Raw genomic sequence first — 115,343 nt, forward strand, 5'->3', positions numbered from 1 at the left:
AAAGCTTATTTTTAAGGCTCTGTTGACTGCTGTTGTATACCAACTAGGTGCAGTAATACTTGGTTTGCAATGTGGGGAGGCGTGCTGATATCGATATCACACGGCTAAAGATGCAACTTAAGTCCTTTAGATTTTCGCCCAAGACTTTCAACCGTTTTTGTTAATGTGTCTCTTACCTTATATATGTATATGCCTATATAAGGTAAAAAACTGTTCAACGACGTCTATTATTTAGAGGGGTAGAGTGAAGTGACCTAACTCGCACTCCATAGCAATTGTCCGCAATCGGTAAGATCATAACCACCCAGTAGCGCGGCCATTTGTCGCGCGTGCCCGCCAGCTAACATAGTAAAGAGTTGTTGTAGCTGACGGCGAAAGTAAATGCTTTGTGGCATAACGAAATCGAAAGACTCCTTAATGAGTGGCACGAAACTTAGGCCGCTTTCGAGGGCTACAGACTGGCAACCAAAACCGATATCCGCATCTCCTCTGGCAATATAACCTGCAAGCTCACGTTCACTATAGGCTGTGAGCACGACATTGAGCTGATCTAAACGCGCACCCTGCTTTAATAACCAATGCTCTAAATGCTGCTGACTCCCAGCTCCCCCCTGACGGCTCACCCAACGCCAAGGCATGCTCACTACTTTATCTTCCTCCTGGCATCTGTGGTGCATATCGGCACGCATGATCAACCCTTGTTGACGGGAATAACCGTGCACCATGATCCACTGTTGATGGTTGTTATAGCCTCTAAGCAATGCGGGATGGCGAATATTTCGATCTTCCATACTGCCCCAATGCAGAGTGCACACATCGGCATATCCCTTCGCTAACAACTCTAAACCGAGACGCGATCCCGTTGCACTATAGCTAATGAGTTCACGGCTACCAACCTGAGCCATTAAACGTGCAACTAGCATAGATAAGAGTGGATCATCACTGCCGGTGATCAATAAGCGGTCGGTGAGCATGCCACTATGGCATGAATCCATTACCCAGCGGTCAATCAACACCTTGGGGAATAGCCATTTCCCCGTAATTTTAGTGGCGGGCAGGATCCTATCATTCGCCATGGCATAGACTTTCTTCTCATTTAGATCTAAATACTCGGCCACCTGCTTCGCACTCATGTAGATCAATTCACTGGCAGAAGTCATCTTGCGTCCTTATCCTTCTATTTACTGTTAGTTCAATACCCACTATTGCAGATCACTTTGTTGAACTGGTCTTTGCATCAAACTCAAGATTTTCACTGCCGTGATAGACTAAAAAATGCCGTCCCTTAGCACGGGCGATAATGGTAATCCCTAATTTCTGCGCTAGCTCTAATCCCATTTGGGTGACACCGCTGCGTGATAGCAAGACAGGAATTCCCATCTTGGCAACTTTAATCACCATCTCAGAGGTTAATCGCCCTGTTGTGTAGAAAATCTTGTTATCACCGCGATCCTGCGCCAACCACATATCACCCGCGAGGGTATCTACCGCATTATGGCGACCAACATCCTCCACAAACGCCCCGATTTGGTCCGCTTCACATAGGCCACAACCGTGCACGGCGCCTGCATTTTTATAGGTTTCATTATATTCATTGATATTTTTCAGCAGGCTGTAGAGAGTGCTTTGCTTAAGCTGGGGAGTGGGTAACTGAATATCATCCAAGTCTTGCATAAAACTGCCATAAACCGTGCCCTGACCACAACCTGAGGTCACCGTTTTTTCAGAGAGTTTCTCATCGAGATCGGCGGTTTGTTCACGGGTAATCACAGCCGCAGAATTTACCTCCCAATCGACAATAACTGAGTCCAATAGGCTCACATCCGAAATAAAGCCTTGGTTCTTTAGATAACCTAATGCCAGTGACTCAGGTTTTGCACCTAGGGTCATCAGTGTCACTATCGGGCGCCAGTTCAAATAAACCGTAAGAGGTCGCTCACAGGCGACAAACTTATCGAGTATTTCCCCGGTTTCATCAACCGCTTTTACGGCAATGGTTAATGGCACTTCAGCCTGGGTTTTCACAAAAGTAAACTGACGCCTTATTGCCGAATGGCCATTATCTGCTTGTAACTGCTTGTCTATACTCGTGCTGTTATCAGAACTCATAGTGCTACCGCTTAACGAATGATGGTCAGAGCATAGCAATATTTGTACCTAGGTATAAAACTAGGGAGCAAATGCGTGATCTGCCGCAATTCAGGCGAAACACTTGGACGTTTATGTCCTAGACAAAGTGACCAACTGGACAAAATGTCTCAAACCCATACCTATTTTGATGATCTACTTCAAACTAATACCCCATGTTTACTGGCATCAATATTGCAGCGACCTTTTATCCTAGTTTGTTGGTGAAAACGATCCGCCATTTAATGGCGCGCCCTCCAACTCAGTTGAAACGGAGACACAATGCAACATACAACGAGTGTTTGGCCTATGTACGTTTCACTCCGAAAAGTAGAGAAACAGACCGGCCGCTGGACTTCAGTGCAGTGGGAAATTGAACACTTACTCCCAGCTACCCACGGAGCCCCCAAAGATGCAACTTTAGTGTTGCTTGAGTTGCATAAGGATGAGCGTGCTAGCTATCGCATCAATCTCGACATGGATAACGCCATGCTCTATTTAGTCTGCGATGAAATGGCCGATGGCACTTGGGTTCCAGCCATGCTTTCGGCGGATCAAAACGTCGCGGCGGGGTGCCTAGAGGGCAATACTCCCGTTATCAATATGCTAATGCCAGAGGCAATTGCCTGTTGGATTGAGGCCTTTATCACTCAGTATGGTGAAGTCGAAATCGCGGCCTATCGCCGTAAGCATGTCGATGGACGCAATAATCAAGGCCCGAGTCGCGATCCTTTGCGGAGTGATACATGACAGACACTGCACCTAAAACCAGTGGTTTTTTGGGTCGTTGGACTCAGCGCCGTGAACAAGTTGCCGCTGAGGAAGCCGCTCTCAAGGCACAAGCCGCGCAGCCAGAAATCACGGCTGTTAAGGCTGAAGTTGAGCCAGAATCGACGGCAACAAACATTTCGACCGAGCAGCAAGATCCTGCACAAACACTGCAGCAGGATGATCCAAACCGCATTCTAACGGCTGAAGATCTGCCTAATCCTGAAGAGATTGAGATTGGCGGTAGCTTTGCCAGCTTTATGGGGGCCAATGTTGACCCTGCAGCAAAAACGGCAGCACTACGCGCTCTATGGAAACAACCACATTTCAATGAGATAGATGGACTTTTAGAGTATGCGCTCGACTACAGCAATCAGCCTAAGCTCAGTCCCGAAGTTTCAGCCAAATTGGCGCAAAAAGTATTTCGTTATATCACCAAAGACGGCAATGGATCAGACGAAGAGTCACTCTTAGCCGAAGGTGTGGCGCCGAACGCCCCAGAAAATGCAATGGAATCAAAAAACAGTGATGTCGAAACCGGGTTAGCAACAGCACAGATAGCGGACAATTTGGATGGGGAGACTGATGACCTACCCCAAAATGCACCAGAGCCCTTAGCTCAAGTGCAAAAGCCAGTTGTTTAATGTCAGTTTAGCTAATTTTTATGTCCACAACTTTGGTATGTGAATTGCTGTACTAAGGGATAAAACTTAGATAAAAGCAGAAAAGGCAATGACTTACTTAAAACCTGCCGCCTAAATCTGCAGCGATACAGCTAAAGGAACAGCCAAAGTACTGTTCAGGAACGCAATGTGAGCACTCATTTGATAACCAATCAAAACCAAGACGCACTCAAACAAGTGCGGCAACATGTGTTAGCACAGACACAGATTTTACAGAATCTGATCCCACCCACGGTGAGTTACACCACCGAAGGTACTGTGCTCATTATCGGTCCAGAGGATCTTGCACGCCTAGCCGCGGACAAATTGTCCACTATGGCGAGCCGAGTGATTTTGGCTAATGAAGCGATAACCAGCCAAGATGAAGCACACCTTGAGCGTGTGATGGCGGCGGCAACAAATGTCGAAAGCTATTACAACAAACTCATTGGCGTAAAAGGTTTTTTAGGCCAGTTCCAAGTCAGTGTTGAACACCAGAATGGTACTGCAGAACTCAGCTTAGTCGCCATTCGCAAACCCCATTTCGATATAGTGCTCGATTTGAGTAGCACAGCTTGCTTGAACTTAGAAATGTTGCCTCCCGGTTATTTCTATGTAGGTCAAGACGCTGCAAAACTCGAGGATGCACTGGCACAAATTCCAGAATTAGTCGGCCAATTTGATAAGCCTCGCTATGTAAAAATCAATGCCGATCTATGTGCCCACGATCGCAATGGCATCAATGGTTGTAATCGTTGCCTTAACTTCTGCCCTGCCGATGCGATTAGCAGTGTCGCGAAGAAAATTGAAATCGATCCATATCTTTGTCACGGGGCAGGCAGTTGTACTAGTGCTTGCCCAACGGGCGCCATCAGCTACGACTTACCCACGCCACAGGCTTTACATTCATACCTGAATAAAATCATCGCGCGTTTCCGCGAACAGGCCCAAACCGCACCCGTGATTTTATTCCACGACAATGCCGTCGGCGCCGATTTTATTACCGAAGAGTTAGCGGGTGACATCCTCCCCGTCGCACTAGAAGAAATTACCGTTGCCAGCTTAGATCATTGGTTATCGGTCCTCGCATGGGGCGCGCGCCAAGTACTGATCCTCAACACCGATGCCACAGCGCCAACCCTCACCCAAATGCTTAAAGGCGAACTGTCATTAGCTAACAGTATTTTAGATGAGATGGGCCAGCCGCAACGCATCAGCCTTATCGACCCGAGCATGCTTAACAATTTACATCCGATGCTCGATATCAGCTTAGATTGGCCTGTAATCGTACCCGCGGCCTTTGCCTCGACCACGAAACGCAACACGCTATTTGATGCGATAGACCACCTCAATAGCCAAGCGGGTGAGATTGATACTTGCTTAAGCCTCAGCAACATTCCCTTTGGCAAAGTCGGTGTCAATGTCGAGAAATGCACCCTATGTATGTCCTGCGTGGCAATTTGCCCAACCATGGCATTACAGGATGGTGGGGATAAACCTGCGCTACACTTCATTGAACAAAACTGTGTGCAATGCGGTTTATGTGAGGCGGCCTGCCCTGAAAAAGTGATTAGCCTAACCCCACAAATTAATTTTGATAAAGCTGCCCGTCAGCAACAACATACCCTGAAAGAAGAAGCCCCCTTCGAATGTATTCGCTGCGGTGCTCCTTTTGCGACCCAATCTATGGTGCATCGGATGCTAGATATGGTCGGCGCGCACAGCGCATTCTCAGCCAATATTGAACGCTTGAAGATGTGTGGCGACTGCCGGGTAAAAGACATGTTTGAAGACATTCTTCAAGATCCTGAAAAGCAACTGCGATAAGAGATCCGCTATGACCGAATCAGTAAGACAAGTTTCAGAAAACGATCAGTTGAGAGCCGATATCTATCAACTTTTGGCCGCTCTATTACGCCGTCATCCCAGCCCTGAATTGCTGCGCTTTTTGGCCAATCTTGAAATCGACGCCAATGAAGATAATGAAATGACCAAGGCCTGGTTATCCCTGCAACTCGCAGCACAGCAGTTCAACAGTGAACAGCTAGAAGACGAGTATTTTGCCCTATTCCTCGGGGTTGGTTGCGGTGAGATCCTGCCCTACGGTAGTTGGTTTATGACTGGCTCACTAATGGATAAACCCCTCGCGCTGCTACGCCAAGATCTAATGCAACTGGGATTCGAGCGGGAAGACAATGTCAAAGAGCCCGAAGATCATGTTGCCGCCCTATGTGAAGTGATGGGAACCCTGATTTTAGAAGCACCGAGTTATCGCCAACTGGCTTTTTATCAACGCCATATCGGCAGTTGGATAGGTCGCTTCTGTGACAATTTAGCAAAAACACCCAGCGCGGCCTTTTATGTCACTGTTGCCCATCTCGCAAAAGCGTTTTTCAAGATGGAAGCCAACGCATTTGAACAATTAAGCTTAGATATTCCAGTCAATTGCCCAGGTAGTGCCGACTTGCAAGCGGCGGCAAGTGATTTAGAAAAACAAGTGGAATTAATCAACTAGACCAAATAGCACGCACTATACAGCTATGGTTCCACTTGCGATGTTTTTGTACAGAGGTGAGTTGATCCACCTTTAGCAGAAGAAAGGAAGCCTCAGCTTCCGCAATAACCGAGGTGGTCACTCCTGTAACCACTTCTCTAGTAACACAAGGAGACACTATGAAGAAGCAAGCTTCCGACATGGGCCGTCGCCAATTGCTTAAAGCATTGGCACTGGGCAGTGCGGCGGGGGCGGTAGCCACTGTGAGCGGTCAGGCATTAGCCTCAACGCCAACGGTTGCCCCTACCGAACCTAAGAGCGAGAACTATCGCGAAACCGACCATATTCGTAATTACTATGCGTCGCTTAAAAACTAACTAGAGGAGAGTGTGTGATGCGATTAACCCGCAAAACAGACCAGGTTGCTGAGCCTAAAGCGCCCGCCCTAGGTCTTAATCGTCGCCAATTCTTAAAATCCGCAGGTCTTGCCACTGGTGGTATCGCCGCAGTATCTATGCTGGGCACAGGCATGATGCGTAAAGCAGAGGCCAAAGATATCCCCCACAATGCCCCCACCGAAGTTAAACGTACCATTTGCTCTCACTGCGCAGTGGGTTGTGGTATCTACGCTGAAGTGCAAAACGGCGTGTGGACAGGCCAAGAACCCGCGTTCGATCATCCCTTCAACCAAGGCGGTCACTGCGCTAAAGGTGCGGCGCTACGTGAACATGGTCATGGTGAAAAACGCCTGAAATACCCAATGAAGTTAGAGGGCGGTAAATGGAAAAAGATCTCTTGGGATCAAGCTATTACTGAAGTCGGCGATAAGATGGCAGCGATTCGTCAAGAGTCAGGCCCTGATTCAGTTTACTTTATGGGTAGTGCCAAGTTTTCTAACGAACAAGCCTATTTATATCGTAAATTAGCGGCACTGTGGGGCACGAACAACGTCGACCATTCAGCCCGTATTTGTCACTCTACCACGGTAGCCGGTGTTGCTAACACTTGGGGCTACGGTGCGCAAACCAACTCAATCAACGATATTCGCAACTCTAAGTGCGTCATGTTTGTGGGCTCAAACCCCAGTGAGGCTCACCCAGTTGCGATGCAGCACATTCTAGTTGCCAAAGAGCGTGGCGCTAAAATCATCGTTGTCGATCCCCGCTTCACCCGTACTGCGGCTAAGTCCGATGAGTATGTGCACATTCGTCCAGGTACCGATATTCCCTTCATTTATGGCCTGTTATGGCACATTTTTGAAAATGGCTGGGAAGACAAAGAGTTTATCAAGCAACGTGTATACGGCATGGATCGTATCCGCGAAGAAGTGAAGAAGTACACCCCAGAAGAAGTTGAACTGGTTGCAGGTGTGCCTAAGGCTCAAATGTACCGTGTCGCCAAGATGATGGCCGAAACAAAACCTGGCACCATTGTTTGGTGTATGGGCGGTACCCAGCACCACGTAGGTAATGCCAACACTCGTTCCTACTGTATTTTACAGTTGGCTCTGGGCAATATGGGCGTTTCAGGCGGTGGAACTAACATTTTCCGTGGCCATGATAACGTGCAAGGCGCAACAGACTTTGGCTTGTTATTCGATAACTTACCCGGTTACTACGGTTTAACCTCTGGCGCTTGGGCTCACTGGTCTAACGTTTGGGACTTAGATCCAAAATGGGTTGCAGCCCGCTTTGACCAAGGTGAGTACTTGGGCCAAAAACCACAAACTTCAACGGGTATCCCTTGTTCCCGCTGGCACGATGGTGTGTTAGAAGATAAAACCAAAATAGCACAGAAGGACAATATCCGTTTGGCGTTCTTTTGGGGGCAATCTGTCAACACTGAAACCCGTGGCCGCGAAGTGCGTGAAGCCCTAAACAAAATGGATACAGTCGTCGTTGTCGATCCCTTCCCAACCATGGCGGGTGTTATGCACCAACGTCAAGATGGGGTTTATTTACTGCCTGCGGCAACCCAGTTTGAAACCTACGGCTCAGTCTCTGCCACTAACCGTTCAATTCAATGGCGCTCCAAAGTCATCGAGCCACTGTTCGAATCCCTGCCAGATCACGTAATTATGTACAAACTCGCGAAGAAGGTTGGGATAGATCAAGAGCTGTTTAAACATATCAAAGTCAATGGTGATGAACCTTTGATTGAAGATATTACCCGCGAATTTAATAAAGGTATGTGGACTGTCGGTTATACCGGACAAAGCCCTGAGCGTTTAAAAATGCACCAAGAAAATTGGGGCACCTTTGACGTTAACAGCTTGCAGGCACCCGGCGGCCCAGCGAAAGGTGAAACCTACGGCTTACCTTGGCCATGTTGGGGCACGCCAGAGATGAAACACCCTGGAACCCAGATCCTCTACGATCAATCTAAACATGTTAAAGACGGTGGCGGTAACTTCCGTGCTCGCTATGGTGTGGAACACGATGGCGTCAACATTCTTGCCGAGGGAACTTACTCCAAGGGCAGTGAACTCCAAGATGGCTACCCAGAATTCACCGCCGACATGCTCAAGCAATTGGGTTGGTGGGATGACTTAACCGAGGACGAAAAGAAATACGCCGAAGGCAAAAACTGGAAAACCGATATTTCTGGCGGTATCCAACGTGTAGCCATCAAACACGGCTGTATCCCTTTTGGTAACGCTAAGGCACGCTGTATCGTATGGACCTTCCCAGACGATATTCCACGCCACCGCGAACCACTCTACACTCCACGCCGTGACTTAGTCGCTAAGTACCCAACCTACGAAGACCGTATGGTTGCACGGCTTCCAACCCTGTATAAGTCCATTCAAGACAAGGACTTTGCTAAGGACTTCCCACTGGCACTGACATCAGGCCGCCTAGTGGAATACGAAGGCGGTGGTGAAGAGACCCGTTCTAATCCTTGGCTTGCGGAGCTACAGCAGGAAATGTTCATCGAGATGAACCCTGCCGACGCCGCAGACCGTGGCATTCGTGACGGTGACAATGTCTTTGTTCATGGCCCTGAGGGCGCCAAAATCACGGTTAAGGCTATGGTCACACCGCGCGTTATTGCCGGTGAATGTTTTATGCCATACCACTTTGCAGGGGTGTTTGAAGGTGAAAGTCTCGCGAAAAACTATCCAGAAGGCACAGTGCCCTATGTGGTAGGCGAGTCAGCAAACACCATTTTAACCTACGGCTATGATGTTGTGACTCAGATGCAAGAAACTAAGTCCAGCCTCTGCCAAATCAGCAAAGCCTAACCTACTTGATGAGGAGATAAGCCATTATGGCAGTCATGAAATTTCTATGTGACACCAAACGCTGCATCGAGTGTAACGGTTGCGTCACTGCATGTAAGAACGAAAACGACTCCGCTCTCGAGTGGGGTATTCAACGTCGCCGCGTGGTGACGATTAACGATGGTCAACCGGGCGAAGCCTCGATTTCAGTGGCATGTATGCACTGTACCGATGCTCCTTGCATGGCCGTATGTCCGGCAGATTGTTTCTACCGTACCGACGATGGCATAGTGCTACACAACAAAGATACCTGTATCGGTTGTGGCTACTGCTTCTATGCCTGCCCGTTTGGTGCACCACAATTTCCGAAGAAAACCGCCTTCGGTAGCCGCGGTAAAATGGACAAGTGTACCTTCTGTGCCGGCGGCCCAGAAGAAACCTTCTCCGAAGCCGAGCACAAAAAATACGGTGCCAACCGTATTGCTGAAGGCAAGCTACCTATGTGTGCGGAGCTTTGTTCTACCAAAGCACTGCTTGCGGGTGATGCGGAAGTGGTATCAAACATTTACCGTCAACGTATGGCCTCTCGAGGCAATCCTAACGTGATTTGGGGCTACAACCCAAAGACCGGTGAGATTAACTAAGCAGAGCGAGGGTTAGGGAGTGATCCCTAACCTCTGGCAAGGAGTGACAATGTTAAACAAACAGTTCAACAAATCACTGCGCAGTCTGTTTGCTCTGATGGTACTCGTGATGGGATTGGGTCTAGGTTCAGTGATGAGCGCAAACCCAGTACAGGCAAGCGATCAGCAATCGAGTCAACAACAGGCGAAAGCGCAAACCAGTGATGCCGATCTTTGGCGCGCGGTAAAAGCAGGCGATGCCGGCTATACCACCGCCAAAGGCGTAGAAACTGGCGTGTTGATTAATGTTGCCGGTAACCAAGGTAAAGAACTGAGAAATCAATATATCACCCCGATTATGGCCTTAGCCGTTACGGGCGTGTTTGGTGCTTTCTTATTGTTTTATCTGGTGAATGGCCCCTCAAAACTCAGCCACGGCTTCTCGGGCAAGATGGTTGTTCGTTGGTCAAAGGCGGATCTGTGGATCCACTGGATCATGGCAATCAGTTGTCTAGCGCTGATGTTTACTGGCTTAACCATTATGCTCGGTAAGCATGTAGTGCAAGAACTGCTAGGGCCGGATCTTTGGGCACCGCTGATCTACGGCAGTAAAACCATCCACGATTGGGCAGGTCCCATCTTTATCATGGCTTGGATTGTCTGTGTGGTGAAATGGATGCCACTGCAAACCTTTAAGATGTACGATCTAAAATGGTTTTTAGTGGTCGGGGGCTATATCAACTTTGGTCCTTTCAAAGGTAAACATCCCGATAGCGGCTTTGCCAACGCCGGTGAGAAAATGTGGTTCTGGACACTGACCCTATTTGGGTTGTTTATCAGTGTGTCCGGCATCATGTTGGTTTTACCCGGCTTAGACTTACCCCGTGAAGCCTCGATGGGCGCGCTGCTGATCCACTCGATCAGTGCCGTTATCCTGATTGCCTTTACTATTGTGCATATCTGGATGGCGACCGTGCTCAGCGAAGGCGGTATGGAGTGTATGAAGTCAGGCTATTGTGATGAAAACTGGGCAATCCAGCACCACAATTTATGGTATGACGAAATCAAAGAGAACGGCAATTTAAAATATAAAGACTAAATAACTCATGTTGTTAGTCCCTCAAACACCTCGCTCAGCGGGGTGTTTTTTTATAGCAGAACAATAATCCAAACAAAGCATTAACATAAGAACCATTACCCCTGCTATTTCCTGCTCCAATGCAGCCACACAAACTATGAGCGAGTTAACGCTTTTGAATAATGAGCCGTCATTTCAGGACTGCAAACTGTTCTAGATCAATTCCGACCCAATCCTTTCCTACTATAGTGCCGGCACGCGCGATGATTAACGGTAAACAAGATGATTTTATTATCTTTTCCACCTCAAAACGTCACTTTTTGATAACAAGTTACCCCCCTCGAAAAGCCGCGCTATTTCAACAAACATTACCCCTAATTCAGGAGTCAGCATGAAGCAACAACCCAGCGATTTATCCCGTCGCTCTTTGCTTAAAGCGCTCACCGTTGGCAGTGTAGCCGGCGCCGCAATTGCCGCCACCGGCATCAGCGCAGCCCAAGCCAGCGAGAGCAGCAAGGTAACTAAAAATGAAGCTCAGGGTTACCACGAAACTGCGCACATTATCAGCTATTACGATAGCCTGCGTAGCTAATCTAGGAGAAGTCAGCGATGAAGTTAACTCGCAAGTCCGATGTCGCCCAAGTGGCAGACAAACCGACGTTAGGCATTAGCCGTCGTCAATTTATGAAGCAAGCAGGTATTGCTACCGGTGGTATCGCAGCCGCTTCTCTGATGGGCACTGGCATGATGCGCCGCGCCGAAGCCAAAGACGTGCCACACGATGCGCCTATCGAAGTTAAACGTACGATTTGTAGTGCCTGTGCCGTGGGTTGTGGTCTGTATGCCGAAGTACAAAATGGTGTCTGGACGGGTCAAGAACCTGCATTCGATCACCCCTTCAATGCCGGCGGTCACTGTGCAAAAGGTGCCGCACTGCGTGAGCATGGCCACGGTGAAAAACGCCTGAAATACCCAATGAAATTGGTTGATGGCAAGTGGAAAAAAATCTCTTGGGAAGATGCGATTAACGAAGTGGGCGACCAAATGCTCAACATTCGTAAAGAATCTGGCCCAGACTCTGTGTACTTCATGGGTAGCGCTAAGTTCTCTAACGAAGGCTGCTATATGTACCGCAAACTGGCGGCCATGTGGGGGCACAAACAACGTCGACCACTCAGCTCGTATTTGTCACTCTACCACGGTAGCCGGTGTTGCTAACACTTGGGGTTACGGTGCGCAAACTAACTCTTTCAACGACATTCAGAATGCCAATGCTATCTTCCTGATCGGGGCAAACCCAGCGGAAGCGCATCCAGTATCTATGCAACACATTCTGATCGCTAAAGAGAAAAACAACGCGAAAATCATCGTTGTTGACCCAAGATTCTCTCGCACTGCGGCCCACTCAGATCTGCACTGCGCGATTCGTCCAGGTACCGACATTCCCTTTATCTACGGTATGTTATGGCACATTTTCGAAAACGGTTGGGAAGATAAAACCTTTATCCAACAACGCGTATTCGAGATGGAAACCATTCGTGAAGAAGCCAAAAAATTCCCACCTAAAGAAGTGGCAAATATCACTGGCGTGAGCGAAGAAGTGGTTTATCAAGCCGCTAAACTGATGGCGGAAAACCGTCCGGGTACAGTGATTTGGTGTATGGGTGGTACTCAGCACCACGTAGGTAACGCTAACACCCGCGCTTACTGTATTCTGCAATTAGCCCTAGGCAACATGGGCGTATCTGGCGGCGGTACTAACATTTTCCGTGGTCACGATAACGTACAAGGCGCGACTGACTTAGGTCTGTTATTCGACAACCTGCCTGGCTACTACGGTTTAACCTCAGCCGCTTGGACTCACTGGACCCACGTATGGGATCTGGATATGGAGTGGGTGAAGAGCCGCTTCGATCAAACGCCTTATCTAGGTAAAGATCCTATGACCACGCCCGGTATTCCCTGTTCTCGCTGGCACGATGGCGTGTTAGAAGACAAGAGCAAGCTGGCTCAGAAAGACAATATCCGTATGGCCTTCTTCTGGGGTCAATCGGTCAACACTGAAACCCGTCAACGTGAAGTGCGTGATGCCTTAGACAAGATGGACACAGTAGTGGTTGTCGACCCATTCCCAACAATGGCGGGTGTTATGCACCGTCGTAAGAATGGCGTGTATCTGCTACCCGCAGCGACTCAGTTTGAAACTCAAGGTTCAGTATCTAACTCAGGCCGTTCCATCCAATGGCGTGAGAAAGTCATAGAGCCACTGTTTGAATCTAAAACCGATATCGAAATCATGTACCGTTTAGCGCAAAAACTCGGTATCGCCGAGCAGTACACTAAACGCATCGCCAAAGAAAATGATTTACCTGTGATTGAAGACATCACCCGCGAAATCAACCGCGGTATGTGGACCATCGGTATGACGGGCCAAAGCCCAGAGCGTCTGAAACTGCATACCCAAAACTGGGGCACCTTCAGCAACAAGACACTCGAAGCAGCAGGCGGCCCAGCGAAGGGCGAAACCTACGGTTTACCTTGGCCATGTTGGGGCACGCCAGAAGCTAAACACCCTGGCACCCAAATTCTGTATAACCAATCCAAACACGTTAAAGACGGCGGCGGTAACTTCCGCGCTCGTTATGGCGTTGAATACAATGGCAAAAACCTGCTGGCTGAAGGCACTTTCTCTAAAGGTGCCGAGATCCAAGACGGTTACCCAGAGTTCTCCGACAAGCTGCTCAAGCAACTCGGTTGGTGGGATGACCTGACAGCGGAAGAAAAAGCCGAAGCCGAAGGCCGCAACTGGAAAACCGACCTATCAGGCGGTATCGTGCGCGTGGCAATCAAGCACGGTTGTATTCCATTTGGTAACGCTAAAGCCCGTTGTATCGTTTGGACCTTCCCAGACCAAGTGCCAGTACACCGCGAGCCGTTATACACGCCGCGCCGTGATTTAGTGGCTAAGTACCCAACCTACGACGACATGCAAGTACATCGTCTGCCAACGCTGTACAAGTCTATCCAAGACAAAGACTTAAGTGGCAAGTACCCACTCGTCCTGACCTCTGGTCGCTTAGTGGAATACGAAGGTGGTGGTGAGGAGTCTCGTTCTAACCCATGGCTGGCTGAGCTTCAACAGGAAATGTTTGTTGAGATAAGCCCTGCAGACGCAGCCGACCGCGGTATCCGCAACGGTGAGTTTGTGTGGTTAGAGGGCGCCGAAGGTGGCCGCATTAAGGTACAAGCCATGGTAACGCCACGGGTTAAACCGGGTGTGACCTTTATGCCTTACCACTTTGCGGGTGTGATGCACGGTGAAAGCTTAGCGCCTAACTACCCTGAGGGCACTGTGCCTTACGTTATCGGTGAATCCGCTAACACGGCACTGACCTATGGTTATGACCCTGTGACTCAAATGCAGGAAACCAAAGCGTCGCTCTGTCAGATCGTTAAAGCGTAAGTGCAGCTTAAGCTAGGAGAATTGCCACTATGGCTACAATGAAATTTTTGTGTGATACCAAGCGCTGCATCGAATGTAACGGCTGTGTCACCGCATGTAAAAACGAAAACGACTCCGCTCTCGAGTGGGGTATCCAACGTCGCCGCGTAGTGACTATCAACGATGGTCAACCCGGTGAAGCGTCAATCTCTGTCGCCTGTATGCATTGCTCAGACGCGCCATGTATGGCCGTTTGCCCAGCAAACTGCTTCTACAGAACCGAAGACGGCATTGTGCTACATAACAAAGATGCCTGTATTGGTTGCGGTTACTGCCTGTACGCCTGTCCATTTGGCGCACCACAGTTTCCGAAAAAAGGTGCCTTTGGTAGCCGCGGTAAGATGGATAAATGTACCTTCTGTGCCGGCGGCCCAGAAGAAAACCACTCAGAGGCAGAGCACCAGAAGTACGGTTCAAACCGTATTGCCGAGGGCAAACTGCCAATGTGCGCAGAACTATGTGCCACTAAGGCCCTGTTAGCGGGTGATGCAGAAGTGGTTTCTAACATCTTCCGTGAGCGTGTGGCTTACCGTGGTGCTAAAAACGCGGCTTGGAATTAATTCAGGTCACAGGATCTGTCCACAGACTTAGCTTGGCGCCTGCTGGCAGGCGCCACTAAGCGAGAGAGGATGTATGATGAACAAATGGTTCAAACACATAGGTTTAGCCATAGCACTGCTGTTTAGTGCCGTGTGTCTAGCCAATGGTGGTGATGAACAGGCGCTCCAACCTCAAGCCTCTGATGCCCAAATTTGGGCACAGCTGAAGGACGGCGCCACGGGATACACTACCTCCCAAAGCGAGTTCCACGCGCAGCCGATCAATACCTATGATCTGCGGGTGCTCGAACTGCGTAGCGACTGGTTAGCGCCGGCGTTAATGGCGGCGTTATTCGGCATGATCATTATCTTTGTCTTATTTATCAAGGTGAACGGCATCTCCAAGCTACACCATGGTTTTTCGGGCAAACTAGTGCATCGCTGGTCTAAGTTTGACGTTTCAATCCACTGGTTAGGCGCGATCCCGTGCTTAATGTTGATTTTAACGGGCTTAACTTTATTAGCGGGTCGCTTCTTCTTCCAACCTTGGCTCGGCGAAGGCATCTGGGAAGCGATTGTCTATGGCGCTAAGCAAATCCACGACGTGATGGCCATTCCGTTTATGATCGGTTGGGCATTGATGACAGTGTTATGGGCGAAGAACCAGCTGCCAAAAATGTACGACGTGAAGTGGTTCCTGGTTGTCGGTGGTTACATCAACTTTGGTCCATTCAAAGGTAAGCACCCTGACGCTGGTTTTGCCAACGCCGGTGAGAAAATGTGGTTCTGGGCCTTTGCCCTGTTCGGATTAGTGATTTCTGCCTCTGGCATGTTGTTACTCTTCCCAAATCTTTTCGAACCAAGCCGTACATTAAGCTTGATCGCACTCGTGCTACACTCAGTGAGCGCTATCGTGATCTGCGCCTTCTCTATCGTGCACATCTTTATGGCAACGGTAATGTCTGAAGGCGGTATGGAGTGTATGGTGTCTGGTTATTGTGATGAAAACTGGGCAACTCAACACCACAACCTGTGGTACGACGAAATCAAAGCCAATGGCACTTTGACATATAAAGAGTAAAAGTCGCTGAAAACAAAACCTCCACAGCAGTCTGTGGAGGTTTTTTTATGGGTCGAAACTGAGCCAATCGGCCAAGTGTTTAGAAGCGATACATCACAGAGACACCGAGGTTTCTTGGGTCGATGATCGCCGCATAACCGTCGGGATAACTGCGGCCTGCAGGTTCATTCACTGTCATTGCTTGCTCATCAAATAAGTTGTTCACAAAGCCGCTGACTCTCCAGCTATCGGTTTGATAATCGAGGCTTAAGCGGGCAACCACATAGTCGCCTGCAACCCGTGATTCGGTATTATTGATATCGGCAAAATATTCACCCACATAGTTGCCTGAAAAACCAAAAGAAAACGCATCGCCCAACCAGTATTTTAATCCCGCATTGGCAGTAATATGCGGCGCCGAGTTCAGCTGATTACCGATAATGTCACCATAGCTAGGATCCGCTTGTTTGATTTCGCTTTCCAGTAAACCAACGCCCGAAATAAACTGCCAGTTATCACTGAGCATAGCACTCAACTCGGCTTCGATACCGTAGGTAACGGCTTTATCGATATTGGTAATTTTGCGGGCGCTGTTAGAGGCTTGGTAACCATCAAAATCGTTATAGAAGAGGTTGGCACTTAAGTTAACATTACCATTCACAAATACGCTACGACTGCTGAGTTCATAGGTATTGACGTACTCTTCGTCGTAGTAGTAATACTCACTTTCGGCTAACGACAGTGCACCACCGCCCGAGTTATAACCACGGCGAACACTGGCCGCTAGGGTTGTGCTGTCATTCAGCGCATATTGCAACACTAGCTTCGGCAGGGTGACGGTATTGGCATCATCGAGTTTTTCCTGCAATTGGCTGCCCTGATAGCGCATATTGAAGTTACGCAGCTGCTCCTCACGCATCACGCGGCCACCGACAGTGACCCAGACTGACTCGGCGAGCCCATAGGTCATTTCACCGTAAATGGAGGTGGACTTAGTGCTGTCATCACCACTGTAGACAGAGCTACCGGTACTGCCAAAATCTTGGCTACGTTTAAAATAGGCTAAACCCACAAAGCCGTTGAAATCCTTATCCTTGAGGCCAAAACTGTATTTACCATCGACGGTATAACTCTCGTCCTTCATATCCACATATTGCTGGGCAGTGACGAGCGCCTCATAGGATTCAAAGCCCCAGTCATAGTCCATATAGGCGACGATAAGATCTAACGCGCGCCCTTCACCGAGGTCATAATCTGCTTTCACTGAATGAGTCGTGGATTTAGTCTCGATATAACGCTGAAAAATAGGCTTAAAAGCCCAGGGATCGTCACCGGTAAAGTAGTTACGCCCAGAGTCACCCTTCTCATCATTGTATGAAAAGCTGTAGAGCACTTTGAGATCCTCAATCGCACTTGGCTCCCACAGGAATTTACCGAGCCAGCGATTGGTAATGAGTTCATTTTGATCAAAAGTCGCGGGATTAGTCTCGTACTCCAACCCTTTGTTATAGGTTTCACCCGTGACATTTTGGCCACTCACCCTAAATGCCAATTCATCATCGAGGATCGGACCGGAGAGCATCACCGCACTGTCGATAAAGTTATCTTGATTGCGATAACCGACACGGGCGGCCCCTTGCCAATCGAAGGTAGGATCTTCGGTTTTAATAAACACGGTACCACCGATACTGTTACGACCATTGATCGTCGATTGCGGCCCGCGGAACACCTCTATTTGCTGAATATCCCACAGGCCAGTATCGCCAGTTAAATCGGCAACGAAAGGCTCGGCAACGCCATCGACTAAGGTTGATACCCGCGCCCGAGCGCCACCGGTAAAAGAGTTAAATCCAGAGGCGGAGCCATTACCAGAAACACCACGAATATCGGGTACAGAACCCGATAACACCACCACGTTAGGTACTTCAGATAATGCATCCGAGGTAGACTGGTATTGGCCGCTATCGAGAGTATCCTTATCAATCACAGAAACCGAGGAAGTAGTATCCTTTAAACTGCGCTCAATCTTCTCACCATAAACAGTAATTTTTTCAATTGGCTCGCTCGATTCAGCATCCACGCCTGCATAAGCTGAAGATATCAGTAAACTCGAAACCATTGCGGCAATTGCACTTTTCTTAAACGCCCTACATTCCATAAAAACCTCGACGGCAATCATTGATAAAATGGTGTTAGCTTGAAATGCCGACAATCTACATTAAAACAACCTTAAAACCAAATGATAACCAATATCATTTACGTTCAAATTATAACTTTGTGACTGATCGCAGATTCGAGGGAGATGACAGGGAAAAGACTGTGCCGAGGGATTAATGCTATTCGGTTTGATAGAGGGTCAGAGACATTTATCAACATTTGTGAGTTTTGCAGTCTGCCTCATAATCGCTTTTTGAGCAGTTAATAGGCTGTAGAGTGACTGCTATGCCTGCTTTATTTTCACCATGAAAACCAATCAACTGAAAATTTTTTGAACTTTACTTATATGACATATAACAGCTAATGCACTATCCCAATTAACATGACAAAAACAACTCCTTTTAAAACATATAGCTACAACAAAACCATTCAAAATCTCACCTTAAGGTAGTGAGAACCAAAGCGTTAAAATGGTTGCAATGTGTAATTTCGTTATACCACTTCTTGGTTTTACCCCAGCAGGCCACCATATTGAACAATGCAAAAACCAGCACATTGACGGCGTGGCCCTCAGTGTTTGCGAGTATTTTATTGATCATTATCGGTATTTCCTCCTATCGGAGGCTTTACCGAATTCAATGACACCTGCAGCAGACTTGTCAGCAATACCCAATAGCGGAAACCTTTACCAAGGTGCGTGAATCGTTCTTCGAGTTGCGCTTAGCCGCATTAGTCCATAACACTGACGCTATCATCGACTTCCATGTAATGCCAACACACTGTATTACTCGTGAACATCATATTCGTACTGGATACGTTAAGCGGCACAATTGTCACATTTAGTTCACAGCCTAACTTTATATTACCTGCCAACAACATAGCCAATCACTTTAAGAATCGGGATATAGAGATGAAGAATGTGCTCGTTACCTCAGGCTTGTGCCTGTCAGTTTTGCTACTGAGTGCTTGTAATTCGGATGATAAAGACATCATCAGCCTGACGACACAAACCACATTAATTGGCGGAGATAGCCACTGCTGGATGGGTGGCACTCGCACGGATTCAGGTCTCGATAGCAACGATAATGGCAAGCTCGACACTAATGAAGTGGTTGATAGCAGCTATGCATGTAACGCCGACCTTTTTACTGATAAAGCGGTCAAGTTACCTTTCACTGTGCTGCGCGATGATTTAGACAATGGCGCTATGCCCGGTACTAAATTTGAAATTCGTAACGGCGGTTATGGCTCTGATGCTGCGTCCAATCCCAATAACCCTATTCAATTTTATGCCCTCACCGATCGCGGTCCGAACGCCGATTACACTGGCAGTTTAGGCAAAGGCAAAATGTTTCCAACACCGGACTACACGCCACGTATCGGTTTATTTGAACTCCAAACCAATGGCACCATCACTAAGGTCAAAGACATCTTATTTAAACGCCCTGATGGCAGCTTGATCACAGGACTCCCTAATAGCAGTGGCCTTGGCGGCACAGGAGAAATCCCCTATGACGCAGCAGGTGAAGTCATTCGCCAAGATATGAGCCAGCCTTACAATGCCCAGACCAACCCCATCAAACTCGATGATTATGGGTTAGATTCTGAAGGTCTTGCCGCCATGGACGATGGTAGTTTTTGGGTCAGCGATGAGTATGGTCCACATATAGTGCATTATTCGGCTGAAGGGGTAGAAATAGCGCGGATTAATCCTTTCCCGAACGATACACGTAACTTATATAGCCTGCCGGCAGAGTTTGCTCATCGCCGTGCCAACCGCGGGATGGAAGGGCTGACCATCACGCCCGATCAATCAACACTGGTGGGCATAATGCAGTCAACCATTTCTAATCCCGATAAGAGTGTCAACAATAATACCCTGACTCGAATCGTGACCATCAATTTAGCGACAGGCGTGATAGGCCAATATTTGTATCAGCAAGAAATTGCCCAAAACTCGAACTCTGCGATCCTTGCCTTAAGTAACAGCCAATTTTTAGTGTTAGAACGTGATGGCAAGTTTTTCAATATCGACACCGATGTGATGAAACATGTGTATAAAGTAGATATCAGCGGCGCGACGGATCTCGAGACCGTCACAGCACAGGCCGATATCGCCCAAGATGCGGCGCTAGGATTAACCATTAAAGGTAAAACCTTAGAACAGGTAGCCCTAAGCGATGGTTGGGAGGCACTTGCAGCCAATGGCATCATACCCGTGGCAAAATCACTGGTGCTAGATATGGCCGCCAAAACACAATATCCCCATGACAAAATGGAAGGTTTGTGGCTAATTGATAATAAACGTTTGGGTGTGCTAAATGACGACGACTTTGCCACATGGAGCAATAACAACACCTTAGAACAGAAATATCTCGATAGTGCACAAAGTGATATCGACGGCAACACTCTGTATATCGTCGATGACTTACCCTTATCGGCTGATAAATAACCATTGAGTATTCCGTTTTATGAGCCATCACAGTCTCTAGTGGTGGCTCAGAACAGACTCAATTTTTGGCAGACGTCGTTCCACATTACTTAGAGATTAATCGATGAAAACAGCTTCACGCGTGATAATGTCATTAACGTTATTCCCAAGTGCCCTGCTCGCTTCATGTGGAGCACAAGCAAACCCCGTTGAAACATCAAGGGAATATAAGCTGCTGCTAGACCCAAGCCACTTTAACTATGCCACTCAAAACACAACCGCCAATCACTATCTAGCGGATGCGAAACAAGCCATTAGCAACGCAATTAGTCGTAATGTCACTGGCTCTTGGGCATTAACCCAAGCGCGCCAAGTGGCCTTCTATGACACCCCAACAAGTTGTCAGTTAAAGCAATTAGGTTATATCTTTCGTGACCGAATTAGCGACGATAACAGTGAAGTGACACTGAAATTTCGCAGCCCCGATCGATTTATTGCTGACTTCGAAGATCTCAGCTCGCCCGATAATCAAGCCGAAACTAAACTCGAAGCCGACATCAGCGCCGATAACAGCAATGGCATTCGCATCGTGTATAGCCATTCGACCACCACGCCAAATACCCGAACGCTAAATGATATGGCCGATGTAAATAGTCACTTTTCAGGTTTTGCTAACGCTTACGGCTTAAGTAACAATCTCACACTCGCCAAAGTCGGTGGCCTTACGATTAACGAATATGTGTTTGAAGGCAGTGAAATCGATTTAGGTAGCATAGACGCCTCACTCGAACTCACACTGTGGTATACCAGCTCCCCAAGTGCCTCGCAGCAACCCGTGATTGCCGAAGTGTCCTTTAAATATAAAGATCCCAATGGCAATTACACCGCCAAAGTCGTGCAAAGAGCCAAGCATGCCTTTGAGGCTATGGCGCAATTGAGTGCATGGAATTCAACAAGTTCACTCACTAAGACAGTCTTTATCTATGCAGCAACACCCAATTTTTGCAGTCAATAGCGACACGCAAATCAACGTAGTTAACACTACGGCAAACCGCAAGGCTTGCTTGTAGCAACAAGCCTCTATGTTAGCCAGCTTCAATAGCACAACCGCTCGCAGGTACCCAGCGTAACTACAAGGATGTGATGAAGATCTTCACTATTGCTACTCTCCTATTACTGCTGACAGTAAGCTTGGCAGCAAGCAGCAGAGAACAATGCTGAGGCGTTATTTCTACTGGGTAGAGCCTACCTTCTCGGCCGCGGCGTCATGCAAGACAATGCCAATCAATACTATGAACAAGCCAGAGCCTTAGGTTCTACCCGTGCCAGCCATAATCTAGGCTGCATGGCGCTGGATAATGATCGAAAAACGCAGGCCATCCTCTTTTTAGAAGAAACGCTAGTGCGTGGTCTTAAGCTACCGACCTTATACAACCTAGGACGAGCACACAGTCCGGCAGATCCCTGCTCAGGGTTTTATCTAGCGAAAGCAATCGCAGCGGCACAACAAGCGGGGAGTTACTTTGGGCAAGCCTTTGAACTCACCCGATAACCTCTATCTGAATAATGCCTCACGCGAGTTTCTACGCGCTTACTTAATGGCAATCCAAAGTGTCGGCAATGAAAGAGAAGGTCTCGACATCCCGCAATTACGCCAGCAAGCCATAAAGTGGCTGGCATTGGGTATGGCAGCGTGGACCAACTATGGCGCACTGCTGTTGAATGAACAGATATTTAATACGATTGGTATTACTTATCTTGCGCTTCCCTAGCCCAATATCCTGCCAGCATGGCGCCTGATAGGTTATGCCAAATCGAAAATATCGCGCTGGGGATGGCAGAAATAGGGCTGAAAAACTTGATACACAGAGCCGTAGCTAGGCCGGAGTTTTGTAGACCAACTTCGATGGAGATGGTTTTGCAGACGGTATGGTTAAAGCCTAATAAACGGCAACATAAGTAGCCTAATACGAGGCCAAGACCATTATGTAAGAACACTGCTAACAAAATAATGGGGCCAACTTTATCAAACTGGTTGGTATTTAACGCCACGATAATGGTAATCGCCATGACGATTGCCAAGATTGAAATCAACGGCAATGCGGGAGCGACCTTGGCCACCAGCGATTTAAAGAAATGGTTGATGATCACGCCCGCGCTAACGGGGAACAGCACTATTTTCACTAGGCTCAGTAGCATGTCGGTGAAGGGAATATCGATCATTTCGCCAATCGACAGCTTAATAATCAGTGGCGTTAATACTACGCCCGCCAAGGTTGACAGTGCCGTCATAGTTATCGATAAGGCCACATCGCCTTTTGCCAAATAGCAGACCACGTTTGAGGCAGTGCCGCCCGCTACGCTGCCCACCAACACCATGCCTATGGTGAGGTCCCTATCTAATCCTAATAACTGGCTGATCAATAATGCGCTGAGCGGCATGACCGAAAATTGCAGTATCAGCCCAGTCATCACTGCACGCTTTTGTTTGAATGCATTAGCAAAATCCTGCAGATCTAAGGTGAGCCCCATAGAGAGCATGATGATCACTAACAGCGGCACTATGGCGGATTTAAGCTCTGTAAACCCACTCGGCATCAAATAAGCAGTCACGGCACCTATGAGTGCCAACAGCGGGAAGAAGCGGTTTACGTTTGCCAACATAGCAAGCCCTTTAGTTATTTTTATCGCTCGGATGATGACAGCCGTACCTCGGATAGACAAGCGCTAATCCGTCAGCAGCAAAAGTGCAGAATGGTGATTTTTTAATCTCCACATTTCGACTGGCACCTTAAGTTAACTCCCCAAATTCACAAAGAATTCCACCTCAAAGTACATGATGAAAGTGCATTCTCGATCACTAAAACATGATCCGCTTAACAAAAAGCCCGTGATTTCCTTGTTAGGAAACCGTAACTTATAACCAGTTCACGTTTTAACAATTGCATACGAGTTAATCTAATTGCGCTAGGTGGTCGTGAATTACCTAAAGCAATTTCGGTGTTTACGGTTAGCACTCACAGATAGGAATCGTTATGTCTTCAATTATCCAAACGCTCAGCGGCGCTATTGAAATGCCTTATCAAGCGAATATTACCGTCCCTAACTGGATGCTCAGCTCGATGGAACGAGTCATGCAGTACTACGTCGATAAAAATCTTCGCCTCGATACGCTTTCCGCAGAAATGATGCCGGCCCCAGTCGAGGGTAAAAAGTACATGCTTTATGCCCATGTGCCTTTCTGTCATACACTCTGTTCTTACTGCACCTTCCACCGTTTTATGTTCAAGGAAGACAAGGCACGCGCCTATTTCATCTCGTTGCGCAAAGAGATGGAAATGGTCAAAGCCTTAGGCTATGACTTTGAATCTATGTACATTGGCGGCGGCACCACCACAGTGCTAGAAGACGAACTCGCCCGTACCATCGAATACGCTAAAACCCTGTTCCCAAGTATTAAAGAGGTTTCCTGCGAGTCCGATCCGCAGCATTTAGATAGCCCAGGCTTTAAGCAACTCAAGGGCTTAGTGGATCGCATGTCCATCGGCGTGCAAAGCTTTAACGATGGCATTTTAAAAATGACCGACCGCCTCGAAAAATTCGGCACAGGGCAGCAAACCTTCGACAAGATCATGGCGGCTAAAGAGCTGTTCCCCATTATCAACGTCGACCTGATTTTTGGCTTCCGCGGTCAAACCGATGAAGTCATCCAACATGACTTAGATATGGCCTCGCGCCTCGACCCGAGACAGATCACCACCTATCCGCTGATGATTACTCACCAAACTCGTAAGAGTGTTAAGGGTAAGCTAGCAGCGCCACAGGCGGATATGGCGAACCAATATCGTCAGATTTTGAACAGTCTAAATGGTCAATATAATCAGTTATCTGCATGGGCCTTTGGTAAGGCGAATGACGAAGGCTTCGACGAATATGTTATCGACTACGATGAGTATTTAGGGGTTGGTTCAGGTTCATTTAGCTTCCTGAATGACACTTTATACGTCAACACCTTCTCCCTGCGTAAATACCAAGAACGGATCGCCGCAGGCAAAATGGGCGTCGAACAACAGAAAAACTACAGCAAAAAGGATGTGATGCAATATCGCTTCCTGCTGGGCATGTTCTCCGGTCGTCTATCACGCAAATATTTCCGCGAAACCTTTGGCGTCAATCTAGACTGGGCCCTGTTGAAGGAAATGACTTCGATGAAGGCGATTGGCGCGATTAAAAATGACCCCAGCGATCCCGACAATCTGATCGTCACAGATAACGGCAAGATGATGGGGCTGTTGATGATGAAAGAGTTTTACGCCGGCATGGATAACGTGCGCGCCCAGCTACGTAAACCGCTCAAACCCTGTGATATGTAATACTTATTGATGATTATTGATAAAAATTAAACAGGCCCTTTCGAGGGCCTTTTTGTTAACTCGGTTTAAAGGTAGCCTTACCTTAATGCTAGCGTTGAGTACATTCCCAGTCATAAAGGAGTATTGGTTATGGGGTTTAATGAGCAAGAAAAACACGCCCTATTGGCACTCAAAGGCGTTGGCCCGACGGTCATAAAACGCTTTGAAGAAATCGGTATTAGCTCACTCGCGCAGTTGGCCGAGCATGAGGTCGAAGATATCGCCAACCTAGTCGCCAGTATGTTGCGCACCACTTGTTGGAAAAACAGCCCACAGGCACGCAATGCGATCGCTGCGGCCATCGAACTCGCCCGCGCACAATAATCTATCCCATTAATGCTAAACACATCCAACAGGGTTGAGGAGTTCATTCCTGCACACTTAGTCATATCTCTTTTCGCTATCGTTTTACTGATCTACGGGAAAGGTGTCTTAGGCAACGACAGCCGTTTTGGCGATGCCAATACTCATCACCCTAAGGTATCAATCCCAGTCTAATCTTCCCAATGCACTGCTGCATTCATTTCTGTAGCAAGCTGGGGTATGCTGCAAGCATTCGATAAAACGGTAGTAATAAATAGATGCAAGATGTGGCCTTAGTATTAGAGGGCGGCGGCCTGAGGGCGATTTATACCGCTGGTGTGTTAGATGCCTTTTTGCAGCAGTCACTCAACTTCAATTATGTGATTGGCGTATCGGCGGGTGCCATTTATCCCGTCTCCTATGTCTCACGTCAATTTGGTCGCAATCTTAAAATTCAGCAGCAATATCTCAATGATAAACGCTATATGGGTATGCGCTATTGGCTGACAACGGGCAATTATGTCAACACTGACTTTACCTATCGCCGTATGGCCTATGAGTTACTACCATTTGATTTTAAAACCTTTTTAACGAGTGGAACCGAATTTAAGGTCGGCGCATTTAACTGCAACACAGGGAAAACCGATTACTTCGGCATGGCAGATTTTCAGGAGCACGATAAATTACTCGACGTGCTTATCGCCTCCTCTAGCCTGCCGTTTATGTCTAAACCCAGTGTGATCAACCAAAACTATTATCTCGATGGTGGCATCGGCGAACCTATACCACTAGCACAATCACTCAAGGACGGTTACGCCCGCCAAGTAGTGATCTTGACTCAAGACAAGCATTATCAAAAATCCGCGATGAAAATGAATTGGTTAGCCCGTAAAGCCTATAAACGGTATCCCGCCGTTGCCCGGGCGCTGAGTGAACGCCACCACCTTTACCATCAAACATTAACCGAGTTAGACCAAGCGGTTGCAGCTGATAATGCCTTTGTGATCCGCCCTGCGCAGCCACTTAATCTATCGAGGCTCGATCGTAATATCGATAAAGTGACCGCCGTGTATCACCAAGGGTTAGCCGATGGACAGGCGATTTTGCCCAAGTTACAAGCTTGGCTGAACACTGGGGCAGATGTTAGTTAGGGAGCGAGGCGCGGACGCTGTCGATAATCAGTTCACGCAACCATTTATGGCTGAGATCGTGCTCAAAATGCTTATGCCACATCAGCAGATACGCACCGGGGATCAGTTGAATTGGCGATGGTAAATACATAAGATCAAACGACTTCATCACCGCTAAGGCATAACGGGAAGGAGCGCAGAGAATTAAATCGCTCTGCTCACACAGGGCCAGCGCACTCTGAAAGTCCGTCATATTCACCGCAATATCCCGTTTACGCCCTTGGATTTGCAGCACATCGTCTAGCAACCAATGTTCCAAGCCACCAAAGGCGACCTGTAACTGGCGATAGCTTAAAAAGGTGTCGAGATTCCATTCCTGCGAAAGGGCAGGATGGTCACGGCGCATCAGGCACACTGTGTAATCCTGAACCAATTCAACATAATGGAGATCGTCCGGGATATGGTTTACATGCATGGGCGAACGTTCATCCCATTCGCGGCAACCTATGGCGAGATCGATATCGCAGCGCTGGAGTCTGTCCATGGTATCCAGCCGCCAGGTTTGGCAATTAATGCTCACACCGGGCGCCTGCGCTAAAAGCGAAGGCATAAAATGCGGAAAGGTCAGCGAATAGGTGGTTTCGACCAGATGCATCCGAAACTGGCGCTGACTTAAGGCGGGCTCAAAACTATCTGGTCGAGTAAATTGCGCTAATTGCTGTAAGCATTGGCGTAAGTCGGGCGCCAGCGACAGCGCCTTGGGCGTCGGCTTGAGACCGTAGGCGGTGCGCTCGAATAAGGGGTCATCAAACACTTCGCGCAGGCGAGTCAATTGCTTACTCACCGCCGACTGACTCAAATGCAGCCGCGCCGCCGCGGCCGTTACACTCTGCTCCTCGAGAAGAATTTCCAGCACGGGCAGTAAGTTTAAGTCTAAGCGTTTTAGCATTTAACCCCTCACTTTCAAGGGGTTCCACCTTAAATTTTGCGGCAATTTCATCAACAGCAGAGACAGTAAAATCACTAAAATCCCTGCCCACTGGCGCATATCTAAGGCTTCACCCACAATCAATACGCCTAATGATACGGCAACCACGGGATTGACCAAAGCCACCATCCCCATGATTTCTGGCCCTAAATTTCGCATTGACCAGAGCCAAGCCCAATAGGCCACCGCAGTATTGGCGGTCACCAGCCAGATGAGTGAAGGAACCACATCCATACTCGGCACCTGTGGCGGCCCCGCCATAAACCAGGCCAGCGGGATCAATATCAATCCCCCCAAGAGTAATTGCCAGGCGGTGAGCACTAAAAAATCGCCCACATCCCAGCGCTGCATCCAGCGGGAAGAGAAAGCAATCAGAGTCGTTGCGCTCAGCATACACAGGACACCAATCGGGTCGAGATCCGCCGAAGGATTAAGCAATAAAATCACTCCGCCGAGGCCCATTAAACCGAGCAATAACCACTTTACCCCCGGGCGTTTTTTATCAATCAGCCAAGCGAGGATCAAAAAGATCAGTGGCAATGTCGCCCCCAGCGTACCCGCCACGGCACCGGGTAGCCGATAGGCGCCAATAAACAGCAGCGCAAAGAAGGCGCCAATATTACAAAACGCCAGCAAGCTTAATTTAGACCATGCCAGCGTTGGCAAACGTGGACGCAGCATCAGCAGTAATATGCCCGCCGGCAGTGCGCGCCAAACCGCCACCCAGTAGGGCGACATATCCTGTAAGTAAAGACCCACCAGTGCATAGGTGGTCCCCCAAAACACCGGGGCGAGTAACGCAATCACAAACGGCATAATGACTTCTTAAAAAGTATCTTGATATTGAGATATATTACTTTGAGAGAATAAAACAGGCAAGTGCTGAGATAAGGTTAATATGGAAAAACAAAAATGGTCTGGCGTTCATGCCGCTTTAGATATGCGCCACGCAGAGCTGCGCTTAAGGCTTGTTTGCCATATAATCGGGCGTCACTTTTTATAGGCGGGCAAGCATGTTCCATATCGCACTCTATGAGCCAGAAATCGCACCCAACACGGGTAATATCATTCGCCTTTGCGCAAACAACGGCAGCCAGCTTCATCTAATTGAGCCTCTTGGGTTTGATTTTGAAGAGAAAAAACTGCGCCGCGCTGGCCTAGACTATGCCGATTTAACCAATGTGACTCACCATAAAAACTTCGATGCCTTCCTCGAAGCCATGGCAGGCAAACGCATTATGGCCTGCACCACCAAGGGCAGTCGCCCCCATACTGAGCTGAGTTTTGCCAAGGATGATGTGCTGTTATTTGGCCCTGAGACCCGCGGTTTACCTATGTCGATTATCGAGTCGATCCCAACCGAGCAGCGATTACGTATTCCCATGGCAGCCACCAGTCGCAGCCTCAACCTCTCCAATGCTGTGGCGATTATCAGCTACGAAGCTTGGCGTCAGCTCGGGTTTGAAGGCGCGATTTAATAGGTAGGAATACTGATTTAAATTGGCTGGACTTAACCAGCCAATTTTCCAATCACTAAGCCAAATCATTCAGCCATCAGCTCTGAAAGATTGCTTTAACTCAATTCACACCAAAGCCAAATAACTTTGGTCGTTAGGTATGCGGCATGAATTGTCATTGTTTCCCCTGCGACACGCCACCCTTTTATTTCACAAGAAGCATCCCTGAGGGCTCGACGGCGGCATCTGCAGCACACGGAAGTGTAAATGCCGCGTTCACATGGATGTGAAAGAGCGGCCATGCCGCCAACGGCCACAGTTGCAACAATGACAATCTTTACGACCATTAAACTGTTCATCCGACTAAAAAGCTAATGCCCCATTCCCTGTTTCTCACGACTGAACTAGCTCTGCTTGGTACTGGTCTGTTGACCCAATTTTAGTAATGCTACAAAGTGTCTACGATTTCTTTCGAGATTCAGAAGATTAAGTAAACCAGTGTGTTAATGTACTTGGTGTTAAATGGCGAACAAGCTTGGAATTGGGAAACGTATACGTTAAAAGCCGTTCACTATTGGACTACCTTAGTTGTGATATGTATAAAGTTTCACTGTCGGGTTATACAATATAATCATCTATAATGCGTGGGAATTGGATTCCAAGGTAGGGGCACTATGAATTTCAGAGATAGATTATTAAAAGCAATTCCGATTATAGCTACATGGTCTTTTAATTTTTTAATAGCCGTTCTCAAGATTTCAGTTGAGATATTAGTCTCTATTTTCATGGTGCTAGGGACGTTAATTGCAATGTCTAGCTCTGACCAGTCAGATGACGATGATGAAGATGAATTTATTAGTAAACACTCGAATGGTATTGGCGGTGTCAAAATTGACAATAAAAGCTATAGCGAGAGTCAGGCACGATCTGACTATCAAAGTGGCAAGTTTTGGGATAAATGACCACTTCTTTTAGCTAGGTAACTAAGGTATGGATAGCACCTACCAACCTTTAGACAGCTTCATCATTGGTGCACTATTAGTTAATAGGTTTGAAAAACGCGCATGCGTGTTTCCTGATAGTATCTTTGATAGAAAGATGATAAATTCTTTACAAACAGATAGTTAATTGTGCGCGCTTTTACTGTTCTAACAATGTAAACGCGCATGTGCACTAATAAACTGTTATAGGCAAATCTAGTCCGGATAGAATTTTAGGTCGTGGATGTCATGTCAATAAAGAATATACAAAAATTAAAGCAATTCGGTATCTTCCAAGATCATAAGAACAGCAATGCTAAAGATTTCGGAAAATACAATTTGTTCTATGGATGGAATGGAAGCGGAAAATCTACGCTTTCGGGTTTGTTTAGGTGTATCGAAGATAAAGCCACTTCAAGTAAATTTCCTTCTTCGGAGTTCACGGTAAACGTAGACAGCGGCACTGCTATCACACAAGCGAACATTGCGAATTCTGACCTAAACATATACACATTTAACCATGATTTTATTGATGAAAACATTTCATGGAATAGCATTGTAAAAAGTATATTGCTTGTTGATAAAGAAAAAATTGAAGAACGTGAAAAGTTAGAAAAGCTAAAAAAAGAACAAGAAGCGGATACTAAAGCACATAGCATAGAAGCTGAAGCAATAAGAAAACTTGATGACGCTATTTCAAAGTTTGGAACTGATAGCGCACGGCACATGAAAACCAGCCTTCAGTCAATTGATACAACAGATCGTTACTATCTTAATTACGATAAGCGGAAATTTGAAAACTTTATCAACGACAATCTAGAGGCAAGCAAGTCAGACGTTCCACTTCTTGATGAACAAAAAATTTTTGAATTAACCAATGCTGCCAAACCTGATCAAAAGTCCCCGATTAGCTTTAATTCTTATGCTATTAGTCAGGAAATTTTCACCAAAGCGAAAGAACGCCTTGATGACCTTTTGAAAACTAGCGTAGTTAGCCAAACTATTCAGCGGCTTGTTGATCATGGAGATATAAAATCTTGGGTAGAAACTGGTATTGACCTTCATAAGCGTCACGATACAAATCAGTGTGAATTTTGTGGCAGCACGATCACCAAAGAACGCATCAAACAGCTTGAAGCCCACTTTAATGATGATTACAAAGCCTTTCAAACTCGGCTTGAACGTGCTGACGTCTGGCTTTCCAGCCAATATATTCAACCCCCAACGCTACCCGCCGCAAGTGATTTTTATGATGAATTCAAAAATGGGTATAGCGAAGCATGTGCAGCGTTGGAAAAAGCTATCACAGACCTGAACAAAGAAATATCTGTCTGGCACACTGTATTGAGGGATAAGACTGCTAATTCGCTTGAAACTGCTCTAACGGTTGAAGTTATTAGTGAATCATCCCTGAAAGCGTTTAACAATGCCATGACCGCTATTGGCGTAGCTGTTGATAAGCACAATCATAAGTCAGGAAATTTTAAAGAAGAAACTGACAAAGCTAAGAGACAACTTGAACTTCACTATGCAATCACAGAAGTTAAGTCTTTCGGTTACCACAGCAAGAAAAATGAAGTTGTTGATCGTACAGGCTCAAATGATACGTTAAAAACCACTATAAACAGCCGAAACAGTGAAATTAGAAGCCTTGAAGATTCCTTATCCAACGAAGGCTTAGGGGCTGATCAGTTTAACGAATCACTTCACAAGTTTCTTGGTCGCTGTGAGTTAACCCTTCGTTTTAACCCAGTTAAAAAAGGCTATGAAATATTGCGGAACGATTCCGTTCCAGTAGAAGGAAATTTGAGTGAAGGTGAAAAAACGGCCATTGCTTTTGTTTATTTTATAACCAAGTTGAAAGAAAACGATAACAAGATGGAAAATACTATCGTTGTTGTGGATGATCCTGTTTCAAGCTTTGACTCTAACCATTTATTTCATGCGTATTCGTTTCTTCGTAGCAATTGTGACAAGGCAAAGCAGCTATTCGTATTTACGCACAACTTTACTTACTTCAAATTGATCCGTGATTGGTTCGAAGGTGTAAACCGAAATAGGAGAAGAAAGAACCCACCCAAAGATCCAAATGCGCTCTTTTATACAATTGAAGCCTCAACAGTCATTCCACGCCAATCAACGTTTAAAGATGCAGACTCAAGTTTGGTTAATTACAATTCAGAATACCATTATATATTTTCAAAACTTCATGCATACAAAGACAATCCAGCACTGTCACGTGATGAAGCCTTTTTAACCGCGAATCTCGCAAGAAAACTGCTTGAATCATTTTTTAGCTTCAAGTTTCCAAAGCACAGAAGTGATATTGCACAGCTTATGAGTTGTGGCTTGACCGGTTGCAAAATTACAGATGAAGCTACCAAAGAAAAGATTTATCGATTCATAAACAAATACTCACATAGCGCTGTTATTGAAATCAATGAAGATTCATCAGAAAACCTTTTAGGTGAAAGCCAAAATGTCATTGGTGATATTTTTAAGTGGTTGCATGAAGTTGACGAGACTCATTACAGCGAAATGCTCGAGGTTGTCGCATGATTAGTGAAAATGCGTATAACAAGCCACTACACGCGGAAACTTTACTCGCTTCGCTCCCAAAACTCCGTGATGGGTGGGGCGTTATATCCTTTAGGTGAAAAATGAAAGATAAAAAAGTTTTCAAGGTACCATTTGTCAAAAGTCATCCCTATCAATGGACGTGTCCTACATGCAAAATGGGAGTCTTGGAGTTGGTAAGTAACTCCTTTTTCTCAAAAGAGTCTGCCATGTCAAAGTCTGCACATGATCATCCTAACTGGGATCCTGAATGGATAGAGCTTGTGTTTTCATGTTTTTTTGAATGTTCAAATAGTAATTGCAAAGAAGTTGTGGCGTGCACTGGTACTGGAACCGTAGACTGGGATGTAGCTGTTGATGAATATGGGCACCAAATTCAAGAATATGATGAATACTTTAAACCGACTTACTTCCAGCCAACACTTCACTATTTTGACATTCCAGAACAAACGCCAAAGGAGGTGAAAAGTAGTATATTAACCTCATTTTCACTCGTATTGGCGAACTCTTCTTCAGCATCTAATCATGTACGTGTTGCCATAGAACTATTGCTTAATAATTTAAAAATCAAACGTTTTAGAACTAACAATGGTAAACGTTATTCTATTAATTTACATCAAAGAATAGAAAGTTTACCCAATAAGTATGCTCACTTAAAAGAGTTACTTTTAGCTATTAAGTGGCTCGGAAATGCTGGAAGTCATGCAAGTACACCACTGAGTCTTGATGACGTATTTGATGCTTACGAGATTCTTGAAGTCGTTTTGAATGATTTATACGAGAATAAAATAGAACTTGCTAGGAAATTAGCAAAAGATATAAATAAAAACCGCGGTCCTAAGTAATACGGTTATAACAAACGCTTCAAGAGGGATAGCTAACGCGCGGCATTTTTATCATGCGTTGGTTTTCGTGATTATGGTGTCATGCGGAAAGTTAGTAGCAGCGTTGTCAGCCCATTAAGCGGGCGTTATATGTCATTTAGGAAAGTTCGATGAAATGTCCCGTGTGTTCTGAGGAGTTTGGGTACTTACTATTGAAAGACCTGGAAAAAACAAAAAAGGAAACATTATTTCATTGCCCTAAATGCTCGCAAAAGCTTAGCAATTCATCACTATTAGAAATCCAAAGAAAAGTAAATTTCTGCATACATGGAGGACTAGTTTTTTTGATGGTAGTGCTTGGGATCGAATATATCATCCCTGGGGAGTCAATGAGCACGATTTCTACAATTTTAATAATGACTATTTGTCCTATATCGTTGCTTATAGGTTACTTACAAATGAAAAAGATGGACACAGCAGAGTATCGGAAGGCTGGTGAAAAAAATGCCATATAACAAATTTTATCGCCAGCATAAAACGCTGGCTGCGAGGTCAGCTCGCTTTTGTCCAAAATGAATCGTATAGCTATCAAGTCAAGATTGTACGACAAAGTTGTACCACAGACTCAAAACTGCCCGTTCGTGTATGAATGAGTAGGCTTAATCAGATGGCGCGATGGGCGTCATTTCTATCCCACGAAAGAGCTGATAGCGGTCAATATCATCGTCTAAATATTGGATATTTTGCGTCCACTGCCATGCGCCTTGGGATGATTTAGCCTCGAATAAGAGTTGGATCAAGGCGGAGCGCATATTGACCACGCCTTCACCCAAGAGGGAATAATCACCATTTTGGCGATATAAACTAAAGACTTGCTGTTTTTCCTGCGAGATACCATCGTAATAGGTCAATAGCACTTGCTCGCCTTGCTCCCTAAACCACCAAGTCTCGCTGTAGGGCGCGCGCGTACCCACACTCACAGATAAAATCAGCTGCCGCAGATCATGGGAGCAAAATCCATTCACTATGACTTGCTTAGGGATTTCCCCCGCCTTGGCCGCATCTCCCGTCCATTGTCCCGCTAACTTGGGGCAAAACTCGTTAAAACTGACCTTAGCGGCTAAGGCCGAAAGGGGAAACAAGCCTATAAGCCCACTGACTATGCCTAAACCTATGATAAATTGCCGATAATGTCGCCTAAATCCCATTGATTCCTCTCAATAACCGCACGCTAAATAACGGTATAAGTCCACTTACTATGGGCAAAAAATAAAAGGTCTGCAATGCAGACCTTTTTAATGGGTTAATTTAGCCAAAGCGTAGGCTAACGCCTTAGTTTTAAATAACTTGGCTTATTGGCCAAAGCCCATGGCTTTAATATCCACGGTTTGCACTTTGCCATACTTAGCGGCGATAGGGGCAATCTTAGCCGCGTTACCAATCAGCACAAATTGCAGATCTTTTTGCGGGAAGTAAGTTTTCACGAGTCTTTGGGTTTCTTCTAAGGTCAAACCATCCACCTTAGCTTGGAACTCGTTGATAAACTTATCATCGAAGCCATACAGATACATGCCAGATAATAATCCCGCCAGTTGGCCCGAGGTTTCAAACTTAGGTGGGAACTGGCCCTTCACATAGGCTTTAGCCGAATCAAGCGTTGCTTGATCTACGCCTTTCTCCCATAAACGTGCATAGGTTTTCAGTGCGAGATCAATCGCTTCTTGAGTGGTTTCCGTCTTAGTGAAAGTGCTGATAGTGAACACACCCGAGTCGGTATAAGGACTAAAACCTGAGCGTGCACCATAGGTTAAGCCAGCGTTCACCCGCAGCTCGTCGTTAAGCCAAGAGGTAAAGCGACCGCCTAAAATAGTGTTCACTACCGTTAAACCAACATAGTCTGGATTGTCACGACTAATACCTAAACCGCCGATCACAAAGGTGGTTTCGATAGCATCTGGCTTATCCACCAGCAAAACTTTAGCTTCGGTCAATTGAGGCAAGCCTTGGCTTAAGTCAGGTTGTACCAGCTTTTCGCTGCCTTTCCACTGACCAAAGCTTTGTGTCAGCTTGGCCTTCATGGCGGCAATATCAAAGTCGCCCACGACGGTAACCGCAGTATTGGCCGGTTGGTAGTAACTCTTATGGAAAGCGCGCAGCTGCGACACTGTCACTTGCTCAAGCGAATCGCTGTTACCCGAAGCCGCGTTGCCATAGGGATGGGCACCGAATACCAGCTTATCGAAGTAGCGACCAATCACCGCCCGTGGGCTTTCTTTATCTTGCTGTAACCCCGCAATCGCGCGTTGTTTGAGTTTATCGAACTCGGCTGCATCAAAGTCTGGCGTTAACATCGCCGCGCTAAATAAGCCGAGCATGACATCGGTATCTTTTGCCATAAAATCGGCACTGAGGTAACTGCCTTCTTTATCCGCTTCAGCACCTAAACTGGCGCCAAGAAAATCCACTTGCTGCTCGATATCCGCCTTAGATTTACCCGCCGCCCCTAACAACAAACCTTCTGCTGTCATTTGTGCCACGCCTGCGGTGGTGTCATTGACTGCACCCGCACGTACCACGGCATTTAAAGTGACTAAAGGCACTTCGCGCTGTGGCATTAAATACACAGTTAAGCCGTTATCCAGTACGAACTTGTCGTAACTTGGCATCACAAAGCTGCCAGTATCGACGCGTTTGGGTGCCGATGTCGCAGCACAACCCGCTAAAGCCAAACTTGTACCTAGGGCTAAAGCGGCCATTAACTTAGAAGGTTTTCCGAGTGATGCCATCTTAAGTGATTTCATTGTCATCGATTTCATTGAGAGGACTCCTCGTTTGCCGCCAGCACAGCTACAGTACGATTCGATTTACGTAAATAGGTTTGGGCAACACGTTGAATATCCGCTGGCGTCACCTTGTTATAGGCTTCTGGCGCATTAAATAGCTTGTCGTAACTGCCAAAATACATTTCATAGGTGCCTATGGTATTGGCCTTGCCATTAATGGTTTCCATCGAACGATAAAAATCCATCAACTTGATATTTTTAACTTTATCCAGTTCTTGCTGGGTAACGCTCGTTGTCGCAATCGCATCAATTTGTTCAATCAGCGCATGCTCCAGCGTCGAGGCTTTTACCTCAGGCGTGGCAACGCCCATCACATAGAAGAGGTTAGGATCGACCGACATAGGCATATAGGTTTGCGCTTCTAAGGCCACTTGTTTATCAACCAGTGATTGATATAAACGCGAGCTATTACCTTGGCTTAGAATCGAGCTTAATAAGTCCAGCGCATAAAAATCCGCGTGAGTCGCCGCCGGTATATGGTAAGCCAGCATCACATTCGGTGTGCTGACCGACGCCTTTTGCACAAAGGTACGGCGCTCGCCCTTTTGCTCAGGCTCGACGGTACGAATCGCTTTAGGCGGAGTTTGTGCCGGAATAGGCGCAAAGTATTTGTCGGCCAAGGATTTTACTTGGGCAAGCTTTACATCACCAGTAATCACTACCACGGCATTGTTCGGCGCGTAATAGGTTTTATGGTACTGCACGAGATCTTCCAACGTCCAAGCGGCGATATCCGACTCATGGCCGATCACCGACCAAGAATAAGGGTGGGCTAAAAATGCCACGCCTTTGACTTCGCCTTCAAGGGCATTCCAGTTAGAGTTTTCTAAACCAGTGGAACGCTCCGACTGCACTACGCCACGTTCGCTATCGACCATAGTTTGGTTGATATCTAGGTTAGCGATACGGTCAGCTTCGAGGTCGAACATAGTTTCGAGCGCATTGGCGGGGAACCAATCGGTATAAACCGTCATATCTTCAGTGGTATACGCATTGTTTGCGCCACCCGCGGCTTCCATTGTGCGGTCAAACATTTTCGGGCCGTACTTTTTCGAACCGTTGAACATCATGTGTTCGAAAAAGTGCGAAATACCAGTAATGCCGGGCACTTCGTTACGTGAACCGACTTTCCAAAACAAATACATGTTGGCATTGGGAATTGAGGCATCTTCTAGCACCATGATTTTCATGCCGTTATCTAGCGTGAAACTCTTAATGTCTTCTGCCGTGGTGGCCTGTACTTGGCTTAGGGGATTCAAAAGCCCCATAGCCAATACCAGAGCCGATAGCGTGCGCTTCATCTTGTTCGCTCCTTGCTGTAAATATCCACATATGAAGGTAAATTGTTCAACAAATCAAGCGCAGAAAGCGTGTCCCGCGCCGATTTTTTGTAAGCTCAAGTTATACCGAAAAGCTGACGGAATAACGCTGTTGCGGCTTATTGGGCGTTAAGCGCAGTCAACGCCACTTTAGTCATGGCCTCAACCCCCACTTTTAGCGCACTTTCATCCACATAAAATGCCGGAGAATGATTGCTGGCCGCGGTTGTAGGATCCGTTCCCTTTGGCGTCACCCCGAGGAAGAAAAACATCCCCGGCGCTTCTAAGGCGTAGTAAGAAAAGTCTTCGGCGCCTGTGATTAACCCTGGTTCGATCAGCATCTTATCGCCCACCACACTGGCGAGCACAGGACGCATACTGGCGACCAGCTCGGGATTGTTCACCACCACAGGATAACCAGGGTGGATCTCTGTGGTCGCGCTCGCACCAAGGGTTTTCGCCGACAGCTCAGCTATTTCAGCTAAACGCTCTTTGATATCGGCGCGCATGGGTTGGTCGAAGGTGCGAATAGTGCCAATCAGCTCGACTTCATCGGGAATAATGTTAGAGCGAATGCCACCATTAACCGCACCAAAGCTCACCACGGCAGGGGCTTTAGTGATATCCACCTGACGGCTGACGATCGTTTGCACATTGGTAATAATTTGCGCCGCAGCGACAATAGGATCGACCCCATTCCAAGGGCGCGAACCGTGGGTTTGGCGGCCTTTCACTTTGATGGTAAAGGAATCTTCACTCGCCATCGCAGGGCCACTGCGCACACCAATCATGCCACTCGGCATGTTCGAGGTAACATGCATACCAAACACTTGGTCGGGCTTACGCTTAGCAAACAGCCCTTCTTTAAGCATCAACTCCGCGCCGCCCTCTTCGCCTTCGGGCGCACCTTCTTCGGCGGGTTGGAAGATAAACATCACATCACCCGCGAGGCTGTCTTTCACTTTCACGAGGTTTTCAGCCACGCCCATCAACATAGCCACATGGGTATCGTGCCCACAGGCATGCATCACCCCCACCTTTTGATCGCGGTAAGTGTCGGTCGCCTTAGAGGCAAAGGGCAAATCGACCACCTCAGTCACAGGCAGTGCATCCATATCAGCCCGAATCGCAATCAACGGACCGGGTTTACCACCCTGCAACTTTCCGCCCTTTAAGATGGCCACCACGCCCGTATGCGCCACACCCGTTTGTACTTCTAATCCTAAGGATTTCAGATGTTTTTCAATAATCTTGCTGGTGCGAAACTCACGATTAGACAACTCAGGGTGTTGGTGCAAATCGCGGCGCCAGTCGATCACCTTTTGCTCCACACCCGCCGCCAACTTAGCCGCATCCGGCATAGCACTGGTCGCCGCTTGCGCCGAACTCAAACCCGCGCCCATAAAACTCAAGGCGAGAGCAGAAGCGATTAAGGTCTTGGAAAAATGGGATTTATTTGCAGAGGATTTGAAATCGAATGCCTTTGGGATTGCTGATTTTGAGATAGCAGATTTTAAAATAGCAGAGGGTGATACAGAGGATAAAGTCATAACGATAGCCTATTGTTGTTTTTATAAGCTATCTAAACTACACGGACATGGATGAATTGTTAATAGATTTAATTATTGGGGGTGAGTAAGTTCCTTTAGAATGGCATCAACACCTTCGTATCTGACAGCCTCACTTACCTTAGAAGCTACCTCCACACGAGGTAGCTTTAACAGAGTAAAATCCAATTCAAACTTAATTACATAACCCCATATACTCATAAGTCAGATCTTGCGCGCTACATTTTTCTTTTTCAACTCCGCATCCATATCCTGCATAGCCATGTATGGGCGTCCGAAAGCGGCAAATTTGAACTCCCCCCTCATCTAAAATATCTCTCCAATGACCATATACTTCATCATTAGAAAGAGGTGTTTGAGTAGTTGCTTGAGTCTTGTTTCGTTCAAAAAATTGTACTAAGCATGGATCAACTTTATCTGCATTAAATCGCACTGAATTATCTTTGCCCGATGGAGTAAAAAGATCTCTGACCAAAACACCTCCAGCATAAGAAAGATCTGGTTCTAATTCAAAATTAAAACCTAAACTTTTCTTCCCTTTTATATAATATGTCCCCCCATATGAAACACTAAAGGTTAGTCTGTTATCTGGTGCCACACGATCATCGCTTTCATCATAAATCACATGAACAAAAATTTTACTAGCTGTACTGTGATTAAAACTAACGTCAATCTCTGATAGACCTAAAGTGAGCCCTGTGCCATCTGTATCCTTAAAGCCATCAACAAACTGTGTCCAAGTCTGTCCACCTAAATTTTTTTCATTAAATCACCAAACACATTATAAACTTGTCGCTTATAATCTTTTGATGTAAAAAAATCGGTTGGAAAAGGAGACACAGCACACTTTGAATATTGAATAGAATCAATTCCTTGTGCAAACTGTGTGGATAGAGTGTTGTTATTCAAATGGCTGTTATCATATGCTCCGGCATAAGCCACTATTGAGTTTGTGCCAATGCTAAGTTGACGGAATGTATTATCAATTTCATAAAAGATGTCTAAATCACTCTTCTCACCTTGTGTCAGTGGTAGTGACTTTATTTCAATGTAACCAGACTCATCCGCTGAATAAACAATGAACTTACTTGCAATCCTTCCAACTGGATTTGCTACAATCATTGTTTTATTTTGCTTATAACAAACCCAATCCTCCTGAGGTACCTCCCCTTTTGGAGTCGTAAATTTACATCTCTTTGAAGGAACCTCTTTTTTAACTACATTAATAAAATCTGTATGACTACAGTTATGGCATGCAAATGCTGTAGTCTTTGAGGCTGTGGAACTATATGCAAAAAAACTAAAAAGTGGAATAACTAAAAAAACAACCCGAAAAACTCCCAACCCCATCATTACAACTTCCCATAAACCCTATCGAAAACGCAACATTGCCATGCAGATCCAAGCCGAACAATACATCATTAGTATTAATGGCGTTACAATAAAAAGGGTTACATCACAACAAGCTAACCTTGCTCTCAATTAGTTCATATGAAAAATTACAATGAATTTAACAATCATAAATATATCCAAAAAAATAAGCTTCTTTAATTTTTATTATTCTGTTTATGCCTGTGTTTATTAAAATATCTATTCTTAAACTTACAGACTAATTTACACTCGTTCCTTTATGCAAAAACACTACGTCTTTATCGATGATTTCTAATCGCCAACCATAGTGGTGCGCGAGCCACCCAAAGGTCGCTTCGGAATAAAAATTGATATGGGTGGGGTCATTTTTATAGTGCCAACTAGCAAAGGCGGTTTGATTTTGCACGCGCTTGGTCATCACCGCCAAAATGCCGTTAGGTTTTAATAACCTATCTAGCTGGGTTAGCAAACCTTGGGCATCACTCACATGCTCTATCACTTCGGTTAAGGTAATAAAGTCGTATTGGCGGGCTAGGATTTTGGGATTATTAGCGTAATAAAGGTCGTAATTATCGATGTGATAGCCACGCGCCTTGGCCATCAGACTCAATGCCTTGCCTTCACCACAGCCGAAGTCGAGCCCCCGAGCCGATGGGTTAACACGGACGAGTAGTGGCTCGAGTGTGCGGTTTAAAAATGTTTGATAGCCCAAGTCATGGGGATGATTTTCATGCTTATCGTATTCGGCCTTTTCAGCCTCGGCCGAGAGATAAAACTCGGGAGGCACGCTAACCAATAGGCAGGTCTGGCATTGATGGTAGCCGCGCTTTTTATCTTGATGATAAGCGACTAAGTCAGCGCCGTGGCATAGGGGGCAAGTATCCAACAACAATTCCTAGTGGTACTAATGGTGGTCGTGGTAATGCAAGCTACAGCCAAACGAGTGTCCATTAAACACTTTGGGCCAGTGACCGAGGCGATCACTCAGGTTTAGGGATTTTACGCTCTTTTGCGGCGGCTTCTTTCGCCTCACGTAAATATTTTTGCTCACGGGTTTCTCTTTCGTCGAACTGTTTTTGCGCCTTAAGCTTTTGCTTGGCTTCCCAATCCGTGGTTTGCGATTTTTGTTTAATTTTATCTTCTCGTTCCACCGTCTCTTTAGCCGCTTGGCGGGCCTTTTCTAATTGGGCTTGCTCTAGCTGTTGAGAGTCGATGCGCGCCTTATCGGCCTTTTGTTCTAAGGTTAATCGCGGTTTTTGTGCATCTGCCGCACTCGCAATAGGAGTTATGGCACTGAAGCACGGCACGATAAAGGCTGCTATTTTTAATACATTTCCCATTTACTTGCTCCTTGTCCTAGATCATATCTGAGCCCGCGATGGGTCAAACATAGCATAAAATTTTATGAAACTAGGATTGCTCAGCATGATTTGCATTAGAAATTACGGACGGGATTGGTCTTAACCTCCCGTTTTTTATTTTATATTTGAGAGAAACCTCGATCCGGTTTATTTTTAACCCCGCTGGAATAGTGTACTATTTGGGTTAATTTCGATATAAACGAAAGACCTAGGGAAGTAGGATGTGACCTTACTTGCGTCACCAGGGAGTATCCTAAATGATTAGATGGCAAAACTTGCTCGATAAACTCAGTACAGATGATCCCGTATTGCAAGAAAGGCTATCTCTATGGCGCGCACATCCCCACGAGGAGCCCTTAGCCCTTATTCAAGGCTTTAGCTTTATTAGCGCCAATCACGCGACACTCACATATTTTGGCACCGAATATGATGCCTTTGTGAATGCAACTCCCTATGATTTTTCGCCTAGAATCCAATCATCTGGCCGTAATAGCGTTGAATCGGCAAGAGAAATGATCCTTGAGGCCATTGCAGGCAATCATGTGGAATTCAATTGGCTGCACCTGAACCAACAGGGTAATGAGCTGCCAACGAGGATCAATCTGTATCGCTGCTATCTGCAACAACAACCCGTACTCCTCGTTGAGTTACAGGCCCTCAATCGCCGAAATCAAATACGCGAATCCATCTCCGATGGTTTTGCCCATATTCCCAAAGAAATTCTATCGACCACATTAGAAGAAAGTGCGGAAGCGGTTTATATCACAGATGCTGACAATAGGGTTCTCGCGGTAAATAAAGCCATGTGCCGCATCTGCGGTTATAGCGCAGAACAACTGATTAATAAAACGCCCGACTTTTTAGAAGCACGCAGCCTAAATTTAGGGGAAGAAACCGACTGCCAAACCGCCTTAAAACAACGGGGGTCATGGCAAGGTGAAACCGTAAAAAGACGGTCCGATGGCAGCACTTTCCCGGCATGGCAGAGCAGCAGGAAAATAGTGACTGATGATGGAGCACTGTTCCACGTTAATATCTTTAGTGATATCAGTACTAAGAAGCTATTGGAAACTCGACTCACTACCCGTGCCATGTATGACACTTTGACTGGGTTACCGAATCGGTTTCATCTGAAACAAATCCTTAATGACGCCCTTGAAAATCTCAAGAAAAATCCCCTCTCCTTAGGGGCACTGATGTTTTTAGACCTTAATGGTTTTAAGAACATCAATGATAGCTTTGGTCATTCTATGGGGGATAGGGTGCTACAACTAGTGGCGGCGAGGCTCGAGGCGGGTTGCATTGAAAAGGCCGATATCGCTCGCATGGGTGGAGACGAGTTCACCTTAGTGCTGCAGGATTGCAGTTGTAAGGATGAAATCCAGCTGTTTGCAGAGCAAATTTTGAGTTTATTTGACAGCCCCTTTGAAATTGAGGGCCAAAAGTTTTTCCTTGGCACTAGTATAGGGATTGCACTATTTCCGACCCACAGTGACCAAGCTGGGCAACTGATCAGCCTCGCCGATACGGCCATGTACTGCGCCAAAAAGAGTCAGCCACACTTAGTGTTTTATGATAAGTCGATGAGCCAAGCTGCCGAGTTAAAATTAAAACTCATCAATAACTTAAGGCACGCACACAGCTTAAAACAATTCACACTCGCCTATCAGGCCATAGTCGATTTGCATACTAACCAACCCGTGGGAGCCGAGGCCCTGCTGCGCTGGCAAAAATCACCGACCGAACACTTTGATGCAGCAGAATTTGTACCACTGTTAGAAGAAACAGGCTTGATTGTAGGCATAGGCCAATGGGCACTCGAAGAGGCCTGCCAGCAGGCAGCATTGTGGCGGGCACAGTATCAGTCCGATTTTAGAATTTCAGTCAACGTCTCGCCACTGCAATTAGAACATGTGGATTTTGTTGGCCAAGTGATCTCGGCCCTAGAAATCTCGGCATTACCCGCAAATGCACTCATCTTAGAAATCACCGAATCGGCACTGCTACGTCAACCCGAGTTGGCACGGCAAACCCTAAAACGCATCAAAGCCTTAGGAGTCAGTATTGCCATCGATGATTTTGGAACCGGCTTATCCTCACTCAGCCGTTTAGGTACGTTGCCGATCGATAGCGTGAAAATTGATGCCGAGTTTGCCCTCAGATTAAGTGACATTTCGGGGCAAAAGCTCTGCCATGCCATAGTGCAACTTGCCCAAGCACTCGGCATTAACTTTGTAGCGGAAGGGATTGAAACACAAAGACAAAAGGACATCATCACCGATATGGGGCAAGGCTGTGCACAGGGCTTTTTATTCGGCTACCCCACCTCAGTGGAGCAATTCACCCAAACTTTTTTGGCTGAAAAATATATCGCCTAATACCCTAATACATCACCTAATACATAGTCTCGATAGCCTTGCCAGCACACCATAAAATATGGAATTACTCCCCTGCAAAGCAATTGGCTGGCAAAGCTATCTCATCATTTGCACTGCAAATGAATCGCGTCTATTAAACCGCGTTTTGCCCTAAGTTAGCGTGATCTGAATAAGATTTTAACTATTTTAATTCGCACGGAATGCCAAAAAAGCCGAGGAGTGAAAACCACTTGCCTATGTTGATTTACGATAGCGCGACTGCACAGCGGGCGGCATTGCCTTAATCCGTAAATCCACCATAACATCAAACACCTCAATCAGGGGTTGAATGTCGAGCTCAGCATCCAAGGCTCTGAGCATATAAGCACTCGCCTCTAAGGTTGACAGACTGTCACTGCGACTCGATTTGCGGATCCGATAGCGCGACTCATAACCCTCGGCCAAATGTACCGTCGGATATTGAGTCAACCAAGGATTTAACTGCAATATTTTAAATGCCTTACGCCAAGTTCCATCGATTAATAGCAATACACAATCGGCAGGCAGCGCTTGAGTTTCAACGCTCACACTCTGCTGCGAGGGATAGACAAGATAAATTGGCTTATCGCATCGTGCCAGTTCATTTCGCAATACGGCAAAATCATCTTGTGTTTCACCAACATAAACCCGTGTATTGGGTATCACTAAGCTCAATACCCTAACACTATTCTTTTTATGCTCCACCTCTGAGGGATGCTGCAATATCCAGAGTTGAGTCTGTGGATAGATAGGCTGTATATAGGCACACAGGCAAGCATTGAGTGGATAACGGCAAGTGGAACAATAGTGACGGGCCAAAGCAGCTTCTCAGTAAAACATTTAGGAAGCAGTATAGCAGCTTGCAATGAACTGGAGGGTACTACCATCAGCGGATTGGTATCTAGCTCGTTCTTGGTTTATTGGCACAAGCTGTAGCATTCAAGAGAACACTGTTCCCTATGGAATCAGCACGGCATATCATTGGCGTCTTACCGATTTATTCAGTGATATATCCTGTACTTAAAAAACCTTTGAACTTGATATGAATGGGGTTTATTTGACCTTGAGTATCAACGGACGATTCTAAAAAAGTGCCCGTAGCTAAGGTCAAATAAGCTACGGGCAAAGGGTGTCTATGATTAGGCAGAGAACAGTTAGCCCTATAGAATTAGCCGAGCTGCTAATGCTCTGCGGCTAACTGTTCTTGATGCCAGTGATCGAATCGGCTTAACGCCATCATGGAAAGTAATCCAATAGAGAAAACCCCCATCACTAACGCCACCGCATAGGGCGCGGTTAAATCCGTCTGTTGTACCAATCCCGCAAGAATAGAAGCGCCACTCATCTGAATAAAACCTAACATAGCCGCAGCTGTGCCCGCACGCTCACCGAAGGCAGACAATGCCATACTAGTCGCAGGGCCTAACAATAGGGCAAAACCGATACATAGCAGCATCATAGGTAACATAAATGCAAAGGCAGCAGCCATACCTGAGCTAGGGCCAAGCAGTTGAGCGACAATGATGAATACCGCCGAGAGCACCAATAACCATAGTGCGAGGATTGCGGTTGGACGATTGCCTAACTTACGGATCACCACGGGCGCGGCAAAACAGGCCACAATATTGACGACAGCATTCAGACCAAACAGGCCGCTAAATGCCAGTTCAGACACCCCTAAATGACCAATCAACCACACGGGTGAATAGGACACATAGCTTAAAATCGCCGCCATGGCTGACATACAGGCAAAGGCATAAAACAGAAAGTGAGTGTTACTCAGTACAGGCTTATAGCGGCCCCAGCGGTACAAAGGCCCAGTCGTCACAGTGTTAGCTGGACGAGTCTCGGGCAGGCGATAGCCAACGACTAGCATCATTAAAATGGCATAAAGGGTCATAAAAACAAAGGTTGAACGCCAGCCAAATTGCATGGCTAACAACCCACCTAAGGTAGGTGCGAGTGCGGGGATCACGCAGATGGCACCATTTAAGTAACTGTAAATCTTGGCGCCTTCCTTTTGAGAATAGCAGTCACGCACCGCACTAAAGACCACTATCGAAGTGGAACAGGCCGCTAGACCTTGCAGCACACGGGCAATTTGCAACCAATGAAATTCGATGGCGGCAGCGGCCAATATACTACTTGCACCGTAGAGCAACACCCCAAAAAGGGCGACAGGACGACGTCCATAACGGTCCGCCAGTGGGCCAATCAACACTTGGCCTAAACCCATAGCAAATAAAAACAACACCAGTGTTGACTGTACTTCACTGGCAGATACGGCAAATTCTGTCGCCATAGTTGGCATAGAAGGTAAATAAATATCAATGGCTAACGGACTTAATAACACCATAGACATCAGGACAGGTAACAGATTGCGCCGCATAAATATTCTCAGTTAAACAGGAAGGCTATTTCAGTGGACGCTATTCTAAATAACTCAAGGTATGAATAGAAATGGTATAATTTCCAAAGTGAATTTCCTCTAAGGAATATCTATGAATCTCGACAACTTAGCCAGAATCGATCTTAACTTGCTGGTCATACTGAAAGTACTGCTCGAAGAACAGAGTGTGACTCGCGCGGCCAGCCGCTTACATATCAGCCAGTCTGCATTGAGTAAGAGTCTGAATCGCTTACGTGAAACCTTAGATGATCCCCTTTTTCAGCGCACGGCACACGGCTTAAAACCCACGGCGCACGCCCTCAATCTGGGGCAAAAACTGCCCAATATTTTGCAGGAACTGTATCAATTAACTCAGCCACCTACTTTTAACCCTGCCAGCAGCAACCGACAGTTTTCATTTGCTATGGTAGAAAGCGCCTATGAGACCTTAATCCCCTACTTTATTGGGCCATTACTCAATAGTGCGCCCAACATTAAGTTGGACTCCTATGTTTGGACCGAGAAATCTGTGCAGGATCTACAACAGGGACAAATTGACTTTGGTATTTCCGGCAGAGACTTACACCCGCTTGCCGATCCAAGGATGGACAAATTACCCGAAGGCATTGCCTGCCAGACCTTATTCACCGACGAACAAGTGTGTTTAGTGCGTGAAGATCACCCGCTGATGGCCGCATTCACCTCAGCCCAATGGAACCTCCCCCTTTACCTCGATATGGCCCATGTACAAGTGCGCTGTGAGGGCAGTGATTGGTGGGCATTAGATTATTTTCTTGCCGATCTAGGCCATAGACGCCGGATCAGTACGACTGTTCCCGACTTTTACGGCGCGGCCAGTGTGTGTGCCCACAGTGATTTAATTTTTACCTTGCCCTCGAGTTTTGCACGCCACGCCTGTCAGCTTTATCCACTCAAGCTACTGCCCTTACCCTTCGAATTTATGCCTATGGCCTATGTGTTGTTATGGCACCAACGTAATGATGAAGACCAAGGTCATAAGTGGATTAGAGAAACCATTTGCCAGAGTGTCGCTAAGCTCTTTCAGCCCGGTGAAATGGGTTGAGTGTGGCATAAAAAAGCCCGGCAAAGCATAGCGTTGCCGGGCTAACAGGACTCAACAATCCTATAGAATAAAGGTCGACACTTGGGCATTCAGATCGTTAGCTCGCTCTTTTAGCCCCCGCGCTAGGGCTAAATCTGCCATAGCAGACTCAGTGATCTCATCGGTCACATCTTTAATCGCTACGGTATTTTGTGTGATCTCCCCAGTGACCTGCGTTTGTTCCTCTGCGGCTGTGGCGATTTGCCCCGCCATATCGGAAATCACATTCACGGCTTGGGTAATTTCCTCTAATGCCTTCGCCGCGGCATGCGCATCTTCGACACTGTGGCCCGCTAATGTTTGGCTGCTTTCCATCAGGCTGACGGCTCTTGCCGTCGTACGTTGCAGCGTTTCAATTGTGGTATGCACTTCTTGGGTCGAATCCTGAGTGCGGCGCGACAATACTCGAACCTCATCGGCCACAACCGCAAAACCGCGCCCCTGCTCGCCCGCGCGGGCAGCTTCAATCGCGGCGTTGAGGGCTAGCAGGTTTGTCTGTTCGGCAATCCTTTGAATTGTCGCTAAAATACTGGAGATAGACTGAGCATGATGACTTAAATCTTCAATCACACCCGTCGCTTGAGCGACCTCATCCGCAAGAGAATTAATTGAGCGACAGGTTTTATTGACTAACTCTTTCCCCTGTAAGCTGCTCGCGGCGGATTGCTGCGCCGCCGTCGCCGTATTTTCAGCATTGGCGGCAATTTCATTGGTGGCACTCGCCATTTCCGTTACCGCCGTCGCCACCATAGCCACTTCCTGTTGCTGGCGTTGTAATTCAGCAACCGACGTTTGTGTCGTTGCAAGGCTGCGCTCGGCATCCGCATCTAACTCGGTCGCTAAATGACGAATATGGCTGATCAATTGATGCTGACTACCCACAAACCGATTGAAGCTGTCGGCCAGTACACCCACCTCATCTTGGCTGTCAATTTCAATGCGTTGCGTTAAATCACCGTTACCATCGGCAATACGGGCAAGGGCTTGTGATACTCGGCTTAATGGTCCCAGTAACATACCCACTAACCAGGAAATGGCTAACACACTCAGCAGCAACACCAATGCCGAGAGGCCAAGCTGAGTGAGCAACAGACTAGTCAATGGCGCTTCAAGGGTTTCCCTATCGAGCACTAAGACCAATTCCCAATCCGTATTGGGAATATCGACGCTCCAGACTAACTTGTCGCGCCCTTCATTCTCAAAATACATAGGTATGAATGCGCCCGTCTCACGGCTCTGTTCTGGCAAGCTTCGATTAAGCTGATTATCTATTTCAGCTATAGACTTCATTGACTTAGCATGATCTTTATAGGCGATAACCGTGCCATCTCTATGCATCATAATGGCGTAGCCGCCTGCGGGGAGCGTCATTCGATTCACACTTTCCACTAGACTTGCAATCGATAAATCCCCACCGACAACCCCCTGCAAAGTCGCCTTAGCCATAGTGACGACTAAGACGTTGTAGGCGACATCCATATAGGGTTTAGTGAGAATAAGGTTGCCTTCATTCATGGCCTGTTTGTACCAAGGGCGGGTTCGAGGATCATAACCAGTACGGTCAATGCTCGGATCCGAGTCCAACATTTGCCCAGTTTGCATACCATAATAGGTCAGTTGAAAACGTCCAGAAGCCTGTGCCTGTTGCAATACACTTAAGCTATCTCCTTCGACTTTGTTGACCAGAGCTTCGACTATGTCCTGACGCCCGGCTAACCAATCCTGAATACGCTGTGCCTGCTGATCTCCTAGACGCTGAACTTGCTCTAAGCTGTTTTGCAACAATAAAGCTTTTTGGCTGGAGTAGCTTTGCCATGACAACAAACCAATCACGAGTGAAAGGGCTATCACGACTGAAATCAGGATCTTTTGTTTAAGCGAGTATGAGTTCATATGGGCGTCTATGGTTAACAAAGCACAAAATCAAGGATGGTTGTCTAGGTTGAGGAGCCTCGTCAGTTGACCGTAATAAATCTACATTAATGACAAAAATCCATCAGAAAATCGGCCAAATTTTCGCATATTTTATATAACACAAAGAAATGCCGATAATCAATATGACAAATAATCACATAAAAACATAACACCAACCAATAAAACACAATAAAAACACAGAGGTGACAGTAAGCTTACATTCATCCCGCAATCACAACAGAAAATATTGATAGACGTAAAAGAACGTAAATTAACCAATATTAACGTGACCAAGTCCGTTTATTTATTGCACACTGACTCTCCATTGCTTTGGTCGTTTTGACGTTTCATTCTGATGCTGCAGCCGCATACGGACTTAGATATAACGGCATTACAGAAACAGTTGCTGTTGTCGCAGAAACGTCAAGCCGCCCTGATAAGGAGTTCTTATGATTTATCAACAGTTCCAACAGAGTCCACTGCAAACCCGAATTTCAGGCCCCCGGGCTTGGTTAACCATGGCGGTCAGTATCAGCCTTATTTGCTTGTCCCTGTTTTTATTGCCATTTGTACTGTTATTTGGTGCAATTACCCTTGGCTGCATTATGCTTTTTAGCCGCATCTATGTGGCGCGTCATCTAGCACAGTTGAATAAAACTGCAGCTCAAACCCAAGCGAGGGCAGCGCAAGCGGCAAGTTCACAATATGATGATTCGATGCAGTTAGTACGTGACCCCTATGCCGCGCATTATCAGGGGCGCACTTTTGAGCATCGAGAGGATGAACGTTAAGCGCTATAGGGTGAGCAAGTCTTTGGCACGTTTAAGACTGTGGATCTCTGCGCTGTCATGTGTCACTTCGAGTACTTTATCGACCTGCAATGCTAATGATTGCCAGAGAGGCTGGATAATTTCCGCCTCTTTTTGATTGGCATGACGCCGAGCTAAATTGAGTAAGGCTGCCGCACCAACCACATCTATGCGTCCTAAAATACCATCGGCCAGAGCCATACTCAGCTCGATCATCGCTGGCACACTGTGGCCATACTTGATCACCTCGCGTAAATAATGCTCCGCTTGGGTAAGATCACTATCGAAAGCCTTGTCATCGTGGAGCATATGCTGGGCGCGGGAGAACATAGCGTCCAATTGCCCCTGCTCGGCAGCCTCGGCCATCCAATGCTCGCTGACGATAGGATCCCGCTGGCATCCCTCGCCATTGGCCAACATGAGGGCTAAATGGTATTGGGCATGGGGGTAACCCGCCTGTGCGGCTTTACTTATAAAATGATAGGCTTGAGTAAGATCATTTTGCTGATAATGCAGCACCCCTAAATTGGCCATCGCCTCGGTTTGCTCGCCATCCGCCGCCCCTTGCAAATAATGTTGGGCCAAGACTAAATCCTGACGAAATGATTCGCTCCCAACGAGGTAGAAATACCCCAGCAATGCCATGGCATTAACGACACCCGCCTTCGCCGCCGTAGCTATGGCCTGCTCACCCTTTACCACCTCTGGCGCCCCTTGATAACCATGGATAAGTGCAACACCATGTTCATACAGAGCCTCCAGATGATGGGGAGCCGCAAGCATAAACCAGTAGGCGGCGCGGGCAAAAGTGTCGGCCGCCTTAATAGGCTGATCTTCCTTAGCGATATGCTCAGTTTCGACCAGCTCCTCGACCTCATCCGCCCAGGAAAGCTCTTGTTCCTTCAGTAATAAGGCCTTAGTTTTCAAGGAAATGCCCACTAAATATTGCGCCTTGGGATCATCTTCCATCACAGCACGGTAGCAGAGTTCTTTTACTGTGACTGAATCACTCACCTCATACCGATACTCTGGAGCCTCACGGCCAGTCACCTTGAGGTACAAGTGCTCAACCAAGGCCAACATGTCCTTAATGCCTTTTTGGGCTAACGCGAGCAATTGCTCTTGGGTGAGATGGTATTTTTCAGGGTGGGCACCACGGTTGCCATCGGCACGCAGCCGATGTAAAGCACGGGTCGTTTTAACATCGATTAGGCGTTTTTGATTTAGTTGCTCTATACGGTCATAGAGATTAGGACTAGAAAACTCGAACGCCTTCCCTTGCCCCAGTAGTGCGGTGAGCTTATGGGTAAAACTACGAATATGCAGCAGTGACTGAGTTGGCACATCCTGCACATAGTTTTTCGCACTGAGGTAATCATCTAGGAGAGGGGCCGAAAAACCTTGGATAAACTCACTATCCAATATCACAACCTGAGTCCCCATACATGTTTACCTCAATCCGATGTATTAGATTGTATCATTCAGCGAGGGGCTTTTTAGACACCATATACAGGCGAAATAGTGCCAAATTGACGAATAAGCCAATGAAAGACATGAAGGTATCCGCCAACATCTGCACAGGTAAACCACCTAAGGCTGCGACCCCAGATAATTGGCTACCAATCACAGAAAGCGGTAAATACAACATCAGCAATGCAATTGTTTTCAGTACAATAGGGCCGCTAAAGCTAAAACTCGCCTTAATGGCTTCCAGGGGCGTTAAGCGTTCGACCACTACCATAAAGTTCACATAGGCCAAACGGGCGAAGAGGTAAAAACTGATCACTAACCCCACCAACCACATAGGACCAAACGCTGCGAACAACATGACCGGCGCTAAAATTGCGAGTCCTGAAAATACCCCTGCCAGCAAGAGCGGTGGCACGAAAGGTAAACTTGCCTTTAACACGAAGCCCGCCGAAGGATTATGGCCCTGGGAACGCAGTTCAAGGTATAGGGTTAAGGCGGCGATTAACACCGAGAAAGTCAGCAATAGCAGCATCATAGCGATCATATGTGGTGCGCCAAATTGCGGGTCGTTCAGATCAACTTTGCTCATCTCGGTACCTAACCATAACTGGATCCCAACTTGGATCAGCAGCAAGGGCACCGTCAGCATGGCAAGCTGCACGAGATGATTACGGAAAAAATTATAGGCTTCGGTCAAAATTGCGGATAGTGACATGCGACTTTCCAAAATAATTGAAATAAATTAACACTGTGAATTGCCGCTAAGAATACCCAAAATCCCTTACCAATGCACAGAAGAAATCGCTAGTGTGGCCCTTAAATCACAGAAAACTACTGCAACAAAAGCCGCAAACCCGTTAAACTGTCCCCCTAATTGCGCGCAACACCCCAAAGGACGCCTTCATATGAAACATACTCTCACCCTTTCACTTCTTCTTAGCAGTTGCATTTTAGCCGCGCCCACGAGTGCAGGATGGTTAGATAATCTTACTGGCACCCAAACTAAAACCCAGACAGCGGCCACCAGTACTGTAACGCAATCGAATGAGCTGGTCGGCACTGTGATGTCACAGCTAGGCTTAAATCAAACTCAGGCTGAAGGGGGGTTAGGCAGCTTATTGGGATTAGCCCAATCCAGCTTAGGCACGAGTGATTACTCACAATTAGCCGCCAGTATTCCAAATGCCGATAGCCTCTTGGCTGCGGCCCCTAAGCTAGATGGCAACTCAGGCGTCTCTGGTCTGTTATCTAAGGCTGGCGATCTGGGTTCATCATTACAAGGCGGTGCAATGGTATTGGATGCCTTTGAAAAACTGGGGATTTCAAAGGAACTGGCGATGCCGATGATCGATATAGCTAAGTCCTACCTTGAAACCAATGGCACAGAAGGCACCTCAGATCTGTTAATGAAAGGCTTGAACTCACTGCTGTAATTCAGTCTTATCTCACCCTAAGCGATACAAGGTTTAGGGTGAACTTTCACCTCCCAATCGACTCTACTTTATATTCCCTCCCGTATGAGAACCGCCAGATATGATTGCAAAATTAAGACGATTTATTCAATCACACACCCAAGCGATAACGCCCGAAGACAAGGCGCATCAGCTGAGGCTAGCTGCGGCGAGTATGTTGTTAGAAGTCGTGTTTGCCGATGATACCTTGGCACCTGAAGAGACAGCACTATTACCGACACTGCTCACCGAAACCCTTTCGATGTCAGAGCAAGATGCTAAGGCTTTGATCGATGAAGCCAAGAGTGTGCAAGGCAATGCAACGTCATTATTTGAATTTACAAATGCGATTAATACCGAGTTTAGCCTAGAGCAAAAACAACAACTTTTACTCGCCATGTGGCAACTAGCCTATGCCGATGGACAGTTGTCCCACTACGAAGACCAAATTATTCGTCGCACTGCGGATTTGTTGTACCTCAAGCACAGTGAGCTAATCCAAATGCGCAATCAGGCAATAGCTACGACGCTGCCCGCCAAGCTCAATCATTGATCCTAATGATGCTGAATCACAAACACGCCAGAGCTTGATCCCACGAGCAGTCCCCACGCGCCCAATCGCTATAGACAACATTTGGTTCAGCATCCGTACCTCTCGCTCAAGGAACATGACTCAGGTTCGCAAGAGTCAGCTTAGTCATATCTGCGAGTCTATACGGTGATTGACAATGCTTAGATCGTTCGTAACTAAGCCCAAGGCATAATACTTTTAGCTAAATTGTAAATAAATATTTCATACATTAAGCAAAGAGTGATATTGATAGAAAGCCGTTAACTCACTGTAAGGAAACATTATGAATCTAAATTCGCTGCTTAATCGGACTAGTATCATCTCTGTTAGCGCCCTAATCACATTAGGCTTGTTTGTCTTTATGGCGCAGCTCATTCACAACCCGGTAACCACCACAGGGCAAGCCACGGATGCACCGCAAATCAATATACTCATGGCAGAACGCACTGTGGTTCCGCCGAGGGAAAGCCGTAAACCTGAGCCACCTAAACCCATTCCAGCAAGGGAGCGGGTGAACAATCCCGGTACTGAAAGTGAACCGACACCTTTCACAACGACAACCCCAACCCCTGAGATGCCCACACAAACAACGCTGTTCACTCAGTCAACCATGACAGCCGAGGCCTTACCCGTTGTACAGGTATCTCCCCGCTATCCCATAGATGCAGCGCAGAGTGGAAAGGAAGGCTATGTGGTTGTGGGATTTGATATTACCGCCGATGGCACTGTGAGTAATGCTCGGGTCTTAGAGGCCAACCCTAAACGAGTCTTTGATAAGGCTGCACTATCTGCAGTGCAAAATTGGAAATACAAACCTAAGTTTGATGCGGGTAAGGCCGTGCCCCAACTCAATCAACAAGTGCAGTTGGATTTTAAATTAGATCAAAAGATTTAAGCCTAACGATCAAATAAATCGCCCAGTATGGTCCGCAATACCAGGCGATTTATGTTGTTCATAGATAAACCTATTCTGGCATGACTAAGCTTTGTTTACGGCTAAGATGGCTCTTCTGCCACCAGAGGAAAGGGGCCACCAGCAATATCAGCACAAACACATAGGCCATACTCGCACCTAGGGCGACACCCAGCGCTAAACAAAAGCCACACCCCAGCACGACTAATGGCAAATTCTGCCTTGGTAATAATTTTGCTGCGGCTAACATCGCCATTAAATAGATCACCACGAACACCCCATTGCTCCACGCAATTAAATGCTCTAATTCCTGTCCCGTCAGATAGGTCAGCACAATCACACTCGCCATCACACTCAGCAGTGCCGCTAAGGCCCGAATGGGAACTCCGTGGGCATTTTTAACGGCAAAATAGCGGGGTAAAATGCCTTCACGGCTAAAGCTCCAGATCAAGCGTGCCGCACTTGCCGCATAGACGTTAACAGTTGCAAGGCCGCTTGCAATACCTAAAACTCCGATCACTTGGGCGCCGTATCCCCCTAATAACGCATCGAATACGCCCATCATGGCGACGGTCTTCTCGGTCGGCACGAGCAAGAGTAGCAATGTACAAGCGACATAAATTACCCCAACCAACACAGTGCCCATCATCATAGCGGGGATCATATCTTGCTGTGGACGACGAAAATCGTCGGCAAGATGTGTCATGGCTTCTATACCGAGAAAGCTCCAAAAAGCGATACCCGCGGCAACCATCACAGTTGGCATTTCTGGCATGCCATGGCGGGTAATTGAGGTGAGTAGCCCCTGTTGGAAACTACTCGCACCGAACAATATCACTACCACGGCAACAATACAGAGGGTTAATGCAAACTGCAGCTTAGCCGACACTTGGATCCCACGTAGATTGAGCAGAAACAGCCCCAGTATCACGAGGATTTCGGCGCCGACCTGAGACCAGCCTTCGAGGGGGATAAGCGCATTAACAAATTGAAATGTCATCAAAATGGCGGCAGGAGCGCCCATAGGAACAACCAGTAAAAAAATTAAGCCTATGGTGCGACCCGCAGTACGACCAAAGGCTTTTTCGACAAAATAAGCGGGCCCAGCTGCATGGGGAAATACACTGGCTAAGCGACCAAATACCAGTGCGACGGGGATAATGGCTAAGGTCAGCAATAACCATGCGACAAGCGCACCCGAGTGGGCTTTCTCGATAGTCATCTGCGGTAAAATAAACACCCCTGTGCCCAGCAAAGTGGTGGCCATTAAACCCGCGCCTTGCCAACGACCTATAGTTCCGCTATTTGGATTCATCTGTTAATATTCTGTGGTTTTTAAGCAGTCAGTATAGTGAAATTTTGCCTCACAATCTGCCGTCAATTTCAGCGTTATTGGCATCCAGTACAGGCAAAATGCCGGATAATGAGTGCATTTCCGCCATATTGACGGCAATGCCTAAAAAATCCGCAGGGTTAGCCAATGCACGTACTTTCTAACCCGATGGATTTTAAGATGTTAATCTACGTCGATCTCACCCCTGCCACCTTGGGAGCCCAACTTGGATAAGTTCGATACCGCTATTATTAACTGCTTACGTCAGGACGCACGCCAAAGCGTGTCGCGTATTGCCGAACAAGTCAATCTGTCCCGCAGCGCGGTTGCCGAGCGGATCAAAAAACTCGAGCAAACCGGGGTTATCCGTGGCTATCAAGTATTACTCAGTGAATCTCAAAAAGAAGGGGTTTCAGCCTATTTTGAGATCCAACACCAATGCCCACGTTGCGCCGATGTGGTGCCCGTATTTCAGGCCATTCCAGAGGTGATCACCTGCCGTGGGATATCTGGGGAGATGGATTTGCTAGTCTATGTCCATGCGCCCTCGATGCGCCGCTTGCACGAGATCCGTGAATATATTGATACCCATACGGACATCATCAAGATAAAAACCCATGTGGTGATGAGCGAGTGGATCAATAATTTAGGGGAGTAATAACAAGAAACGCCACCCCTAAGGAATAAAGGTGGCGAGGCCCTTGTGGAGGCAGGGCAAAATACCTAAGTGTCAAATGTGGCCTCCTTTCCCAGCGACCTCCCTGTTACAGCGGACAGTGACAAGATAATCAACCCTCAATAACTCAGCCAGTGCTATTGGGGGTGCTATCTCACAGCGTTTCCTTAGACACTGCTTTTCACCAGCCGCCGATATCCTTCACACTCGTATTCATTTTCTTGCTAACACTTTTTCTATTTTTAGGCGACCGTCATCTGGCCGGTATAGAGGATAAAGTTCCGTAAAAGTAAAACACCTATCAGACTCAAACACGCAGTACCCGCCACATAGGCCCATTTACGCTTCGAAGTTGCCGTCATAAACAAGTTCATCGCAAGGGGCCCAGACAAACCAAGACCCACTATACCTATCCAGAAGATCCAACCCCAGAAGCCATATCCTATGGCGTTGAAGGTGGCCAGTTTACTTTGACCACCGGATAACACTAGCCCCATAAAGAAGGTGAAAATCAGCACTATTTCTACCAAAATCAGAGGAATTTCCACTCTATGGATAAAGTGAACTTCCTTAGCGTTGGGGTTACCATTGAGTAGTACGCCCCCCAGTAGTGATGATGCCGCCCCCGAAGAAAGTCCCGATGCTAAAAATAGCAGTGGCAGCACAGGATTTTTCAGCATGGGGTAACCAGGAAGAGCCGACAACAGGAATCCAGTATATGCCCCTAACGCGAGGGAGAAGATCACCAATAGACCTGTTATGGTTGCCTCAAAGCGGGCCAACAATGCCGTCAGTTTAAGCACGATCGGGAAGCGATCCTCACACCAAGCATCGATAGGTTTGCGGAAAATAATACCGATCCACATAAACATAAACACTTGGTAAATAAGTAGGATAAGCACACCCATCGACATCACAGACGTTGGATTATAAAACACCAAAATCTTCCAGAAATCGAATGGCTTAGTCAAATCCAGCACGAGAATGCCAAGCCCAGCCATCACGGCCACAGGGGCAACAATGCAAGCCGCCTGCACAAAACCCGACTGATAGGCATTATGTTTAACCACAAAATGTTTTAACAATACCGCAAAGAACATGGCACCCGCGGATGCACCTGCTAGAAACAGGTAAATCGCAATCGGCCAATGCCAGACTAAGGTATCAAAATGTAGGGCGCTCATATTGCCACCTCCCCTGATTTAGCCACGATTCTAAACAACTTAGGCCGAGTGCCGAGATCAACTTTGGCACGTTGGGTCGGATTGGCCTTAAGCACTTGCACCACCTCAGAGGTCGGATCTTTTAGATTACCGAACACTAATGCCTTAGTCGGACAGGCAGCTACGCAGGCGGGTTGTTTGCCCTGGGCGAGATTAGTCTCACGGCAGAAGTCACACTTATCCGCCGCATGGGTAACAGGATTGATAAAGCGAACTTTGTATGGGCAGGCCGCAATACAATATTGGCAACCCACACATTTCCATGCATCCACAGAGACAATCCCTGTTTCCTTATCGATAAAAGCGGCACCGGTGGGGCACACATTGACGCAGGGTGCATCCTCACAATGCTGGCAGGATTTACGGCTGAAATGGTAATACTGATCCGGGTATTCACCATAGGGACCGGTTCGCTCTATCTTTACCCGTGATACGCCCTCTGGCACATGGTTGGTTTCACGACACGCCACTTCGCAGGCTTGGCAACCAATGCACTTAGTTTCATCATGGATGAGTGCGTATTTCACATTGGGCTGCGCCTTCACTTCACCAGTGGCATTCACGGTGGCGAGCAATGTTGCACCAGAAGCGCCGGCGAGTAAGGCACAAGTGCCTTTTAGAAATCTTCTTTTTGAATTTTCCATAACCTTACTCCTGCTGGCCTGTATGGCAATTGCGGCACAGCTCACTGCGAACTTTTGGCGTCATATCGGCCATAGGTTCAGTTGGACTATGTAGTTTATGGCAGGCAGCACAGGGCACCTTTTGAGCGTGTACATTATGTGTCCAATCTGCATCACTGAGTTTTTTCTTAGTGTGACACTTTTGACATACCCTTAACTGTACTGGGAGTTCTGACCCATCTTGCACACCAAAGATAACGAGATCATTGGGTTTTTAGGGTGGTCACCCTTTTCTCCATGGCAGCTGGAACAGGTCATTTTCATCGCATCTTGGCCGTGATGCCCTAACATTTGACCGTTACGCTTATGACACTTCATACAAGCATCACTGTTTATTTGATTGGCTGGCTCAGCACTCGTTGCGGCAAAACTCAACAGTAGTGCAGCAAGACCTAAGCGTAACGACCACAGCCATTGTCTTGTCGACATAGGGAGTCCTCACATTTGTCTATTGGGAAAGAGAGAGGAGAGTCAGGGTCCGGAATCCTCCGAACCCGACGGTCGCGATCAGACAGCTAACGCTTGCTTTAGACTTTGAGGATCCCACTGTTTATGCTGATTCATTTCGATAAAACCAATATTGAACTTGCTAAACAGTTTTTTCAGTGGGGAGTTTGTCTCTTTACCAAAATCACTGATCACCATTTTCACTTCTGACGAGTCATGGTCGATCAACACATAGTCAAGTCGGCATTCATGGCTTAAATCGGCATCATGCTGATCCATGTCAAATACAGTGTCTAATGGAACATTACAGCAAACATCGTATTTTCCTTCGACAACAGTCTTTAGTGATTTAAAAAAGTTGAAACTCTGTTTATCAAATAACTCTGGTTTAAGTTTCATTTCATGATGCACTGCATCAGGATCTGCTCTAAAAAACTTAATGCAAGTCATGACAAACATAACAAACACGAAAGGTACAGCAACGAATAGTACGAAGTACATAAACGCATAGCTGAGAATGACTGAAGTATTCATATACGCCTCCAAAAACAAATTTATATTTTTGTTATCTCCTTTAAAGCAACTTCAGTATTATTGGTAATTACTTTTATTTTTTTGACATCCGTCACACTTGCAAATGGTAATTTAAACATAAACAACAAGTTAAGACTCAAGACACATTACCATTTAGCGTAAATCTAAAATACACATATCGACATCCGTTAATCCACATAATGAAATTAATATAGTTAAATATTAGAAATTGAAATTTCAAATTAGCCTAAAACGACTTTTAAAATATAAAAAACAAAATTAAAACACTGGGTTTCAAACGAATAAATACAAGATCATAAACTTGGGATATGATTCACACTCCATTTATTATTTAACACTATACTTAGTTGCAAATTAGCGTATTCACTCAATATTAAGGAATATAAAAAATGCATATTAGCAACATGGATTGCCTCGATATTCTGAGTTTGAAAATACTTGTTTCATTATATGAAAACAAGTCTGCAACCTATGTATCTAAGGCACTTGATATCCCAGCCCCCAAAATAAGCCGCAGCCTTAAAAATCTGCGGGAAGTCTTTGGCGATGAGTTATTTATTCGACGTAAATATGGCTTGTTCCCAAATGAGTTTGCAACTCATCTATACCCCATTGCCAAAGAGACGATTGAGTGCACAAATAAATTTCAAAAAGCACGCACCGCCAATACCAGCCAGATAAAAACCCATGTCGAAATTGCCGCGCCGGGGTTAATCGCCTACGCCTTCCCTAAGGCTCTGATGCAGGCGATTAAAGAAGAACAGAAACAAATGCATATCAATATCACCCCTTGGTCAATGCATACCACCCAAGACATTGTCAATGGCGACACGACCTTAGGCATTTGCTGTAACAAGAGTACCGCCGACGTTGCCGCATTCGGCGATAAACTGCTGACAACAACTTTGCACCACATGGATAAGGTTTACCTTATCGCTAGCCGCAATCACCCGATATTTAAACGAGAAATTACCCTAGAGACCATTGCAGAGTATCCCTTCGTGAATACCGACTTTGGTAATCCAAGTGCTAAACCCAGCCCATACCAAGAGTTTTGCATCAATAATGGCATAAAACTCAATACTGAAATTACCATTACCAGTATTTCAAGTTTGTTTGAATACCTAGGGGAAAGCCAAACAATATCCCTATTGCCCTATAGAGTCGTCTATGAAATGGTGAGTGACATCCCTGAATTACACACCTGCCAATTGTCGCAACTCGAGGCAGAACGCTTATACACCAATATAGAGGTGCCGACTATTTTCCTTGTCCAAAAGAACCAGCCAAATAAGGTCAATGATGATCTGGCGTGGCTAAGCGGGCAGATTAAGAAAATCGTCGATAACATCATCTAGCGATATCTTAGATTATAGCGACCTATCACACTCGAGGTGACAGGCATCCCTTGCCTTGTCTTAACTTAGGCTCAACCTCCCATTCTATGTGCCTGAGATTTGTTAACCCAAGCATACATCTTAGGGCATAAACGCGTTACACTAAGCCCATCTTTATCCTGATAGATTTAGTTATGCGGACCGAAAATACAGCCACACTCAATCTTATTTGGGGCGCACTTATTCTTGAGGAACTGGCACGGTTAGGGGTGCAGCATATATGCATGGCGCCCGGTTCCCGCTCAACACCGTTAACCCTAGCGGCGGCGAAGCAAACCAAGCTTAAACGCCATTTGCATTTCGATGAACGTGGACTCGGCTTTATGGCCTTGGGTCTGGCAAAGGCCAGCCGTGCCCCAGTAGCAATCATTACCACCTCTGGTACTGCGGTGGCAAACCTCTACCCCGTCATTGTTGAAGCTTGGTTGACCCATGTGCCTTTAATCGTCTTAAGTGGCGATCGGCCGCCCGAGTTACTGGATTGCGGGGCAAATCAGGCCATAGTCCAACCCGGCATTTTCGCCAATTACGCCAAACAAGTAAATTTGCCCACACCGGATGCCCATATTGCGCCACAGGCCCTATTAACCACAGTAGATGAAGCCATCGCTAATCAAACTCGCCCTGTGCACTTTAACTGTATGTACCGCGAGCCTTTATACCCAAGTGAGCTAAGTGCGACAATCCTCGATGCCGACTCACCCTATCTCAGGCCATTACACACTTGGCTACAACTGGCGCGTCCTTACACTCAATATGGTAAATACAGCCAAGTAAGCAGCCCGAGCGATGATGCCATTATGCGTTTTGTCCACGGTAAGGGGGTTATCGTGGCTGGCACATTAACACCCGAGCAGGATCCTGAGCAGTTGATTGCACTATCGCAGAAAATCGGTTGGCCTTTGCTCACCGATGCACAATCGCAGCTTCGCCAACATCCTGCCGTAATAGGTAATATCGATCAATTACTGCAACATCCAAGGGCGCGCAATCTATTGCAGGAGGCGGATCGCGTACTCGTATTCGGTGGCCGCTTGCTGTCTAAGCGCTTGATCAGCTATTTAGCCGAGCAAAATTGGCACAGTTACTGGCAAGTGTTACCCGAGCAGGACAGATTAGATCCGAGTCACAATGCTAAACATGTTTGGCACGCCAGTGCGGCGCAGTTTGCAACATTGAATTGGTATCGTTCTTCCTCGGCAAACTGGGCGAATACGTTAATCACCTATAACGATGAATTGCATAACTTATTTATCCGCAATATCGATCAAGGGAAATTTGGTGAAGCCCAGGTCGTGCGCGCCATCGCCAACAGTCGCCCATTGGAGCAACAGCTTTTTATCGGCAATAGCCTGCCCGTGCGGTTATACGATATGTACGCGCCTATCAGCTGTTGCACTGCCACCACTTTCACCAATCGCGGCGCCTCGGGCATAGACGGTCTACTCGCGACGGCCTGCGGTATTGCCGCCCACGAGGGCAAGCCAACCAGTTTGATCATTGGCGATTTATCCCAATTACACGATCTTAACTCGCTGGCGATCGCTCGGAGCCTAACCAGTCCATTAGTCATCGTTATTCTCAATAATGATGGCGGTAATATTTTCAACCTATTGCCCGTACCCAACGAGCAAGTACGCAGTGATTATTACCGCTTAAGCCACGGCTTAGAATTTGGTTACGCGGCGGCCATGTTTAATCTTCCTTATAATCAAGTGGATAATCTGGCTGATTTCCAAGATAGCTATAATGAAGCGCTGGATTTTCAAGGTGCTTCGATCATTGAAGTCAGTGTGAGTCAAACCCAAGCCAGTGACCAAATTGCTGCACTCAACCTGTGGGTGAAACAAAGCTAATGCCGACCTTAACCCGTTACGGCGAAACGATCCTGCCGACATTAGTGTTGCTACACGGATTTTTAGGCACTAAGGCCGACTGGTTGCCGTTAATGCCTAAGCTAAGCCAACACTTCCATTGTGTGTGCTTGGATCTGGTGGGCCATGGGGATAATCAACCTAGCCTACCTGCGCCAGAAATGGAGGAGGGTTTTAGTTTTTGTGTCCAAGATATTATCGCTAGGCTAGATAGACTTAACATTAGTCAGTTCCACCTCTATGGTTATTCCCTCGGGGGCCGTATTGCTTTGCACCTTGCGAAGACCCATCCCCAGCGATTACTGAGTTTACTACTCGAGTCCTGCCATCCGGGACTTAAAGATCCGCAGGAAAAAGCCGCACGAACCCAAAATGATGCCCACTGGGCAGAACGTTTGCTCAAGCTCAGTAGCATGGACTTTTTAAGTTTGTGGTATCAGCAGACGGTGTTTGCGCAAATGAACCAAAGTTGCAGGGAAAGCACCATTACCATGCGTGCCAGTATGTTAGATAAGCATCCTAAACATATCCTCAAGGAGATGTACCTAGCCACATCACTCGCACGCCAAGCCTCCATGTGGGATGTACCCGCCATGCTCTCCTGTGAATGCCATTTCTTTGCTGGTAGCCAAGATACCAAATTCCACACCCTCGCACAGGAGTGGCAACTGCACTCACCTATCTTAGTGCATAGCATTCGTGGCGCAGGGCACAATATACATCAAAGCACGCCGGCGGCCCTGATCGCAGCGATCCTAGCATTGCTTGCCCCTGAACTTCCCCATCACTGCCACATAAATATCTAGGAAAGATATGATCTTAACTTCGCTTAGCCTATATCAATATCGACTACCTCTCGATGTCTTACTCCCCGTGGGCAAGCAGCGTATCGACAGCCGGGCGGGATTAATATTACAGGCAAGCTGCAGTGTTCAAGGTAAGCGGAACGAGGCTCAGGTTGAAATAGCTCCCCTATCGGGCGTCGATATCGACCAACAAGCCTTAGTGGGATTTAGCCGCGAAACCTTAGCCGAGGTACAAAGCGATCTAAGTGAGTTACTGCCAAAGCTCTGCGGCCAGAGCATAGATAGGCTGCTGGAATACGCCGAAAATAGTCCCTATCCATCGGTCGCTTTTGGTTTAAGTCTGTTACATGCCAAGTTAATCGGCAAACTCGATGCTATCCGGCCAATTACAGCCCAAATTCCACTGATTTATCAGCCGACAGATGCACCTCAAAGCCTGCTCGATAATAAAATCGCTGCCCTAGGTATGGATATACATTCGGTGAAAGTCAAAGTCGCCCAGACCTCCATTGAAGATGAACTGCGTCTGATTTATGGAATGTTAAGCACTCGGGCCGATCTTAAACTGCGTCTAGATGCCAATCGTGGCTTTACCTTAGAACAAGCCATCACATTTGCCGCAAGCCTGCCCCTAGACGCTATTGAATATATTGAAGAACCTTGCCAAAACCCACAGGATAACCTGCTATTTTATCAAGCGATTGGCATGCCCTACGCCTTAGATGAATCCCTCAATGATCCCGATTATGAGTTTGCGATGCAAAATGGCCTGACGGCGCTCGTCATCAAACCTATGCTGCTCGGCACCATCGAAAAACTAGCCAGTTTAATCGATACGGCGCAAAGCTATGGTGTACGTTGCATCTTAAGTTCTAGCCTTGAGAGCAGTTTAGGCATTCAGGATCTCGCGCAGTTAGCGGCAATCCTAACCCCGGATGAAACTCCTGGGCTAGATACTTTAAGCGCCTTTAGCCAAGATTTATTGGTGTCCTCGGGCAAGAAACCCTGCCTTACACTGCCGCAGCTTGAACTGATTGCTAAACACGGCATTGCCCATTGATACACAATCGCAATGGGAAGTCATAGCGAGTTTGTAACTACATAGGAAGCCTAACGTGTCATTTGTCCATGCCCCTATATCAAACACGATCTCCCCGGTTCACCAGGCTGCGATTGACTTGCCACAGCAAACTGCCATTAAGCTTGCCGGACTTGATATCAACTACCAAACCCTAAGCCAACACATTATCGCCCTGAGTGAGTACTTAACCACCGCGGGTATTGACGAGGGTGAAGCCGTGGCATGCATCTCGAGCAATAACCTGACAATGATTTGCCTCTACTGGGCCTGTGTCGATATAGGGGCAATCTTTTTTCCCATCTCGCCCCGCTTCCCCATCGCTCAGGTTCAAGGCTTAATCGATACCCACAAGATCCCGTATTATTGGAGCGAGCAGAACGCAAAGCTGGCAAATGCCCATGAGTTAATCCTTAATATTAATGAGCTTAGTCAAACGACAACCCGCCATAATCTGGCTAAACCCTTTGACATTCACCGCCCCGCCAATGTGATTTTAACTTCGGGCTCGAGCGGTATTCCAAAGGCGGCGGTGCATTGTTTAGCCAATCATATTGCCAATGCCGAAGGCGCCCGCAGCTTAATTCCACTCGAACAAGGGGATGCTTGGTTGCTCTCCCTGCCTTTATTCCATATCGGCGGCCTTGCGATATTGAACCGCTGCGCCTTAGTCGGCGCCTGTGTCGTGATGCCAGATCAAACACTCAGTCTTAGCCAGCAGATTGACCAAGATAAACTGACTCACATGTCTTTGGTACCAGCACAGCTGAGCACGTTATTAGCCGATACGAACAGCCAACTTAAAAGTATCAAAGCCCTATTGCTCGGTGGCGGTGCAGTATCGAGAGACTTACTCGCACACCTTAAGCAAAATAACATTGCGAGCTACACGAGTTATGGTATGACAGAAATGGGCTCGCAAATCACCACTGGTCCCGCTTTAAATGACGGTAGCAGTGGCAAATTGCTCCCCAAGCGTGAACTTAAAATTGTAGACGGGGTTATCTGGGTGCGCGGCGAATGCCTGTTTATGGGCTACCTGACTGCCAGCGGCATAGACAGATGTGTTGATCACGAAGGCTGGTTTTATACCAAAGACAGGGGCGAATGGGATGAAAATGGCAATCTGCACATCCTCGGTCGCATCGATAATATGTTTATCTGCGGCGGTGAAAACATCCAACCAGAAGAAATCGAAGCCGCCCTGAAACAACATCCCGACATTGATGATGCCATTGTCTTTGCCGAACCTGATTCCACATTTGGCAACCTCCCCGCCGCCATCCTTCGCGGCAGTATAACCCGTGATATGGCCACAAAAAACCTTGAGCTAGAAGCCTTTCTCGCCGATAAAATCGCCCGCTTTAAACGCCCAAGACAGTATTACCCTTGGCCAGAAGATGCCGAACAAACAGGGCTAAAAGTGAGTAGAAAGGCCTTAGTTGCAAGCATAAAATAAGCTAAACACTGATTTTAGCCATAAAAAAACCTGACTGACGGCAGTTTTTTTATGGCTAACTCACTTTAGATTAAAGCGAGATGCTAGTTAGGCTTCCATACAAGCTTTCAGCTTGTTCATGGCGTTCTTCTCTAACTGGCGGATACGCTCAGCCGAGACTTGATAGGTTTCTGCCAATTCTTGCAGTGTGGTTTTATCATCATCTAACCAACGGGCACGCAGAATATGCTGGCTACGTTCGTCTAAGGTTTTGATGGCCGATAATAAACGACCTTGGGCATTGGATTCCCAGTTATCGTTTTCGATGTTTTCGGCTAAGTCTGATGAATGATCTTCGAGATAATGCACTGGCGCGAAGTCCTGTTCATCATCATTATCACTGGTCAAGTCAAATGCAGGATCTTGAGCCACCATACGTGATTCCATTTCGGTCACATCGGCCTTAGAGACACCTAGATTTTGAGCCACCATAGTGACTTCTTCATCGCTAAACCAACCTAAGCGTGTTTTCGCTTTACGGATATTAAAGAACAACTTACGTTGCGCTTTAGTGGTTGCGACTTTCACAATGCGCCAATTCTTCAGCACATATTCATGAATTTCAGCTTTAATCCAATGCACCGCAAAGGAAACCAGGCGTACACCAACATCGGGATCGAAGCGTTTTACCGCTTTCATCAGGCCAATGTTGCCTTCTTGGATCAAATCCGCCTGCGGCAGACCGTAACCTGAGTAGCCCTTAGCAACGTGCACTACAAAGCGTAAGTGCGACATGATCAGTTGCTTTGCCGCTTGCAGATCACCCGTTTCCTGCAAACGCTTGGCTAACTCATACTCAGCCTCAGCATCCAGCATGCTAATGCTAGTCACTGAATGGATATAAGCTTCTAGACTACTACTGCCCTGTGGGACTGTCAGTGCCATTGAATGCGTTTGAAAGGTCATTCGCGCTCCTACTTTCTTACTAATACTTATCAAATATAAGTCGATTGCATTCTAGGATGATACCAAACCACCACTAGAATGAGCTGACGAACTATCGGCTAATTGACAGAGTATGTCAACCTTCACCCGTCTAGAGGGTTAGTTTTAACCCCGATGAATAGACATTGCAAGTGAACAAAAGTTCATCGCCTGCGTATTTCGTCTATTCATTCCTAGCTTAACAATCTGATATTTAAGAGGGTTCTATCGCCTTTAGGTGTTGTCTTACGGATAGATAAGAACCCAGCCAACCCAAAAAAGAGGCTAGACCGACTAATTGTAGCAGTTCAACAAAGGTAAGTGACTTCATTTCAAGCTGACTACCGTATAGCCCCAATAGCTCTGCAAGGGCGGAGTCGAGATACCAAACAAGTAAGTTAATGATAACCCAAGCCAATATACCGCCTATCACCCCATACCAAATCCCAGTATAAAGAAAGGGCCGCTGGATAAAAGATTCAGTTGCCCCCACTAGTTTCATCACTTCGATCTCGGTGCGACGGTTCATAATCGCGAGGCGAATCGTGTTACCAATCACTAATACCACAGCCAAGACCAATAACGCCGCAATGGCCATCACAGTGCGTTCCAATAAGCGCACCACGGCCTGCAAACGCTCAAGCCATTCAATATCCAAGCGGCCAAAACTAATCTCGGGCTCGCGCTCTAGCTTAGTCAATAGTTCTCTGGCACCTACGGGCGTGGAGTATCTCGGTGTCGGTGTCACTGTGATCACTGCGGGCAGTGGATTTTTATCGAGATAAGCCAAGGCTTCACCAAAGCCCGATAAACGCTGAAACTCCTCTAGGGCTTGATTACGATCTATATACTGTACTTTATCCACTTCGGAATAGGTGCGAATGCGTGTCAGCAGACTCTGGATGGTCTGATCGCTGCGGTTTTCATCAATAAATAATGAAATCTCCGCCGCACTATTCCACGAACTGGTAATCGTCTCGGCATTTTTGACTAAGACTTGCAATGCTGCAGGCAAACTTAAACTGACGCCCAGCACGGCCATAGTCATCACGGATGAAACAGGGTTACGCCATAATTCCCCCATACTCGCCATAGCCTGCTGCACATGGCGAATAAAGAACATCACGATTCGACCCGAAATCGGTAATTTACTGCGGGTTAGCTTAGCATTGTCGCTCATAGACCCTCCCTCGACGCGGCGGGACTAGTGTGAACACCTTGATGCAGTTCTTGGGAGCCTATCATGCGACCCTGTTTTAAGGTGAAAGTACGATATTTCATCCGCGCAATCAGTCCCAAATCGTGGGTGGCAATCAACACACTCGTCCCCGCATCGTTGAAGGTTTCGAACAGGCGCAAAATATCCATCGACAGTTTAGGGTCTAAGTTGCCCGTTGGTTCGTCGGCGAGCAACAAGGGAGGTTTGTTCACAATCGCACGGGCGATACCTACACGCTGTTGCTCGCCCCCCGATAACATAATGGGGTTATGGCGCTCTTTACCATATAGCCCCACCATATCGAGCGCACCCGCAACCCGCTTACGGATCTCGCCGTGGGAAAAACCTTCAATCACTAATGGCAAGGCGACGTTATCGAATACACTGCGGTCCATCAATAAATGGTGGCTTTGGAAGATCATGCCAATATTGCGTCTTAGGTAGGGCACGTGCTTGGCACTGATTTTAGCAATATCGTGGCCGTTGATCGCAACCCGCCCCGTAGTTGCCCGTTCGATAACAGTGATCAACTTCAGCAGCGTACTCTTACCCGCGCCAGAATGACCGGTTAAAAATGCCATTTCACCTTGCTGCAGGTGAAAATTCACATCCTCCAGCGCCATTTGGCCGCCAGGATAAATCTTACTCACCTGCTGAAAATCAATCATAAATTAGCTATCCGCTTTTTCTTGAGTGAAGAGTGCATCGATAAATTCTTTCGAATTAAAGGTACGTAAGTCATCAATTTGCTCGCCGACACCAATATAGCGGATCGGTATTTTAAATTTATCAGCGATTGCAAACACTACGCCCCCCTTAGCGGTGCCATCTAACTTGCTAATAGTCATCCCTGTGACACCAACAGCTTCTTGGAATAATTGCGCTTGGCTAATGGCGTTTTGACCTGTGCTGGCATCTAGGGTCAACATCACTTCGTGCGGCGACTCTGGATCGAGTTTCTTCATCACCCGCACGACTTTCTTTAATTCTTCCATCAGGTGGGATTTGTTTTGCAGACGACCCGCTGTGTCGGCGATCAACACATCTATCTTACGGGCCTTTGCCGCTTGCAGCGCATCGAAGAGTACCGAGGCACTGTCGGCCCCCGTATGCTGGGCAACTACGGTAATATCGTTACGTTGGCCCCAAACCTGTAATTGCTCTACGGCGGCAGCGCGGAAGGTATCGCCAGCGGCCAACATCACCGACTTGCCTTGGGCTTGATACTGTTTGGCCAACTTACCGATAGTAGTGGTTTTTCCAACACCATTGACACCAACCATCAGGATCACAAAGGGGCCAGCCGCATTTTCGGGAACAAGGGGGATAGCAACGGGATCGAGTGTTTTTTGCAATTCATCCCGCAGCAATTCGTATAGTGCTTCAGCATCTTTAAGCTGCTTACGTGACGCATGCTCGGTCAAATTTTTGATTAAGCGTGTAGTCGTTTCGACGCCAACATCGGCAATTAACAACTGTTCTTCTAGTTCTTCAAATAGATCGTCATCGATTTTTTTACCGCGAAATAGCCCAATAAAACCACTGCCGATGTTTTCACTGGTACGCATCAAACCACGTTTAAGGCGCGCAAATAGCCCTTCTTTCACTGGCCGAGCCTGTGGTTCCGGCTGAACTTCAACGACGGGTACATCTTGCTCAGCCTTGGCTTGGGCTTGCTCGGCAGCTAATTGTTCTGCCTCAAGGCGCGCCGCTTCGGCCTGTTGTTCGGCTAAACGCTGGGCTTCGATTTGTGCTTGTTGCTGGGCAAGGCGTTCGGCTTCTGCCTTGGCCTTGGCTTGCTCGACAGCTAATTGTTCTGCCTCAAGGCGCGCCGCTTCGGCCTGTTGCTCGGCTAACGCTGGGCTTCGATTTGTGCTTGTTGCTGGGCAAGGCGTTCGGCTTCTGCCTTAGCCTTGGCTTGCTCGGTAGCTAATTGTTCTGCCTCAAGGCGCACCGCTTCGGCCTGCGCCTCTACTTGCTCCTGCTCTAGGCGCCGCGCAGCTTCAGTGTCTTGTGTTGGAGTAACGACTGGAGTTTCAGCACCGACCTCATCTTGCGATTTATCTTTACGAAACCAAGAGAAAAAACCTTTCTTTGCCATGTGTGATCCCAGCGCTCTACTTCAGTGTTGAATGTAAAATAAGACCCAGTCGTTATACCAGATTGCTTTAGCAATTACGTCTAAAACGTCGGCAATTAGCTAAGCTTGTTAAGCCATCTCACCTTTTAGTGGGACTTTGATATAAAATAGTGGTCTTTATTAAGGTGGCATAGTCTACCACTTTCTTTCTTCAGGCAAAATCACGGGGGAGCTTTGATTAAGAACCGAGCGGCCAATCAGAGTGCGGTCAAGCAACAGGCGACCAAAAATTCAGCGACTAAAACTAAATTGGGTAGTGGCCAAGTGCGAATTATCGCGGGGCAATGGCGTTCGCGTCGTCTACCTATCCAAGATCTCGATGGTTTGCGTCCGACGACAGATAGAGTGCGCGAAACCCTGTTTAACTGGCTCGCCAATGATATAGTTAATGCTCGGGTGCTCGACTGTTTCGGTGGTAGCGGCGCCTTGGCCCTCGAGGCCCTGTCTCGCTACGCCGCCTATGCCAAGATCATCGAATTGCAACGCTCAGCCGCCATGCAATTGAAAGAAAACCTTAAAACCCTAAAATGCGATAGGGCCGAAGTGATCAATGCCGATACGCTAGCCGTGTTACAGAAGGGCTGCGATCAAGGTTTCGACCTAGTGTTTATCGATCCGCCCTTTCGTAAAGGGTTGGCGGAACGGACAATTCAGTTGCTAGATAGCCAAGCTTGGCTCAATGATGGCGCGCTGATCTATGTCGAGATCGAGTCTGAATTAACCACACTTACCATTCCATCTAGTTGGCAAGCCTTAAAAGAGAAGACTGCAGGACAGGTGAGCTATCGTTTATATCAATATCAACCCGAAAACACTACTGAGCATATCGAAGATGAAAGCCATGCCCTTGCTGATTAACTTAGGCAAAGTCATTACCCTTATCGCTTGGCTGATGATGGCCTACAACTTGGCGATACCATTTGAAGGCAAGGTAGCGATTATTTTGAATATTCTGTTTGGTATTACCTGCATCATGCATTGCTTTCAAGTCGCCATCTTTCACATGCTGTTTAAAACCTTACTGCCATTAACTAAGCAGGATTACCTGCAGGTGTTTATCTTCGGTATTTTTAGTCTATTAGCTTATCGGCAACAGGTGATGACTCAAGTGAGTTAACCAACCTAGCACCCGGAAAGCAAAAAGCCCTCTGTTGAGGGCTTTTTAATGGCGAACAATAACCTGAGTTAATTGCTAAACCTTATCCCTTTGGATAGGGATGAGCGATACCTTTATGACAGTCAATACAGGTTTTTCTGTCTTCAGGGGCTTTCTTGAAGTTATTGCTGTGCATTCTCACTGCCATTTTGCTCATATTTTCTGATTGGTTTTCATAAATACGGTTGTGACAGTTTTGACAGGTTGAAGAATCGATAGAGCGTAAATAATCACGAGCTAATTCGGCTTGTTCTTTACGGTTTTCATCTAACCAAGCTTGGGTATTAAAGCCATCAATCGTTAAGAAACCAATAACATCCTTAGAAACGATGATCTTTTTCTTCAGGTATTGGAATGGTTCCTGTGCAATGTGACATTGCTGACACTGAACAACGATACCAACACGGTTATTGCCGTGGGCTGACGCCATAACTTCATCTTTCAATGAATGCTGACTGTGGCAGCTCATACAGAATGCATCTTGGCTGGTTGCATGTAAGGTTGTTTGGGTTGCAAAGTAGCCCACAACACCGATAACAATACCGACGACCAGTAGCGCCAGAATTGAATATTTTGCGCTAGGTTTAAATAGTGCACGCCAGTTCATCACTCTATCTCCAAAAATTGCCAAAATTAGTTTTTATAAGACTAGTTTATGTTCTTTCATTTATTAGAAATTTGATTTTAAGCCTAAATCTGCCGATTAAATTAAACTTAAAAGCGCAAAATGAGACTTAGCTCTAACTATAGGGACGACAATTAGCTAAAACCAACTACACAGTTGCCACAAAGCACTTCAACTAAAGCTAATGTAGTCATCACATAATCGCAAGTTACTAATTTTCACGATTGAGACCCACATTAAGAATCCATAGCAATGAAATCATTTTTAGAATACAAAAATGTGATCGAGGCTGCATTTTATTTCATTGTTTGATCTGCGTAGGAAAATGGCTAGAAGGAAAAGCAGAAGGATAAAAAAATTTATCCCACATGAAACTTTTTTCGTTCAACAATGGTCTTTAAGGGTAAGCAATCAATTATCCGAGTTATCATGGCTAAGTACTGGATCACCATAGCGCTGTTATTTTCACTTATCGCCCAATCGGCGATGGTGAGTGCTATGCCAACTTCAGCCAACACTAATGGCCACAGCAATCAAACCATGCTGATGATGGATGCAGAAATGAACTGCACCATGCCAGATTGTTCTGCATCCGATTGTTTGCAACACTGCCAAGATAGCATGATAAGTGATTGTCAAACCCATTGCCTATCATCACTTTACCTTGAGCCTGCAGTGCTAGAACTGGCCTTCGCCAACCCAGCAAGCAAGCGTATTGCCATCCAAGGCTGGGCGATGCAAACTGCCGATCTTGGACTCACCACACCCCCTCCCACCTCCAATTCACTGTAACGTCTTTCGTTTTTTACAACGTAAAACCGACTAAACACCTTTGATTGCGCCGCTGCATATCCGCACCGCAACGAGGTACAGAGAATTTTTGGAGTTTATTATGAAAACCACTTTATTGAACAAAAGCTTACTAGGCCTTACTTTCGTTATCGGCGCCTTATTAAGTAGCACCTCGGTCACTGCCGCCAGCTTGAAAAGCACAGATGCGCTCAGTGTTATCAGTATCAATGGTGTGCCCGCAACACCCTTTAAACCTATCCAACTCTCCGCTGGAAAAGTACTGCTCGAGCTAAAATATCAGGATATTTTTGATTATCGCGCCGATGATAGTGGCAACTGGGTTAAATCAGAGCCGCTTTACTTAATATTGGATGTGAAGGCGAATGATAGTTACCAAATCACCCAGCCCAAAATAGTTACTGAAACTGACGCGCGCCAGTTTATTAAATATCCTACGATTCAACTCAGTATTAATGGTGACAAAGCGGGCGAATATCCACTACAAAACCACAGCCAACTGATGGCGAAAATGTTAGCAAGCAATCCCGCTTTCTAATTTAGATGAGTTAAATATTTAATCTGAGGCATGTGCTGAAATGTGAGTTAACTCATTGCAGCATAATGCCTCTATGCTAGAATCGAACCGTTCATTATTTGGAATACTTATGTATCACACACTCGGTCGTTACTTTTTAGTCATCTTCACTTTACTCGCACTCGTCGGGCAAAGTGTTATGTCTAATGGTCACGCTATGGTGTCGCACACTATGGATATGAGTGCGATGGTGCATAGTACTTCCAATCTAGGAATGGATCATACTGCAATGATGCAGATGAACACGGAGAACCATCCTGACTCCCATTCAATGGCCAACGCGGATTGCTGTAACGATAAAATGCTTCCCGGCGCGAAGCAGCATTGCTGTGATGGCACCACATCATGTTCAAATGATTGTGGTCATTGTCTGACGATTTCAGTCGCTGGTACTCTATTCAGCCCACACCTTTGGCCAAGTGTGAGCATGAGCGATACTGCAATGGCCACTCCTATGCCTCATTTCCACTCTATCTCGTTATCTTCGGCCCTCAAGCCTCCGATAGCCTAGCCCCACCGTGCCCTTTCAGGGCTAACAAAACTAATTATTTATTTTGCCGTTTAGTGTGGTGCACCTAAACCTTAAGCACCCAGAGTTAAGCAAAAACCGAGTATTGAGCATCGATTAGCCTTTCGTTTTGAAAAACAAGGGGTAAGCTCAGTAGCGTTTATGTACTCATATTCGGCCATTAATCCGATGGAGTGAACAATATGAAAACCTTAACTAATCTTGCCTTAGTGGCATTTTTAATGACCAGCACAGGCGTGTTTGCGACGACAACACCCCATGAGCATCACCACGACAATGCGAGCCCACAGGAACAAGCACAGACCTATAGCTGCCCTATGCACCCCGAAGTCACAGGCACTAAAGGCGATACTTGCCCTAAAATGTGGTATGAACTTAGAACCCAAAGCGACGGAAGCAAAAACAGCTGAAGGTACGATGCACAAAGCGCACGAACACCACTAAGCTGGGCTGGAGATGAGGCATATGAACCAATTTAATAAAGTAAAGCAGCAAGCCCCTAAGGCCGTTCTGCTCCTAAGCAGCCTACTGATGGGGGCGCCTTGGCTGAGTCATGCCCAACTGGCGAATACGCAGCAACCCACTGCGACCGAAGCCACAACGACTAACCAAGCCAATAAACCTAATAACAACCCATTAAATCAAGTAAAAACTTATACTTGCCCTATGCACCCCGAAGTGCTCAGCCATGAGCCTGGCCGCTGTCCTAAGTGCAATATGTTTTTAGTTGAGCAACAAGATGGCGCTAATTCGGCTACTGAGCATGCAGAACATCAAGCTGCAGATCACCAAGCATCTGAGCCAGAAAAGACAACGACTGCCAAGGCTTCGAGTCAGGTATTCGACACTCCAACACCTAAGGCCGACAGCTTAGTCAAAGCCCAAAGCCAAGGGACGACAATTAAATATGTCTGCCCTATGCATGCCCATATCATCAGCGATGTGCCCGGCACTTGCCCAATCTGTGGCATGAACTTGGAGAAAGTCGAAACGGGTGGCAATACTCAGGAGATCAATATCAATGTCTCCGGTAGCATGCAGCAGGCACTCGCCCTAAAAGTGGCCCAAGTCGAACGTGATACCCTGTGGAAATTTGTCGAAACTGTCGGTCAAATCGACTACGACGAAAGCCAGATCACCCATATCCACGCCCGCGTCACAGGCTGGATTGAAAAGCTAATGATCAAATCCGTCGGGGATCCAATTAAGAAAGACCAATTACTGTATGAGATCTATTCTCCCGATTTGATCAATGCCCAAGACGACTACCTGCTCGCCATGGACACCTCCAAGGCAAACGGTCAAGGCCGCTACAAAGATTTGGTTCGCAATGCGGGTTTGCGCTTATCCTTCCTCGGTTTTACCGATAAACAAATCAAACAATTAGCCGAGTCGCATCAAACCCAGTATCGAGTGCCTTTCTACGCTAGGGAAGATGGCGTCGTTAAAGCCCTCAATGTGCGTGATGGCATGTATATTCAACCGTCGACCGAAGTCATGTCTGTGGTGGATCTCTCTAAAGTCTGGGTGATTGCCGACGTATTCGAGAACGAGCAAAGCTGGATTGCCAAAGGTCAAAATGCCGAAATTGCCGTCCCTGCCATGAATATCAGTGGCATCGAAGGCACTATCGATTACATCTACCCCGAGCTGGATCCTGTGACCCGTAGCCTGCGGGTACGGGTGGTACTCAACAATACCGACGTTTCCTTAAGACCTAAGACCTTAGCTAAAGTCTCGCTATTCGGTGGCCCGAATAAAGATGTGCTAGTTATCCCACAGGAAGCCTTAATCCAAACGGGTAAAGAAAACCGCGTGATAGTCAAACAAGCCGATGACAGCTTTACCGCCAAGGCCGTAACCGTCGGCATGATGAGCCAAGGTAAGGCCGAGATTATTTCAGGCCTGAATGAAGGTGAACGTGTGGTGATTTCGGGGCAATTTCTACTCGACTCCGAAGCCAGCCTCAAGGGCAGTTTAATGCGTTTAAGCAGCGGTCATCAGCACTAGGAGCGCGTTATGTTGAAATATATTATCGAGGCGTCGATCAGGCAGCGATTTATGGTGCTGATTATCGCCGTCATGATCACTGTCTGGGGTGTGCAAGAACTGCGCAAGACGCCGCTAGATGCATTGCCGGACTTATCCGACGTGCAAGTGATCATTAAAACACCTTATCCAGGCCAAGCACCTAAATTGGTTGAAGAACAAGTGACTTATCCACTGTCGACCGCCATGTTAGCCGTACCCGGTGCCAAAACCGTGCGTGGCTATTCTATGTTTGGCGACTCCTATGTGTATGTCATTTTTGAAGATGGCACCGACATCTACTGGGCGCGCTCACGGGTGCTGGAATATTTAAGTCAGATCAGCAGTCGTTTGCCTCAGGGCGTACAACCCTCACTCGGCCCAGATGCGTCAGGGGTGGGCTGGGTGTTTGAATATGCGCTAGTCGATCGCTCGGGTAATTTAGATTTATCGCAACTCAAGAGTTTGCAGGATTGGTATCTCAAGCTAGAGCTGCAAAGCGTGGCGGGCGTGTCTGAAGTGGCCACCGTCGGTGGCATGGAGCAAACCTATCAGATAGTACTCGAACCCGATAAAATGGCGATCTATAAGCTCGATATTGCCACCATTAAACAAGCTATAGGTAAAGCCAACAGTGAAGCTGGCGGCTCTGTAGTCGAAATGGCCGAAGCCGAATATATGGTGCGCGCCAAAGGCTATCGTCAAACTCTGGAGGATTTCCGTGAAATCCCCTTAGGTGTTACTAGCCCGTCTGGCACTGGGTTGTTGCTTAAGGACATCGCCACGGTGCGTAAGGGGCCCGCTTCACGCCGCGGCATTGCCGAACTCGATGGTGAAGGTGAAGTCGTTGGCGGTATTGTGGTCATGCGTTACGGCGAAAACGCCCTCGCCACTATCGATGCGGTCAAGGCCAAACTTAACGAGTTACAAGCGGGTTTACCCGCAGGTGTGGAGATCATTCCAACCTACGATAGATCCCAACTGATCCTTAAGTCCGTTGATAACCTGTTTAGCAAAGTGGTCGAAGAAATGTTGGTAGTCGGCTTAGTCTGCCTACTGTTTTTACTGCATGCACGCTCGACTCTAGTGGCGGTCATCACCCTGCCTCTATCCATTCTTATCGCCTTTATCGTGATGAATAAGATGGGTGTTAACGCCAATATTATGAGCCTTGGCGGCATCGCCATCGCCATCGGTGCCGTGGTGGATGGCGCGATTGTGATGATCGAAAACCTGCACAAGCATTTAGAGCACTTTGAAGCCGAACATGAGCGACAACCCAGTGTAACGGAACATTGGCGTATAGTGGCAGAAGCCTCGAACGAGGTTGGCCCTGCGCTATTTTTCTCATTGATTATCATCACCTTAAGCTTTGTCCCCGTGTTTGCACTCGAGGCGCAGGAAGGTCGATTATTCGCGCCACTGGCCTACACAAAAACCTTCGCCATGGCTGCAGCGGCGTTCCTGTCGATCACCTTAGTACCGATTTTAATGGGCTACTTTATTCGCGGAAAAATCCCCAGCGAACGCAGCAACCCCATTAGCCGTTTCTTGATCGCGCTTTACCAACCTTCACTCAAACTGGTGCTTAAATTTCCTAAAATCACCCTGATGCTAGCCTTAGTCGCGCTGGCCAGTGCTTGGTATCCCATGACCCGTATGGGCAGCGAGTTTATGCCAGCTCTCGAAGAAGGCGACTTACTCTACATGCCAACGGCGCTACCTGGGATCAGTGCCAGCAAAGCCGCCGAAGTGCTGCAACAAACCGACCGTTTGATCAAAACCGTGCCCGAAGTAGCCCGCGTGTTTGGCAAAGTAGGCCGCGCCGAAACCGCGACCGACCCAGCCCCGCTGACCATGCTCGAAACCACAATCATGCTCAAACCCCATGACGAATGGCGTGAGGGCATGACGCTGGACGGCATCATTGCCCAGCTGCAACAAACGGTAAAAGTACCGGGACTCACCAATGCTTGGGTGCAACCCATCAAGACCCGTATCGATATGCTCTCAACTGGGATAAAAACCCCCGTCGGCATAAAAATCACTGGCGCCGATGTCAATGAACTACAAACCTTGGGGGCCAAGATTGAGGCCATACTCAGCAAAGTACCACACACTAAATCGGCCTACGCGGAACGCAGTGGCGGTGGGCGTTATATCGATATCAGCCCTAAACTGGATGTGGCCGCCCGTTACGGCATGACTTTGCAGGATATTCAGGATGTGGTGCGTTACGCCATTGGCGGCATGGATGTTGGCGAATCGGTGCAAGGTGCAGAGCGTTACCCCATCAACCTACGCTACCCACGGGAGTTACGCGACAATATCGAGAAACTGCGTGAGCTGCCAGTGATAACGAAGTCGGGGAATTATCTGCCGCTGCGCAACTTGGCCGATATCGAAATCAACGATGGTGCGCCTATGTTAAAGAGTGAAAATGGCCGCTTAATCTCCTGGGTATTTATCGATATCGAGGGCACGTCTATCGGTGAGTATATCGCCACCGCCAAAACAGCCTTAGAAACCGAACTCGTCGTCCCGCCCCGTTACAGTTATAGCTTTGCGGGTCAGTACGAATATATGCAAAGGGTCGATGCTAAGCTCAAACAAGTGATTCCTATGGCCTTAGGCGTGATCTTCATCCTGCTGATGATGACCTTCGGCTCCACTATGCAGGCCAGTATTATCATGTTGAGTCTACCCTTTGCCTTGGTCGGCAGTACTTGGTTGTTGTATCTACTGGATTACAACATCTCAGTGGCCGTCGCCGTCGGTATGATTGCTCTGGCGGGCGTTGCCGCCGAATTTGGGGTGGTGATGTTGGTATATCTCAATAACGCCATCAAGCACAGGCAAGAGAAAAATACTTACCACAGCGTTGAGGATCTAAAAGAAGCCTTAATCGAAGGCGCTGTCATGCGCATTCGCCCCAAAGCGATGACAGTAGCAACCATCTTCTTCGGCCTACTGCCCATTATGTGGGGCGCAGGTTCGGGTAACGATGTGATGCAAAAAATCGCCGCACCTATGGTTGGTGGTATGGTCACAGCCCCTATACTGTCGCTATTTGTCCTGCCCGCACTCTATCTACTGATTTACTCGCGTAAACTTAAAAACGACATTGAGCCATTAGAGTAGCCGAATATAGGATCATAACTACCTCAGTTCAATAATCCCACATCCCCTCAATACCAATAGGATTGAGGGGATTTTTATTATCAAATTGGCTCAAAAAACCTAAAATCACCACTCAATGTATGCCAACCCAATAAATTGCTCTACGCTCAGGCAAGGATCCGCTCAATGGCCCCATTCTATGCAGTCATAGTCAAAAAGCCCCTAAGTTGCTTATTCATATTGCTCTTGTGTGTACTTGGAGCATTGAGTGCTTACTCCTTCCCCGCCTTTGCCGCGCCCGCAAGCGGCGAATTTGTTGCCGATAAACGCTGTGAGCTATTTCAATCGAAAAATAAGCAGACGAATCCAGATCTATGGCAAAGCAATATTGGTGAGCGCTACCCCGTACTCGAAATCCTCGGCAATAGCGCTAAACCTGATTGGCTGCGAGTGCGCACCAACGCCGTTAAATCTCCTATGCGTTGGATCAGTGGCGATTGTGGTCAGTATCTGTCTAATGTTGCTGGCAGTAATGTATCAACACCTGCAACAACGGTGGAACCGGCGCAAACGACCACGGCATCGGACATCAAAGCAAAAAATAAAGATAGCCTTAAAGAACAGGGCACTACAGAAAAGCGTCAAGCCAATCAATGCCAAATCGAGGGTAATTTTGATTCACACGTGTTGGCGTTAAGCTGGCAAAGCACCTTTTGTGAACTCTATGGCCGCCGTAAAGCCGAATGCCGCGCCCTAAGCCAAACGCCAGATTCGAACCAATGGCAACACTTCAGCCTGCACGGACTGTGGCCGAATAGACAGCAGTGCGGTACTCGCTATGGCTATTGCAGCACGGTAAAACTGCAACCGAATGATTTCTGTACTTATCCAGAATTTGAACTTAATCCATCGGTTCGCAAAAATTTAGAAGAAGTGATGCCAAGCGCTCGCTATGGCACCTGTTTAGAACGTCACGAATGGTGGAAGCACGGTACTTACCGCAGCCTAGATCCTAACGAATATTTTTTGCTGGCGACTCAACTCACACAAGCGGTCAATGCCTCGGCATGGGTGCAAAAATTTATTAATAACAACATAGGTAAGAATGTCAGTCAAAGTGAGCTAAACCAAAGCTTTGATACCAGCTTCGGTCAAGGAGCCCACACAAAAGTCAGCCTAGAATGTGCTAAGGGATTATTGAGTGAAATTCGCATTAACCTGCCCGAAGTCATTAAAGCCTCAGATTCCCTACCTAGCCTGCTCGCCAAAGCCAATCGAGCAAAAAAAGGCTCCTGCCCCGAGGTGATCACTATTGATAACCCCAATTAACCTGTATAACGACCAATAGACGCCCACTAAATAACTGCTCCTAATTATGCTACATCGCAGCGAATCACTATGCGATGCTCACCATGGCGCAGAGAGCCTGCTTACCCATACCCTGCAGCCTATAGAATGATCTACAATTCGAAACCGCTATTTAGGCGTCTATGCCTTATCTGATCACATTTGATCCAGTTTAATTACCGCAAACGTCGCACCTTGGGGATCGGTAATCACAGCAAAGCGGCCCACCTCGGGAATATCACTCGGCGGAACACAAATCTGCCCCCCCAAACTCTGTGCTTTGCTAGCAAAAATATCGCAGTCTGCCACCACAAAATACGGCATCCAATGGGCAGGAATATCTCCCCATTCGGGCATTATCGTCATCATGCCACCGATAGATTGGCCAGCGACCTGCCATTCAATATATTCAATATCAGGTACTTGGCTGGGAAGGGCTGTCCATGGGAAGATTTTGCAATAGAAAGCCTCTTCACTGCGGGGGGCTCGACATGCTAATTCGACCCAACAGAGAGTATTAACCTCACCTTGGCGACGTGCGCCTATATGGTTTTTAGCTTGCCATAGGGCAAAGCGGGCCCCTTCGGGATCGCTGACCTGCGCCATAGTCCCCGCATCACCCACAATATGCGGCCCCATATGCAGTTGCCCCCCAGCGGACTGAATATCTGCAATACAAGCATCAATATCTCGCACGGCAAAATAGATCCGCCAATGGCTAGGGATATGTGCCTCTGAACTCGGTATTTGATACATGGCACCCAAATCGTCACCATCTAGGTTGAACAGCGAGAAATGCCCCTCAGGAATGGGCATCTCAATCGCATTCCAACCAAACATGGCATGGTAAAATGCCTTAGCACCTTGCCAGTCGTGGCTTGCGAGTTCGACCCAACATGCATGTCCTTGTGCGTACTGAGTAATCTTCATTATTGGCTCCCATTTTTGTCTCAATCGTAGGAGTTAAGCTGGAGTTTCTCGTTCTGTCCAGTTTCCGAATTAAAAAGAGAAGAGAGTTGTGAGCATGAGGCTAAGAGGTAAAACAAAAAGCCCTCAAATGAGGGCTTAGGCGGCATAAATAAACTAGGAATATTGCGGCAGTAAATCCGCCATCGCCAGTAAATGGCAGGCGCCTGTGACTATGCCAAATAACACCACAAGGATAATCAGCGGTGTACCGCCTATCACTCTAAAACCTGTGTTGTCCTGGAATAGTTGCCTAGATTTATAGGCCATCAGTGCTGGCACTATCACAGCCCACACTGTCGCTGCTAATGCCGCAAATCCGATGGCGATAAGGAAACCATCGGGAAACAGCAATCCCAAAATCGTCGGCGGCACAAAGGTCACTAATGCAGTTTTCATCCGCCCGGAACGGGAATCATCGAAGCCAAATAAGTCGGCGAGATAGTCGAATAGGCCTAAGGTCACACCGAGGAAAGAGGAAGCCACGGCTAGGTTTGCAAATAGGGTTAACATACTGTTTAACCAGCTACTCGCCATCACCTCAGACAAAGCGCCCACCAAGACCCCCATATTGCCCCCCTGAGCGATAATATCGCTAAACTGGCTACGGGGAATATTGCCCATAGTCGCCACTAACCAACAGGCATAAATGACCAGTGCAATAAAAGTACCGATGAAAATGGCCTTGATAATAGTGGAGGAGTCCTTGCCATAATACTTCACTAAGCTGGGCACATTGCCATGGTAACCAAAGCTGGCAAGACCGAAAGGCAGCGCCGCCCATAAATAGGGCGCAAAAGGCTGGATGCCATCAGGCTCCAATAGCTTAGTCACATCGATTTCAATCAACAAATTGCCGATAGCAAGGAAGAAAGTGATGATCATCCCACCGAGCATAATGGTTGTAATACGATCCACGGCCTTAGTGCTAATTAACACTATGCTCGCCAACACAATGGCAAATACTAATCCCGCCACACTTTGGGGTAATACTATCCCCATACCCTGCAAGCTGTGATTCACAATCGACCCGCCGCCACTGATGTAGGCATAGGTCAAAATATAGAGCACAAAGGCTATAGAAACGCCATTCACAATCCGCCAAAACTGCCCTAGGGTTTGTTTAGTTAAAGTATCGAAGCTGGCACCGGGTTCAAAATGCAAATTGGTTTCGAGCAAGAGTAAGCCCGACATCAACATGCAAAACCAAATGCCGAGTAACATCAAAATCGAATAGCCGAACCACATACCAGCACCCACCACAGGCAAGGAGAACATCCCCGCCCCCACGGTTGTGCCTGCTATAATCATGGCGCCACCGAGCAAAGACTTACCTGCGGGCTTATGTTTAGCCGCATTCATATGATTTGCCATTAAACAATGTGCTCCGCAGTGACACTCGCTACAATCGTCTGTCTCACTGTGGCTCTCAATAGGCCGTTGGCTTGATCTCGAATGCGCTCAATATCAGATTTATCTTCTTTATCAGAAAGATAACCTAACTCTTTCAACTTAACACTTAAGGTACCATAGAGTTTTTTATCGTAAAACTCCGGTGCAGTAATGCCGTGCAATGCCCCTAGACGTTGGGCAAGTAGATGGCTTTCAGACTCAAGTTCCGAGCGTTCCATCTTAGGTCTATGGGCTAACAAATTGAAAATAATCGCATAACGCTGCAGAGTTTCACTCACAGAACCCGCAAGTAATAGCAGCTGGCTGGTGTGTTCCGTCACTACCGATAACCCCTCCTGCTCGGTCACTAGACCTTGCTCGACAAAGAGGTCCAACACTTGATTGACATAGGCAGGCAAATCCTTAATGCCCATGAAAAGTTCGGCTTTTAACAGCGGATAAAAGTCATTCACTATCGCGAGGATCTGCTGCCGCTGAATTGGCTCATGGTGGGTTAAACAACTCGCAATCAATGACGGAATAATAAATAAGTGAATAATGTTATTGCGATAGTAAGTCATAGAGATGGCTTGACTCTCATCGATAGACACGATTTCACCTAAGGGATCGGCATTAATTGAAAATTTATTGAGCTCAAGGCCTTGCAACACTAAATGTTTACCATCACCTTCGGCAACTGAGGTAAAAGAAGTGTAAGGCACTCGTTTCAATAAAGTCAGATACAGATCTAGCTGACGCTCAAGCAGGCAACGTTCGAGGGCGTTTTGCTCCGATGCCAATAACACTAAACTGGTCAGGGTGACAGAACTGGCGGCCGCGGCATCGTTAATGCGCGTCATCACCCGATTCGCTAGCACGTTGACCGCAGGTGTTAACCAACTCGGTTTTTGTTCAGGGTCATCGGCAAGCTCCGCCCGCCAATTAGGAGCCCGTTCATTTAAGAAGTTTTGCAGCGTTATCGGCTCACCAAAGTTCACATAACCTTGGCCAAAATTACCTAATTTACGAATAGCGCCAACGACTTGCCAAACAGATTCTTTCTGCTTTTTCTTACCGCTCAATTCTTTATGGTAGGTGGCGACTTCCATCACATGGTCATAGCCTAAGTACACAGGGACTAAGGTCACAGGACGCTCAATCCCGCGCAGCACACTGTTCATCGTCATCGCTATCATGCCGGTTTTGGGCGCCAACAAACGTCCCGTGCGTGAACGGCCCCCCTCGGAGAAATATTCCACCGAATAGCCCTTAGCAAACAGTTGATCTAAATACTCACGAAATACTGCGGTATACAGCTTATTACCATTAAAACTGCGGCGAATGAAGAAGGCACCACCACGGCGGAACAATGGCCCTGCTGGCCAGAAGTTGAGGTTAATGCCAGCGGCGATATGCGGCGGAACCATGCCTTGGTAATACAAAATATAGGATAACAGCAAGTAATCCATATGGCTGCGATGGCAGGGTACATAGACAATCTCGTGGCCATCGTGGTGCAACTGGCGGATCTGCTCTGCACCTTTAATATTGATCCCGCTATAAAGTTTGTTCCATAACCAAGTCAAGAAACGCTCTGCGATACGGACTAAACTGTCTGAATAATTTGCCGCAATTTCATCTAAATATTCAATCGCCATCTCACGGGCTTGGGTTTCAGAAATCTTCTTGCTGGACGCCTCTTCTTGAATGGCCTTACGCAGGGATTCTGACTTGAGCAACGAATGGAATAGCGCCTGACGATTTGGCAACACAGGCCCTGTCATCACCTTGCGCTGACGGCGGAAATGCACCCGTGCTACCCGCGCTAACTTATGGGCGATGCCCATATCAGTACCATGCTCGTCGGCCATATAACGCAGTGACACAGCATTCGAAAACTGCACAAAATTATGCCGACCTAAAAATAAAATCATTAAACACTTGCGCAGCCAAGTGGGATTTTCACGCTCCAATACCGCCGCCTTCATGGTATCGTCTTCTTTACCCGGCGTGCGGCCCCAATACAGACTGACAGGCACCAATTGGATATCCAGTTCAGGTTTTTCCTTATGCACAGCCAATAAACGCATAAAACACTCTAGGAAAGGCGCATTACTGGCACGTTCACCGAACAATGGCTTGCGTCCCTCGAGGCAAACGACACGGGGAGCCACAACACCGTTCGCCACTAAAGGTTCGTAGGGACTGGGCAGCCCTAGCTTTGCAGTGATTTCGCTCAATGCCGCAATATCACTAATGGATTCTGTTTTCATGACATAAGCAAGGGGTCTGGAAGCATCCAGATTCAGATCGGCAAAGGGATCCTGAGGCACCACAATAGTGTGCACTAAGTGTTTTTGGATCCAACGTAATGATTTCAACCAAAGAGAGTCTTGTTTAGGCATTATTCTTATGCAATTAAGTACGTTCACTAGTCCAATAGAATACCAGACTCTGGGGAATATTCGCTAATACTCTCCGATATCGTTAAAAAGTGGTTAATACTTGCACTACCGACAATACTGTATATACTAACAGTAACTGTATAGAAAAACAGGAACCACCATGAGACCCTTGACGCCACGCCAAGCTGAAATTTTAGAGCTGATTAAACGAAATATTGCCGATACAGGTATGCCACCTACTCGGGCAGAGATTGCTGCACGTTTAGGTTTTAAGAGCGCCAATGCGGCTGAAGAACACCTTAAAGCGTTAGCGAAAAAAGGCTGTATCGAGATCATGCCCGGTACGTCTCGTGGTATCCGTCTCCCCGCAGAGGAAGAAGAAGTCACTGAATCTGGCCTACCGCTTATCGGCCAAGTTGCCGCAGGTGAACCTATACTCGCCCAAGAGCATGTTGAGCAGTACTACCAAGTCGACCCCAGCATGTTCCATCCCGCCGCCGACTTTTTACTGCGCGTGAAAGGCGACAGCATGAAGAATATCGGTATTCTCGAGGGGGATTTGCTGGCCGTTCATAAAGTACAACAAGCAAGAAATGGCCAAGTGGTTGTCGCTAGAGTCGACGATGATGTCACGGTTAAACGCTTCGAAAAAAAAGGCAACTTAGTCTATCTACACGCCGAAAATGAAGATTATTCGCCAATTAAAGTCGATTTAAGTTTTCAAAGTTTAACAATTGAAGGACTCGCCGTCGGTGTGATCCGTAATGGAGATTGGCTATGAACAAACTACTCGGCAATGCCCCACGCCATCCAGGTTTATGGTTAGATGAAGTACGAGATACTGATACCGACTGGCAACATATCCCTATTAGCTGTATGCCAACCCAAACTCAAGGACAGCACGAGCTAAAGCAATTAAGCGCTCAGCTTGCACAACTCAGCCAACAGGGGCGATGGGTTGTACTTATCAATCCTCCAAGCATTGGTTATAAGCAGCTCTTGGCTAACGCAGGGGTGCGTATGGATCGGATTCTGTTAGTCCATGCTAAGGATGAGGTTGAAACACTATGGGCAATGGAAAAAGCCCTGACGAGTGGTACGTCCAGTGCGGTCATTACTTGGACGCAATCACTGGATGCCCGCGATAATCGTCGTCTACAAATTGTCGCTAAGAGTGCCCGCGCAATGGGGATAGTGCTCGAAGAGGTGAATAGTCACTTACGCTGTGATACTAGGCTCGAGCAACAAACACACTTTAAGCAACAAGCTTTTTTCAACTCTATGCATTAATTTTTTTACGCTATATTTTACCGCGAAAGCCGCCTCACCTATGAATGTGAGGCTTTTTTTTGGCAATTTTTCAGACAATTAGAAAAATAAGTGATCTTGATCAATATTTAAACTGCAAGTATGGTTGGTTAAGTCGGAGATGATATATCGCCGTCTGTGGCAAATAAATCGAGCCATTATCGAGTTCAAAATGCCACTAAAAATAGAGAACAGATTTATTTCAGTCGTATGTGCCAGCGTGGCTAATACCAGCAGTAATAATACTTAATTAAAAGTAACAGCCGCCAACGCACGTTGAAGTCAAAAACGCTTTTTTGGGAACTGAAGAGTTTGCATAGAGTTGAGACTTACTGTGTTGCTCTTCTTTGTAGTTGCTATTCGCAATTGGCAGAGGAGAAGTCTTGTGAAGCAATTGTTGTATTGTTTACTCGTGGTGTTATTTGCACCACCGTTGGCCGCCGCAGATACGCGGTTCAACATGACCCCCGGCGTGACCGAGATCAGTGGCAAGGTTTATCACTTGCACATGACCATCTTGTATATCTGTGGTGCGATCGGCCTAGTGGTCTTTGGCGCCATGGTTTACGCCATGATCAACCACAGAAAATCCAAAGGTGCGGTCGCATCCCACTTTCACGAAAGCACTAAAGTCGAAATCGCTTGGACCATTCTGCCATTTATTATATTGATCTTAATGGCGATTCCAGCGACAAAGACCTTAATTGCGATGGAAGATCCCAGCAATGCCGATCTCACCGTAAAAGTCACGGGTTCCCAATGGAAATGGCATTACAGCTATTTCGATCAAGACATTGATTTTTACAGCATACTTGCCACCCCCAGAGCACAAATCGACGGTACCGAAGCCAAAGGGGAAAATTACCTTTTGGAGGTCGATAAGCCGCTCGTCCTGCCAATAAACCGTAAAATTCGCTTCCTGATGACCTCTGAAGATGTCATCCATTCATGGTGGTTGCCAGCCTTTGCGGTGAAGAAAGACGCCAATCCTGGATTTATCAATGAAGCTTGGACTCGTATAGATAAGCCCGGCACTTACCGCGGTCAATGCGCCGAACTCTGCGGTAAAGATCATGGCTTTATGCCTATCGTAGTGCAAGCCCTACCCGAAGCGGAATTCGATGCTTGGGTAACGGAACAAAAACAAGCCGCAGGTGCTGCTGCAGCTGCAGCCCAAGCGGCATTATCACAGACCCTCAGTAAAGAAGAACTGATGGCCCAAGGTGAGCAAGTGTACCTAGGACACTGTGCGGCCTGCCACCAACCCAATGGAGAGGGATTACAAGGCGTATTCCCACGCCTCAAAGGTAGCCTGATAGCAACGGGGCCACTTAGCGGACACCTTGAAATCGTGCTCAACGGTAAAGCGGGTACAGCCATGCAGGCCTTTGGTAAGCAATTGACTGCACAAGAAATTGCCGCAGTTATTACCTATGAGCGCAATGCTTGGGGCAACAATACTGGCGATGCTGTGCAGGCTAAAGATGTCAACGCGCATATGAACGGCAGTGCTGGCACCCAGGCGTCTGCTACCGCACCAGCCAATACGACCCCAACACCTGAACCTGAGCCAGTTGCAGTTATCGATCCCGCTAGCCTCCCTACACTCACCCATGACGCCCTGATGGCCGAAGGTGAGACTGTCTACGCCGCCACTTGCGCGGCCTGCCATCAATTGACGGGAGCAGGAGTTCCCCCCGCCTTCCCCGCACTCGCTGGCAGCGCTATCGCCACGGGGCCCGTCAGCAATCATCTCGATATTGTGATGCACGGCAAAACGGGCACGGCTATGCAGGCATTTGGCAAACAACTCAGCCCACAGCAACTCGCGGCCGTCATTACCTATGAACGTAATGCTTGGGGCAACAATACCGGCGATACAGTGCAACCTGCTGATATCGCAAGCCATGGACAGTAGGGGATTATGATGAGCACAATGACTCAAGATCAAACCGCAGCCCATGATGACCATCATCATGGTGCGCCAAAGGGCATCATGCGCTGGGTGCTAACCACCAACCATAAAGACATAGGCACTCTGTATTTATGGTTCAGCTTCATTATGTTTTTAACCGGTGGCGCTATGGCCATGGTGATCCGCGCCGAACTGTTTCAGCCCGGATTACAATTGGTCGAGCCCAACTTCTTCAATCAAATGACCACAGTCCATGGGCTGATCATGGTATTCGGCGCTGTGATGCCTGCCTTTACTGGGCTCGCCAACTGGCTGATCCCTATGATGATTGGTGCGCCCGACATGGCGCTGCCACGGATGAATAACTGGAGTTTTTGGATCTTACCCTTTGCCTTTACCATTCTACTCAGTTCACTGTTTATGGAAGGTGGTGGGCCTAACTTTGGTTGGACCTTCTACGCGCCACTATCTACTACTTACAGCCCTGACAGCACGGCACTATTCGTGTTCTCTATTCATATCATGGGGATAAGCTCGATTATGGGTGCAATCAACGTGATTGTAACCATAGTGAACTTACGTGCCCCCGGCATGACATGGATGAAACTGCCACTGTTTGTATGGACTTGGCTTATCACAGCATTCCTGCTGATCGCGGTAATGCCAGTACTCGCAGGCGCTGTGACTATGGTGCTGACCGATAAGTTTTTTGGCACTAGCTTCTTCGACGCGGCGGGCGGTGGCGATCCTGTGATGTTCCAGCATATTTTCTGGTTCTTCGGCCACCCCGAAGTCTACATCATGATCTTGCCGTCCTTTGGTATTATCTCCGCCATAGTACCTGCCTTCAGCCGCAAAAAACTCTTCGGTTATGCATCAATGGTTTATGCGACGGCCAGTATTGCTATTCTGTCGTTCCTCGTGTGGGCACATCATATGTTCACTACAGGTATGCCAGTGTTTGCCGAGCTGTTTTTCATGTATTGCACTATGTTGATTGCGGTGCCAACAGGGGTAAAAGTGTTTAACTGGGTAGCCACTATGTGGCGCGGTTCACTCAGCTTCGAAACCCCTATGTTGTTCGCCGTGGCCTTTATCATACTCTTCACTATTGGTGGTTTTTCGGGGTTAATGCTCGCCATTACACCTGCCGACTTCCAATACCACGACACGTATTTTGTGGTAGCGCATTTCCATTATGTGTTAGTGACCGGGGCGATTTTCTCCATCATGGCGGCGGCCTATTACTGGCTACCTAAGTGGACGGGGCACATGTATAACGAGCGACTGGGACAATGGCATTTCTGGTGTTCGGTGATTTCAGTCAACGTGCTGTTTTTCCCGATGCATTTCCTTGGGCTTGCGGGTATGCCAAGGCGTATCCCCGACTACTCGATTCAATTTGCCGATATCAATCAAATTGTCTCGATTGGTGGGTTCGCTTTCGGTTTATCGCAATTGATTTTCTTAGTGTTAGTGGTCAAGTGCATCCGTGGTGGCGAAAAGGCTCCCGCTAAACCTTGGGAAGGCAGCGAGGGTTTAGAGTGGACATTGCCAAGCCCTGCGCCTTATCACTCCTTCACGACACCACCTGAGGTGAAATGAAATGGCGAACCATCACCAGCCCAATAAACCTAAGTCAAATCGTAAACTGATCAGCCTGTTAGTCATAGGTTGTATTGGTATGTTTGGTTTTGGGTTCGCGCTGGTGCCGCTATACGATGTGCTGTGTGAGAAGCTTGGGATCAACGGAAAAACCTCCAATACCGCCAGTCGTTATCAGGCGATAACCGTAGATACTAGCCGTATTGTCACTGTGGAATTTATCTCCCAAGTGCAAACGGGTATGCCATGGAAATTTGAGCCGCAAACCAAGCGGCTCGAAGTCCACCCCGGCGAACTGATACACACGGCTTTTTTGGCACGCAATGTGTCAGACAGAGCTACTGTCGGTCAGGCGATACCCTCTATATCACCCGGCCAAGGCGCAGCATATTTTAATAAAACTGAATGTTTTTGCTTTAATCAACAGCACTTAGCAGCTTCGACCAGCGCTGAGTTGCCGCTCATTTTTTTTGTGGATCCTCAGTTACCTGAATCCATCCACACTCTGACCCTCTCTTACACCCTCTACGACATTACCGACAAGCAGTTAGCGTCTGCCATAGAGCAAGGAGCTGCAAAATGACCACAAAACATGAAACTTACTATGTTCCCGCCCAAAGCGTTTGGCCCATCATTGGTGCTATAGGCTTGTTTTTAATCGCCTTTGGTGCAGGAAACTTTGTGCAACAACTCAAATCGGGGGCATCGGGTGGTGGCTATATACTGCTCGCTGGCATCGCAGTGATCCTCTTTATGTTGGTTGGTTGGTTTAGAACCGTGATCAACGAGTCAACGACCGGGCTCTATTCCCACCAAATGGATAGATCATTCCGCCAAGGCATGAGCTGGTTTATTTTCTCCGAAGTGATGTTCTTCGGCGCATTTTTTTGGGGCGTTGTTTTATGCCCGCATGGTCGCTGTACCTTGGCTCGGTGGCGCCTCGAATAATGCCATGACCCATGAAGTGCTCTGGCCACAGTTCGAAGCCGTTTGGCCGTTACTCACTACCCCAGATGGCACAAAAACTGAAGCTATGCCGTGGAATGGCCTACCGTTAATCAACACTGTCGTACTGCTCACCTCCTCCGTCACCTTACATTTTGCCCATGTCAGCCTAGAAAAAGGTAAGCGTTCCGCCATCACACTGTGGCTCGGGATCACCATACTTCTGGGGATGAGCTTCCTTGCCTTGCAGGCCGAAGAATATATACACGCCTACCGTGAAATGGGGCTTACCCTGACCTCTGGAGTTTATGGCAACACCTTCTTCCTGTTAACGGGCTTTCACGGCATGCACGTGACCCTAGGAACGGTATTTTTATTAGTGTTGTTTTTCAGAGTGTTGAAGGGTCACTTTAGTGCAGATAAGCATTTTGCCTTCCAAGCTGGCAGTTGGTATTGGCACTTTGTGGATGTGGTCTGGCTGTGTTTGTTTATTTTCGTCTATGTACTCTAAGACCTAGTAAGGCGTGGGATTGGGGCTAATTAACCCAGTCCCTAGGGCCACCAGCAGTAGCAGGATAACGAGCACAGAGAAGATCACGCGGCGACCAAGATAACGGCTCATAGGCACTTTATCGTCCCCTTTAACCATAATAAATAAGGCTCTACCTAGATTAAAAATGATGAACAGCAACAGCAGAACTAGGGCTAACTTAAAAATAAACAGGGTATTCATGCAATATCCTTATGTCCTGCTGAATAAATTAACGGTGTTTTTGCTGATACTGACTGTGGCTGTATTCGTGATTTTGGTCAAGCTGGGTCTATGGCAATTAGCCCGCGGTGAAGAAAAAACCATGCTGTTAGCCCAAATGGAAGCGAGGCACTCCTTACTGCCACTCAGTTTTGAGCAGCTCCAACTCAAAATAGATAAGGAAGGCGTAACAGGTTATCGCCTACAAGTGCACGCCACAGCCGCTAGCTCGCAAATTTGGCTGCTGGATAACCAAATCTATTCAGGCCAAGTGGGCTATTTAGCCTTTCAGCTTCTGCAAGTGGAGGCGGGGCAACCTTGGTTACTGGTCGAATTAGGTTTTGTCGCCGCAGGTTCCCACCGTGGTGAGTTGCCCCACATCACCCCACTGAGCGGTGAATTGAATATCGAAGGAAGGCTTTATCAAAAGCAAATCAATCCCTTGAGTCAGACTCTCATGGCAGAAACGGGGACGAGTATTCGCTTTCAGAATTTGAATATGCCGGAAATGGCACAGATGTTAGGTCATCCCTTGCTAGGTGCAGTACTGCAACCGGATGAGTTACCCACCCTCGCCTTGCCACATCCTTGGCAGCCCTTCCCGCTGTCGGCGCAAAAACATTGGGGGTATGCGCTGCAGTGGTTCTCGATGGCGGCCGTGTTTGCGGGGCTGATGTTGTGGCAAGGGATTCAGTATGTAAAACGCCATAGTGCCGAAGCAATCTCAAACTCAAGGAGCGAATAGGGAAATTCGTACCATACTTAGCAAGACACAAATAAAAACTAAATAAATATAAAACAATAAATTAGGGATAATTTGAATGAGAGGAGCAAGTATGAACTCCCAGAGTAAATCGAAACACAAGGCATTGGGTTTGTTGCTGCTGGCGTTTATCGCGCCCGTAGTGATAGCCAAGTTAGTGCTGAGCTTGAATTTATACCACGGTGGTGCCACCAATCATGGCGAGCTGATCAATCCCGAAACCAGTTATGCCAGCCTTGGGGTTGAAAATCCCATCCCCAAAGAATGGCAACTGCTGTATTTACTGCCCGCCCAATGTGACGATGCTTGCCGTGAACGCCTATATATTTTACGCCAAAGCCATACTGCACTAGGACCAGACCAGGCGCGAGTCGAACCGCTGATCCTCACCCATCCCGACAGCGATCTTAATGCTTTAAGCGCCTTTAACTTCAACACTCGTCCCGCCAATGCAGGCTTAAGCCATTGGTTAGATGAACAGCAGCTGATCATAGTTGATCCCTTAGGCAGCTTAGTGCTGCGCTACCCCCAAGTGCAGGGCAGAGAAGCCCATTTAGCCCAAGGCAAGGCCCTGATTGCGGATCTGCGTAAATTGCTAAAACTGTCGAGGGTAGATTGATGCGGCTAACTTGGACCCTTCGCTTAACCTTAGTCTTTACCTTATTGGTGATCTTAATGGGCGCTTATACCCGCCTATCGGACGCAGGTCTCGGCTGCCCCGACTGGCCAGGTTGCTACGGCCATGTCAAAGTGCCGACTCAAGAGCATGAAATCGCCCATGCACAAAATATCTTCCCCGACCATGATATTCACCCAGAGAAAGCTTGGCTGGAGATGATCCACAGATATATCGCCGGCGGGCTTGGCTTACTGGTGTTGTTCATTTTCGTTTTATGTTTAAAAACCCCAGAAGCACCAAAAAAGTTACCGCTCATCATAGTGCTACTGATCCTCTTTCAAGCCGCACTCGGCATGTGGACAGTGACGATGAAACTCATGCCCATAGTAGTGATGTCGCATCTTATTGGTGGTTTCAGCCTGATTTCACTACTGTTACTCCTGTATCTTCGAACCCGACCGAGGCGGATCTTTAATAGCGAAACCCATGCTCGAAGTCTGGCACCGTTGGCATTGGTGAGCCTGTTCGTCCTTGTTGGTCAGATCATGCTGGGGGGCTGGACTTCGTCAAACTATGCGGCGCTCGCCTGCACATCTTTGCCCATTTGCGAAGGTAACTGGATGAATAATTTGGCAATAGCCAAAGCATTTTCACCTTTTCAGGGCCAGCACCTTAGCTTCGAGTTCGGAGTGTTAGATTACCAGGCGCGGATGACTATCCATATTGCCCACAGAATAGGCGCTATCGTCACCGCCAGTTTGCTACTCGTGCTCGCCTATCGATTATTTGTAAGCAGCACGGGGATGAGGGCCATAAGCCTCTTATTAGTAGGGTTAGTGATCCTACAAGTGAGCTTAGGTATTTCTAACGTAGTAATGCATTTACCACTCGGCATTGCCGTGTCTCACAACGGCGGGGCGGCATTACTGCTGCTCACCTTAGTCGCAATCAACTATTTTTTATGGCGCAAAGCATAAGCGAGGGAACCAAGATGGCAAAACCACTCTCAATCACCAGTAGCCAGCCCACGTTCGGCGTGACATGGCGCGCCTATTTTGAAATGACCAAACCTAAAGTAGTCGCACTCATGCTGCTCACTGTCTTAGTCGGCATGTGTTTGGCGCTGCCCCATGCTGTGCCCGTTCAACCTCTGCTCGCAGGTATGCTTGGCATTGCCATGATGGCGGGTTCGGCAGCGGCGCTCAATCATCTGATCGATCGCCGTATCGATGGCTTAATGGCACGCACCTACAATCGACCATTGCCTAAGGGACGCATTTCGGCCACACGTGCGTTAATTTTTGCCGCTGCCTTAGGTAGCTTTGGTTTTATCGTCTTATATTCCTTGGTTAATCCACTCACGGCTTGGCTGACCTTTGCTAGCCTGATTGGCTACGCCTTGGTTTATACGGCCTACTTGAAACGCGCGACATCGCAAAATATTGTGATCGGCGGCCTTGCGGGCGCCATGCCACCGCTACTGGGTTGGACGGCGGTGACGAACGAATTTCACGGCCATGCGCTGTTGTTAGTGATCATCATCTTTACGTGGACGCCACCACATTTCTGGGCTCTGGCCATTCACCGACGCGCCGAATATGCCAAAGTGGATATTCCTATGCTGCCGGTTACCCACGGTGTCGAATTTACTAAAACCTGCATCTTGCTCTACACAGTATTGCTGGCGATTGCTTGCCTATTGCCTGTGCTGGTTGGCATGTGTGGGCCCGTGTATTTTGTCTGCTCTAGTTTGCTCAGTAGCGGATTTATCTATAAAGCATGGCAACTTAAATATCGGGATCATGATGGTTTAGCGATGCAAGTGTTCCGCTTTTCTATCTACCATTTAATGTTGTTATTCATGGCATTACTGCTCGACCACTATTTGTGGAGCTAGTTTGCCCCGCTAACCTGTATTGATGGAGCGAATAATGAAGAAAAGAATTTTAGTCGCCGCCATTTTATTAGTCGGCCTTGGCGGCCTATTTGCGGTGAAATTGGATCCCCCAAAACCGGTCGAGCTAAAGAACGGATTTCTGTTCCCGCAGGCCTATGAAATAGCGCCCTTTGAATTGGTCGATCAACACAAGCAGGCTTTTACCAACGCCAGTTTGCAGGGAAAATGGAGCTTATTTTTTATCGGTTTTACCTTTTGCCCCGACGTTTGCCCGACGACCTTGAATAAACTCGCGGCGGCTTATCCCGAGTTAAACAAAATTGCACCCTTGCAGGTAGTATTTTTATCCGTAGACCCCAAACGGGACACACCGGATAAACTCCTGACCTATGTGAATTTTTTCAATCCAGAATTTAAAGCGGTCACGGGCGAGCAGACACAAATCTTCCCGCTCACCCGCAGCTTAGGACTGACCTATGCCATGGTAGGTGAAGGGGAAAACTATCAAGTCGACCATAGTGCGGGTTATGTGTTGGTGTCGCCGCAGGGAACGCGAGTCGCAGTATTTAAACCTACGGCAGCATTGGGCAAACCGCCGCAGGTGTTAAATGAGGAATTGATTAGCGATTTTGAAAAAATAGTGGCGCAATACCAACCGAGCCGTTGATCACTCTTTGACCCAAGAGCCATCGTCCTTTGGTCGCACCCAAGGCTGGGAAAACCAATAGTAACCATTGCGCGCCTTACTCGGCGCAGTGCAGTTATAACGCGAACGACCCGCAGGTAAGGCTAAATCCGCTTGAACACTAAACTCGGTTTCACTGAGCCAAGTCGGCTGTTTTGAACCTTGGCCTTGGATGTAGCACATCACTTGTTTAGCTGAGATATCGCTCATATCGAGGGTGACTTTTAGCTCAGGGCGCCAGTGGCCGCCCTTTAACTCAGGATCACTTGGGCTCTGTGCAATCACAGGCATATTCAAACTGTATAGTTTGGCCTTAAGGCTTTTTAAATCAGCATATTGTCCCGCAACAGGGAAACGCGGCAGTGCCGTTAATGGCGAATAGGGCCCGGCGGCACCCGATTGTTGCCCCAAGGCGATAAAGCCATTTTCGGTTAACATATCCTGCAAGGCTTGATTGTATTCACCATAGGGATAAGCCAGCATTTTGAAATTGTGTCCAGTGGCATCCAAGATGGCTTTTTCTGTGTCTAAAATATTGGCTTTTACCCGCGCTAGCCACTGCGCCTGTGATTCATTTTCTAAGGCGCGGATCAAATGTTCGTGGGCCCAACTGTGGTTAGCGATATCGGCGCCTTCCTTGGATAACTTTATCAACTCATCCCAGGTCATCATTTCGGTAAACTTTTGTTTAATCGGCTCAATTGCCACAAACAAGGTGTAGGGGAATCCAAATTCCTTTAGGATAGGATGCGCCGTAGTGGCTATGCTGCGATAACCATCGTCGAAGGTAATCGCGACTGTTTTCGCCGGTAAATCTTGTTTTTGCTTGATCGCTTCAACCACCTGAGAAAGCGGGATCACCTTAAAGCCATCATCGGCTAGAAACTGCATTTGCTCACGAAATTGCGCGGGCGTCACGCTAGTGGCCGCAGGAGTGGTTTCTGATACATGGTGATATTGCAGAATGACCACGGCATGGGCAGAAAACGTCATTAGCCCTATGAGTGCCAACAGCGCACGTTTAACCATAATGTGAACACCTCTGAAATTAATGAATACTGCTAAATCAACTTGGCTCGACCTAATGCTTAACGGCGCGAAGAATCGTCAATTACTCATCCTCGCCCTGCCGATGATACTCTCCAATATCACTATCCCACTGTTGGGCTTAGTCGATACGGCTGTTATAGGTCATCTGAGTGACGCTTATTATTTAGGGGGAGTCGCTGTCGGGTCAACGATTATCACATTAATCATTTGGTTATTGGGATTTTTGCGTATGGCGACCACAGGTTTAGTCGCGCAGGCCTATGGCGCAAATGATCTTCACGCCCAGCATAAACTCTTAGTCCAAGGCGCTATGCTGGCAGTGTTATTGGGCGCTGGCGTTATCGCGCTGCAAGTCCCGATATTAGATTTAGCACTAGGATTGTCCGAAGCGAGTAGCGAGGTCGAGCATTATTGCCGTGAGTATTTTCAGGTACGGATATGGTCAACACCCTTCGCCCTGCTCAACTTAGTGATGCTTGGCTGGCTATTGGGACGACAACAACCCAAGGCCGCCATGTGGCAGCTGATATTAGCCAACCTTGCCAATATTATTCTCGATGTAGTGTTTGTCCTCGGTTTAGGCTGGGGTGTTAAAGGCGCCGCCTTCGCCTCGGTCTTTGCCGATATCACCGCTTTCTCGGTGGCACTCACTATGGTGCTACAGCAACTTAAGCGCGCAGCCGATTTTCACTTATCCCAGCTATTACCCCATGTCACCCTGACGGGATATGGCGCATTGCTTAGGCTCAACACCGATATTTTTATCCGCAGCCTCTGCCTGCAAGCGGCCTTTGCCTTTATGACTTTTCATGGTGCGGGTCTGGGTGATAATACCGTTGCCGCCAATGCTGTGTTACTGAATTTACTGCTGTTAATCTCCTATGCACTCGATGGCATAGCCTATTACGCCGAGGCAGAAGTTGGCCGTGCCTATGGGCAAAAACAGGCGGAGCAATTAAGGGAGGCGGTGATCTTAGCGTGGAGCTGGTCGGCCATTACTGCGTTAGGGTTCTGCGCTGTATTCAGCCTTTTTGGTAGCAATATTATCACCCTACTGACCAGCATTAATGAGGTCAGAACCACGGCACAAGCCTATCTTATCTGGCTGATATTTTTACCTTTATGGTCTTTTAGCTCGTATTTATTCGATGGGGTCTATATAGGTGCAGCTAAGGGGAAAGTGATGCGCAACAGCATGATAATCGCCACCTTCGGCGCATTTTTCCCGACCTGGTATTTACTGCAGTCGCTATTATTGCCAGAGCAAGGTAATCATGCCCTTTGGGCCGCCATGAGCGCCTTTATGCTAACCAGAAGTCTCACTCTTGGGGGCCACTATTATTTCAGCAACGCCTTTTTGAATAAATAAATCTGTAAAGACAGTAGTTTACTCATCCTAAAATTATTATGATGCGACCCTTACAATTGTAACTAAAATGTAGCCCAATCATGAAAAGGATTTTTCCCCTGCTCTTCCTGCTGCTCTGCAACTCTGCTTTTGCCGACACAGCCCCCCTATTACCCGTCGAAGCCTTTGCCAGCATCCCCGATGTGAGCTCTGTGCAACTCTCCCCTAATGGCAAAAAACTCGCCTCGGTTGTTCGTGTCGAACTCCCCAAACTCAAGGGAACGGTTGTAAATATTCTCGATTTAGATACGGGAGAGAAAAACTATGCCATTCATACCGACAACCAAAAATTTGTCATCCTGTCTCTGCGGTGGGCAAACGACAATATCTTACTGATCAGTGCTAAGTTTCCGGCTAACCGTTACGGCACGCCGACAACCGAAACCCGCCTTGTTAAGTATGATTTGACCACGAAAAAGACCTCGAGTGTCCTTCCGCGCAGTGTCTTAGATCGTCTCAATTGGATCCCGCAACATCAGGGGCAAATTATCGATCTTATGGCAGATGATCCCGATAATATTTTACTGTCATTAGACGGAATGGGCGAAAACGTAGGCGAAGATAGTGTACTGAAAGTCAATTTAGCGCAGGGTAAATCCAGTTACACCCAAAATGCTAAAAAGAAGATCATCAGCTGGATTACCGACAGGCAGCACAAGGTCCGCATTTCTATCTATAACGATGAGACAGAGTACCGCATTTATGAACAACCAGAGCAGAAGAGTGATTCACGCTTGCTCTGGACCTTTAAAGCCTTCTCTGAAGACAGTGTCTGGCCCTTAGGTTTCGATGCTGACCCCAATATTCTCTACGTTCGCGCCTATCACAATGGTTTCGAGGCCATATTTAAGGTGAATCTGACCGATCCTAAGCTCACAAAAGAATTAGTCTATGCCAATGAAGAGACAGATGTCGAAGGCGAGTTACTTTATTCAGACCTAAAGCAAAGAGTGATTGGGATCAGCGAGGGGGACGGTGAGGAATACACCTTTTGGGACAAGGAATATGCTGGTCTGCAGAACGGCCTTAAAGCCGTGTTGCCCAATGCCCATAACTATATTACCCAGTTCAGTGCCAATGAGCGTCGTTACCTAGTGTATTCCACTAGCTCGACCGAGCCCGGTACTTATTATTTTGGCGATAGGGACGAAAAAACGCTTTATCCCATCGCTAACCGATACGGCAAGCTCAACAGTGAACTCCTCGCCGATACCCAGTATTTAACTTATGAGGCAAGGGATAAGCTCAAAATTAATGCTTACCTCACAGTGCCAAAGGGGCTTGAAGCCAAACAACTGCCGACAATTATTTTCCCCCACGGTGGGCCCATCAGTTACGACAGCAACGACTTCGATTACTGGGCACAGTTCTTCGCCAATCGTGGTTATGCGGTCTTTCGGATGAACTTCAGGGGCTCGGCGGGTTACGGCTTTGATTTTATGAAGGCAGGCCTGAAAAGCTGGGGACTCGAGATGCAAAACGACGTCGAAGACGGGACTCGCTACCTAATAGATCAAGGGATTAGCGACCCTAAACGTATTTGTATTGTCGGGGCTAGCTATGGGGGTTATGCGGCCTTAATGGGTGCGGCCATGACTCCCGACCTCTACCGCTGCGCGGTCAGTGTGGCCGGCGTAACAGACGTGGCGTACCTAGTAAAATCCAGTCGCAGATTTACCAATTATGAAGTCGTTAAAGAACAAATTGGCGATGATTTTAGCGCTCTCTATGACCGCTCACCGATCAGTAAAGCCGATAAAATTAACATCCCAGTATTGCTGTTACATGGCGATAAGGACAGAGTGGTTAAGGTTCAACATAGCCGAGAAATGTATGACGAACTCAAATCACTGAAAAAACCAGTGGAGTATATTGAGCTGGAAAATGGCGATCATCATCTGAGCAATAACGACAACAGACTCGCGACATTTAAGGCCTTAGATAAGTTCTTAGCCGATAATCTCAACCCTAAATTATAACTTAACAACAGCACTTTAAGCGAAAGCCAAATATAAAAAACGCGACTCTAAGGTCGCGTTTTTTATTCAGCTCAACCAACAAGATTAAGCGTAAGAATGCTCACCGTGTTGGTGATCTGTCACGTCACGCACACCCGTCAATTCACCGGGGAACATGTCTAACAGTTGTTTCTCGATACCATCCTTCAGGGTGATATCCACTTGAGAACAACCGTTACAACCACCACCGAACTGCAGTACGGCGACACCTTCTTTAGTGATCTCCACCAGCATGATATTACCGCCGTGGCTAGCAAGCTGAGGATTGATTTCAGCTTGAATAACATACTCGATACGCTCAACTAAGGGCGCATCACCCGCAACTTTACGCATTTTCGCATTAGGCGCTTTAAGCGTGAGTTGTGAGCCGAGTTGATCGGTTACGAAGTCAATGGTCGCTTCTTCAAGGAAAGGCGCACTCTTCTCATCGACCATAGCGTTAAAGCCATTGAACTCGAGTTCAATATCATCACTTTCAACCGCATCCTGTGGACAATAGGACACTCCACACTCGGCTTGAGCGGTGCCAGGGCTTATCACAAACACACGAATATGAGTGCCTTCAGGTTGATCTGCTAACAACTTAACAAAATGGGCTTGAGCCGCATCGGAAATAGTAATCATGAAAACCTGCTCCGTCAGGGGATACCTGAGTGTTTTAGTAAGAATTAGCCGTATGATACTCCGACTCACCTTTGCTTTGTAGTCCCTTGGGGAGCAAGTTTGTGGATTTTTGCCATAGCGATCACGATTTAACTGAGTCATTTGGGTGGATTAAAGGATAAAAGCGCAACCCATTAAAATCGAATAATGCTACTAAGACAGTCACTTGAGCGGGCATTCATGGAGGTTATAAACATACTTTTCATTCATTATCGAGATCATCCAACAAGCCTGGCGCCTCAGCCCTTGCCAAGCACCACACCTGAACATGCACGTAACGGGCCTCAAATAGACGGGCAATTTCGGCAACCGTAGTCCCAGTCGTCACAACATCATCCACCAAGGCAATACGCTGGAACTCAAAATCATCGGCGAGGATGAAGGCATCCTGTAAGTTACGTCGCCGCTGTGCCCCCGACAATCCCGCCTGCGGCCGAGTGTCTTGCTGGCGCGTCAATCCCTCACCCACTAATGGCAGTTGCAAGAGCTGTGATAACTCATGGGCAATTAACCACGCCTGATTAAATCCCCGTTGTTGTAAGCGTTTTGGATGCAATGGGACTGGCACTATCGCTTGCGGCAGAGTGATTAATCCATGCTGTTCTAATAGCTTAATTCGCGCCACTAAGGCGCGGCATAGCACAGGTAAAGCGGCAAGTTGACCTTGATATTTAATCGCACCTATCCAAGTGCCCAACCCTTGATGATAACTGCAGGGCGCAACGACTTTACGCGGCTGACGCTTCAGGCATTCACCGCAGTAATCCACTTGTAACTGCATTGACTTACCACATCCAAGGCAAATGGGGCCGTGGTACAGGCAGGTTTGCAGGCAAATAGCACAAATTCCCGATTCGGGCGCTTGCATGGATTGGTGGCACAGCAGACAACGGTTAGGTAAACTGCCCGCCAACCAAGTTGCAACTAAGCGATACGCTAGACGCAGGAATCGAGCTCCATCCTGCGACCAAATCCCTTTGTTATCGCGCAGCATACATTTATCCTAATTATTTTTAGAGGCATAGAGTGAACCAAGTGACCCACACACCTCAACCCTATGTGCATATTGACACCAGAGGCCAAGGGCCTGATGTGGTGATGCTCCACGGTTGGGGCGTTAACAGTGCCGTGTTTACGCCGTTGCAGGAGTCGCTCTCTGAGTATAGGGTGCACTACGTCGATCTGCCGGGCTTTGGACTAAGCCAACCCATTGCAGGCGAATTATCAGATTGGATCGAGGCTTTAGTGCAGGTACTCCCCGCACAGGGAATCTGGGCGGGTTGGTCATTGGGTGGGTTAGTGGCGACTCAAGCGGCGCTCAGTCACCCCTCACATATTAACGGTCTCATTACCATAGCCTCGTCCCCATGCTTTATGGCGAGGGAAGCTGAAGCATGGCCAGGGATCCCATCCGAAGTGCTTAACCAATTTGGCGAACAACTCGAGCAGAATCTACCTCGCACCATAGAACGTTTCTTAGCCATCCAAGCTATGGGGAGTGAAACCGCCAAAGAGGACATCAAACAACTGCGGGATCTCGTCCTCGCACGCCCCTTCCCCCATGCCATAGCCTTAACTCAAGGTCTTGAAATACTTGCAGGAATAGACTTAAGAGCGCAAATGCCAAATATACAACAACCTTGGCTGAGGATCTGGGGACGGCTTGATGGACTCGTGCCTAAACGGGTACAACCTAAAATGCCAACGGCGACTCAAATAGAAGATGTGATATTAGCCAAAGCCTCCCATGCCCCCTTCATTTCCCACCGAGATGAGTTTTTACAGGCATTTTTACCTTGGTTAGCACGGCAGACACGCTAGTGCTTTATCTTTGAGCAATTAATGGCTAGTATTTAACCATTAGTGCTCCAAGGAGTTTTCCATGTTAGTTGTCAGTAACTACCCCCAAGTCCCGCTAGCGACCACTAATGTCGCCACGGACACGGCTCGGGTCGACAACCAACTCAAACCTGTGGTCATCCCTCCCCAAGCAGCCACTAAAGGCCACGAAGAGCGCGCCTTCAATCCACAAAATGAACGCACGGCGGAACAAGCCCAGCAACAGGCACGTTTACTCGAGCAAAACCAACAACAGATCCAAGAAAAACAGCAGCAACAGCAATCCTCACAGCAGCAAAATCAACAGCAACAAGAGAAAAAAGCTCCCGTTCTAGTTGCAACTGTGCCTACACAGCCAAGAGCCTTGAAGATCGCCCCCCGAGGCCAAGCAGCACTGCAGCGAAAGGATATACGATTAAAGGTGGGTCAAAGCGCGATAAACTACGCCAGCACCAATACCAAAGCGAGCAATAGCCCAGCCCGCCAGCCCGTCCAGAGCGAGTCCCCCCAGTTTTACCAGCAGCTTGGGCAGCGTATCGGTCTATTTTACGAGCAACAGACTCAGCCAGATCAAGAACCCGCCATGTCAGCTTGGATTTAACTCTGCTCTCATTTTCCACAACAATGCCGCTATTTAGCGGCATTGTTATTTTTTCTTAATTAGTTAGCTAGGCGATAAAGCTCTTGCTGGTAGGCTAAGCTGCCCCATAACGCCCACCCTAGGGCCTTTGCCTCAAGGGCGTGGGCGGCGGGGGCACTAGGGGTTAACTGCTCCGTTTTCTCGTCATATTTGAAACCCTGTGCCGCTTTTTCGGGTTGCAACACAACGACATCTTTACCTTCCATCAGGGCGAAGTTTTTATCATATTGCATTAACGCGCGCCCCGGCCAATCGTCGCTCACCTGGGTAAGATCACGGCCGAGCATAGGGTAAGAATCTGAAATACCGATTAAAGATAACAAAGTGGGCGGTAAATCAATTTGACTCACAATGCGGTGATCGCGCTTAGGTTGAATCGCATCCCCGAGGATCAGCCCCGGAATACGAAAGCGCGACACGGGCACTAAATCCGCCCCGCCCACTCGGCTGTCATGGTCGGCAACCACAATAAAAATGGTGTCCTTCCAGTAGTCGGCATTTTTAGCGAGCTTGAAAAACTCCCCAATCGCATAATCGGCGTACTTTGCCGCATTATTACGGGTTTGTTTAGGTTGTTCGTAAAGCTCGATACGCTCGTCGGGGAATTCGAACGGATCGTGGTTACTCGAACTAAACACTAAACTAAAGAATGGCTTACCCTCACCGTGTAGACGTTCAAACTCGCTATTCGCCTTGCGCATTAAGTCTTCGTCAGAGGCGCCCCATGAACCCACAAAGGCGGGAGACTGATAGTCTTTTTGATCTATGATGTCGCTAAAACCGTTGCCGAGGAAGAAGCTGCGCATATTGTCAAAATGGCTTTCACCACCATAGATAAACTGGGTTGTATAACCATGACTTTTAAGAAGTTCTGCTATGGTAAAAAAACCTGTTTGACTCTTACCTAGCTTCACGACGGCGCGGGCGGGGGTTGGAGTAAAACCCGTTGTCATCGCCTCGATGCCGCGAACGGAGCGAGTGCCCGTTGCGTACAAATTATCGAAATACCAGCCTTCCTGCGATAATGCATCGATATTCGGTGTCAGGGGTAACCCACCTAGGCTTCCCACAAAACGGGCGCCCAAACTCTCTTGCAGTAGGATCACTAAGTTTTTTGGCTTACCGGTGAAACTCGCTTGGTTAAAACTCAATGAGGGTATATCCATTGAGGTAAAGGCACTTTCGGGACGACCACTTTCCCGCCGGATAGTGGCAATAATCTCGGCATTATCGAGTTTGCCATACACTTTCGATGCATCGGCCTCACTGCCCATCTGTTTGATGGCAAACACTAATGAATAGGCCGAGTTAATCACTAAAGAGTTCACTAGTGGATCGTCGGCAAAGGCCACCATAGCGGGGTTAATCGGCCTATGGCCTAAGGTTGAACGGGCCCCCAATAGTGTCATGGCGATAACAAGTACCGCCAGCACAGGGCGCCAATACCAGCGCGGGAAACGGATATTCTTCGTGAGCTTACCGCTTAAAACCCAGCCACCCCAGAGTGTTCCTATCGTTAATAGCACGGAGAAGATCAGTTCGAGTTTGCGCCCCGCCCATAACATGGAAATCACTTCTTTAGGGTAAATCAAGTATTCCACATACAAACGGTTAGGGCGGATACCGTATTCTTCAATGAAGGCTGGTGTCGATACCTCTAGGAAGAGAATGATCCACAGGCCAAGAGTCAACCACAGCCTTAGTATCGACTGCCAAACTCGACCGATTACATGATCACCCGAAAACAACGCCGTCCCAAGGGCTGCAATACCCCACAGCCAGCACAGGGTCGCTAGATCGACGCGTAACCCTTGGATTAACAGGTGTGACCATCCGTCTACCGCACTCACTCGTTCGGCTTGCCATAGGCCTAAACCGATACGACTAACGCTCGCAATTAACAGGACTAATAGACAAAAAATGAAAATGGCGCGAAAAGGCCCATGGGCGCGCTGGCGTCCGCGAGCAGAGAAACCTGACAGCATGTATTACCCCAAAACAATCAATTTCCACTCAGCTTTGGAGTGTCTATTTGAAAAAAAACTAGGAAGAAGTTGCCCTATGACAACCTATTTGGCTTAAGGTTGCATTAAATTGCCGCCTTTATAGTCTCGATGGCAGCAAAAATGCAACAATTTTATGACTGGCGGGTAAAAAAACATCGACTCGGACACAGGTCTGTCCGAGTCTGACATCATGGCTTACTTTTTCAGTTTAGCGAAGGCATCGGCAAAGGCGTTACCCATGGCCGCATTAGCTGGCGCTTTGGGCGCAGGCTTTTGGGCAGGACGCGCCGCAGGTTTTGCCGATTGTTGGGCTTTACCATTATGCGTCTTTGCAGGGTTGTGGGGTCTTGGCTGCGATTTACTCTGATCTATCGCTTCATCCAAGCGCATACTCAGGCCGATACGGCGGCGCTCGACATCCACCTCCATCACTTTCACTTTTACTACATCACCCGCTTTCACCACAGTGTGGGGATCGCTGATAAATTTGTCGGTCAGTGAAGAGATATGCACCAATCCATCTTGATGTACGCCGATGTCGACAAAGGCGCCAAAGTTAGTCACGTTGGTCACCACACCTTCGAGGATCATTTCGGGTTTTAAATCCTTAAGCTCCTCAACCCCGTCCTTAAACTTAGCGGTTTTAAACTCACCACGGGGATCGCGCCCAGGCTTATCCAGCTCGGCTAAAATATCCGTCACGGTCGGCAAACCAAACTCGGGGGTAGTAAACTCCTTGGCGTTAATGTTTCGCAGCAGATCCGAGTTGCCAATCAGGCTGGTTAAGTCCACCTGTTTAGCCTTAGCGATGGTTTCGACTAGCGAATAGGCCTCGGGGTGCACAGAAGAAGCATCGAGCGGATTGCTACCTTCACGGATACGCAAAAATCCCGCCGCTTGCTCATAGGCCTTAGGCCCTAAACGTGGCACTTTAAGCAGCTCTTTACGGTTGGTAAATTGGCCATTGGCATCGCGGTAATCGACGACATTTTTCGCTAATGTCTTGTTTAAACCCGCCACTTGCGCCAATAACGGCACAGAGGCCATATTGAGATCCACACCCACACCGTTTACGCAGTCTTCCACCACGGCTTCGAGTGAGCTGGATAACTGGCTCTGGCTGACATCGTGCTGATACTGCCCTACGCCGATAGATTTAGGCTCGATTTTCACTAACTCGGCGAGCGGATCCTGCAAACGACGGGCGATAGACACGGCGCCGCGAATAGAAACGTCCAGATCCGGAAACTCCAGCGCCGCAAGCTCTGATGCCGAATACACAGAAGCGCCCGCTTCACTGACCATGACTTTAGTCAACTGTGGCTGCGACTCTTTAACGCTAGCAATGAGTTCGGCGGCCAGCTTGTCAGTTTCCCGCGAAGCCGTACCGTTGCCAATCGCAATCAACTCCACCTTATGCATCTGTACTAGGTTGGCGAGGGTACGAATGGACTTGTCCCATAAATTTTGTGGCGCATGGGGGAAGATAGTCGTGTGAGCCACTAATTTGCCGGTATTATCGACCACGGCAACTTTAACTCCGGTACGTAAACCGGGGTCGAGTCCCATAGTCGCTTTGGCACCCGCGGGCGGCGCCATCAGTAAATCACCTAAATTACGGGCAAACACTTTAATCGCTTCGGCTTCGGCACGCTCACGCATTTGCGAAATAAACTCGGTTTCCATTTGCAGGGCGATCTTAATGCGCCATGTGGCCGTGACAACGGTTTTAAGCCACTGGTCGACGCTGCTGTCACCCAGTTTTAGCTTTAAATGCTCACTAATAATGACTTCGCAGTAACTGCCCTGACCCACTTCTAAGCCGGGATCGGCATTCATAGATAAAGATAAGAAACCCTCATTTCGCCCCCGTAACATGGCCAAGGCGCGGTGTGAAGGCACCTTTGCCAAGGGCTCAGTGTGCTCAAAATAATCACGGAATTTTGCGCCTTCTTTCTCTTTGCCAGCAATTAAACGGCTTTCTAACACACTGTTTTGGCTTAGATGGTCACGTATTTTGCGCAATAGCTCGGCATCTTCTGCGTAGCGTTCCATCAAAATATAACGGGCGCCTTCGAGCACGGCTTTGATATCGCCAAAGCCCGCTTCCACATTCAAATAACCCGTCGCCATAGCCTCAATATCGGCGTTGCGATCCCCAAGCAGCGCATCGGCTAATGGTTCAAGCCCCGCTTCTATGGCAATTTGGCCCTTAGTGCGGCGCTTAGGCTTGAAGGGTAAATAGAGATCTTCGAGGCGCGTTTTACTGTCGGCGTTATCGATATCTTGTTGTAACTGTGCGGTTAATTTTCCCTGCGCCTGAATGCTAGACAAAATCACTTGGCGACGATCATTGAGCTCCCGTAGGTAACCTAAACGCGTGTACAAGGTACGCAGCTGCGTATCGTCTAAACCACCGGTGGCTTCTTTACGGTAACGGGCAATGAAGGGCACTGTTGCACCATCGTCGAGTAGGCCGATGGTTGCGCTCACTTGTTGCTCACGAACATTCAGTTCTTGAGCGATAATGTGAGCGATGTTATGGACAGAGTTATGGGCATTAGTTTGCATAGATAAAGTGTCGCGCCTAACGGGTTATATGGGTCATTATTGCGCTCAAGATACCACAGGCGCAGGATCAATTTCATGCTAAAGCCAGCGTCAAATCACAGAGTTTGATCTTCTGGGCGATGCTTTTCGAACACTTGGGCTGATTACTCCGGCAATCGCAGGCTTAATCCGCTTCGCCGACGAGGGGTGTTTCGAATGGCGTGTAACGGATCTCGTTGATATACCATTCTTTTGGGCCAGAAGGGGTTTGCACCACAACCTCATCATCCACTTGCTTACCGATTAATGCACGCGCCATGGGGGAATCGATAGTGATATAGCCAAGTTTAGTATCGAGTTCATCTTTACCAACGATACGGTAACGCACTCGCTCTGCGGCATCATTCTCGAGTTCAAACCAAGCACCGAAGTAAATCTTACCCTCCTGCTGGGGTGAGTAATCGACTATTTTCAGCTCTTCGAGGCGCTTAACCAGATAACGAACACGACTATCTATCTGACGCAAAAGCCTTTTATTGTAAGTGTAATCCGCGTTCTCGCTTCGGTCTCCCTGCGCGGCCGCTTCCTGCACTTTGAGGGTGATCTGCGGCCGATATTCCTTCCACAGGTACTTTAATTCTTTATCTAAGGTCAACCAGCCTTGGCGGGTGATCAAATGCGCTTTCATGTTATGACTCAATCATTGAATAAAATTGCCGCTATTAAAACGGGCCAATATTGACTGATAATACTCAGACTCACAGCCAAAGTTAACAACCTATCGAGCAGCATTCCAACACTCCCCAAGCTAAAATGCCAATTTAGTTACAATTTCATGTGCATAGTGAATAAATGCAATGATTCCCATGCAATTTCATTTGCTTAGTATTAACATTGGACGAAAATAATCCGCATTAAGCACATACTCACTTAGATGATGAGCTAGTCGCTTAGGCTGAATGCGGCTATATTAGGCGGATTCGTTTTCAATTTCAGCTAGTTAATCTTAACTGCATTAGGGCCACACGCATAAAAGCAGTAATCCGAGCAATTTAAGGACATCCCATGGGACAAGAAACCTCGAAAATCCTCGTTGTCGATGATGATATGCGCCTTAGGGCGTTACTCGAGCGTTACCTGATGGAGCAAGGCTACCAGGTACGCAGCGCGGCCAATGCCGAGCAGATGGACCGTCTATTGGAACGTGAAAACTTCCATCTTTTGGTGCTCGATCTCATGCTACCCGGCGAAGATGGCTTATCCATCTGCCGTCGTTTGCGTCAACAGGGAAACCCTATTCCTATCGTGATGCTGACTGCCAAGGGCGATGAGGTTGATCGCATTATTGGGTTAGAACTAGGCGCCGACGATTATCTACCTAAACCCTTTAATCCAAGGGAATTACTGGCGCGAATTAAAGCCGTGATGCGCCGCCAAACCCCAGATGTCCCCGGCGCGCCGGCACAGCAGGAAGCCGAGATCAGTTTCGGTGAATTCTCCCTCGATTTAGCCACCCGCGAGATGTACCACGGCGACGAAGCTATCGCTCTCACCAGCGGTGAGTTTGCGGTGCTCAAGGTATTGGTCACTCATCCACGGGAACCGTTATCCCGGGATAAACTGATGAACCTTGCCCGCGGCCGTGATTATTCGGCATTGGAACGCTCGATTGACGTGCAGGTATCCCGCCTGCGCCGTTTGATTGAAAAAGATCCGGCAAATCCAAGGTATATTCAAACCGTGTGGGGCTTAGGCTATGTGTTTGTACCCGATGGTGCGGCGCGTCGATGAGCCGCGTTGCCATCTTAATCTCCTGCGGTTATTGAGCTCACGATGAAACTTAAGTGGTGGCAGCGATTAATCCCCCGCAGTGCATTTAGCCAAACCGTGATGCTGATTGGTTGCCTATTACTGATCAATCAGCTGGTGTCTTACCTCACGGTTGCCGTGTATGTGCTTAAGCCAAGCTATCAGCAAATCAACCAGTTAATCGCCCGCCAAGTCAAATTATTGTTTGTTGATGGTATAGATATTGGCCGCGAGCACTTGACCATAGTCGATGCCCTCAATGCCAAAGTCCGTGACGATGGGATGAAAATCTACAATCAGCAGCAGGCCAGAGAGGCGGGGATAGAACAGGCGACCTATTACGGTTTTTGGTCATCGCAAATGTCGGAGTACCTCGGCGGTGAAGCCGAAGTGCGCGTCACCCACGGCAGTGTGTTACAGATTTGGATCCGCCCTCCCCAAGCGCCTTCGGTGTGGATAAAAGTGCCACTTATCGGCCAGAATGTCTCCGATCTTTCGCCGCTCACCCTCTATTTATTGGTGATAGGCGCACTCAGTGTCGCCGGTGGTTGGTGGTTTGCCCGCCAGCAAAATCGCCCACTCAGACGACTACAAAGGGCTGCTATCTCAGTTTCCCGCGGGGAATTTCCAGAGCCATTACCCCTTAAAGGGTCGAGTGAGATTGTCGAGGTAACCAACGCCTTCAACCAGATGGCCCGCAGCATGAAGCAACTGGAACAGGATAGAGCCCTATTGATGGCGGGAATTTCCCATGATTTACGCACGCCACTCACGCGTATTCGCCTCGCATCCGAGATGATGGTGGAGGAAGATCAATATCTTAAAGACGGTATAGTGAACGATATTGAGGATATGGATGCCATTATCAGCCAGTTTATTGCCTATATTCGCCAAGATCAGGAAACCAATCTCGAGCCGGGACAAATTAATAAACTCATTCAGGATATCGCACAGGCAGAAGCCAATCGCGAGGGCAAAATCGAAGTCGTGCTCACGGACTGTCCCGAAGCCCTGTTCCAGAGCATCGCCATTAAGCGGGTCTTGAGTAACTTAGTCGAAAATGCCTTCCGTTATGGTTCTGGCTGGGTGCGGATCAGCTCGCAATTCGATGGGCAACGTATCGGTTTTAGTGTCGAAGATAATGGCCCTGGAATAGACGAGTCACAAATTCCCAATCTTTTTCAGCCATTTACCCAAGGCGACATCGCTCGCGGCAGTGTGGGTTCGGGGCTGGGGCTTGCGATCATCAAGCGGATTATCGATAGACATCAAGGGCAGATCAAACTCTCTAACCGCGCCGAAGGTGGCTTAAAAGCCCAGGTGTGGTTGCCACTGGAATAGTCCAAGATCACAGATTTGCAGTTAAGCTGACTAGGCTAGCTTCAACATTGGCCTTGTCATATTAATGTCACGTTAAATTCATAAACTCGGAGCAGTTAACTCGCTCTGTCCATTATGAAGATTGCAAAATGAAAATTTCAACGCTGTCGCTCTCTGCCTCCGCCCTGTTGTTATTGCTTGCGGGGTTATTAGCCGCCGTCGTGCTATGGAGCAGCGATCAGCGGCAACATATTGAGCAACAAGCTCAGACATTGCAAAGCATTCAACAGGATTTTCTCGTCGGCGTACGCCGCGATCTCGATGGTTACTTAGCCAATGGTACTGCCAACCAGCTTGAACAGGCTAAAGCTAAGCTCATCGTAATTAAAACTCAGCTCACTGAACTCAATCTCGCCGCCACGGGCTCAGCCGATAATGAACTGCAGCTCAGCCTGAACCAGTTTATTCAAGATTTAGACACTAAATACCGCGCCGCAGGCAAACTCGCAGCGAACCCGAGGCAACTGCTCGCCCACGCCGAGTCAGAAATGCTCGACTATAACCGTCGCCTCGGCAGCTACGCCGATAAAGGCTTAGTAATCAATGCCGTAGTCGCCGAGCAATATCTGCAATTAAGCCGCAATTTACCCTCTATCGTCTATCAACTTTCCCAACTGACCGATGGTTATCTTATCGGCAAAAATCAGCAGCTCAAGGGCATTTTAGACAGCACCAGTAAGGAATTAACTCACTGGCATGACGCCCTTAACGCACTGCCACTAATCGGTGTATATGAGCAGCAGGAAGCCGATGAATTTGCCCTTGGTGGTAGCGAGCCTGAACAGATTGAAATCGGCGAGAGTGACCGCAGTGAACTACTGAGCCTCGCCAATAGATACAATAAAGAGGTCGCCAATACCCACCAATTGGTGCAAGCCAACCAAGAAATGCAAGATCAACTCATTCAAGCTGTTAGCAATATGGAACAACAGCTTATTGGTTTAGGCGATGCGCAGGCGGCGAAGAATCAGCAACTTAAATACGAGTTGCAACTGATCCTCTATACCATGGTTTCGATTATGGCCTTATTTGCCATAGGTTATCTGATCCTGCAGCAGAATCGGGTCGTCAAGCCGCTTAAACGCCTCAATCAGGCCTTTATGAAGTTAAGCGAGTCCAATAACCGGGAGCGTTTAGACATTAATCGGCGCTGTGAAACGGGCCAAATTGCAGGGCATTTCAATCAATTGTTACAACGATTTGAGCAGGAAGATGAAACCCAACGTCAGCAAATGACTAAGGTTTCCCAATCCTTAAGTCAGTTGGTGGCGCGTATCACCCAGCTATCCCAACATACTGAGCATACGCAAACGATTGTGAGCGATACTCAAACCCAAACTGAACATATCCGTCACTTAGCCCATGAGGTCAGCCACACCTCGGAATTAGTTGAGCAAAGCGCCGCCGAAACTATGCGCCAGATGCAATCGAGCCAAACCGAAGCCGAAGCCGTGCTCAGCGCCACAGAGCAAACACAGACCGCCGTCGGACTTTGTCATGCCTCCCTCGAAAGCCTGAATAACTCAGTAACTGACGTGTCCAAAATCATTGATGTGATTGGTAATATCGCCGAACAAACTAACTTACTCGCCCTCAACGCTGCCATAGAAGCCGCCCGCGCAGGCGAACAGGGTCGCGGCTTTGCCGTGGTCGCCGATGAGGTGCGAAGCTTAAGCCAGCGCACCCAAGTGTCCTTAAATGAAATAGTGAAAATCCTGCAACAACTCACCCAATCGAACCATGCCCTCGGTGAGAGTGTCGACGGCATAGCCCAGGCCACCAGCAGCCAAAAACTGCGGGCACAAAGTTTATGGCAGGTAGCGCAAACGGTGCAAAACCAAGCCAGTGAAATGGCCAACACCGCCAAACAGGGCTCGCTTAATGCTAAAGAACAGGTCGATTATCTCGATGAATTTGTGCGCACTATGGACAATTTAAAGGCACAGGCACAAACCAGTTCACAACAGAGTGAAGTCATAGCCCAAGAAGTGCAGCAGAGCGTCGAAGATATAGAAACCAGCCTAGGTATCGGCGATACCCAAGGTTTCTCCCAAGCACGCGCCGCTTAAGGTGTTTGCAGTAATAACAATGGGAGCCTAGGCTCCCATTGTTATTTTTGATACCAGCAAATTAGAGTGCGGCTAACACTACTTCGGCTTTGCTGACCTCGAATGACTTTGGTGCTTCAACATTGAGCAGGGTCACTACGCCATTGTCGATAATCATGGCGTAACGCTGCGAGCGCACACCACCAAAACCTGCGGTATCCATCTCGAGTCCTAACGCCTTAGTAAAACTGGCATCGCCATCGGCTAACATCATCAGTTCTGAGGCATTTTGTGCTTCGCCCCAGGCTTTCATCACAAAGGCATCGTTCACAGAGACACAGGCAATCAAATCCACACCTTTGGCTTTAAACTCATCAGCCAGTACCACATAACCTGGTAAATGCGCTTCGGAGCAGGTTGGCGTGAAGGCGCCAGGCACCGCAAATAGCACCACCTTTTTACCCGCGAACAGTTCGGTAACTTGATGATTTACCATGCCATCTTTAGTCAGTTGACTTAATGTGGCCGCGGGTAATGTTTGACCTTGAGCAATCATGGTTCTTTCCTTAAGTTAAAGTAACCCGCCCATACTAGCCCTATTTCCCCAAGATAAACACCGAGAGAAAACGTGGAATTAGGCTCGCTTGAAACGGCGACTCAGTCCACCGCATAGGCCGAGGAAGATCAAACTCCATATAGATAAAGAACCGCCACTTTCTTCAATAACGATAACCTCACTTTCCCTGTCCCTATCACTACTTTCCAGTGGCAGTGCATACAAACCATCGGTTTCATCGGCGCTAATGGTCGCCACTATATCGCTGTAGCCCACTTCATACACATCGATTAATACATCGTAGTGATCCGTCGCATAACCCGAGTAGAGCGTGGTCAACACTTCATAGTCATCCTGGGTCGAATCACCGTAAATGGTAAATACATCCGTAGTGTAGTAATGCACCCAAGGCCCACCATTGCGGCTAAGGTACAATTCGGCAAAGAGATCGGCGCGCTCATTCAGATATGCTCCAAACACATCCACATCAAATGTCACGCTAAAGGTTTGATAAAAGCCATCGTAATCAAAATCTTCGAACATGCGACTACTGGCATCAAAAATCGCAAAACTATGGTATACGGGTGCGAGATAGGGATCTTCACTGACTGCACTCGAGCTAGGGATTGGCTGACTCACATGTTTTGCTATCACTTGTTCGCGGGTCATGGGGGCCGTGCCCATCAACTGTACGCGATTGGTATTCGGGCCCTTGGCCGAGAAAGATGGCGCTAAAGACTTCACCGCAACCGCTGCGGCCTCACCCACTGTTTGGGCGGGTGCCGACTGTTGCAGTAGGCTTAAGGCTTGCTGCTCTTGTTCTGCAGCTTGTTCGGCATCGGCTTTTTTCGCCATGCCAATACTGGCCGCACTAAAGGGAGCCAAGCTTGGCTCATCGATGGACTCTGCGCTCACCGTTGTCGGTGCCAGTAATGCACCTGCCAATACCATCGCCTTAACGAAGGCGGAGTTCACTGTGGCTGCCATACCTAGTTGTTTAAGTGTGTTCATCTTGAATACCCCATGGATAATCCGTTCAAATTGATGACATTAAAGGGCACCCAATGTGAACATAGGCTGAACATATTTATCCGTTTCTATTCAGCCGGCAATGCGTTCAGCCTCAATTCATCTGCCTTAAATGACACTAAGGTGAATAGCCTGGGCTAAGGATAAGACTCACTCGCTGTGGATCAGTTCAACCCGTTAACAAGAAGGGCTAACCAGAGTGATTATCCCAGTGAATT

The 115,343-nt window shown here is 47.5% G+C and carries 98 protein-coding genes and 5 pseudogenes; 62 read left to right on the forward strand and 41 right to left on the reverse strand.

Translation table 11 applies throughout. The features are described 5' to 3' along the window. Positions 1–254: 254 nt before the first annotated feature. Both SOHN41_RS18150 and SOHN41_RS18155 read right to left on the reverse strand, forming a co-directional pair. Complete coding sequence (locus SOHN41_RS18150) at positions 255–1,160, reverse strand: helix-turn-helix transcriptional regulator (protein WP_007651879.1); 906 nt, start codon at positions 1,158–1,160, stop codon at positions 255–257. Between the two features lie 52 nt (positions 1,161–1,212). Next, positions 1,213–2,109: a formate dehydrogenase accessory sulfurtransferase FdhD gene (locus SOHN41_RS18155; protein ID WP_007651880.1), complete on the reverse strand. Its 897-nt coding sequence runs from the start codon at positions 2,107–2,109 to the stop codon at positions 1,213–1,215. A gap of 300 nt (positions 2,110–2,409) precedes the next feature. Between SOHN41_RS18155 and SOHN41_RS18160 the strand changes: the two genes are divergently transcribed. The 12 genes and pseudogenes from SOHN41_RS18160 (at position 2,410) to SOHN41_RS18215 (ending at position 16,097) form a co-directional block, all read left to right on the forward strand. Further along, positions 2,410–2,877 (forward strand): DUF3305 domain-containing protein, encoded by a 468-nt coding sequence (locus SOHN41_RS18160; RefSeq protein WP_037459649.1) that lies wholly within the window; start codon positions 2,410–2,412, stop codon positions 2,875–2,877. Beyond that, the gene (locus tag SOHN41_RS18165) at positions 2,874–3,539 is read left to right on the forward strand and encodes a DUF3306 domain-containing protein (RefSeq protein ID WP_007651883.1); all 666 of its coding nucleotides are present in this window, start codon (positions 2,874–2,876) and stop codon (positions 3,537–3,539) included. The genes SOHN41_RS18160 and SOHN41_RS18165 overlap by 4 nt, the downstream gene beginning before the upstream one ends. 183 nt (positions 3,540–3,722) lie before the next feature. Beyond that, complete coding sequence (locus SOHN41_RS18170; protein ID WP_037459716.1) at positions 3,723–5,384, forward strand: 4Fe-4S binding protein; 1,662 nt, start codon at positions 3,723–3,725, stop codon at positions 5,382–5,384. A 10-nt stretch (positions 5,385–5,394) separates the two neighbouring features. Then, positions 5,395–6,072: a TorD/DmsD family molecular chaperone gene (locus SOHN41_RS18175; protein WP_007651885.1), complete on the forward strand. Its 678-nt coding sequence runs from the start codon at positions 5,395–5,397 to the stop codon at positions 6,070–6,072. A gap of 158 nt (positions 6,073–6,230) precedes the next feature. After that, positions 6,231–6,428, forward strand: coding sequence for a twin-arginine translocation signal domain-containing protein (locus SOHN41_RS18180; RefSeq protein WP_007651886.1), 198 nt, complete (start codon positions 6,231–6,233; stop codon positions 6,426–6,428). Between the two features lie 17 nt (positions 6,429–6,445). Further along, positions 6,446–9,295, forward strand: a complete 2,850-nt coding sequence (locus tag SOHN41_RS18185; protein ID WP_007651887.1) for a formate dehydrogenase subunit alpha — start codon at positions 6,446–6,448, stop codon at positions 9,293–9,295. A gap of 26 nt (positions 9,296–9,321) precedes the next feature. Next, positions 9,322–9,918, forward strand: a complete 597-nt coding sequence (gene fdh3B / locus SOHN41_RS18190; protein WP_007651894.1) for a formate dehydrogenase FDH3 subunit beta — start codon at positions 9,322–9,324, stop codon at positions 9,916–9,918. Between the two features lie 49 nt (positions 9,919–9,967). After that, positions 9,968–10,996, forward strand: coding sequence for a formate dehydrogenase subunit gamma (locus tag SOHN41_RS18195; RefSeq protein ID WP_007651895.1), 1,029 nt, complete (start codon positions 9,968–9,970; stop codon positions 10,994–10,996). Positions 10,997–11,366: 370 nt separating this feature from the next. Next, positions 11,367–11,567 carry a twin-arginine translocation signal domain-containing protein gene (locus tag SOHN41_RS18200; RefSeq protein WP_007651896.1) on the forward strand — a complete coding sequence of 67 codons (201 nt, stop codon included), beginning with the start codon at positions 11,367–11,369 and terminating at the stop codon, positions 11,565–11,567. A gap of 17 nt (positions 11,568–11,584) precedes the next feature. Further along, positions 11,585–14,438: pseudogene (locus SOHN41_RS18205) on the forward strand (molybdopterin-dependent oxidoreductase). A 29-nt stretch (positions 14,439–14,467) separates the two neighbouring features. Next, entirely contained in the window at positions 14,468–15,037 is a 570-nt protein-coding gene (gene fdh3B, locus SOHN41_RS18210; RefSeq protein ID WP_007651899.1) for a formate dehydrogenase FDH3 subunit beta, read from the forward strand. Between the two features lie 76 nt (positions 15,038–15,113). Continuing rightward, the gene (locus SOHN41_RS18215) at positions 15,114–16,097 is read left to right on the forward strand and encodes a formate dehydrogenase subunit gamma (RefSeq protein WP_007651900.1); all 984 of its coding nucleotides are present in this window, start codon (positions 15,114–15,116) and stop codon (positions 16,095–16,097) included. A gap of 79 nt (positions 16,098–16,176) precedes the next feature. Here SOHN41_RS18215 and SOHN41_RS18220 read toward each other — a convergent pair whose 3' ends face one another. Next, positions 16,177–18,234: a TonB-dependent receptor gene (locus SOHN41_RS18220; protein WP_007651901.1), complete on the reverse strand. Its 2,058-nt coding sequence runs from the start codon at positions 18,232–18,234 to the stop codon at positions 16,177–16,179. A 909-nt stretch (positions 18,235–19,143) separates the two neighbouring features. On the opposite strand from SOHN41_RS18220, the gene SOHN41_RS18225 reads away from it, so the two are divergent. The 4 genes from SOHN41_RS18225 (at position 19,144) to SOHN41_RS20460 (ending at position 22,436) form a co-directional block, all read left to right on the forward strand. Then, on the forward strand, positions 19,144–20,685 hold the full coding sequence (locus SOHN41_RS18225; RefSeq protein WP_007651908.1) for an esterase-like activity of phytase family protein: 1,542 nt from the start codon (positions 19,144–19,146) through the stop codon (positions 20,683–20,685). Positions 20,686–20,788: 103 nt separating this feature from the next. Beyond that, positions 20,789–21,679 carry a hypothetical protein gene (locus SOHN41_RS18230; protein ID WP_007651910.1) on the forward strand — a complete coding sequence of 297 codons (891 nt, stop codon included), beginning with the start codon at positions 20,789–20,791 and terminating at the stop codon, positions 21,677–21,679. Positions 21,680–21,931: 252 nt separating this feature from the next. Beyond that, complete coding sequence (locus tag SOHN41_RS20455) at positions 21,932–22,216, forward strand: hypothetical protein (protein WP_007651911.1); 285 nt, start codon at positions 21,932–21,934, stop codon at positions 22,214–22,216. Beyond that, positions 22,188–22,436, forward strand: a complete 249-nt coding sequence (locus tag SOHN41_RS20460; protein WP_237703932.1) for a hypothetical protein — start codon at positions 22,188–22,190, stop codon at positions 22,434–22,436. Before SOHN41_RS20455 ends, SOHN41_RS20460 begins: the two co-directional genes overlap by 29 nt. Here SOHN41_RS20460 and SOHN41_RS18240 read toward each other — a convergent pair. Beyond that, on the reverse strand, positions 22,414–23,328 hold the full coding sequence (locus SOHN41_RS18240; protein WP_007651913.1) for a bile acid:sodium symporter family protein: 915 nt from the start codon (positions 23,326–23,328) through the stop codon (positions 22,414–22,416). The two genes, SOHN41_RS20460 and SOHN41_RS18240, sit on opposite strands and share 23 nt — an antisense overlap. A 371-nt stretch (positions 23,329–23,699) precedes the next feature. On the opposite strand from SOHN41_RS18240, the gene SOHN41_RS18245 reads away from it, so the two are divergent. The 3 genes from SOHN41_RS18245 to SOHN41_RS18255 all read left to right on the forward strand — a co-directional run bounded on the left by SOHN41_RS18245 (position 23,700) and on the right by SOHN41_RS18255 (position 26,530). Continuing rightward, a complete protein-coding gene (locus SOHN41_RS18245) occupies positions 23,700–25,037 on the forward strand; it encodes a coproporphyrinogen III oxidase family protein (RefSeq protein WP_007651914.1) in 1,338 nt (445 codons plus the stop codon). A gap of 129 nt (positions 25,038–25,166) precedes the next feature. After that, the gene (locus SOHN41_RS18250) at positions 25,167–25,400 is read left to right on the forward strand and encodes a hypothetical protein (RefSeq protein ID WP_007651915.1); all 234 of its coding nucleotides are present in this window, start codon (positions 25,167–25,169) and stop codon (positions 25,398–25,400) included. Between the two features lie 257 nt (positions 25,401–25,657). Continuing rightward, the gene (locus SOHN41_RS18255; RefSeq protein WP_007651916.1) at positions 25,658–26,530 is read left to right on the forward strand and encodes a patatin-like phospholipase family protein; all 873 of its coding nucleotides are present in this window, start codon (positions 25,658–25,660) and stop codon (positions 26,528–26,530) included. On the opposite strand, the gene SOHN41_RS18260 is transcribed toward SOHN41_RS18255, so the two are convergent. Continuing rightward, positions 26,523–27,458: a LysR substrate-binding domain-containing protein gene (locus SOHN41_RS18260; RefSeq protein ID WP_007651918.1), complete on the reverse strand. Its 936-nt coding sequence runs from the start codon at positions 27,456–27,458 to the stop codon at positions 26,523–26,525. The two genes, SOHN41_RS18255 and SOHN41_RS18260, sit on opposite strands and share 8 nt — an antisense overlap. Next, positions 27,459–28,313, reverse strand: a complete 855-nt coding sequence (locus SOHN41_RS18265; RefSeq protein ID WP_007651919.1) for a DMT family transporter — start codon at positions 28,311–28,313, stop codon at positions 27,459–27,461. A gap of 197 nt (positions 28,314–28,510) precedes the next feature. Between SOHN41_RS18265 and trmL the strand changes: the two genes are divergently transcribed. The 4 genes from trmL to SOHN41_RS18285 all read left to right on the forward strand — a co-directional run bounded on the left by trmL (position 28,511) and on the right by SOHN41_RS18285 (position 33,356). After that, positions 28,511–28,975 (forward strand): tRNA (uridine(34)/cytosine(34)/5-carboxymethylaminomethyluridine(34)-2'-O)-methyltransferase TrmL, encoded by a 465-nt coding sequence (trmL, locus tag SOHN41_RS18270; RefSeq protein ID WP_007651920.1) that lies wholly within the window; start codon positions 28,511–28,513, stop codon positions 28,973–28,975. 653 nt (positions 28,976–29,628) lie between these two features. Beyond that, positions 29,629–29,916, forward strand: a complete 288-nt coding sequence (locus SOHN41_RS18275) for a hypothetical protein (protein ID WP_037459651.1) — start codon at positions 29,629–29,631, stop codon at positions 29,914–29,916. Between the two features lie 267 nt (positions 29,917–30,183). Beyond that, complete coding sequence (locus tag SOHN41_RS18280; RefSeq protein WP_007651922.1) at positions 30,184–32,493, forward strand: AAA family ATPase; 2,310 nt, start codon at positions 30,184–30,186, stop codon at positions 32,491–32,493. Positions 32,494–32,594: 101 nt separating this feature from the next. Then, positions 32,595–33,356 carry a DUF4145 domain-containing protein gene (locus SOHN41_RS18285; protein ID WP_007651923.1) on the forward strand — a complete coding sequence of 254 codons (762 nt, stop codon included), beginning with the start codon at positions 32,595–32,597 and terminating at the stop codon, positions 33,354–33,356. A gap of 638 nt (positions 33,357–33,994) precedes the next feature. Here SOHN41_RS18285 and SOHN41_RS18295 read toward each other — a convergent pair. The 8 genes from SOHN41_RS18295 to SOHN41_RS18325 form a co-directional block, all read right to left on the reverse strand. Then, on the reverse strand, positions 33,995–34,543 hold the full coding sequence (locus SOHN41_RS18295) for a hypothetical protein (RefSeq protein WP_007651924.1): 549 nt from the start codon (positions 34,541–34,543) through the stop codon (positions 33,995–33,997). 144 nt (positions 34,544–34,687) lie between these two features. After that, a complete protein-coding gene (locus tag SOHN41_RS18300; protein WP_007651925.1) occupies positions 34,688–36,151 on the reverse strand; it encodes a M16 family metallopeptidase in 1,464 nt (487 codons plus the stop codon). Then, positions 36,148–37,479, reverse strand: coding sequence for a M16 family metallopeptidase (locus tag SOHN41_RS18305; RefSeq protein WP_007651926.1), 1,332 nt, complete (start codon positions 37,477–37,479; stop codon positions 36,148–36,150). Before SOHN41_RS18305 ends, SOHN41_RS18300 begins: the two co-directional genes overlap by 4 nt. Positions 37,480–37,616: 137 nt before the next feature. Then, the gene (locus SOHN41_RS18310) at positions 37,617–39,047 is read right to left on the reverse strand and encodes an amidohydrolase (RefSeq protein WP_037459657.1); all 1,431 of its coding nucleotides are present in this window, start codon (positions 39,045–39,047) and stop codon (positions 37,617–37,619) included. Positions 39,048–39,240: 193 nt separating this feature from the next. Further along, positions 39,241–39,663, reverse strand: coding sequence for a hypothetical protein (locus SOHN41_RS20140; RefSeq protein ID WP_139058411.1), 423 nt, complete (start codon positions 39,661–39,663; stop codon positions 39,241–39,243). Positions 39,664–39,815: 152 nt separating this feature from the next. After that, complete coding sequence (locus tag SOHN41_RS18315) at positions 39,816–40,418, reverse strand: hypothetical protein (RefSeq protein WP_037459659.1); 603 nt, start codon at positions 40,416–40,418, stop codon at positions 39,816–39,818. A 256-nt stretch (positions 40,419–40,674) separates the two neighbouring features. Then, positions 40,675–41,322, reverse strand: a complete 648-nt coding sequence (locus tag SOHN41_RS18320) for a class I SAM-dependent methyltransferase (RefSeq protein ID WP_007651930.1) — start codon at positions 41,320–41,322, stop codon at positions 40,675–40,677. Between the two features lie 94 nt (positions 41,323–41,416). Next, the gene (locus tag SOHN41_RS18325; RefSeq protein ID WP_007651931.1) at positions 41,417–41,776 is read right to left on the reverse strand and encodes a hypothetical protein; all 360 of its coding nucleotides are present in this window, start codon (positions 41,774–41,776) and stop codon (positions 41,417–41,419) included. 278 nt (positions 41,777–42,054) lie between these two features. Between SOHN41_RS18325 and SOHN41_RS18330 the strand changes: the two genes are divergently transcribed. Continuing rightward, positions 42,055–44,175: a putative bifunctional diguanylate cyclase/phosphodiesterase gene (locus tag SOHN41_RS18330; RefSeq protein ID WP_007651932.1), complete on the forward strand. Its 2,121-nt coding sequence runs from the start codon at positions 42,055–42,057 to the stop codon at positions 44,173–44,175. Positions 44,176–44,409: 234 nt separating this feature from the next. Here the strand turns inward: SOHN41_RS18330 and SOHN41_RS18335 are convergent, their stop codons facing one another. Continuing rightward, positions 44,410–45,012 (reverse strand): tRNA-uridine aminocarboxypropyltransferase, encoded by a 603-nt coding sequence (locus tag SOHN41_RS18335; protein ID WP_007651937.1) that lies wholly within the window; start codon positions 45,010–45,012, stop codon positions 44,410–44,412. A gap of 361 nt (positions 45,013–45,373) precedes the next feature. Beyond that, positions 45,374–46,582, reverse strand: coding sequence for a multidrug effflux MFS transporter (locus SOHN41_RS18340; RefSeq protein ID WP_007651940.1), 1,209 nt, complete (start codon positions 46,580–46,582; stop codon positions 45,374–45,376). Positions 46,583–46,694: 112 nt separating this feature from the next. Between SOHN41_RS18340 and SOHN41_RS18345 the strand changes: the two genes are divergently transcribed. Continuing rightward, positions 46,695–47,666 (forward strand): LysR family transcriptional regulator, encoded by a 972-nt coding sequence (locus tag SOHN41_RS18345; protein WP_007651941.1) that lies wholly within the window; start codon positions 46,695–46,697, stop codon positions 47,664–47,666. Between the two features lie 60 nt (positions 47,667–47,726). Here the strand turns inward: SOHN41_RS18345 and SOHN41_RS18350 are convergent, their stop codons facing one another. After that, positions 47,727–49,598, reverse strand: a complete 1,872-nt coding sequence (locus SOHN41_RS18350) for a methyl-accepting chemotaxis protein (RefSeq protein WP_037459661.1) — start codon at positions 49,596–49,598, stop codon at positions 47,727–47,729. A 470-nt stretch (positions 49,599–50,068) separates the two neighbouring features. Here SOHN41_RS18350 and SOHN41_RS18355 point away from each other — a divergent pair, with 470 nt between their 5' ends. Continuing rightward, the gene (locus SOHN41_RS18355; RefSeq protein ID WP_007651944.1) at positions 50,069–50,410 is read left to right on the forward strand and encodes a hypothetical protein; all 342 of its coding nucleotides are present in this window, start codon (positions 50,069–50,071) and stop codon (positions 50,408–50,410) included. A 3-nt stretch (positions 50,411–50,413) separates the two neighbouring features. On the opposite strand, the gene SOHN41_RS18360 is transcribed toward SOHN41_RS18355, so the two are convergent. Both SOHN41_RS18360 and SOHN41_RS18365 read right to left on the reverse strand, forming a co-directional pair. After that, positions 50,414–51,871 (reverse strand): DUF4145 domain-containing protein, encoded by a 1,458-nt coding sequence (locus tag SOHN41_RS18360; RefSeq protein ID WP_007651945.1) that lies wholly within the window; start codon positions 51,869–51,871, stop codon positions 50,414–50,416. Between the two features lie 34 nt (positions 51,872–51,905). After that, entirely contained in the window at positions 51,906–52,613 is a 708-nt protein-coding gene (locus SOHN41_RS18365; RefSeq protein WP_007651946.1) for a hypothetical protein, read from the reverse strand. 190 nt (positions 52,614–52,803) lie between these two features. Here SOHN41_RS18365 and SOHN41_RS18370 point away from each other — a divergent pair, with 190 nt between their 5' ends. From SOHN41_RS18370 to SOHN41_RS18380, 3 genes are all read left to right on the forward strand, one after another. Then, positions 52,804–53,331 carry a DUF2780 domain-containing protein gene (locus SOHN41_RS18370; RefSeq protein WP_007651947.1) on the forward strand — a complete coding sequence of 176 codons (528 nt, stop codon included), beginning with the start codon at positions 52,804–52,806 and terminating at the stop codon, positions 53,329–53,331. A 100-nt stretch (positions 53,332–53,431) separates the two neighbouring features. Further along, positions 53,432–53,902, forward strand: coding sequence for a TerB family tellurite resistance protein (locus SOHN41_RS18375; RefSeq protein WP_007651948.1), 471 nt, complete (start codon positions 53,432–53,434; stop codon positions 53,900–53,902). A 301-nt stretch (positions 53,903–54,203) separates the two neighbouring features. Beyond that, positions 54,204–54,815, forward strand: coding sequence for an energy transducer TonB (locus tag SOHN41_RS18380; protein WP_007651949.1), 612 nt, complete (start codon positions 54,204–54,206; stop codon positions 54,813–54,815). Positions 54,816–54,885: 70 nt separating this feature from the next. Here the strand turns inward: SOHN41_RS18380 and yjeH are convergent, their stop codons facing one another. Beyond that, complete coding sequence (gene yjeH, locus SOHN41_RS18385) at positions 54,886–56,148, reverse strand: L-methionine/branched-chain amino acid transporter (RefSeq protein WP_037459663.1); 1,263 nt, start codon at positions 56,146–56,148, stop codon at positions 54,886–54,888. 244 nt (positions 56,149–56,392) lie between these two features. Between yjeH and SOHN41_RS18390 the strand changes: the two genes are divergently transcribed. After that, positions 56,393–56,824, forward strand: coding sequence for an Lrp/AsnC family transcriptional regulator (locus SOHN41_RS18390; protein ID WP_007651955.1), 432 nt, complete (start codon positions 56,393–56,395; stop codon positions 56,822–56,824). A 260-nt stretch (positions 56,825–57,084) separates the two neighbouring features. On the opposite strand, the gene nrfD is transcribed toward SOHN41_RS18390, so the two are convergent. From nrfD to SOHN41_RS18405, 4 genes and pseudogenes are all read right to left on the reverse strand, one after another. Continuing rightward, the gene (gene nrfD / locus SOHN41_RS18395; protein WP_007651957.1) at positions 57,085–58,026 is read right to left on the reverse strand and encodes a cytochrome c nitrite reductase subunit NrfD; all 942 of its coding nucleotides are present in this window, start codon (positions 58,024–58,026) and stop codon (positions 57,085–57,087) included. Continuing rightward, positions 58,023–58,709 (reverse strand): 4Fe-4S dicluster domain-containing protein, encoded by a 687-nt coding sequence (locus SOHN41_RS18400; protein WP_007651959.1) that lies wholly within the window; start codon positions 58,707–58,709, stop codon positions 58,023–58,025. The genes nrfD and SOHN41_RS18400 overlap by 4 nt, the downstream gene beginning before the upstream one ends. Positions 58,710–58,713: 4 nt before the next feature. Next, a pseudogene (locus SOHN41_RS20605) lies at positions 58,714–59,177 on the reverse strand (nitrite reductase). A 78-nt stretch (positions 59,178–59,255) separates the two neighbouring features. Next, positions 59,256–59,729 (reverse strand): DUF2726 domain-containing protein, encoded by a 474-nt coding sequence (locus SOHN41_RS18405; protein WP_037459666.1) that lies wholly within the window; start codon positions 59,727–59,729, stop codon positions 59,256–59,258. Between the two features lie 410 nt (positions 59,730–60,139). Here SOHN41_RS18405 and SOHN41_RS18410 point away from each other — a divergent pair, with 410 nt between their 5' ends. The 5 genes from SOHN41_RS18410 (at position 60,140) to menE (ending at position 66,364) form a co-directional block, all read left to right on the forward strand. Then, positions 60,140–61,108, forward strand: coding sequence for a LysR family transcriptional regulator (locus tag SOHN41_RS18410; protein ID WP_007651967.1), 969 nt, complete (start codon positions 60,140–60,142; stop codon positions 61,106–61,108). A 173-nt stretch (positions 61,109–61,281) separates the two neighbouring features. After that, on the forward strand, positions 61,282–63,003 hold the full coding sequence (gene menD / locus SOHN41_RS18415; protein ID WP_007651968.1) for a 2-succinyl-5-enolpyruvyl-6-hydroxy-3-cyclohexene-1-carboxylic-acid synthase: 1,722 nt from the start codon (positions 61,282–61,284) through the stop codon (positions 63,001–63,003). Beyond that, a complete protein-coding gene (gene menH / locus SOHN41_RS18420) occupies positions 63,003–63,827 on the forward strand; it encodes a 2-succinyl-6-hydroxy-2,4-cyclohexadiene-1-carboxylate synthase (protein WP_007651969.1) in 825 nt (274 codons plus the stop codon). The genes menD and menH overlap by 1 nt, the downstream gene beginning before the upstream one ends. A 7-nt stretch (positions 63,828–63,834) precedes the next feature. Further along, positions 63,835–64,887 carry an o-succinylbenzoate synthase gene (menC, locus tag SOHN41_RS18425; RefSeq protein WP_007651972.1) on the forward strand — a complete coding sequence of 351 codons (1,053 nt, stop codon included), beginning with the start codon at positions 63,835–63,837 and terminating at the stop codon, positions 64,885–64,887. Positions 64,888–64,942: 55 nt separating this feature from the next. After that, entirely contained in the window at positions 64,943–66,364 is a 1,422-nt protein-coding gene (menE, locus tag SOHN41_RS18430; protein ID WP_037459669.1) for an o-succinylbenzoate--CoA ligase, read from the forward strand. A gap of 87 nt (positions 66,365–66,451) precedes the next feature. Here menE and rpoH read toward each other — a convergent pair whose 3' ends face one another. From rpoH to ftsY, 4 genes and pseudogenes are all read right to left on the reverse strand, one after another. Further along, a complete protein-coding gene (gene rpoH, locus SOHN41_RS18435) occupies positions 66,452–67,309 on the reverse strand; it encodes an RNA polymerase sigma factor RpoH (protein ID WP_007651975.1) in 858 nt (285 codons plus the stop codon). Positions 67,310–67,541: 232 nt separating this feature from the next. Further along, on the reverse strand, positions 67,542–68,507 hold the full coding sequence (ftsX, locus tag SOHN41_RS18440) for a permease-like cell division protein FtsX (RefSeq protein WP_007651978.1): 966 nt from the start codon (positions 68,505–68,507) through the stop codon (positions 67,542–67,544). Beyond that, the gene (gene ftsE, locus SOHN41_RS18445; RefSeq protein ID WP_007651980.1) at positions 68,504–69,214 is read right to left on the reverse strand and encodes a cell division ATP-binding protein FtsE; all 711 of its coding nucleotides are present in this window, start codon (positions 69,212–69,214) and stop codon (positions 68,504–68,506) included. The genes ftsX and ftsE overlap by 4 nt, the downstream gene beginning before the upstream one ends. Before the next feature lie 3 nt (positions 69,215–69,217). Further along, a pseudogene (gene ftsY, locus SOHN41_RS18450) lies at positions 69,218–70,647 on the reverse strand (signal recognition particle-docking protein FtsY). Positions 70,648–70,860: 213 nt separating this feature from the next. Between ftsY and rsmD the strand changes: the two are divergent. Continuing rightward, positions 70,861–71,544, forward strand: coding sequence for a 16S rRNA (guanine(966)-N(2))-methyltransferase RsmD (gene rsmD / locus SOHN41_RS18455; RefSeq protein ID WP_007651985.1), 684 nt, complete (start codon positions 70,861–70,863; stop codon positions 71,542–71,544). Beyond that, positions 71,519–71,803 carry a DUF1145 domain-containing protein gene (locus tag SOHN41_RS18460; RefSeq protein ID WP_007651986.1) on the forward strand — a complete coding sequence of 95 codons (285 nt, stop codon included), beginning with the start codon at positions 71,519–71,521 and terminating at the stop codon, positions 71,801–71,803. The genes rsmD and SOHN41_RS18460 overlap by 26 nt, the downstream gene beginning before the upstream one ends. A gap of 82 nt (positions 71,804–71,885) precedes the next feature. Here the strand turns inward: SOHN41_RS18460 and SOHN41_RS18465 are convergent, their stop codons facing one another. Continuing rightward, positions 71,886–72,449, reverse strand: coding sequence for a NapC/NirT family cytochrome c (locus tag SOHN41_RS18465; RefSeq protein WP_007651987.1), 564 nt, complete (start codon positions 72,447–72,449; stop codon positions 71,886–71,888). Between the two features lie 447 nt (positions 72,450–72,896). Between SOHN41_RS18465 and SOHN41_RS18470 the strand changes: the two genes are divergently transcribed. The 7 genes and pseudogenes from SOHN41_RS18470 (at position 72,897) to SOHN41_RS18500 (ending at position 80,860) form a co-directional block, all read left to right on the forward strand. Then, positions 72,897–73,259, forward strand: a complete 363-nt coding sequence (locus SOHN41_RS18470) for a hypothetical protein (protein ID WP_007651988.1) — start codon at positions 72,897–72,899, stop codon at positions 73,257–73,259. A 100-nt stretch (positions 73,260–73,359) separates the two neighbouring features. After that, positions 73,360–73,815 (forward strand): DUF2057 family protein, encoded by a 456-nt coding sequence (locus SOHN41_RS18475; protein WP_007651990.1) that lies wholly within the window; start codon positions 73,360–73,362, stop codon positions 73,813–73,815. Between the two features lie 109 nt (positions 73,816–73,924). Beyond that, entirely contained in the window at positions 73,925–74,365 is a 441-nt protein-coding gene (locus SOHN41_RS18480; protein WP_007651992.1) for a hypothetical protein, read from the forward strand. 200 nt (positions 74,366–74,565) lie between these two features. Continuing rightward, a pseudogene (locus SOHN41_RS18485) lies at positions 74,566–74,827 on the forward strand (heavy metal-binding domain-containing protein). Positions 74,828–74,848: 21 nt separating this feature from the next. Next, positions 74,849–76,393 carry an efflux RND transporter periplasmic adaptor subunit gene (locus tag SOHN41_RS18490; RefSeq protein ID WP_007651997.1) on the forward strand — a complete coding sequence of 515 codons (1,545 nt, stop codon included), beginning with the start codon at positions 74,849–74,851 and terminating at the stop codon, positions 76,391–76,393. Positions 76,394–76,402: 9 nt separating this feature from the next. Then, positions 76,403–79,552, forward strand: coding sequence for an efflux RND transporter permease subunit (locus SOHN41_RS18495; RefSeq protein WP_007652003.1), 3,150 nt, complete (start codon positions 76,403–76,405; stop codon positions 79,550–79,552). Positions 79,553–79,717: 165 nt separating this feature from the next. Then, entirely contained in the window at positions 79,718–80,860 is a 1,143-nt protein-coding gene (locus SOHN41_RS18500; protein WP_007652005.1) for a ribonuclease T2 family protein, read from the forward strand. Between the two features lie 174 nt (positions 80,861–81,034). On the opposite strand, the gene SOHN41_RS18505 is transcribed toward SOHN41_RS18500, so the two are convergent. From SOHN41_RS18505 to plsB, 3 genes are all read right to left on the reverse strand, one after another. Further along, positions 81,035–81,808 carry a VOC family protein gene (locus SOHN41_RS18505; RefSeq protein WP_007652006.1) on the reverse strand — a complete coding sequence of 258 codons (774 nt, stop codon included), beginning with the start codon at positions 81,806–81,808 and terminating at the stop codon, positions 81,035–81,037. A 153-nt stretch (positions 81,809–81,961) separates the two neighbouring features. After that, positions 81,962–83,218 (reverse strand): tryptophan permease, encoded by a 1,257-nt coding sequence (mtr, locus tag SOHN41_RS18510; RefSeq protein WP_007652007.1) that lies wholly within the window; start codon positions 83,216–83,218, stop codon positions 81,962–81,964. Next, entirely contained in the window at positions 83,218–85,641 is a 2,424-nt protein-coding gene (gene plsB, locus SOHN41_RS18515) for a glycerol-3-phosphate 1-O-acyltransferase PlsB (protein WP_007652008.1), read from the reverse strand. The genes mtr and plsB overlap by 1 nt, the downstream gene beginning before the upstream one ends. A 160-nt stretch (positions 85,642–85,801) precedes the next feature. On the opposite strand from plsB, the gene lexA reads away from it, so the two are divergent. The 6 genes and pseudogenes from lexA (at position 85,802) to SOHN41_RS18545 (ending at position 91,925) form a co-directional block, all read left to right on the forward strand. After that, on the forward strand, positions 85,802–86,422 hold the full coding sequence (gene lexA / locus SOHN41_RS18520; protein ID WP_007652009.1) for a transcriptional repressor LexA: 621 nt from the start codon (positions 85,802–85,804) through the stop codon (positions 86,420–86,422). Continuing rightward, entirely contained in the window at positions 86,419–86,931 is a 513-nt protein-coding gene (locus SOHN41_RS18525; protein WP_007652010.1) for a cell division inhibitor SulA, read from the forward strand. The genes lexA and SOHN41_RS18525 overlap by 4 nt, the downstream gene beginning before the upstream one ends. 403 nt (positions 86,932–87,334) lie before the next feature. Beyond that, positions 87,335–88,867, forward strand: coding sequence for a cytochrome c oxidase subunit II (coxB, locus tag SOHN41_RS18530; RefSeq protein ID WP_007652011.1), 1,533 nt, complete (start codon positions 87,335–87,337; stop codon positions 88,865–88,867). A gap of 9 nt (positions 88,868–88,876) precedes the next feature. Next, positions 88,877–90,469, forward strand: a complete 1,593-nt coding sequence (gene ctaD, locus SOHN41_RS18535) for a cytochrome c oxidase subunit I (protein ID WP_007652013.1) — start codon at positions 88,877–88,879, stop codon at positions 90,467–90,469. A gap of 1 nt (position 90,470) precedes the next feature. Beyond that, positions 90,471–91,052 (forward strand): cytochrome c oxidase assembly protein, encoded by a 582-nt coding sequence (locus SOHN41_RS18540; protein ID WP_007652014.1) that lies wholly within the window; start codon positions 90,471–90,473, stop codon positions 91,050–91,052. Then, positions 91,049–91,925, forward strand: a pseudogene (locus SOHN41_RS18545) (cytochrome c oxidase subunit 3). Before SOHN41_RS18540 ends, SOHN41_RS18545 begins: the two are co-directional and overlap by 4 nt. Positions 91,926–91,928: 3 nt before the next feature. Here SOHN41_RS18545 and SOHN41_RS18550 read toward each other — a convergent pair. Continuing rightward, positions 91,929–92,147: a DUF2909 family protein gene (locus tag SOHN41_RS18550; protein WP_007652022.1), complete on the reverse strand. Its 219-nt coding sequence runs from the start codon at positions 92,145–92,147 to the stop codon at positions 91,929–91,931. On the opposite strand from SOHN41_RS18550, the gene SOHN41_RS18555 reads away from it, so the two are divergent. From SOHN41_RS18555 to SOHN41_RS18575, 5 genes are all read left to right on the forward strand, one after another. Next, complete coding sequence (locus tag SOHN41_RS18555; protein ID WP_007652020.1) at positions 92,146–92,910, forward strand: SURF1 family protein; 765 nt, start codon at positions 92,146–92,148, stop codon at positions 92,908–92,910. The two genes, SOHN41_RS18550 and SOHN41_RS18555, sit on opposite strands and share 2 nt — an antisense overlap. Positions 92,911–93,001: 91 nt before the next feature. After that, the gene (locus SOHN41_RS18560; RefSeq protein ID WP_007652025.1) at positions 93,002–93,547 is read left to right on the forward strand and encodes a hypothetical protein; all 546 of its coding nucleotides are present in this window, start codon (positions 93,002–93,004) and stop codon (positions 93,545–93,547) included. After that, positions 93,547–94,524, forward strand: coding sequence for a COX15/CtaA family protein (locus tag SOHN41_RS18565; protein WP_007652027.1), 978 nt, complete (start codon positions 93,547–93,549; stop codon positions 94,522–94,524). Before SOHN41_RS18560 ends, SOHN41_RS18565 begins: the two co-directional genes overlap by 1 nt. Positions 94,525–94,538: 14 nt before the next feature. Beyond that, positions 94,539–95,444, forward strand: a complete 906-nt coding sequence (gene cyoE, locus SOHN41_RS18570; RefSeq protein WP_007652028.1) for a heme o synthase — start codon at positions 94,539–94,541, stop codon at positions 95,442–95,444. A 34-nt stretch (positions 95,445–95,478) separates the two neighbouring features. Continuing rightward, entirely contained in the window at positions 95,479–96,111 is a 633-nt protein-coding gene (locus tag SOHN41_RS18575) for an SCO family protein (protein ID WP_007652030.1), read from the forward strand. Here the strand turns inward: SOHN41_RS18575 and SOHN41_RS18580 are convergent, their stop codons facing one another. After that, complete coding sequence (locus SOHN41_RS18580) at positions 96,112–97,158, reverse strand: polysaccharide deacetylase family protein (protein ID WP_007652032.1); 1,047 nt, start codon at positions 97,156–97,158, stop codon at positions 96,112–96,114. A gap of 22 nt (positions 97,159–97,180) precedes the next feature. Between SOHN41_RS18580 and SOHN41_RS18585 the strand changes: the two genes are divergently transcribed. Both SOHN41_RS18585 and SOHN41_RS18590 read left to right on the forward strand, forming a co-directional pair. After that, positions 97,181–98,548: an MATE family efflux transporter gene (locus SOHN41_RS18585; protein WP_007652033.1), complete on the forward strand. Its 1,368-nt coding sequence runs from the start codon at positions 97,181–97,183 to the stop codon at positions 98,546–98,548. 80 nt (positions 98,549–98,628) lie between these two features. Further along, the gene (locus tag SOHN41_RS18590; protein WP_007652034.1) at positions 98,629–100,566 is read left to right on the forward strand and encodes an alpha/beta hydrolase family protein; all 1,938 of its coding nucleotides are present in this window, start codon (positions 98,629–98,631) and stop codon (positions 100,564–100,566) included. Positions 100,567–100,650: 84 nt separating this feature from the next. On the opposite strand, the gene nfuA is transcribed toward SOHN41_RS18590, so the two are convergent. Together nfuA and SOHN41_RS18600 are read right to left on the reverse strand one after the other, a co-directional pair. Then, on the reverse strand, positions 100,651–101,229 hold the full coding sequence (gene nfuA / locus SOHN41_RS18595; RefSeq protein WP_007652035.1) for a Fe-S biogenesis protein NfuA: 579 nt from the start codon (positions 101,227–101,229) through the stop codon (positions 100,651–100,653). 241 nt (positions 101,230–101,470) lie between these two features. Further along, positions 101,471–102,262 (reverse strand): amidophosphoribosyltransferase, encoded by a 792-nt coding sequence (locus SOHN41_RS18600; RefSeq protein ID WP_007652038.1) that lies wholly within the window; start codon positions 102,260–102,262, stop codon positions 101,471–101,473. A 32-nt stretch (positions 102,263–102,294) separates the two neighbouring features. Here SOHN41_RS18600 and bioH point away from each other — a divergent pair, with 32 nt between their 5' ends. Both bioH and SOHN41_RS18610 read left to right on the forward strand, forming a co-directional pair. Next, entirely contained in the window at positions 102,295–103,089 is a 795-nt protein-coding gene (gene bioH / locus SOHN41_RS18605; protein ID WP_007652045.1) for a pimeloyl-ACP methyl ester esterase BioH, read from the forward strand. 61 nt (positions 103,090–103,150) lie between these two features. After that, positions 103,151–103,708: a hypothetical protein gene (locus SOHN41_RS18610; RefSeq protein ID WP_007652048.1), complete on the forward strand. Its 558-nt coding sequence runs from the start codon at positions 103,151–103,153 to the stop codon at positions 103,706–103,708. A gap of 59 nt (positions 103,709–103,767) precedes the next feature. Here the strand turns inward: SOHN41_RS18610 and SOHN41_RS18615 are convergent, their stop codons facing one another. The 3 genes from SOHN41_RS18615 to greB all read right to left on the reverse strand — a co-directional run bounded on the left by SOHN41_RS18615 (position 103,768) and on the right by greB (position 108,991). Beyond that, positions 103,768–105,732, reverse strand: a complete 1,965-nt coding sequence (locus SOHN41_RS18615) for an LTA synthase family protein (protein ID WP_007652050.1) — start codon at positions 105,730–105,732, stop codon at positions 103,768–103,770. Between the two features lie 216 nt (positions 105,733–105,948). Then, positions 105,949–108,324, reverse strand: a complete 2,376-nt coding sequence (locus SOHN41_RS18620) for a Tex family protein (protein WP_007652052.1) — start codon at positions 108,322–108,324, stop codon at positions 105,949–105,951. A gap of 163 nt (positions 108,325–108,487) precedes the next feature. After that, positions 108,488–108,991, reverse strand: coding sequence for a transcription elongation factor GreB (gene greB, locus SOHN41_RS18625; protein WP_007652053.1), 504 nt, complete (start codon positions 108,989–108,991; stop codon positions 108,488–108,490). Positions 108,992–109,368: 377 nt separating this feature from the next. Here greB and ompR point away from each other — a divergent pair, with 377 nt between their 5' ends. From ompR to SOHN41_RS18640, 3 genes are all read left to right on the forward strand, one after another. Continuing rightward, complete coding sequence (gene ompR, locus SOHN41_RS18630; protein ID WP_007652054.1) at positions 109,369–110,094, forward strand: two-component system response regulator OmpR; 726 nt, start codon at positions 109,369–109,371, stop codon at positions 110,092–110,094. Positions 110,095–110,136: 42 nt separating this feature from the next. Next, on the forward strand, positions 110,137–111,453 hold the full coding sequence (envZ, locus tag SOHN41_RS18635; RefSeq protein WP_007652055.1) for a two-component system sensor histidine kinase EnvZ: 1,317 nt from the start codon (positions 110,137–110,139) through the stop codon (positions 111,451–111,453). 128 nt (positions 111,454–111,581) lie between these two features. Then, positions 111,582–113,561: a methyl-accepting chemotaxis protein gene (locus SOHN41_RS18640; RefSeq protein ID WP_007652056.1), complete on the forward strand. Its 1,980-nt coding sequence runs from the start codon at positions 111,582–111,584 to the stop codon at positions 113,559–113,561. Between the two features lie 61 nt (positions 113,562–113,622). On the opposite strand, the gene SOHN41_RS18645 is transcribed toward SOHN41_RS18640, so the two are convergent. Both SOHN41_RS18645 and SOHN41_RS18650 read right to left on the reverse strand, forming a co-directional pair. Continuing rightward, complete coding sequence (locus tag SOHN41_RS18645; RefSeq protein ID WP_007652058.1) at positions 113,623–114,096, reverse strand: peroxiredoxin; 474 nt, start codon at positions 114,094–114,096, stop codon at positions 113,623–113,625. 78 nt (positions 114,097–114,174) lie between these two features. After that, positions 114,175–115,107, reverse strand: a complete 933-nt coding sequence (locus SOHN41_RS18650; protein WP_007652060.1) for a choice-of-anchor H family protein — start codon at positions 115,105–115,107, stop codon at positions 114,175–114,177. Between the last annotated feature and the right edge of the window lie 236 nt (positions 115,108–115,343).

The organism is Shewanella sp. HN-41 (genome assembly GCF_000217915.1).
Taxonomy (GTDB): domain Bacteria; phylum Pseudomonadota; class Gammaproteobacteria; order Enterobacterales; family Shewanellaceae; genus Shewanella.

Bases quoted from the DNA above. Each gene is read 5' to 3' on its own strand.
- ftsX (WP_007651978.1), bottom strand. From the start codon at position 68,507: ATGAGCGACAATGCTAAGCTAACCCGCAGTAAATTACCGATTTCGGGT.
- SOHN41_RS18465 (WP_007651987.1), bottom strand. From the start codon at position 72,449: ATGAACTGGCGTGCACTATTTAAACCTAGCGCAAAATATTCAATTCTG.
- SOHN41_RS18410 (WP_007651967.1), top strand. From the start codon at position 60,140: ATGCATATTAGCAACATGGATTGCCTCGATATTCTGAGTTTGAAAATA.
- fdh3B (WP_007651899.1), top strand. From the start codon at position 14,468: ATGGCTACAATGAAATTTTTGTGTGATACCAAGCGCTGCATCGAATGT.
- SOHN41_RS18215 (WP_007651900.1), top strand. From the start codon at position 15,114: ATGAACAAATGGTTCAAACACATAGGTTTAGCCATAGCACTGCTGTTT.
- SOHN41_RS18225 (WP_007651908.1), top strand. From the start codon at position 19,144: ATGAAGAATGTGCTCGTTACCTCAGGCTTGTGCCTGTCAGTTTTGCTA.
- fdh3B (WP_007651894.1), top strand. From the start codon at position 9,322: ATGGCAGTCATGAAATTTCTATGTGACACCAAACGCTGCATCGAGTGT.
- SOHN41_RS18555 (WP_007652020.1), top strand. From the start codon at position 92,146: ATGCAATATCCTTATGTCCTGCTGAATAAATTAACGGTGTTTTTGCTG.
- SOHN41_RS18640 (WP_007652056.1), top strand. From the start codon at position 111,582: ATGAAAATTTCAACGCTGTCGCTCTCTGCCTCCGCCCTGTTGTTATTG.
- SOHN41_RS18585 (WP_007652033.1), top strand. From the start codon at position 97,181: ATGAATACTGCTAAATCAACTTGGCTCGACCTAATGCTTAACGGCGCG.
- SOHN41_RS18260 (WP_007651918.1), bottom strand. From the start codon at position 27,458: ATGCTAAAACGCTTAGACTTAAACTTACTGCCCGTGCTGGAAATTCTT.
- SOHN41_RS18550 (WP_007652022.1), bottom strand. From the start codon at position 92,147: ATGAATACCCTGTTTATTTTTAAGTTAGCCCTAGTTCTGCTGTTGCTG.
- nrfD (WP_007651957.1), bottom strand. From the start codon at position 58,026: ATGAGCGCCCTACATTTTGATACCTTAGTCTGGCATTGGCCGATTGCG.
- SOHN41_RS20455 (WP_007651911.1), top strand. From the start codon at position 21,932: ATGCAAGACAATGCCAATCAATACTATGAACAAGCCAGAGCCTTAGGT.
- SOHN41_RS18645 (WP_007652058.1), bottom strand. From the start codon at position 114,096: ATGATTGCTCAAGGTCAAACATTACCCGCGGCCACATTAAGTCAACTG.
- menC (WP_007651972.1), top strand. From the start codon at position 63,835: ATGATCTTAACTTCGCTTAGCCTATATCAATATCGACTACCTCTCGAT.
- SOHN41_RS18340 (WP_007651940.1), bottom strand. From the start codon at position 46,582: ATGCGGCGCAATCTGTTACCTGTCCTGATGTCTATGGTGTTATTAAGT.
- SOHN41_RS18155 (WP_007651880.1), bottom strand. From the start codon at position 2,109: ATGAGTTCTGATAACAGCACGAGTATAGACAAGCAGTTACAAGCAGAT.
- SOHN41_RS18275 (WP_037459651.1), top strand. From the start codon at position 29,629: ATGAATTTCAGAGATAGATTATTAAAAGCAATTCCGATTATAGCTACA.
- SOHN41_RS18400 (WP_007651959.1), bottom strand. From the start codon at position 58,709: ATGGAAAATTCAAAAAGAAGATTTCTAAAAGGCACTTGTGCCTTACTC.
- SOHN41_RS18330 (WP_007651932.1), top strand. From the start codon at position 42,055: ATGATTAGATGGCAAAACTTGCTCGATAAACTCAGTACAGATGATCCC.
- SOHN41_RS18315 (WP_037459659.1), bottom strand. From the start codon at position 40,418: ATGATGGGGTTGGGAGTTTTTCGGGTTGTTTTTTTAGTTATTCCACTT.
- ompR (WP_007652054.1), top strand. From the start codon at position 109,369: ATGGGACAAGAAACCTCGAAAATCCTCGTTGTCGATGATGATATGCGC.
- SOHN41_RS18460 (WP_007651986.1), top strand. From the start codon at position 71,519: ATGAAAGCCATGCCCTTGCTGATTAACTTAGGCAAAGTCATTACCCTT.
- SOHN41_RS18525 (WP_007652010.1), top strand. From the start codon at position 86,419: ATGAACAAACTACTCGGCAATGCCCCACGCCATCCAGGTTTATGGTTA.
- SOHN41_RS18360 (WP_007651945.1), bottom strand. From the start codon at position 51,871: ATGGGGACTCAGGTTGTGATATTGGATAGTGAGTTTATCCAAGGTTTT.
- SOHN41_RS18370 (WP_007651947.1), top strand. From the start codon at position 52,804: ATGAAACATACTCTCACCCTTTCACTTCTTCTTAGCAGTTGCATTTTA.
- SOHN41_RS18325 (WP_007651931.1), bottom strand. From the start codon at position 41,776: ATGGGAAATGTATTAAAAATAGCAGCCTTTATCGTGCCGTGCTTCAGT.
- SOHN41_RS18230 (WP_007651910.1), top strand. From the start codon at position 20,789: ATGAAAACAGCTTCACGCGTGATAATGTCATTAACGTTATTCCCAAGT.
- ctaD (WP_007652013.1), top strand. From the start codon at position 88,877: ATGAGCACAATGACTCAAGATCAAACCGCAGCCCATGATGACCATCAT.
- SOHN41_RS18345 (WP_007651941.1), top strand. From the start codon at position 46,695: ATGAATCTCGACAACTTAGCCAGAATCGATCTTAACTTGCTGGTCATA.
- SOHN41_RS18195 (WP_007651895.1), top strand. From the start codon at position 9,968: ATGTTAAACAAACAGTTCAACAAATCACTGCGCAGTCTGTTTGCTCTG.
- SOHN41_RS18615 (WP_007652050.1), bottom strand. From the start codon at position 105,732: ATGCTGTCAGGTTTCTCTGCTCGCGGACGCCAGCGCGCCCATGGGCCT.
- SOHN41_RS18310 (WP_037459657.1), bottom strand. From the start codon at position 39,047: ATGACTTTATCCTCTGTATCACCCTCTGCTATTTTAAAATCTGCTATC.
- SOHN41_RS18500 (WP_007652005.1), top strand. From the start codon at position 79,718: ATGGCCCCATTCTATGCAGTCATAGTCAAAAAGCCCCTAAGTTGCTTA.
- SOHN41_RS18265 (WP_007651919.1), bottom strand. From the start codon at position 28,313: ATGCCGTTTGTGATTGCGTTACTCGCCCCGGTGTTTTGGGGGACCACC.
- SOHN41_RS18480 (WP_007651992.1), top strand. From the start codon at position 73,925: ATGTATCACACACTCGGTCGTTACTTTTTAGTCATCTTCACTTTACTC.
- SOHN41_RS18150 (WP_007651879.1), bottom strand. From the start codon at position 1,160: ATGACTTCTGCCAGTGAATTGATCTACATGAGTGCGAAGCAGGTGGCC.
- mtr (WP_007652007.1), bottom strand. From the start codon at position 83,218: ATGGCAAATCATATGAATGCGGCTAAACATAAGCCCGCAGGTAAGTCT.
- SOHN41_RS18220 (WP_007651901.1), bottom strand. From the start codon at position 18,234: ATGGAATGTAGGGCGTTTAAGAAAAGTGCAATTGCCGCAATGGTTTCG.
- SOHN41_RS18575 (WP_007652030.1), top strand. From the start codon at position 95,479: ATGAAGAAAAGAATTTTAGTCGCCGCCATTTTATTAGTCGGCCTTGGC.
- SOHN41_RS18650 (WP_007652060.1), bottom strand. From the start codon at position 115,107: ATGAACACACTTAAACAACTAGGTATGGCAGCCACAGTGAACTCCGCC.
- SOHN41_RS18185 (WP_007651887.1), top strand. From the start codon at position 6,446: ATGCGATTAACCCGCAAAACAGACCAGGTTGCTGAGCCTAAAGCGCCC.
- SOHN41_RS18600 (WP_007652038.1), bottom strand. From the start codon at position 102,262: ATGCTGCGCGATAACAAAGGGATTTGGTCGCAGGATGGAGCTCGATTC.
- SOHN41_RS18590 (WP_007652034.1), top strand. From the start codon at position 98,629: ATGAAAAGGATTTTTCCCCTGCTCTTCCTGCTGCTCTGCAACTCTGCT.
- ftsE (WP_007651980.1), bottom strand. From the start codon at position 69,214: ATGATTGATTTTCAGCAGGTGAGTAAGATTTATCCTGGCGGCCAAATG.
- SOHN41_RS18490 (WP_007651997.1), top strand. From the start codon at position 74,849: ATGAACCAATTTAATAAAGTAAAGCAGCAAGCCCCTAAGGCCGTTCTG.
- SOHN41_RS18380 (WP_007651949.1), top strand. From the start codon at position 54,204: ATGAATCTAAATTCGCTGCTTAATCGGACTAGTATCATCTCTGTTAGC.
- SOHN41_RS18285 (WP_007651923.1), top strand. From the start codon at position 32,595: ATGAAAGATAAAAAAGTTTTCAAGGTACCATTTGTCAAAAGTCATCCC.
- SOHN41_RS18300 (WP_007651925.1), bottom strand. From the start codon at position 36,151: ATGAAATCGATGACAATGAAATCACTTAAGATGGCATCACTCGGAAAA.
- SOHN41_RS18250 (WP_007651915.1), top strand. From the start codon at position 25,167: ATGGGGTTTAATGAGCAAGAAAAACACGCCCTATTGGCACTCAAAGGC.
- SOHN41_RS18355 (WP_007651944.1), top strand. From the start codon at position 50,069: ATGATTTATCAACAGTTCCAACAGAGTCCACTGCAAACCCGAATTTCA.
- cyoE (WP_007652028.1), top strand. From the start codon at position 94,539: ATGGCAAAACCACTCTCAATCACCAGTAGCCAGCCCACGTTCGGCGTG.
- SOHN41_RS18180 (WP_007651886.1), top strand. From the start codon at position 6,231: ATGAAGAAGCAAGCTTCCGACATGGGCCGTCGCCAATTGCTTAAAGCA.
- SOHN41_RS18540 (WP_007652014.1), top strand. From the start codon at position 90,471: ATGGCGAACCATCACCAGCCCAATAAACCTAAGTCAAATCGTAAACTG.
- greB (WP_007652053.1), bottom strand. From the start codon at position 108,991: ATGAAAGCGCATTTGATCACCCGCCAAGGCTGGTTGACCTTAGATAAA.
- envZ (WP_007652055.1), top strand. From the start codon at position 110,137: ATGAAACTTAAGTGGTGGCAGCGATTAATCCCCCGCAGTGCATTTAGC.
- SOHN41_RS18175 (WP_007651885.1), top strand. From the start codon at position 5,395: ATGACCGAATCAGTAAGACAAGTTTCAGAAAACGATCAGTTGAGAGCC.
- SOHN41_RS18295 (WP_007651924.1), bottom strand. From the start codon at position 34,543: ATGGGATTTAGGCGACATTATCGGCAATTTATCATAGGTTTAGGCATA.
- SOHN41_RS18620 (WP_007652052.1), bottom strand. From the start codon at position 108,324: ATGCAAACTAATGCCCATAACTCTGTCCATAACATCGCTCACATTATC.
- SOHN41_RS18505 (WP_007652006.1), bottom strand. From the start codon at position 81,808: ATGAAGATTACTCAGTACGCACAAGGACATGCATGTTGGGTCGAACTC.
- plsB (WP_007652008.1), bottom strand. From the start codon at position 85,641: ATGCCTAAACAAGACTCTCTTTGGTTGAAATCATTACGTTGGATCCAA.
- yjeH (WP_037459663.1), bottom strand. From the start codon at position 56,148: ATGAATCCAAATAGCGGAACTATAGGTCGTTGGCAAGGCGCGGGTTTA.
- SOHN41_RS18405 (WP_037459666.1), bottom strand. From the start codon at position 59,729: ATGAATACTTCAGTCATTCTCAGCTATGCGTTTATGTACTTCGTACTA.
- SOHN41_RS18495 (WP_007652003.1), top strand. From the start codon at position 76,403: ATGTTGAAATATATTATCGAGGCGTCGATCAGGCAGCGATTTATGGTG.
- SOHN41_RS18255 (WP_007651916.1), top strand. From the start codon at position 25,658: ATGCAAGATGTGGCCTTAGTATTAGAGGGCGGCGGCCTGAGGGCGATT.
- SOHN41_RS18475 (WP_007651990.1), top strand. From the start codon at position 73,360: ATGAAAACCACTTTATTGAACAAAAGCTTACTAGGCCTTACTTTCGTT.
- SOHN41_RS18375 (WP_007651948.1), top strand. From the start codon at position 53,432: ATGATTGCAAAATTAAGACGATTTATTCAATCACACACCCAAGCGATA.
- SOHN41_RS18560 (WP_007652025.1), top strand. From the start codon at position 93,002: ATGAACTCCCAGAGTAAATCGAAACACAAGGCATTGGGTTTGTTGCTG.
- nfuA (WP_007652035.1), bottom strand. From the start codon at position 101,229: ATGATTACTATTTCCGATGCGGCTCAAGCCCATTTTGTTAAGTTGTTA.
- SOHN41_RS18565 (WP_007652027.1), top strand. From the start codon at position 93,547: ATGCGGCTAACTTGGACCCTTCGCTTAACCTTAGTCTTTACCTTATTG.
- SOHN41_RS18350 (WP_037459661.1), bottom strand. From the start codon at position 49,598: ATGAACTCATACTCGCTTAAACAAAAGATCCTGATTTCAGTCGTGATA.
- trmL (WP_007651920.1), top strand. From the start codon at position 28,511: ATGTTCCATATCGCACTCTATGAGCCAGAAATCGCACCCAACACGGGT.
- SOHN41_RS18280 (WP_007651922.1), top strand. From the start codon at position 30,184: ATGTCAATAAAGAATATACAAAAATTAAAGCAATTCGGTATCTTCCAA.
- menH (WP_007651969.1), top strand. From the start codon at position 63,003: ATGCCGACCTTAACCCGTTACGGCGAAACGATCCTGCCGACATTAGTG.
- rpoH (WP_007651975.1), bottom strand. From the start codon at position 67,309: ATGACCTTTCAAACGCATTCAATGGCACTGACAGTCCCACAGGGCAGT.
- SOHN41_RS18305 (WP_007651926.1), bottom strand. From the start codon at position 37,479: ATGAAGCGCACGCTATCGGCTCTGGTATTGGCTATGGGGCTTTTGAAT.
- lexA (WP_007652009.1), top strand. From the start codon at position 85,802: ATGAGACCCTTGACGCCACGCCAAGCTGAAATTTTAGAGCTGATTAAA.
- SOHN41_RS18610 (WP_007652048.1), top strand. From the start codon at position 103,151: ATGTTAGTTGTCAGTAACTACCCCCAAGTCCCGCTAGCGACCACTAAT.
- SOHN41_RS18200 (WP_007651896.1), top strand. From the start codon at position 11,367: ATGAAGCAACAACCCAGCGATTTATCCCGTCGCTCTTTGCTTAAAGCG.
- SOHN41_RS18580 (WP_007652032.1), bottom strand. From the start codon at position 97,158: ATGGTTAAACGTGCGCTGTTGGCACTCATAGGGCTAATGACGTTTTCT.
- SOHN41_RS18240 (WP_007651913.1), bottom strand. From the start codon at position 23,328: ATGTTGGCAAACGTAAACCGCTTCTTCCCGCTGTTGGCACTCATAGGT.
- SOHN41_RS18470 (WP_007651988.1), top strand. From the start codon at position 72,897: ATGGCTAAGTACTGGATCACCATAGCGCTGTTATTTTCACTTATCGCC.
- SOHN41_RS18165 (WP_007651883.1), top strand. From the start codon at position 2,874: ATGACAGACACTGCACCTAAAACCAGTGGTTTTTTGGGTCGTTGGACT.
- SOHN41_RS18245 (WP_007651914.1), top strand. From the start codon at position 23,700: ATGTCTTCAATTATCCAAACGCTCAGCGGCGCTATTGAAATGCCTTAT.
- SOHN41_RS18365 (WP_007651946.1), bottom strand. From the start codon at position 52,613: ATGTCACTATCCGCAATTTTGACCGAAGCCTATAATTTTTTCCGTAAT.
- menD (WP_007651968.1), top strand. From the start codon at position 61,282: ATGCGGACCGAAAATACAGCCACACTCAATCTTATTTGGGGCGCACTT.
- SOHN41_RS18160 (WP_037459649.1), top strand. From the start codon at position 2,410: ATGCAACATACAACGAGTGTTTGGCCTATGTACGTTTCACTCCGAAAA.